Annotated in this window: 109 protein-coding genes and 1 pseudogene (2 of these 110 cut by a window edge); 38 read left to right on the forward strand and 72 right to left on the reverse strand. The window is 66.6% G+C overall.

The window, feature by feature from the left end; all coding sequences use genetic code 11:
• Window positions 1–1,125, reverse strand: partial view of a DNA polymerase I gene (polA, locus tag BS38_RS0102185; protein ID WP_269319481.1) — the 5' end (the start) only. Its footprint begins 1,743 nt before the window's first position; the window shows 1,125 of its 2,868 coding nt (coding positions 1–1,125); its start codon is at window positions 1,123–1,125; the stop codon falls past the left edge of the window.
• On the opposite strand from polA, the gene BS38_RS0102190 reads away from it, so the two are divergent.
• On the forward strand, window positions 1,124–1,588 hold the full coding sequence (locus tag BS38_RS0102190; RefSeq protein WP_028269322.1) for a hotdog fold thioesterase: 465 nt from the start codon (window positions 1,124–1,126) through the stop codon (window positions 1,586–1,588). The two genes, polA and BS38_RS0102190, sit on opposite strands and share 2 nt — an antisense overlap.
• Window positions 1,589–1,607: 19 nt before the next feature.
• On the opposite strand, the gene BS38_RS0102195 is transcribed toward BS38_RS0102190, so the two are convergent.
• Genes BS38_RS0102195 through BS38_RS0102205 form a run of 3 tightly spaced genes read right to left on the reverse strand, consistent with a single transcriptional unit; the run spans window position 1,608 to window position 3,803 of the window.
• Entirely contained in the window at window positions 1,608–2,165 is a 558-nt protein-coding gene (locus tag BS38_RS0102195) for a dihydrofolate reductase family protein (protein WP_028269323.1), read from the reverse strand.
• A gap of 13 nt (window positions 2,166–2,178) precedes the next feature.
• On the reverse strand, window positions 2,179–3,048 hold the full coding sequence (locus BS38_RS0102200; RefSeq protein WP_028269324.1) for a hypothetical protein: 870 nt from the start codon (window positions 3,046–3,048) through the stop codon (window positions 2,179–2,181).
• Window positions 3,045–3,803: a hypothetical protein gene (locus tag BS38_RS0102205; RefSeq protein WP_028269325.1), complete on the reverse strand. Its 759-nt coding sequence runs from the start codon at window positions 3,801–3,803 to the stop codon at window positions 3,045–3,047. Before BS38_RS0102205 ends, BS38_RS0102200 begins: the two co-directional genes overlap by 4 nt.
• Here BS38_RS0102205 and BS38_RS0102210 point away from each other — a divergent pair.
• Window positions 3,796–4,041: a hypothetical protein gene (locus BS38_RS0102210; protein WP_028269326.1), complete on the forward strand. Its 246-nt coding sequence runs from the start codon at window positions 3,796–3,798 to the stop codon at window positions 4,039–4,041. The two genes, BS38_RS0102205 and BS38_RS0102210, sit on opposite strands and share 8 nt — an antisense overlap.
• Window positions 4,042–4,307: 266 nt before the next feature.
• Here the strand turns inward: BS38_RS0102210 and BS38_RS0102215 are convergent, their stop codons facing one another.
• The 5 genes and pseudogenes from BS38_RS0102215 to BS38_RS24155 form a co-directional block, all read right to left on the reverse strand.
• Window positions 4,308–4,529, reverse strand: a complete 222-nt coding sequence (locus tag BS38_RS0102215) for a hypothetical protein (RefSeq protein WP_028269327.1) — start codon at window positions 4,527–4,529, stop codon at window positions 4,308–4,310.
• A complete protein-coding gene (locus tag BS38_RS0102220) occupies window positions 4,526–5,737 on the reverse strand; it encodes an inorganic phosphate transporter (protein WP_043437366.1) in 1,212 nt (403 codons plus the stop codon). Before BS38_RS0102220 ends, BS38_RS0102215 begins: the two co-directional genes overlap by 4 nt.
• Before the next feature lie 170 nt (window positions 5,738–5,907).
• Entirely contained in the window at window positions 5,908–6,402 is a 495-nt protein-coding gene (locus BS38_RS0102225) for an HAD domain-containing protein (RefSeq protein ID WP_028269329.1), read from the reverse strand.
• Window positions 6,403–6,569: 167 nt separating this feature from the next.
• Entirely contained in the window at window positions 6,570–7,835 is a 1,266-nt protein-coding gene (locus tag BS38_RS0102230) for an FAD-dependent oxidoreductase (protein WP_028269330.1), read from the reverse strand.
• Window positions 7,828–9,173, reverse strand: a pseudogene (locus tag BS38_RS24155) (MFS transporter). The gene BS38_RS0102230 and the pseudogene BS38_RS24155 overlap by 8 nt, the downstream one beginning before the upstream one ends.
• 48 nt (window positions 9,174–9,221) lie before the next feature.
• Between BS38_RS24155 and BS38_RS0102240 the strand changes: the two are divergent.
• The 4 genes from BS38_RS0102240 (at window position 9,222) to BS38_RS0102255 (ending at window position 12,884) form a co-directional block, all read left to right on the forward strand.
• Window positions 9,222–10,055, forward strand: coding sequence for an IclR family transcriptional regulator (locus BS38_RS0102240; protein ID WP_028269331.1), 834 nt, complete (start codon window positions 9,222–9,224; stop codon window positions 10,053–10,055).
• A gap of 98 nt (window positions 10,056–10,153) precedes the next feature.
• The gene (locus tag BS38_RS0102245; protein WP_028269332.1) at window positions 10,154–11,299 is read left to right on the forward strand and encodes a cupin domain-containing protein; all 1,146 of its coding nucleotides are present in this window, start codon (window positions 10,154–10,156) and stop codon (window positions 11,297–11,299) included.
• Entirely contained in the window at window positions 11,296–12,132 is an 837-nt protein-coding gene (locus BS38_RS0102250; protein WP_028269333.1) for a fumarylacetoacetate hydrolase family protein, read from the forward strand. The genes BS38_RS0102245 and BS38_RS0102250 overlap by 4 nt, the downstream gene beginning before the upstream one ends.
• Window positions 12,132–12,884: a maleylpyruvate isomerase family mycothiol-dependent enzyme gene (locus BS38_RS0102255; protein WP_028269334.1), complete on the forward strand. Its 753-nt coding sequence runs from the start codon at window positions 12,132–12,134 to the stop codon at window positions 12,882–12,884. The genes BS38_RS0102250 and BS38_RS0102255 overlap by 1 nt, the downstream gene beginning before the upstream one ends.
• A gap of 78 nt (window positions 12,885–12,962) precedes the next feature.
• On the opposite strand, the gene BS38_RS0102260 is transcribed toward BS38_RS0102255, so the two are convergent.
• Entirely contained in the window at window positions 12,963–13,832 is an 870-nt protein-coding gene (locus BS38_RS0102260) for a universal stress protein (RefSeq protein ID WP_028269335.1), read from the reverse strand.
• Between the two features lie 143 nt (window positions 13,833–13,975).
• Between BS38_RS0102260 and BS38_RS0102265 the strand changes: the two genes are divergently transcribed.
• Window positions 13,976–14,629: a hypothetical protein gene (locus BS38_RS0102265; protein WP_051628666.1), complete on the forward strand. Its 654-nt coding sequence runs from the start codon at window positions 13,976–13,978 to the stop codon at window positions 14,627–14,629.
• Window positions 14,626–15,327: a hypothetical protein gene (locus BS38_RS0102270; RefSeq protein ID WP_028269337.1), complete on the forward strand. Its 702-nt coding sequence runs from the start codon at window positions 14,626–14,628 to the stop codon at window positions 15,325–15,327. Before BS38_RS0102265 ends, BS38_RS0102270 begins: the two co-directional genes overlap by 4 nt.
• Window positions 15,328–15,456: 129 nt before the next feature.
• On the opposite strand, the gene BS38_RS0102275 is transcribed toward BS38_RS0102270, so the two are convergent.
• Together BS38_RS0102275 and BS38_RS0102280 are read right to left on the reverse strand one after the other, a co-directional pair.
• Window positions 15,457–16,788: an erythromycin esterase family protein gene (locus BS38_RS0102275; protein WP_156037039.1), complete on the reverse strand. Its 1,332-nt coding sequence runs from the start codon at window positions 16,786–16,788 to the stop codon at window positions 15,457–15,459.
• On the reverse strand, window positions 16,785–18,167 hold the full coding sequence (locus BS38_RS0102280) for an MBL fold metallo-hydrolase RNA specificity domain-containing protein (RefSeq protein WP_028269339.1): 1,383 nt from the start codon (window positions 18,165–18,167) through the stop codon (window positions 16,785–16,787). The genes BS38_RS0102275 and BS38_RS0102280 overlap by 4 nt, the downstream gene beginning before the upstream one ends.
• Window positions 18,168–18,340: 173 nt before the next feature.
• Here BS38_RS0102280 and BS38_RS0102285 point away from each other — a divergent pair, with 173 nt between their 5' ends.
• Complete coding sequence (locus BS38_RS0102285; protein ID WP_028269340.1) at window positions 18,341–19,975, forward strand: helix-turn-helix transcriptional regulator; 1,635 nt, start codon at window positions 18,341–18,343, stop codon at window positions 19,973–19,975.
• 223 nt (window positions 19,976–20,198) lie between these two features.
• Window positions 20,199–21,326: a class I SAM-dependent methyltransferase gene (locus tag BS38_RS0102290; protein ID WP_081818781.1), complete on the forward strand. Its 1,128-nt coding sequence runs from the start codon at window positions 20,199–20,201 to the stop codon at window positions 21,324–21,326.
• Window positions 21,327–21,372: 46 nt separating this feature from the next.
• Here the strand turns inward: BS38_RS0102290 and BS38_RS0102295 are convergent, their stop codons facing one another.
• The gene (locus tag BS38_RS0102295) at window positions 21,373–21,789 is read right to left on the reverse strand and encodes a VOC family protein (protein WP_028269342.1); all 417 of its coding nucleotides are present in this window, start codon (window positions 21,787–21,789) and stop codon (window positions 21,373–21,375) included.
• 181 nt (window positions 21,790–21,970) lie between these two features.
• On the opposite strand from BS38_RS0102295, the gene BS38_RS0102300 reads away from it, so the two are divergent.
• Window positions 21,971–22,591, forward strand: coding sequence for an L-threonylcarbamoyladenylate synthase (locus tag BS38_RS0102300; protein WP_028269343.1), 621 nt, complete (start codon window positions 21,971–21,973; stop codon window positions 22,589–22,591).
• 82 nt (window positions 22,592–22,673) lie between these two features.
• Here BS38_RS0102300 and ligD read toward each other — a convergent pair whose 3' ends face one another.
• The gene (gene ligD / locus BS38_RS0102305; protein WP_028269344.1) at window positions 22,674–23,696 is read right to left on the reverse strand and encodes a non-homologous end-joining DNA ligase; all 1,023 of its coding nucleotides are present in this window, start codon (window positions 23,694–23,696) and stop codon (window positions 22,674–22,676) included.
• Window positions 23,697–23,857: 161 nt separating this feature from the next.
• Here ligD and BS38_RS0102310 point away from each other — a divergent pair, with 161 nt between their 5' ends.
• Both BS38_RS0102310 and BS38_RS0102315 read left to right on the forward strand, forming a co-directional pair.
• Window positions 23,858–25,774 (forward strand): alpha-amylase family glycosyl hydrolase, encoded by a 1,917-nt coding sequence (locus BS38_RS0102310; protein WP_028269345.1) that lies wholly within the window; start codon window positions 23,858–23,860, stop codon window positions 25,772–25,774.
• 27 nt (window positions 25,775–25,801) lie between these two features.
• Entirely contained in the window at window positions 25,802–26,482 is a 681-nt protein-coding gene (locus BS38_RS0102315) for an alpha/beta hydrolase family protein (protein ID WP_028269346.1), read from the forward strand.
• 10 nt (window positions 26,483–26,492) lie between these two features.
• Here BS38_RS0102315 and BS38_RS0102320 read toward each other — a convergent pair whose 3' ends face one another.
• The 7 genes from BS38_RS0102320 to BS38_RS0102350 form a co-directional block, all read right to left on the reverse strand.
• Window positions 26,493–28,673 (reverse strand): elongation factor G-like protein EF-G2, encoded by a 2,181-nt coding sequence (locus BS38_RS0102320; protein WP_028269347.1) that lies wholly within the window; start codon window positions 28,671–28,673, stop codon window positions 26,493–26,495.
• A gap of 111 nt (window positions 28,674–28,784) precedes the next feature.
• Entirely contained in the window at window positions 28,785–28,937 is a 153-nt protein-coding gene (locus tag BS38_RS27000; RefSeq protein ID WP_156037040.1) for a hypothetical protein, read from the reverse strand.
• 138 nt (window positions 28,938–29,075) lie between these two features.
• The gene (locus BS38_RS0102330) at window positions 29,076–29,690 is read right to left on the reverse strand and encodes a PadR family transcriptional regulator (RefSeq protein WP_028269348.1); all 615 of its coding nucleotides are present in this window, start codon (window positions 29,688–29,690) and stop codon (window positions 29,076–29,078) included.
• Between the two features lie 85 nt (window positions 29,691–29,775).
• Window positions 29,776–30,795: a sensor histidine kinase gene (locus BS38_RS24160; protein ID WP_051628667.1), complete on the reverse strand. Its 1,020-nt coding sequence runs from the start codon at window positions 30,793–30,795 to the stop codon at window positions 29,776–29,778.
• 7 nt (window positions 30,796–30,802) lie between these two features.
• Window positions 30,803–31,480: a response regulator transcription factor gene (locus tag BS38_RS0102340; protein ID WP_028269349.1), complete on the reverse strand. Its 678-nt coding sequence runs from the start codon at window positions 31,478–31,480 to the stop codon at window positions 30,803–30,805.
• A 5-nt stretch (window positions 31,481–31,485) separates the two neighbouring features.
• Window positions 31,486–32,202, reverse strand: coding sequence for a DedA family protein (locus BS38_RS24165; protein WP_231510984.1), 717 nt, complete (start codon window positions 32,200–32,202; stop codon window positions 31,486–31,488).
• A gap of 10 nt (window positions 32,203–32,212) precedes the next feature.
• On the reverse strand, window positions 32,213–32,818 hold the full coding sequence (locus BS38_RS0102350) for a phosphatase PAP2 family protein (RefSeq protein WP_269319482.1): 606 nt from the start codon (window positions 32,816–32,818) through the stop codon (window positions 32,213–32,215).
• Window positions 32,819–33,111: 293 nt separating this feature from the next.
• Here BS38_RS0102350 and BS38_RS0102355 point away from each other — a divergent pair, with 293 nt between their 5' ends.
• A complete protein-coding gene (locus BS38_RS0102355; RefSeq protein WP_028269351.1) occupies window positions 33,112–33,651 on the forward strand; it encodes a hypothetical protein in 540 nt (179 codons plus the stop codon).
• Between the two features lie 22 nt (window positions 33,652–33,673).
• Here the strand turns inward: BS38_RS0102355 and hrpB are convergent, their stop codons facing one another.
• The 3 genes from hrpB to BS38_RS0102370 are packed head-to-tail and all read right to left on the reverse strand — an operon-like array spanning window position 33,674 to window position 37,536.
• Entirely contained in the window at window positions 33,674–36,349 is a 2,676-nt protein-coding gene (hrpB, locus tag BS38_RS0102360; RefSeq protein ID WP_028269352.1) for an ATP-dependent helicase HrpB, read from the reverse strand.
• Between the two features lie 56 nt (window positions 36,350–36,405).
• Window positions 36,406–37,167, reverse strand: a complete 762-nt coding sequence (locus BS38_RS0102365) for a VOC family protein (RefSeq protein WP_028269353.1) — start codon at window positions 37,165–37,167, stop codon at window positions 36,406–36,408.
• Between the two features lie 21 nt (window positions 37,168–37,188).
• Complete coding sequence (locus tag BS38_RS0102370; RefSeq protein ID WP_231510985.1) at window positions 37,189–37,536, reverse strand: hypothetical protein; 348 nt, start codon at window positions 37,534–37,536, stop codon at window positions 37,189–37,191.
• Between the two features lie 266 nt (window positions 37,537–37,802).
• Between BS38_RS0102370 and BS38_RS26385 the strand changes: the two genes are divergently transcribed.
• Window positions 37,803–38,987, forward strand: a complete 1,185-nt coding sequence (locus tag BS38_RS26385; RefSeq protein ID WP_156037041.1) for a DUF6226 family protein — start codon at window positions 37,803–37,805, stop codon at window positions 38,985–38,987.
• On the opposite strand, the gene BS38_RS0102380 is transcribed toward BS38_RS26385, so the two are convergent.
• Genes BS38_RS0102380 through BS38_RS24180 form a run of 3 tightly spaced genes read right to left on the reverse strand, consistent with a single transcriptional unit; the run spans window position 38,964 to window position 40,939 of the window.
• Window positions 38,964–39,338 (reverse strand): hypothetical protein, encoded by a 375-nt coding sequence (locus BS38_RS0102380; protein WP_028269355.1) that lies wholly within the window; start codon window positions 39,336–39,338, stop codon window positions 38,964–38,966. The two genes, BS38_RS26385 and BS38_RS0102380, sit on opposite strands and share 24 nt — an antisense overlap.
• A gap of 24 nt (window positions 39,339–39,362) precedes the next feature.
• Window positions 39,363–40,331: a CU044_5270 family protein gene (locus BS38_RS26390; RefSeq protein WP_051628669.1), complete on the reverse strand. Its 969-nt coding sequence runs from the start codon at window positions 40,329–40,331 to the stop codon at window positions 39,363–39,365.
• Complete coding sequence (locus BS38_RS24180; RefSeq protein WP_051628670.1) at window positions 40,328–40,939, reverse strand: RNA polymerase sigma factor; 612 nt, start codon at window positions 40,937–40,939, stop codon at window positions 40,328–40,330. Before BS38_RS24180 ends, BS38_RS26390 begins: the two co-directional genes overlap by 4 nt.
• Before the next feature lie 75 nt (window positions 40,940–41,014).
• On the opposite strand from BS38_RS24180, the gene BS38_RS0102395 reads away from it, so the two are divergent.
• The 4 genes from BS38_RS0102395 (at window position 41,015) to BS38_RS0102410 (ending at window position 44,107) form a co-directional block, all read left to right on the forward strand.
• Window positions 41,015–41,476, forward strand: a complete 462-nt coding sequence (locus BS38_RS0102395) for a DUF6278 family protein (RefSeq protein WP_028269357.1) — start codon at window positions 41,015–41,017, stop codon at window positions 41,474–41,476.
• Window positions 41,476–42,420, forward strand: a complete 945-nt coding sequence (locus BS38_RS24185; protein WP_043437370.1) for an alpha/beta fold hydrolase — start codon at window positions 41,476–41,478, stop codon at window positions 42,418–42,420. Before BS38_RS0102395 ends, BS38_RS24185 begins: the two co-directional genes overlap by 1 nt.
• A 172-nt stretch (window positions 42,421–42,592) precedes the next feature.
• Window positions 42,593–43,450, forward strand: coding sequence for an SDR family oxidoreductase (locus tag BS38_RS0102405; RefSeq protein ID WP_028269358.1), 858 nt, complete (start codon window positions 42,593–42,595; stop codon window positions 43,448–43,450).
• A 72-nt stretch (window positions 43,451–43,522) separates the two neighbouring features.
• Complete coding sequence (locus BS38_RS0102410; protein WP_028269359.1) at window positions 43,523–44,107, forward strand: hypothetical protein; 585 nt, start codon at window positions 43,523–43,525, stop codon at window positions 44,105–44,107.
• Here BS38_RS0102410 and BS38_RS24190 read toward each other — a convergent pair.
• The 3 genes from BS38_RS24190 to BS38_RS0102425 all read right to left on the reverse strand — a co-directional run bounded on the left by BS38_RS24190 (window position 44,070) and on the right by BS38_RS0102425 (window position 47,428).
• Complete coding sequence (locus tag BS38_RS24190; RefSeq protein ID WP_051628690.1) at window positions 44,070–44,684, reverse strand: dihydrofolate reductase family protein; 615 nt, start codon at window positions 44,682–44,684, stop codon at window positions 44,070–44,072. The genes BS38_RS0102410 and BS38_RS24190 overlap by 38 nt on opposite strands.
• Before the next feature lie 62 nt (window positions 44,685–44,746).
• On the reverse strand, window positions 44,747–46,603 hold the full coding sequence (gene ribA, locus BS38_RS27795; protein ID WP_269319483.1) for a GTP cyclohydrolase II RibA: 1,857 nt from the start codon (window positions 46,601–46,603) through the stop codon (window positions 44,747–44,749).
• Between the two features lie 117 nt (window positions 46,604–46,720).
• Window positions 46,721–47,428 carry a FadR/GntR family transcriptional regulator gene (locus BS38_RS0102425; RefSeq protein ID WP_028269361.1) on the reverse strand — a complete coding sequence of 236 codons (708 nt, stop codon included), beginning with the start codon at window positions 47,426–47,428 and terminating at the stop codon, window positions 46,721–46,723.
• Window positions 47,429–47,555: 127 nt separating this feature from the next.
• On the opposite strand from BS38_RS0102425, the gene BS38_RS0102430 reads away from it, so the two are divergent.
• From BS38_RS0102430 to BS38_RS0102440, 3 genes are read left to right on the forward strand one after another with little or no spacing between them, the layout of a single operon-like run.
• Window positions 47,556–48,968, forward strand: coding sequence for an SLC13 family permease (locus BS38_RS0102430; RefSeq protein ID WP_028269362.1), 1,413 nt, complete (start codon window positions 47,556–47,558; stop codon window positions 48,966–48,968).
• A 58-nt stretch (window positions 48,969–49,026) separates the two neighbouring features.
• The gene (locus tag BS38_RS24195; RefSeq protein WP_043437373.1) at window positions 49,027–50,289 is read left to right on the forward strand and encodes a CaiB/BaiF CoA transferase family protein; all 1,263 of its coding nucleotides are present in this window, start codon (window positions 49,027–49,029) and stop codon (window positions 50,287–50,289) included.
• 2 nt (window positions 50,290–50,291) lie between these two features.
• A complete protein-coding gene (locus tag BS38_RS0102440) occupies window positions 50,292–51,854 on the forward strand; it encodes a carboxyl transferase domain-containing protein (RefSeq protein ID WP_028269363.1) in 1,563 nt (520 codons plus the stop codon).
• Here the strand turns inward: BS38_RS0102440 and BS38_RS0102445 are convergent, their stop codons facing one another.
• Window positions 51,855–52,997 carry an alanine racemase gene (locus tag BS38_RS0102445; protein WP_028269364.1) on the reverse strand — a complete coding sequence of 381 codons (1,143 nt, stop codon included), beginning with the start codon at window positions 52,995–52,997 and terminating at the stop codon, window positions 51,855–51,857. It lies immediately after the preceding gene.
• Between the two features lie 54 nt (window positions 52,998–53,051).
• Here BS38_RS0102445 and BS38_RS0102450 point away from each other — a divergent pair, with 54 nt between their 5' ends.
• The 4 genes from BS38_RS0102450 (at window position 53,052) to BS38_RS0102465 (ending at window position 57,927) form a co-directional block, all read left to right on the forward strand.
• Window positions 53,052–53,939 carry a LysR family transcriptional regulator gene (locus BS38_RS0102450; protein ID WP_028269365.1) on the forward strand — a complete coding sequence of 296 codons (888 nt, stop codon included), beginning with the start codon at window positions 53,052–53,054 and terminating at the stop codon, window positions 53,937–53,939.
• A 116-nt stretch (window positions 53,940–54,055) separates the two neighbouring features.
• Window positions 54,056–55,153: a tartrate dehydrogenase gene (locus BS38_RS0102455; RefSeq protein WP_028269366.1), complete on the forward strand. Its 1,098-nt coding sequence runs from the start codon at window positions 54,056–54,058 to the stop codon at window positions 55,151–55,153.
• 145 nt (window positions 55,154–55,298) lie between these two features.
• Entirely contained in the window at window positions 55,299–56,771 is a 1,473-nt protein-coding gene (gene dctA / locus BS38_RS24200; protein ID WP_043437377.1) for a C4-dicarboxylate transporter DctA, read from the forward strand.
• Window position 56,772: 1 nt separating this feature from the next.
• Entirely contained in the window at window positions 56,773–57,927 is a 1,155-nt protein-coding gene (locus BS38_RS0102465) for a glycerate kinase (RefSeq protein ID WP_081818783.1), read from the forward strand.
• Between the two features lie 24 nt (window positions 57,928–57,951).
• Here the strand turns inward: BS38_RS0102465 and BS38_RS0102470 are convergent, their stop codons facing one another.
• The 3 genes from BS38_RS0102470 to BS38_RS0102480 are packed head-to-tail and all read right to left on the reverse strand — an operon-like array spanning window position 57,952 to window position 61,446.
• A complete protein-coding gene (locus BS38_RS0102470) occupies window positions 57,952–59,541 on the reverse strand; it encodes an SLC13 family permease (RefSeq protein WP_043437380.1) in 1,590 nt (529 codons plus the stop codon).
• Window positions 59,541–60,503 (reverse strand): D-2-hydroxyacid dehydrogenase family protein, encoded by a 963-nt coding sequence (locus BS38_RS0102475; protein WP_081818784.1) that lies wholly within the window; start codon window positions 60,501–60,503, stop codon window positions 59,541–59,543. Before BS38_RS0102475 ends, BS38_RS0102470 begins: the two co-directional genes overlap by 1 nt.
• A 58-nt stretch (window positions 60,504–60,561) precedes the next feature.
• Window positions 60,562–61,446, reverse strand: coding sequence for a helix-turn-helix transcriptional regulator (locus BS38_RS0102480; RefSeq protein ID WP_028269370.1), 885 nt, complete (start codon window positions 61,444–61,446; stop codon window positions 60,562–60,564).
• 131 nt (window positions 61,447–61,577) lie between these two features.
• Here BS38_RS0102480 and BS38_RS0102485 point away from each other — a divergent pair, with 131 nt between their 5' ends.
• Genes BS38_RS0102485 through BS38_RS0102495 form a run of 3 tightly spaced genes read left to right on the forward strand, consistent with a single transcriptional unit; the run spans window position 61,578 to window position 63,576 of the window.
• Entirely contained in the window at window positions 61,578–61,988 is a 411-nt protein-coding gene (locus tag BS38_RS0102485; protein WP_028269371.1) for a (R)-mandelonitrile lyase, read from the forward strand.
• 28 nt (window positions 61,989–62,016) lie between these two features.
• Window positions 62,017–62,874: an aldo/keto reductase gene (locus BS38_RS0102490; protein ID WP_028269372.1), complete on the forward strand. Its 858-nt coding sequence runs from the start codon at window positions 62,017–62,019 to the stop codon at window positions 62,872–62,874.
• A 12-nt stretch (window positions 62,875–62,886) separates the two neighbouring features.
• Entirely contained in the window at window positions 62,887–63,576 is a 690-nt protein-coding gene (locus tag BS38_RS0102495; protein ID WP_028269373.1) for a flavodoxin, read from the forward strand.
• A gap of 23 nt (window positions 63,577–63,599) precedes the next feature.
• Here the strand turns inward: BS38_RS0102495 and BS38_RS0102500 are convergent, their stop codons facing one another.
• The 7 genes from BS38_RS0102500 to BS38_RS26625 form a co-directional block, all read right to left on the reverse strand.
• A complete protein-coding gene (locus BS38_RS0102500) occupies window positions 63,600–64,259 on the reverse strand; it encodes a DUF1326 domain-containing protein (RefSeq protein ID WP_331280037.1) in 660 nt (219 codons plus the stop codon).
• A gap of 107 nt (window positions 64,260–64,366) precedes the next feature.
• Window positions 64,367–64,747 (reverse strand): VOC family protein, encoded by a 381-nt coding sequence (locus tag BS38_RS0102505; RefSeq protein ID WP_028269375.1) that lies wholly within the window; start codon window positions 64,745–64,747, stop codon window positions 64,367–64,369.
• A gap of 274 nt (window positions 64,748–65,021) precedes the next feature.
• Window positions 65,022–66,863 (reverse strand): gamma-glutamyltransferase, encoded by a 1,842-nt coding sequence (gene ggt / locus BS38_RS0102510; protein WP_028269376.1) that lies wholly within the window; start codon window positions 66,861–66,863, stop codon window positions 65,022–65,024.
• Between the two features lie 94 nt (window positions 66,864–66,957).
• Complete coding sequence (locus BS38_RS0102515) at window positions 66,958–67,656, reverse strand: VOC family protein (protein ID WP_028269377.1); 699 nt, start codon at window positions 67,654–67,656, stop codon at window positions 66,958–66,960.
• Window positions 67,653–68,912 (reverse strand): MFS transporter, encoded by a 1,260-nt coding sequence (locus BS38_RS0102520; RefSeq protein WP_156037049.1) that lies wholly within the window; start codon window positions 68,910–68,912, stop codon window positions 67,653–67,655. Before BS38_RS0102520 ends, BS38_RS0102515 begins: the two co-directional genes overlap by 4 nt.
• A 112-nt stretch (window positions 68,913–69,024) precedes the next feature.
• Window positions 69,025–69,489 (reverse strand): GatB/YqeY domain-containing protein, encoded by a 465-nt coding sequence (locus tag BS38_RS0102525; protein ID WP_028269379.1) that lies wholly within the window; start codon window positions 69,487–69,489, stop codon window positions 69,025–69,027.
• Between the two features lie 160 nt (window positions 69,490–69,649).
• On the reverse strand, window positions 69,650–71,401 hold the full coding sequence (locus BS38_RS26625) for a CHAT domain-containing protein (RefSeq protein WP_156037042.1): 1,752 nt from the start codon (window positions 71,399–71,401) through the stop codon (window positions 69,650–69,652).
• Between the two features lie 259 nt (window positions 71,402–71,660).
• Here BS38_RS26625 and BS38_RS0102535 point away from each other — a divergent pair, with 259 nt between their 5' ends.
• On the forward strand, window positions 71,661–73,118 hold the full coding sequence (locus BS38_RS0102535) for a sugar porter family MFS transporter (protein ID WP_028269381.1): 1,458 nt from the start codon (window positions 71,661–71,663) through the stop codon (window positions 73,116–73,118).
• Between the two features lie 118 nt (window positions 73,119–73,236).
• Window positions 73,237–74,259, forward strand: coding sequence for a LacI family DNA-binding transcriptional regulator (locus BS38_RS0102540; RefSeq protein WP_028269382.1), 1,023 nt, complete (start codon window positions 73,237–73,239; stop codon window positions 74,257–74,259).
• On the opposite strand, the gene BS38_RS0102545 is transcribed toward BS38_RS0102540, so the two are convergent.
• From BS38_RS0102545 to BS38_RS0102565, 5 genes are read right to left on the reverse strand one after another with little or no spacing between them, the layout of a single operon-like run.
• Complete coding sequence (locus tag BS38_RS0102545) at window positions 74,256–74,636, reverse strand: RidA family protein (protein WP_028269383.1); 381 nt, start codon at window positions 74,634–74,636, stop codon at window positions 74,256–74,258. The two genes, BS38_RS0102540 and BS38_RS0102545, sit on opposite strands and share 4 nt — an antisense overlap.
• A 58-nt stretch (window positions 74,637–74,694) precedes the next feature.
• Window positions 74,695–75,459 carry an amino acid ABC transporter ATP-binding protein gene (locus BS38_RS0102550; protein WP_028269384.1) on the reverse strand — a complete coding sequence of 255 codons (765 nt, stop codon included), beginning with the start codon at window positions 75,457–75,459 and terminating at the stop codon, window positions 74,695–74,697.
• Window positions 75,459–76,403 carry an amino acid ABC transporter permease gene (locus tag BS38_RS0102555; protein ID WP_028269385.1) on the reverse strand — a complete coding sequence of 315 codons (945 nt, stop codon included), beginning with the start codon at window positions 76,401–76,403 and terminating at the stop codon, window positions 75,459–75,461. The genes BS38_RS0102550 and BS38_RS0102555 overlap by 1 nt, the downstream gene beginning before the upstream one ends.
• Before the next feature lie 12 nt (window positions 76,404–76,415).
• Window positions 76,416–77,351, reverse strand: coding sequence for an ABC transporter substrate-binding protein (locus tag BS38_RS0102560; RefSeq protein ID WP_081818786.1), 936 nt, complete (start codon window positions 77,349–77,351; stop codon window positions 76,416–76,418).
• Window positions 77,348–78,643: an alpha-hydroxy acid oxidase gene (locus tag BS38_RS0102565; protein ID WP_028269387.1), complete on the reverse strand. Its 1,296-nt coding sequence runs from the start codon at window positions 78,641–78,643 to the stop codon at window positions 77,348–77,350. The genes BS38_RS0102560 and BS38_RS0102565 overlap by 4 nt, the downstream gene beginning before the upstream one ends.
• 128 nt (window positions 78,644–78,771) lie before the next feature.
• Here BS38_RS0102565 and BS38_RS0102570 point away from each other — a divergent pair, with 128 nt between their 5' ends.
• Window positions 78,772–80,430 carry a PucR family transcriptional regulator gene (locus BS38_RS0102570; protein ID WP_051628671.1) on the forward strand — a complete coding sequence of 553 codons (1,659 nt, stop codon included), beginning with the start codon at window positions 78,772–78,774 and terminating at the stop codon, window positions 80,428–80,430.
• On the opposite strand, the gene BS38_RS0102575 is transcribed toward BS38_RS0102570, so the two are convergent.
• The 6 genes from BS38_RS0102575 to BS38_RS0102600 form a co-directional block, all read right to left on the reverse strand.
• Window positions 80,424–81,362, reverse strand: a complete 939-nt coding sequence (locus BS38_RS0102575) for a 5'-3' exonuclease (RefSeq protein WP_028269389.1) — start codon at window positions 81,360–81,362, stop codon at window positions 80,424–80,426. The two genes, BS38_RS0102570 and BS38_RS0102575, sit on opposite strands and share 7 nt — an antisense overlap.
• Window positions 81,363–81,420: 58 nt before the next feature.
• Complete coding sequence (locus BS38_RS0102580; RefSeq protein WP_231511009.1) at window positions 81,421–81,825, reverse strand: GNAT family N-acetyltransferase; 405 nt, start codon at window positions 81,823–81,825, stop codon at window positions 81,421–81,423.
• Between the two features lie 172 nt (window positions 81,826–81,997).
• A complete protein-coding gene (locus BS38_RS0102585; protein ID WP_028269391.1) occupies window positions 81,998–82,201 on the reverse strand; it encodes a hypothetical protein in 204 nt (67 codons plus the stop codon).
• Window positions 82,202–82,265: 64 nt separating this feature from the next.
• Entirely contained in the window at window positions 82,266–84,425 is a 2,160-nt protein-coding gene (locus tag BS38_RS0102590; RefSeq protein WP_028269392.1) for a bifunctional polysaccharide deacetylase/glycosyltransferase family 2 protein, read from the reverse strand.
• Window positions 84,426–84,427: 2 nt separating this feature from the next.
• Window positions 84,428–84,949 carry a hypothetical protein gene (locus BS38_RS24205; protein ID WP_043437383.1) on the reverse strand — a complete coding sequence of 174 codons (522 nt, stop codon included), beginning with the start codon at window positions 84,947–84,949 and terminating at the stop codon, window positions 84,428–84,430.
• Window positions 84,950–85,007: 58 nt separating this feature from the next.
• On the reverse strand, window positions 85,008–86,183 hold the full coding sequence (locus BS38_RS0102600; protein ID WP_231510986.1) for an acyltransferase family protein: 1,176 nt from the start codon (window positions 86,181–86,183) through the stop codon (window positions 85,008–85,010).
• 139 nt (window positions 86,184–86,322) lie between these two features.
• Between BS38_RS0102600 and BS38_RS24210 the strand changes: the two genes are divergently transcribed.
• Both BS38_RS24210 and BS38_RS0102610 read left to right on the forward strand, forming a co-directional pair.
• Window positions 86,323–86,823 (forward strand): MarR family winged helix-turn-helix transcriptional regulator, encoded by a 501-nt coding sequence (locus tag BS38_RS24210; RefSeq protein WP_197024873.1) that lies wholly within the window; start codon window positions 86,323–86,325, stop codon window positions 86,821–86,823.
• The gene (locus tag BS38_RS0102610) at window positions 86,820–87,800 is read left to right on the forward strand and encodes a zinc-binding alcohol dehydrogenase family protein (protein WP_028269394.1); all 981 of its coding nucleotides are present in this window, start codon (window positions 86,820–86,822) and stop codon (window positions 87,798–87,800) included. The genes BS38_RS24210 and BS38_RS0102610 overlap by 4 nt, the downstream gene beginning before the upstream one ends.
• On the opposite strand, the gene BS38_RS0102615 is transcribed toward BS38_RS0102610, so the two are convergent.
• The 9 genes from BS38_RS0102615 to BS38_RS0102655 all read right to left on the reverse strand — a co-directional run bounded on the left by BS38_RS0102615 (window position 87,797) and on the right by BS38_RS0102655 (window position 97,863).
• The gene (locus BS38_RS0102615; RefSeq protein ID WP_028269395.1) at window positions 87,797–89,323 is read right to left on the reverse strand and encodes an aldehyde dehydrogenase family protein; all 1,527 of its coding nucleotides are present in this window, start codon (window positions 89,321–89,323) and stop codon (window positions 87,797–87,799) included. The genes BS38_RS0102610 and BS38_RS0102615 overlap by 4 nt on opposite strands.
• Window positions 89,320–90,084: an HD domain-containing protein gene (locus BS38_RS0102620; protein ID WP_028269396.1), complete on the reverse strand. Its 765-nt coding sequence runs from the start codon at window positions 90,082–90,084 to the stop codon at window positions 89,320–89,322. Before BS38_RS0102620 ends, BS38_RS0102615 begins: the two co-directional genes overlap by 4 nt.
• A 41-nt stretch (window positions 90,085–90,125) precedes the next feature.
• Window positions 90,126–91,457, reverse strand: coding sequence for an NAD(P)/FAD-dependent oxidoreductase (locus tag BS38_RS0102625; RefSeq protein ID WP_156037043.1), 1,332 nt, complete (start codon window positions 91,455–91,457; stop codon window positions 90,126–90,128).
• 2 nt (window positions 91,458–91,459) lie between these two features.
• Window positions 91,460–91,780, reverse strand: a complete 321-nt coding sequence (locus BS38_RS0102630) for a 2Fe-2S iron-sulfur cluster-binding protein (protein ID WP_028269398.1) — start codon at window positions 91,778–91,780, stop codon at window positions 91,460–91,462.
• 45 nt (window positions 91,781–91,825) lie between these two features.
• A complete protein-coding gene (locus BS38_RS0102635; RefSeq protein ID WP_051628674.1) occupies window positions 91,826–92,605 on the reverse strand; it encodes an SDR family NAD(P)-dependent oxidoreductase in 780 nt (259 codons plus the stop codon).
• On the reverse strand, window positions 92,598–94,490 hold the full coding sequence (locus tag BS38_RS0102640) for a PEP-utilizing enzyme (RefSeq protein ID WP_028269400.1): 1,893 nt from the start codon (window positions 94,488–94,490) through the stop codon (window positions 92,598–92,600). The genes BS38_RS0102635 and BS38_RS0102640 overlap by 8 nt, the downstream gene beginning before the upstream one ends.
• 67 nt (window positions 94,491–94,557) lie before the next feature.
• The gene (locus BS38_RS0102645; protein WP_028269401.1) at window positions 94,558–95,637 is read right to left on the reverse strand and encodes a PEP/pyruvate-binding domain-containing protein; all 1,080 of its coding nucleotides are present in this window, start codon (window positions 95,635–95,637) and stop codon (window positions 94,558–94,560) included.
• Between the two features lie 5 nt (window positions 95,638–95,642).
• On the reverse strand, window positions 95,643–96,920 hold the full coding sequence (locus BS38_RS0102650) for a cytochrome P450 (RefSeq protein ID WP_028269402.1): 1,278 nt from the start codon (window positions 96,918–96,920) through the stop codon (window positions 95,643–95,645).
• A gap of 151 nt (window positions 96,921–97,071) precedes the next feature.
• Window positions 97,072–97,863, reverse strand: a complete 792-nt coding sequence (locus BS38_RS0102655; RefSeq protein WP_028269403.1) for an IclR family transcriptional regulator — start codon at window positions 97,861–97,863, stop codon at window positions 97,072–97,074.
• A 204-nt stretch (window positions 97,864–98,067) separates the two neighbouring features.
• Here BS38_RS0102655 and BS38_RS0102660 point away from each other — a divergent pair, with 204 nt between their 5' ends.
• Window positions 98,068–98,979: an SDR family oxidoreductase gene (locus tag BS38_RS0102660; protein ID WP_028269404.1), complete on the forward strand. Its 912-nt coding sequence runs from the start codon at window positions 98,068–98,070 to the stop codon at window positions 98,977–98,979.
• A gap of 81 nt (window positions 98,980–99,060) precedes the next feature.
• Here the strand turns inward: BS38_RS0102660 and BS38_RS0102665 are convergent, their stop codons facing one another.
• The 4 genes from BS38_RS0102665 to BS38_RS0102680 all read right to left on the reverse strand — a co-directional run bounded on the left by BS38_RS0102665 (window position 99,061) and on the right by BS38_RS0102680 (window position 103,195).
• A complete protein-coding gene (locus BS38_RS0102665; RefSeq protein ID WP_197024885.1) occupies window positions 99,061–99,645 on the reverse strand; it encodes an adenylate kinase in 585 nt (194 codons plus the stop codon).
• 225 nt (window positions 99,646–99,870) lie between these two features.
• Complete coding sequence (locus BS38_RS0102670; RefSeq protein WP_028269406.1) at window positions 99,871–100,107, reverse strand: hypothetical protein; 237 nt, start codon at window positions 100,105–100,107, stop codon at window positions 99,871–99,873.
• 56 nt (window positions 100,108–100,163) lie between these two features.
• A complete protein-coding gene (gene pntB / locus BS38_RS0102675) occupies window positions 100,164–101,642 on the reverse strand; it encodes a Re/Si-specific NAD(P)(+) transhydrogenase subunit beta (protein ID WP_231510987.1) in 1,479 nt (492 codons plus the stop codon).
• Window positions 101,639–103,195 carry a Re/Si-specific NAD(P)(+) transhydrogenase subunit alpha gene (locus BS38_RS0102680; protein WP_028269408.1) on the reverse strand — a complete coding sequence of 519 codons (1,557 nt, stop codon included), beginning with the start codon at window positions 103,193–103,195 and terminating at the stop codon, window positions 101,639–101,641. The genes pntB and BS38_RS0102680 overlap by 4 nt, the downstream gene beginning before the upstream one ends.
• A 385-nt stretch (window positions 103,196–103,580) precedes the next feature.
• On the opposite strand from BS38_RS0102680, the gene BS38_RS0102685 reads away from it, so the two are divergent.
• Window positions 103,581–104,372 carry an NAD(P)-dependent oxidoreductase gene (locus BS38_RS0102685; protein WP_028269409.1) on the forward strand — a complete coding sequence of 264 codons (792 nt, stop codon included), beginning with the start codon at window positions 103,581–103,583 and terminating at the stop codon, window positions 104,370–104,372.
• A 40-nt stretch (window positions 104,373–104,412) separates the two neighbouring features.
• Window positions 104,413–104,691, forward strand: a complete 279-nt coding sequence (locus BS38_RS0102690) for a YciI family protein (RefSeq protein WP_028269410.1) — start codon at window positions 104,413–104,415, stop codon at window positions 104,689–104,691.
• 19 nt (window positions 104,692–104,710) lie between these two features.
• On the opposite strand, the gene eda is transcribed toward BS38_RS0102690, so the two are convergent.
• The 6 genes from eda to BS38_RS0102720 all read right to left on the reverse strand — a co-directional run bounded on the left by eda (window position 104,711) and on the right by BS38_RS0102720 (window position 111,528).
• Complete coding sequence (eda, locus tag BS38_RS24215; RefSeq protein WP_051628675.1) at window positions 104,711–105,394, reverse strand: bifunctional 4-hydroxy-2-oxoglutarate aldolase/2-dehydro-3-deoxy-phosphogluconate aldolase; 684 nt, start codon at window positions 105,392–105,394, stop codon at window positions 104,711–104,713.
• The gene (locus BS38_RS0102700; RefSeq protein ID WP_442853331.1) at window positions 105,387–106,805 is read right to left on the reverse strand and encodes a mannitol dehydrogenase family protein; all 1,419 of its coding nucleotides are present in this window, start codon (window positions 106,803–106,805) and stop codon (window positions 105,387–105,389) included. Before BS38_RS0102700 ends, eda begins: the two co-directional genes overlap by 8 nt.
• A gap of 38 nt (window positions 106,806–106,843) precedes the next feature.
• Window positions 106,844–107,773, reverse strand: coding sequence for a PfkB family carbohydrate kinase (locus BS38_RS0102705; RefSeq protein WP_051628695.1), 930 nt, complete (start codon window positions 107,771–107,773; stop codon window positions 106,844–106,846).
• Between the two features lie 47 nt (window positions 107,774–107,820).
• Window positions 107,821–109,032, reverse strand: a complete 1,212-nt coding sequence (gene manD, locus BS38_RS0102710) for a D-mannonate dehydratase ManD (RefSeq protein ID WP_028269413.1) — start codon at window positions 109,030–109,032, stop codon at window positions 107,821–107,823.
• An 82-nt stretch (window positions 109,033–109,114) separates the two neighbouring features.
• Window positions 109,115–110,149, reverse strand: coding sequence for an L-idonate 5-dehydrogenase (locus BS38_RS0102715; protein ID WP_028269414.1), 1,035 nt, complete (start codon window positions 110,147–110,149; stop codon window positions 109,115–109,117).
• Window positions 110,146–111,528 carry an MFS transporter gene (locus BS38_RS0102720; RefSeq protein WP_028269415.1) on the reverse strand — a complete coding sequence of 461 codons (1,383 nt, stop codon included), beginning with the start codon at window positions 111,526–111,528 and terminating at the stop codon, window positions 110,146–110,148. The genes BS38_RS0102715 and BS38_RS0102720 overlap by 4 nt, the downstream gene beginning before the upstream one ends.
• 148 nt (window positions 111,529–111,676) lie before the next feature.
• On the opposite strand from BS38_RS0102720, the gene BS38_RS0102725 reads away from it, so the two are divergent.
• Window positions 111,677–112,408 (forward strand): GntR family transcriptional regulator, encoded by a 732-nt coding sequence (locus tag BS38_RS0102725; protein ID WP_028269416.1) that lies wholly within the window; start codon window positions 111,677–111,679, stop codon window positions 112,406–112,408.
• Between the two features lie 19 nt (window positions 112,409–112,427).
• Here the strand turns inward: BS38_RS0102725 and BS38_RS0102730 are convergent, their stop codons facing one another.
• Window positions 112,428–112,859 carry the 3' portion of a hypothetical protein gene (locus BS38_RS0102730; protein WP_156037044.1) on the reverse strand. Its footprint extends 30 nt past the window's final position, so 432 of the gene's 462 nt are visible here — the last part of the coding sequence; its start codon lies off the right edge, out of view; its stop codon occupies window positions 112,428–112,430.

Genomic DNA, 112,859 nt, shown 5'->3' on the forward strand with positions numbered 1-112,859 from the left:
CGGCGTGGCGTACTCCGGGATGTCCAGGCTTTCCCGTTCGGCGAGGTCCACGTCGTCGCTCCCGTAGAGGGCAAAGAGGCGGGTGCGGATGGTCTTGAACTCCAGCTCGTCGAACAACTGCTCCAGGGCGGCCTGGTCCGGCCGCGGCTCGGCCAGGTCGTCCAGAGTCACGGGAAGCTCCAGGTCGGTGTGGAGCCTGTTCAGCCGGCGGTTGCGCTTGACGGACTCCACGTTCTCGCGCAGGGCGTCGCCAACCTTGCCGCCGATCGAGTCGAGGTGTTCCAGCACGCCTTCCAGCCCGCCGTAGAGGTTGATCCACTTGGCGGCCGTCTTGGGGCCGACGCCGGGCACCCCCGGGAGGTTGTCCGCCGACTCCCCTACCAGGGCGGCGAGGTCGGAGTATTCGGCCGGGGTGACGAAGTACTTTTCCTGGATGGCAGGGGCATCCATCCGGGGAATGTCGCTCACGCCCTTCCTGGGGTACAGCACGAACACGTTGTCCGTAATCAGCTGGAAGGCATCGCGGTCGCCCGTGACCAGCAGCACTTCGTAGCCTGCCTTTTCGCCCATGGCGGCGAGGGTTGCCAGGATGTCGTCCGCTTCGTAGCCGGGCATCTTGATGGTCTTGATACCCCACGCGCCCATGACCTTGTCGATGAGGTCGATCTGGCCGCTCATCTCGCGGGGCGTCTCGTTGCGGCCGCCCTTGTACTCGCTGTACTCGGCCTTACGGTGGGTGGTCTCATCGGAGACGTCGAACGCCACGGCGACGTGGGTGGGCTGCTGCTCCTTGATCAGGTTGATCAGCATGGAGGTGAAACCGTGGATCGCGTTGGTGTGCTGCCCTGCAGCGGTGGAGAACTTGTCCGCAGGCAGGGCGAAGAACGCCCTGAACGCCATGGAGTGCCCGTCCAGCACCAGGAGGCGGGGCTGGTCGGTGATGGGAATCACGGGGGCCACGGTGGCGGAAACCGGCTCCGCGGTACGTGTGGTTTTGCGGGCGGGCTTGGCCGCAGCCACTGAGGCGGACTCAGTTGAGGGTAGGACGTCTGCTGCAGTGCCTGCAGCAAGAGGGGCAGGGGCCGGTTTGGTAGTTTCACTCACAGGTGCCAGCCTAGTTCCCATGATGGACAATTTCACGCCCGGACAGTTCGCCGACGAACTGGCAGCCGCCGGCGTCCCCGAAGAAATGCATGAGTGGCTCGGCGAATACGGCGTCGGGGCGCTGGTGGTGAAGATGGGGATTCATTTCCTCGAAATGAGCCCCGAACGCACAGTGGCCACCATGCCGGTTGAAGGCAACACCCAGGTGGCCGGGATCCTGCACGGGGGCGCCCACGTGGTGCTGGCCGAGACCCTTGGCTCGTTCGCTGCCGGGATGCATGCCGGTCCGGGACGGCAGGCTATGGGGATCGAGGTGGGAGCGACCCATCACCGGGCCATTGCCGCGGGCACGGTGACAGGAACCTGCACGGCCATCCATCTGGGCCGTACGCTCACCACCCACGAGGTCGTGATGACGGACGAGCAGGGCCGCCGGCTTTCCACTGCCCGCATCACCAACCTGATCCGGGACATCGCCCCCTGACTTCCCTTAACCGGGCCCGTCAGCCGGGCAGGTTTAAGCCGAGCCGGTACCGCAGTTCCACGATTCCCCTGCCCATGGTCTTGGACGCCACCAGCTCCAACGGCCGGGTGGGGCCGGTCTTGATCGGCAGCACAGGCTTACCCGAACCCAGCACCACCGGGATGATGGAAACGATGATTTCGTCCAGCAGGCCGGCGTCGGCGAATTGGGCCGCGAGCTCTCCCCCTCCCACCAGCCAGATGTTCTTGCCGGCCGCCTCCGCCGCGAAGTCGTCCATGAACTCGCGGACGTCGCCGCGGATAAACGTGATGTCCGCTCCCCGCGGCGCGGAATGTTCGTGGTGCGTGAAAACCCAGCTCGGGGTGTCAGGGTAGGGCCAGTTGCCGGGCTCGTGCTCCATGAGCCAGGCATACGTTTCGCCGCCCATCACGATGCAGCCGACGTCGGCCATGAACGTTTCGTAGCTTTCCCGGCCGCCCTCGAACCCGTCGAACTGGAGGAGCCATGCCAGGTCGTCGTCGGACGTGGCAATGAATCCGTCGAGGGACGAGGCCACAAAATATTGGAGACTGGACATGGGCCCAGCCTAGTCATTTGGACTCGGGGTTCCCATACTCCACGCGCATGCCGGGATCATCGCGGAGCACCACCACTTTGCCGCTGCGGAGCGTCCAGCCCTCGTTGAGCAGGAATATGCGTCCGCCGCTGACCACCAACAGCCGCAGGCCGCTGTACTGGTACACGGGATGTTCCGCTGTTCCGCTGGACTGTTCGCGGACGTTGGGCGCGCTAATGCCCAGCCGGTCCTTGCTGTACACCACGGCCGTGGGCAGGAGCGCGGACCGTTCCTCATAGCTCACCGCCAGCCCCCGTCCCAGCGCCTGGGCAAAATCGGAGGTGCCCCAGAACAGCAGCAGGGTCACGAGGCAGAACACCAGCGTCTTCTCGGACCCCCGCGACAGTGCGGCCAGGCTGCGTCCGGACGCTTCCGCGGCCCGCCGCCAAAGACTCAGGCCCCAGGCCGCGAGCAGCACGCCGCCGGCCATGATGTAGGGCACGAACAGCACGGTGCGTTCCGGCTGGACGATCACCACCAGCCACATGGCAGCTGCACAGGCCAGGCCGACAAACAGAATCACCGCCGCGAGCCGCCGGATCCCCGCCACCCTGCCGGCGGCGAGGTGTCCGGCCAGGAACCGGTCCAGGGATAACCACGCAACAGCGACAAGCAGCAGCCAGACCAGCGGAATGAACAACGACGGGATGCTGCGGAGCACGAAATCCTGCACCGTGTAGCCGAAGAGGCTGACGTCCAGTCCCATCGCCTTCGCCTGGGCATCAGTCCGTGCCCAGCCGAAGTAGACCAGCAGGGCGGTGGCAATGGTTAGTGGCGGGCCGATGACCGCCAGCATGTCGACGGCGCGCTTCCAGCGGGGGTCCGCCTCCGGGTCGCCGCTCATGGCTGCGGTTCCGTCAGCCGTGTTGTCGACCCGGACTGCGGCGCGGACTGCGGCGCGGACGCCGGCGGGGTCGTGGCGGGGCCTGACGTGGGCGGTGCAGTCGGGGTGGGGCCGGGACCGGGCGGAGACTGGTCGGAATACACCAGCACTGCCGCGCCGGAAACCGGCGGAGTGGCCTCCACGGTGATCCGGACAGCGGACGTTCCTGTGGCCGGAGGGGCGGAAAAAACGAACGGACCGAACTGCGGGCCGAACTGCTGGCCACCGTTGTCGATCGGAGTGCCGTCCACCAGGATTCTGTCCACGTTCACGAAGAACCCTTCCAGCCGCACCTGGGTGCCGCCGGCGGCGGAAACGGCGGGGACGGGCTGGCCGGCGAATGGCCCGTCAAGGACAGTCAATCCTGTCAGCTGCCGGGGGCAGTCATCGCCCACTCCTGCTGAATCCACTTGAAGCCGGACTCCCGGGTGGGCGGCCCGGAGGTCCACGGCCTGGCGCAGGGATTCCGTGACCTTGATTTCCCAGCACCTTTCGGGCGGCAGGCCCGCCACGCCGGAGAGCGCAGACCTGGCCCGGTCCCAGTCTCCGGGCAGATCAGTGGCCAGCGCCTGGCAGGTGGCCTCCGCAGCTGTCCACACTTCAGGAAATGCCGTGTTGAGGGTCGACTCGCGCAGGCCGGCGCAGTCGCGGTTCCGCAGGAGTTCGTACAGAGTCCCCTCCGGCGGGTCGGAGGGCGCGGCCGGTCCGATGGGCACCCAGCGGATCACGACGGCGCCGGGAGCGGGCGGAGGCCCGTCGCCGGGCCCGGGCAACGGGGCAACCGTCGGCGGGGCGTTGCTGGAGGCCGTCGATGTGGTGCCGGACGCTGCAGCGGAAGCCGGCGCCGTCGTCGTTGTTGTTCCAGGGCCAGGAGGCGGGGAAGGCGGGATGACACATCCGCTGGTAAGGAAGAGCAGGCCCAGGGCCGCCATTGTTCCCGGCAGCCTGACCTGAAGCCGGCGTGGTCGTCGGCCTCGGAGCCGGCCGGCTTGACCGGCTGTCAGCCCGGCCGCTGCCACGGTTTGACTGTGCATGACAGACCCACCTGCTCGCGGTTCCCGGCGGGGGAACCGGCCTGGATAGAACCCTTCGGGATGACTCCCGGCATCGGCCGGCTGCGGGGCCGGACCAAACACGCTGAAACAGTGTTAACTATTCCCCCGATGGGCGATATCCGCCAGAGCAGCACCTTGCGTTCCAGCCGCGGGGCCGGGCCGCCACTACTTGCTGAAGTACGGGATGATCAGGTACAGGCCGAACAGCACCGCGAGCCCGCACAGTCCGAAGCAGACGTACGCCAGCGACTTCATCCAACGCGGCGCGGCCTGCTCGGGGTCACCCGCGATCGCGGTGAACCGGACTCCGACGGAGTAAAGGACCACCACCGTCACGGCCGCCAGGAGCGTGGCGCCCGCTACCTGGACCAGTTCCAACCATTTCATTTGTCTCCACCGTTCAGCTTGTGGGCGCGGCTGGCGGCCAGTGCCTTCTTCTTGCGGAAGCGGACGGCCTGCCCTGCTTCCTCGACCTCCACGGCATTGTGGTGGCCAACATGGGACTTTCGGGACTGCACGAACATGAACAGCACTGCGCCGGTTCCGGCGACGGCGGCAATGATGACACCGACGATGCCGGTTTTCACCAGCAGGGCGGTCAGGGCGCCGACGATCCCGGCGGCGGGCAGCGTGAAGAGCCAGCCGACGGCGATCCGGCCGGCGGTGCCCCAGCGCACCGAGGTGCCCTTGCGGCCCAGCCCCGAGCCGATGACGGATCCGGACGCCACCTGGGTGGTGGACAGGGCGAAGCCCAGGTGCGAGGAAGCGAGGATCGCCGAAGCCGTGCTTGCTTCGGCGGCGAAACCCTGGGCGGGTTTGACGTCGGTAAGCCCGGATCCCATGGTGCGGATGATCCGCCAGCCGCCGGCGTACGTACCGATGGCAATGGCGAAGGCACAGGCTGCGATGACCCAGAACTGCGGACCGGAGCCCGGCTGCTGCGTTCCGGCGGCAATCAGTACCAGGGTGATGATGCCCATGGTCTTCTGCGCATCGTTGGTTCCATGCGCCAGTGCTACGAGGCTTGAGGTGAAGATTTGGCCGGTGCGGAAACCACCACGCTTCTGGGTGAGCTTGCTGCCGGTCTCCGGGTCATGCCGGGACGTCAGCGCGTAGGCGAGTCGGGTGCAGACGTACGCCACGCCGCCGGCGATGACCGGAGCGAAGATTGCGGGGAGGATGACCTTTTGCATGAGGGACTCAAAGTTCACCGAATGAATGCCGATGCCGGCTATCGCCGCGCCAATGAGGCCGCCGAAGAGGGCGTGTGACGAACTCGACGGGAGTCCCTTAAGCCACGTGATCATGTTCCACAGGATGGCGCCCATCAAGCCGGCAAAGATGATGTCCGGGGTGATCTGGATACCGTCGGACCCTTCCTTGATGATTCCGCCGGAAACAGTCTTGGCCACTTCGGTGGAAAGGAAGGCTCCGACCAGGTTCAGGACCGCTGCGAGGGCAACCGCCGTCTTGGGTTTGATGGCACCGGTGGCAATAGGCGTGGCCATTGCGTTTGCGGTGTCATGAAACCCGTTGGTGAAGTCGAAAAAAAGTGCCAGCGCTATAACCAGCGCCACCATGAAGGTGATTTCCACCTGTTGCCCAATCTGCAGAGTCGACGGTCAGCAGTTCCACTTCCCCTTTGCCCCGTCCGCACGCAGCGTTACCCCGGTGTTTGCCGGAAGTTCAGGTGGTGTTGTTCGGAAGGGGCTTGAAACCCTATCGATCGTACGCGTCAACGCCGTGAGGACAAAACAACCGGCGGTCAAAGGAATGCCCGCACCGCCTCCAGTTCAGCGCGGGACAATCCGCGCCTGGGCTGCGGCGAAACCAGCAGCAGCCGCCGGCCAAGGACGGAAGCCCATGCCTGGGCCTCGGCCTCGTAATCGAGCTGGTCGTCGATCCAGACGGCGCGGTCCGGAGCAACCGCCTCGATGTCCCGCTGCAGTGCCCGCAATTTCCACCATCCTTCGCCGCTGGCCAGTCCATTACTGGCCAGTACAGGCCATTCCTGCCCGGCAAGGCCGATCGCGGGGCACAAATAGTCCGGTGCCATCTCCTCCCAGCTGGTGAGCCAGACGCATCGGAGGCCGGGTGTCCGGGACAGGGCATTGAGGGACTCCACCAGCTCACCGGCGTATGCCACTTCAAGCAGGCCGGCATCGGAAATTCGCCACCGGCTCCCCCAGTCCGTGGTGCCGGCCGCCCCGAACGGGCAGATCACGCCGTCCACATCCAGGTAGAGGGAGACATTCCTCACGCCGGGGTCCTTTCCTCCGGGAGCTCCACGTCTTCCAAGGGGGCTCCACAAAAAACGTTACCGACGGCGGGCGGGGCGGGCAACGGCTTCCGTGCCAACGGAAAGTGCCGGACACGCACACGTGTCCGGCACTTCCCAGGGTGCAGCGCTAGGGCCGGGGCATAAGACTAGGCGGGGACTTTCGCCGCCGCTGCCGCATCCCGGACCACGGGAACTCCGTCGCCGGACTGGCCGTACAGCCAGTCGTTGTACTGGAAGTCGTTGTCCTTCCGGCTCTTGAAGAGCAGGTTGCGCAGCGTCCTGGCCAGCCCCGAGACGTGCCAGGATTCGCCCCAGACGCGGGCGGTGCGCTGGACCCGGGCGGTGCGGCCGGCGCGGATGGTGTTGAACTCCTGGATCGCACCGTCCCAGGCTGCCGGATTGACGCCGTCGGCCGTGAAGACGGTGCCTACGGTGGCGTCCTGCAGCACAGCAGCGTCCTCAAGCGCCTGGCAGGCGCCCTGGGCGAGGTACTGGAGCATCGGGTGCGCAGCATCGCCCATCAGCACCATCCGGCCGGCGACCCAGTTTTCGATCGGGTCGCGGTCGTACATGGGCCAGCGGATGCCGGTGGCCAGGTTCTTGAGTGCGTCCTGAACCGCCGGAACGCAGTCCTTGTAAGCTGCCTCCAGCTCGTCGACGCCGCCGTACTGCTCTTCGCCGCGTTCGAAGGAAGCGGATTTGAAGACGGCTACGGTGTTCAGCAGCTCGCCCTTGCGCAGCGGGTACTGCACGAGGTGGCAGTCCGGGCCAAGGTAGACGATGACGTCCTCGATGTCGGTCCTGGGGGTGTTTTCGGTGATCGGCACAGTGCCGCGGTAGGCCACGTAGGCGGAGGGGACCGGCTCGTCGTTGGCCACGAGGGGACGCAAGGTGGATTTGAGCCCGTCGGCGCCGATCACGACGTCGGCCTCGAAGTCCACGCCGGCGGCCGTGTGCGCCACGCCGCGGCCGTTGACGGTTTCGACGCTCTCGACCATGACATCGTTGACCAGCGTCACGCCGGCGGCTTCACAGCCTTCGAGGAGGACGCGGTGCAGGTCGCTGCGGTGGATGACGACGTACGGGGCGCCGTAGCGTTCCTCGAACTCCGCGCCGAGCGTCTGGCGGGTCAGCTCCTCGCCGGTCACGGCGTCGCGGAACACCAGGTGCTTGGGCTGGACACCGATTTCCAGCGCCTTTTCCAGCAGGCCCCAGCGGCGGAGGACACGGGAAGCGTTGGGGGCCATCTGCAGGCCCGCGCCCACTTCGCCGAATTCGGGGGCACGTTCCACGAGGGTGACGTTGGCGCCGTTTTCACGCAGCGCGAGGGCTCCGGCCAGTCCGGCCATTCCCCCTCCGATGACCAGGACGTCAGTCGACAGGACATCGGTGGACGTGGCGTGCTCAGACATTGATAGCTCCTGTAGGTGAGGGTGGGGTGGAAAGTTTTGACTTGAGTTTGAGTCCGACGGCGGCCAGCAGTACCGCTGCGATGGCGGCCGCGCCGGCGAAGGCGATGAAGTTGGAATGACGCCCATTCCGGCGGCCAGCAGGAGGCCGCCCACCTGGGGTGCGACGACGGCGCCGATGCGGCCTGTCCCGAGCGCCCAACCCAGCGCGGTGCCCCGCAGGTGTCCGGGATAGTGGCTCGCGACGGCGGCGATGATCAGGCACTGTGTGCCGTGGGTGCCGACGCCGGCCAGGACCAGCATGAGGTAGACCACGGTGACAGGCGGTCCCGCAACCAGTACCACCAGCGCACCCGCCGCGACGGCGGCGGCAGCGATCGCCGTCGGAATCGGACCGAACCGGGTCCCGGCCCAGGCGGTAATGACCGAACCGGCCACCGCACCCAGGTTGAGGGCCAGGGCGAAAGTCAGGGCGGAGCCCAGGTTGTAACCGGCCAGCTGCATGAGGTTGGGCAGCCAGGTGCCGAGTCCGTACCAGGCGAACAGGGTGGCGATCGTCGCCAGTGCGAACAGCAGGCTGACCCCCAGGTACGGTGCCCGGAGCAGGGAAGAGAAGCCGGACGGTTCCCGGACTGCGGAGCCCTTTCCTGCGTTCTTCCGTGCGGCCTTTTCTGCTGCACTGACCGGGGTCAGTGTCTCCGGGAGGTATTTCAGTCCCAGCGGCACCACGATCACCAGGGCCAGGACTGCCGCGAGGAACATCGACTGCCAGCCGAAGGCCGGAATCAGCTGGATGCCGACCAGCGCGGCGATTGATCCGCCGATCGGGACACCGGACATCATCAAGGTGGCGATGGTGGACCGCCATTTAGTGGGAACGAGTTCGGCAACGAGGGCGTTCGCCGACGGCACCAGGCCGCCGAGCCCGATGCCGGCAAGGAGCCGCAGGGCGCCGAAAACGGCGGCGTTCGGAGCGAAGGCGCAGAGGACGGTGAAGATGGAGAAGACGACGGCGCAGCCCAGGATGGTGCGGCGGCGGCCCCACGAGTCGGCCATCCGGCCGGCAAAGATCGCACCGATCATCATGCCGAGGAACGCCGTGGACCCGATGGTCCCGGCGGTGGCCTTGTTCAGGCCCCAGCCCGTCTCGGTGATCAGTGAGGACTGGACAGTCCCGTAGACGATGAGGTCATAGCCATCGAAGACCACCAGTAGCCAGCAGACGAGGACGGCGGCGGCCGAAGCTTTCGAGAACCGTGATGCAGGCCCATCAGCGGTTGTGGGGGCGGAAGCCCCCTGCGAGGACCGTTGCGGCACTGCAGCGGAAGGTGTGTGATTCATGCCACTACTGTCATGGCCGTTGGAGGTGAACCACAATACAATTCTGATGTGCAGAAAGAGCCAGCAGCCAAACCGGCCTCCAGGTCAGTCCGGAAACCCGTGCAGAAGCGGCCCACGTATTCCATCGAGGCAGTGGACAATGCGCTGCAGCTCCTGCAACTGCTCCGCGATGGAGGAGCGCTGCGGCTCAAGGACGCAGCCGAGGAACTGGCCGTTGCTCCGTCCACCGCCCACCGCCTCCTGGCGATGCTGGTCTACCGCGGGTTCGCAGTGCAGGATGAAACCCGCCGGTACGTGCCGGGCCCGGCCATGGGCGTCGGCCCCGCCGGGTTGAGCTGGACCCGGCTGCTCCGCTCGCTGGCCCAGCCGCACATGGAACTGCTGTCCGCGCAGCTGAACGAGACGGTCAACCTCATGGTGCGGGTGGGCACGAAAGTGCGTTTCCTGGCCACCGTGGAAGGAAACAATGTGTTGCGGGTTGGCGACCGGCAGGGGACGGTGATGCCCGCCAACAAGACCTCCGGGGGCAAGGCCATGCTCGCCGAACTGGAACCCGCCATGATCGACCAGCTCTTCCGCAGCAACAACGCCGAGATCGGCGGCGATACCATCCCGGACGCCGAGTACCCGGGGTTCCTGCGCGAGCTGGAGTCCATCCGCAGCAACGGCTTCGCCGCCAATTTCGAAGGCACGGAGGAGGGCGTGAGCGCTTTGGGGATTGCCCTGCACAACCGTCACGGAAATGTGGTGGGCGCCCTCAGCGTCGCCACTCCGGCGACTCGTTTTCGCAGGGTGTTCGACGCCGGGCTGGTTCGCGCGATGCGGGAAACCTGCCGTCAGCTGGAGATAGACATCGCGGCCAATCCGGCCGACCCGGATTAGTAATTCTGACCAGCAGAATATGTTGGAGCTCACAGCGCAGCCCTCCGTAGAGTCGAGACACGCCAACGAACTGTTCCGCACTCACCGAGGAGGCACCTGTGTCCATCAGCGCCGAGAACACAACTCATGAATCAGTGGCCGCCAGCCACGCCCTGCCGGAGCCGACACCGGAGGAGGCCGCGCAGCTTGAGCAGCTGTACCGGGACTTCGACCGGGAGAACCTGATCCCGTTGTGGACCGAGATCGCGGACCTGATGCCGATGGTCCCCTCCCCGAAGGCAGTCCCCCACGTCTGGCGCTGGAGCGACCTGTACCCGCTGGCGGCCCGTGCCGGTGACCTGGTGCCGGTGGGCCGCGGCGGGGAACGCCGCGCGATTGCGCTGGCGAACCCGGGACTGGCCGGTACGCCGTACGCGACTCCGACGCTGTGGGCTGCGATCCAGTACCTCGGTGCCCGCGAGACCGCTCCGGAGCACCGCCACTCGCAGAATGCCTTCCGCTTCGTCGTTGAGGGCGAGGGTGTGTGGACGGTGGTGAACGGGGATCCGGTGCGGATGTCGCGTGGCGATTTCCTGCTGACTCCGGGCTGGAACTTCCACGGCCACCACAACGACACCGATGAGCCGATGGCGTGGATCGACGGCCTGGACATCCCGTTCGTGCACTACGCGGACGCCGGGTTCTTCGAGTTCGGCACCGAACGCGTCACCGACGAGGCCACCCCGGATATCTCCCGCTCCGAGCGGCTCTGGGCCCATCCCGGGCTGCGGCCGCTCTCGGGCCTGGATGACACCACCAGTTCCCCGATCGCCGCGTACCGCTGGGAATACACCGACCGGGCGCTGACCGAGCAGCTGCTGCTGGAGGACGAGGGCCACCCGGCCACTGTGTCCCAGGGCCACGCCGCGGTCCGGTACACCAACCCCACCACCGGCGGGGACGTGATGCCCACCATCCGGGCCGAGTTCCACCGCCTCCGCGCCGGCGCCACCACCGAAGCCGTCCGCGAGGTCGGCTCCAGCGTCTGGCAGGTCTTCGAGGGCTCCGGCACCGCCACCCTGAACGGCGAGGTCAGGACCCTGGAGAAGGGCGACCTCTTCGTGGTCCCGTCCTGGGCTGAATGGTCCCTGCAGGCCGGCGCTGACTCGAACGCAACCTTTGACCTGTTCCGTTTCAGCGACGCCCCGATCTTTGAACGACTGAACTTCAACCGCACCTACATCGAAGGACGCAAGAACGCATGAGACTCCTCACCCTCCGCACCGGCACCGGCACCGGCCAAAACACCGTAGCTGTCCGCCAGGACGGCGATACCCTGACCGAAATCGACGGGTTCGCCGACGTCGGGGCACTGCTCCGCACCGAAGGCTGGGAAGCGACCGCGAAGGCCGCGACCGGCCCGACGCACCCGGCCGAGGGCGCGGACCTGGCCCCCGTGGTGCCGTTCCCGGGCAAGATCATCTGCGTGGGCCACAACTACCGCAACCACATCAAGGAAATGGGGCGGGAAATCCCCGAGTACCCCACCCTGTTCGCCAAGTACCAGGAATCCCTGATCGGCCCGAACGACGACCTGGCCCTGCCGCAGGAATCAGACACCGTGGACTGGGAAGCTGAACTCGCCGTGGTGATCGGCAAGAAGGGCCGCCGGATCAGCGAGGCCGACGCCAAGGACTACATCGCCGGGTACTCCGTGCTGAACGATGTGTCCATGCGCGACTACCAGTTCCGCACCATCCAGTGGCTCCAGGGCAAGACCTGGGAGAACTCCACCCCGTTCGGGCCCGCCCTGGTCACGCAGGATGAGTTCACCGCCGGCCCGCTGATGACCTCGGCCGTGGACGGCGACGTCCAGCAGTCCACCCCGACCGGTGACCTCGTGTTCACCCCGGAATTCCTGGTCTCCTACATCTCCACGATCATCACGCTGAACCCCGGCGACGTGATCGCCACCGGGACCCCGGGGGGTGTGGGCCACGCCCAGGACCCCAAGCGCTACCTGCAGGAAGGCCAGATCCTGGTCACCACCATCGAGGGCCTGGGCCAGCTGACCAACCGCGTGGTCAAGGAAGCCTGATGGTTGCCCGCCACGACCGGACCACGGACCCGGTCCTGCTCGAGGGTTTGCTGCAGGCACGCCGGGGCACGGCGTTCTTCGCCCGCAAGCTCAACGAGCTCCCGGACGCGGAACTCGACGGAGATTCGCTGCTGCCGGGCTGGACCCGGCGGCACGTGACGGCCCACATCGGCTACAACGCGCGGGCCATCGCGCGGCTCATCGAGTGGGCAGCCACCGGCGTGGAGACGCCCATGTACGCCTCCACGTCGGTGCGGGACCACGAAATCAACTTCGGCGCGACCCTGCCGCCGATCGCGCTGCGGCACCTGTTCGACCACTCCGCAGTGCACCTGAACGTCGAATGGCGGGACCTCCCCGCAGAAGCCTGGCACCACAAAGTCAAAACAGCCCAGGGCCGGATCGTCCCGGCCGAAGAGACAGTGTGGATGCGCACCCGCGAAGTCTGGGTCCACGCCGTGGACCTGGACAACGGCGCCACGTTCACCGACATCCCCACCCCGGTCCTGGCCCGGCTGCTCAAAGACATCACCGGCGCCTGGCACACCCGCGGCACCGACACCGGACTGCTCATCAGAGTCACCGACCAGCCGGGCGCCATGGTCTTCGGCGACACCAACGCCGAAACACCGCTCGTCGTCTCCGGCCCGCTCGCTGCCATCACCCAATGGGCCACCGGCCGCGGCACCCACGGCGTGACAGCAACAAGCACTGACCTGCCCGAGGTACCGCCAGCACCCAAATGGATCTAGTACCCCGGCAGCCGGTTCCGGACATGAAGGTGGCCCCCTCCGCGGAGGGGGCCACATGTCGTGTACCGGGGGTGCCTGCTATTCCTCGTGCTTGATCTTGTGCACCCGGGTGACCACCGTGGGGCACGGGACCCGCAGCAGGACCGCGTGGGCGGTGGAACCGAGCAGCAGCCTGCTGAACCCGCCGCGCCCGCGGCTGCCGATCACCAGGAGCCGCGCGTTCGCGGCGGCCTCCACGAGGGCCTTGGCCGGATCGGTGTCCTTGTCGAGCACCTGGTTCACCACGAGGTCCGGGTACTTGTCCCGCAGCCCGGCGACTGATTCGGCGAGCACGATTTTGTCCTCTTCCTCAATGACTTCAGCCAGGCCGCTCGCAGGCATCCCGCTCTGGACCCAGCGGGCGGGGCGCCGGAATGCCAGCAGGGCCGTCAGCTCATCCCCTTCACGGTCGGCCTCCGCCGCGGCAAACGCCACCGCCTGAAGGGACTCCTCCGAACCGTCCACGCCGACAACAACGCCGCGTCCCTGCGGCCCCTGGGCCTGCGGTATGACTGCCACCGGGCTGTCCGACGCGGTAACAACCTGAAGGGCCCGGTCCGTCATGGGACCCCCGTCGGCCCAGTGGCGGTGGTGCGAGCCGATGACCACCATGGCGGCCTCTTTGGACATGTCCTTCAGGGCCGAGCCTGCGCTGCCATGCCGCAACTGCACGTCGACGGCGACGTCGGGTTCCTTCTTGGCGGCATCCTCCTGGACCTGCCTTAGCAGCTCCATGCCTGATTCCCGGATCAGTTCGTGATACTGGAAGTCCGGCGACATCCACCGGTCGTCCACTGCATGGACTGCAATGACCGGGAGCTTCAGCTGCGCTGCCCGGTGCAGCGACCACGACATTGCGGACTCACTTCCCGCGGAGCCGTTGATGCCGACGACGATTGGTTTGCTCATTCGAATCCTGCTCTTCTCCATCGCGTTTTCGGATCAGCACGCCGATGGCCGCTGACACCTTCAGTGTGCTCCGGGGGCAGAGGCACGGGTTAGGGCCTTAAGCCCCTCACCGGCCACTGAGCCCCGCGCGTAGCGTCAGCCCCATGGAGGACACCCGGGCGGACCCGGCCGCCCCCGCACGGCCCAAGCCGTTCCTTCGCCGTTGGTTCCTGTGGGTCACACTCGGTGAGAGTGCAGGCTTCCTGGCTCCCGCCGTCGTCGCGGTCTTTGTGATCATTCCGGACACGGCCGGCGCCCTGGCGTGGCTGGCCGTGGCGGGCGTCGCAGAAGGCACAGTCCTGGGACTTGCCCAGGCACACGTACTGAAGCGGGAGCTGCCCGGGCTCCGTATGCGGTCGTGGACCGTCCGCACCGCTGCCGGCGCGGCCCTGGCCTGGCTCATCGGTCTTGCCCCCAGTACATTCGCAGCACAATGGCAGGCCTGGCCGCCGGTCCTGCAACTCGCCGTCGCCGTGCCCGGAGCCTTGCTGCTCCTCTGTTCGATCGGCCTGGCGCAGTGGCCGGAACTGCGCCGGCACGTCGCCCGCAGCGGACGGTGGGTGGCCGGGAACGCCCTCGCATGGTGCGTCGGGCTGGGACTGTTCTTCGCCGTCGCACCTCCGCTATGGCAGGAGGGACAGCCGCCGACGACGGTAATCGCCATTGGTGTCGCGGCCGCCATCCTGATGGCGGCCGGCATGGCGCTGGTGACCGGGCTGGTAATGGACCGGCTGCTGGCCGCCAGGGGAAACACATGACCCGCCTCCGGCGGGACCCGGCAGCTTTTGCTGCCGACGGCGAGCGCTTGCGGATCTCGGGCGGCATGGCCGGATTGATGTCGGCAGCGCTCGGCATAGCGGGCGGATCCATGGAAGTCCTCCTCACCGGGCCGTGGCCAAACGCCTCCGACGCAGGCTACGCGGCGTTCCTGCTGGCCAACCGGACGCCGGTGCTGGCCCAGAGCATGCTTTTTGTGTTCAGTTCAGCGGCCCTGATCTGGTTCCTGGGCTATGTCCGTTCGTACCTGTACCGCCGGGAAGGCGGCCCCGGGACGCTGGCTGGCATTGCGTTCACCGCCGGCGTGCTGGGCGCTGGCTTGAACATCCTGGGCCAGGCTGCCCAGATCACGCTGACGCTGCCGTCGCAGGCCGCGGTGGCACCGGGGGTGGCAGCCGCCGTCGCGGATCTGTGCCTCGTCACGCTTGCGCTGGCGAACCTGCCCGCCGGGGTGATGTTCACCGCCGTTGCTGTGGTGTCGCTGCGGATGAAGGCATCCCCCGTGGTCCTCGGCTGGATCGCCGCCTGTGCGGCGGCAGCCTCGTTCCTGTCCGCACTGTCTCTGATTCCGGAGAGCGGGCCGCTGGCCCCCATGGGCTGGCTGACCACCTTGCTCCGGCTGGTGCCGCTGCTCTGGTACGTTCCTGCGGCCGTCCTGCTGATGCGGCGCCCTGTTTGACGCAACGTCCTGCCTGACAAGGCGCCGCCCGGCAAGACGCCGCCCGGCAAGACGCCGCCCGGCAAGACGCCGCCCGGCAAGACGCTGCCCGGCAAGACGCCGCCCAACAATGCGCCGCGTGCGGGAATTTCAGAAGCCGGTGGGTTCCGTTTCGAACTCCGGCTCGTGTGGTGCAGCTTCGTGATGGAGCGGCCGAAGTGCCGAGGTCTGCTCCAGCCAGATCAGTGCGTCGTAGCGCCCTCCCATCCGGGTGGGGACGTAATTCCCGTGTTCACTGGCCGGCCGGTAGACAACGCCGATGGCCCTGTGCCCCAACCAGGCCGACAGCCATGGCCCGGACCTGTCCCTGCCGAATTCCAGCAAAGCCGGTGCGCCCAGCGCCTTGTGCAGCAGTTCCTCGTGGCTTCCTGCCCGCGCCTCCGGTACCTTCAGCACCCGTTCCGGGGAGCCCCATTCATCGGCAGCCATCACTGTTCCCGCATGCGACGCCAGCCCCACGAGGGTCACACCTTCGGTCCCATGGCGCTCGCGGAGCAGCTGGCCCACGTTCACCAGCCCGTCCCGCGCCATGTCGGTGGCCCGGGCATCCCCCACGTGGGTGTTGTGCTCCCAGATGATGCCCTTGGATGCCGGGCCCAGATGTGCACTGAGCCGGTCCACAGTGTCCGCCATGTGATGGTCCCGGACATTCCAGGACTCGCGGTTCCCCTGCACCATGATGCGGTAGTAGTGCTCGGCGTTGGCGGCGACCACGGCGTTCTGCACGGCGTCGAAGGCCTCGTCACTTTCGACACGTGGTTCATGGTCCCGCAGCGACAGGGCCCGGGTCCGCACCTCGGCGAGCAGGGCGACGACGTCCGCCTCGCAGGATTCCGGGACCAGCCTGGTGCGCCACGCGTACTGGTGCGGGTCTTCGTGATGCGGAAGGAAGCACTGCCATGCGCGCATGGCCGCAGGAACGGCGTCAGGCTCGTTTCCCTGGAGCCAGCCGATGATTTCCCGTAGGGAATCCCACAGCGAGTAGACGTCCAGGCCGTAGAAGCCAACGCGTTCGGCCAGGGGGCGCTCCAGGTTCCAGCCGCGCAGCCAGTCAAGGAAACCCGCCACTTCCTCGTTCGCCCACATCCAGGTGGGCCAGCGCTCGAACCCGGCGAGCATCGCGTGGACCCCGGAGTCCAGCCCGGTTTGTCCCCGAACCCAGCGGTTGATCCGCCAGCAGTCCGGCCAGTCACCCTCGACTCCGATCCAGCTGTACCCCTGCTCCTCGATCAGCCGCATGGTCAGGCGGGCACGGACGGTGTAGTACTCATGGGTGCCATGGGATGCTTCGCCGATGGCCACAAACCGGCCGGAGCCGGCTTTGTGGACCAGCCCGTCGAGGTCCCTGAGACCGGTAAGCGGACGGGCAAGGGACCGGATCTCGTCCGGCATGCTCATGCCGGACAGGTTTCCGGTGGTCACGTCGGGTCCTCGAGGGAGATGCCTTCGAGGTACTCCGGGACGCGTACCCGCCAGCCGAGTTCCCGCTTGATCCGGACCCGGAGGGCGTCGGACGCCTCCGGCTCGCCGTGGGTGATGTAGGTCATCCGTGGTTCCCGTTCGGCCGCCTTCATCCACTCGATCAGCCCGTCGGCATCCGCATGCGCTGACAGGCTCTCCATCTGGATCACCTCGGCCCGGATGCGGATGTCCTCACCGTAGATCCGAAGCTGCCGTTCACCGGCGGCGAGCGCGGCACCGCGGGTTCCGCCCGCCTGGTAGCCGCTGAGGACGATGGCGTTCTTCGGGTCTGATCCGTATTCGGCGATGTGGTGCAGGATCCTGCCACCGGTGAGCATGCCGCTGGCGGAGATGATCACCATCGGGCCGCCGCGGAGATTGAGCAGTTTCGAGTCGTCCACGGTGCGGGTCATCTTGGCCACTTTGTACATGTCCTCGTATTCCCGCTGCTTGAGCCGGTGCTCATCCGGGTGGCGCTGGTACATCCCGGAGGCGTCGATGGCCATGGGACTGTTGAGGTACACGGGGATGTCCGGAATCGCGTTCTTGCTGCGGAGCCGGGCCAGGTGCAGCATCAGCGTCTCCGCCCGTCCCACAGCGAACGCGGCAATCATGATGACGCCGTTCTTCTTCGCCACGCGGGTGATGATCTCCCCCAGTTGCAGTTCCGGATCCAGGCTGGAGTGCTTGCGGTTTCCGTAGGTGGACTCCGTCACCAGGATGTCAGCGGCACCCAGCCCGCGGGGAGGAAACATCAGGGGGTCATCGGTGCGGCCGAGGTCCCCGGTGAAGTGGACGGAGTGCTGGCCCGCCTCGAGCCGGATCTGGGCAGCACCCAGAATATGGCCGGCCGGCAGGAACGTGGCCGAGATTCCCCCTCCCAGTTCCAACGGGGCATCGAATCCCTGTTCGCGGAAACTGTCGAGCGACTTGACCGCGTCCGCGGCGGTGTAGAGCGGTACCGGCGGGCTGTGCCGGGACGATCCCCGCTGGTATGCGTATTTGGCTTCCTCTTCCTGCAGGTACCCGCTGTCGGGCAGCAGTAGCGTGCACAGTTCAGTGGTGCCCTCGGTGGCATACACCGGCCCCGCGAAGCCGTCCCGGACCAGGGCGGGGACATAGCCGGTGTGGTCAAGGTGCGCATGGGTCAGCAGCACGGCGTCTATGGAGCGCGGCTGGACGGGGAAGGGAACCCGGTTCCGGTCCCGGAGCAGCTTGTAGCCCTGGAAGAGCCCGCAGTCCACCAGGATGCGCCTCCCGCCTGCTTCCACCAGGTATCTCGAACCGGTCACGCTGTCCGTGGCTCCGAGGAACCGGAGTTGCGGGTGTCGGTCTCTCATGGTGCTCCCTGTTCCCGTCGGGCAGCGTTCCCGTAACCGGGAAGTATCTCCTAGCTTCCGCTTCTTCCCGGAGGCCACGTAGGGCCGAAAGTCATAGCTGCCCCGGTGTTCCCCGCGCCTATCCGGCAGTCCCGGCACGGCAGTACGCTGGACCCACCCCTTGGAGACGTCGTATGGCTGAACAGGATCCAATAACCAGCGCCCGCGCGGCGTACGCCCGCAGGGACTGGCCCGCGGCACGGAACGGGCTGCTCGCCGCCAGGACGACCACCGGCCTGGCGCTACCGGACCTGGACGCCCTGGCCGACGCCATGTGGTGGCTGGGCCGCGTTCCCGAATCGTTGTCCGTGGCCGAGGAACTGTACAGGGGCCTTGCCGGTGCAGGAGACCGGCCGGCCGCGGCCATGAAGGCGATCATCCTGTCACTGCAGTGGGGAACCCGAGGGGACCTGATGGTTGCCTCCGGCTGGCTCAACAGGGCGCGGCGCCTGCTCCAGGATCTGCCCGAAGGCCCCGAGCAGGGCTACCTGCTTTATCTCCAATCCGTAATGTCACTGGACCTGGAAGAAGATCCCGGACCGGCGAGGGCGGCTGCAACCGAACTCGAGGCCATGGCCGGCCGGCAGTCGGATCCCACCCTGGGATGCTTTGCCCGCGTGCTGGCTGGCCTGGCTGGCGTCCGTGCCGGACGGACCGAGGAAGGGTTCAACGAACTGGACGAGGCCATGTTGCCGGTCCTTGCCGGGGACGTTGCCCCCGTGTGGGCCGGGGACATCTATTGCACGGTCATCCACCTGTGCCACCAGCTCGGGGACCTGGCCAGGATGCGGGCCTGGACCGGCGCACTGGAGCATTGGACCGCGGACCAGTCAGCCACTTTTGTGTACACCGGCGTGACGCGCATCCACGAGCTGCAGCTGGTCAGTGCCGAAGGCGGCTGGGATGAGGTTGAACGGGAAATAGGCGCTTCGAGCGACAACCTGGTGGATGCGCACGGCTGGATGGCCGGCGCCGGCTACTACGAGCTGGGTGAGGTGCGCCGGCTTCGCGGCAACGCTGCCGGGGCCCTGGCCGCTTTCGGGCGGGCACGCGGCGTCGGAGTCGACCCGCAGCCGGGAGAGGCGTTGCTCCACTATGCTGCCGGCAACAGCGCACTGGCGCTCAACCAGTTGCGCGCCGCCCTGGGCGAGAGCCGGCTGCTGGACCGGGCCAGGCTGTTATTGCCCGCCACGGAGCTGGCGCTGGACCAGCGCGAGGCGGCGCTCGCCGAGGCGTTCGCGTCGGAGCTGGAGCGGACGGCAGCCCGGTTCGCCTCTGCGGGCCTCCGTGCGTGGGCATGCCAGGCCCGCGGCGACGTCCTGCTGGCGGCCGGCCGTGGCAGCGACGCACTGCCCCTGCTGGAAGCCGCCGCCCGGACGTACCGGGCGCAGCGGGCCCGCTACCGCACGGCCCGGATCCATGAGCTGCTCGCCAGCTCCCGCCGCAGCCTCGGCCAGGCCGGTGCTGCCGACGCCGACGTCGCCACCGCACTCGCCATCTACCGGCAGCTCGGCGCTGTCCCCGACGTCGAACGGCTGGAGCGCGACGCAGCAGCCGGCACCGGCGGGAGGGACAGGAACGGCCTCACCGCCCGTGAACGCGAGGTGCTGGCCCTCATCACCACGGGGGCCAGCAACCGTCAGGTGGCGGCAGCCCTGGTCATCAGCGAAAAGACAGTGGGGCGGCACCTCGCGAACATCTTCGGCAAGATCGGAGTCTCCACCCGGACCGCCGCGGCGGGCTGGGCCAGGGAGCACGGCATCACCTGACTGAGGGCAACAACAACTGGACAACGCACGACGACGGCGGCGGGCGGGCGCCGTCGTCGTCGTGCGCTGGTTGCCTTAACCGCTCCGCGCGCGGGAACCCCTGCATCATTCGCCCCATGCCCCCGGCGAAAGTTGCATCATCCGCCCGACGCGGGGCTTGCCGCCTCGAAAGTACTTTCGAAGTAGCCGGACAGGGACGTCCGCCGACCGAAAGGAAAGAACGATGACCACCACCGATACCAACCTCCACACAGGCGCCGGGAAGACCGCGTGGGACGACGGGTTAGTGACAGAGGACGCCGTTGAGGCCGGCGCAGCCCGGTTGCTCGGCATCCTCAACGACAGCTCCGCAGCCCTCCTGGCCAGCGTCGGCCACCAGACGGGGCTGTTCGATGTGATGGCCGGACTGCCCGCGGCCACGAGCGAGCAGATTGCGGATGCGGCGGGCCTCAACGAACGCTACGTCCGGGAATGGCTCGGCGGCATGGTGACGGCCCGCTTCGTGGAGTACCGGCCAGCCCGGTACCCACACGCTGCCGGAACCTACCGGCTGGACCCCGCGCTCGTTCCGTCCGTCTCCGGGCCCGGAGTCGACAACCTGGCCCGCATGCTGCAGTACGTCACGCTGATGGGTGAGGTGGCCGGCAGGATAGCGCAGAAGTTCCGCACGGGCGGCGGCCTGGGATACGGGGACTATCCGGATTTTATGCACATCCAGGCCAGTGACAGCGGCTCAGTCCACGACGCTTCCCTGGTGTCCGCCATCCTCCCGCTGGCCGGCTGCGTTGACCGGCTGCGGGCGGGCATCGACGTCGCAGATATCGGCTGCGGAGCGGGCCACGCCGTGAACCTCATGGCCGGGGCCTTCCCCGCGAGCCGGTTCACGGGCTACGACTTCTCGGAGGATGCCGTGCTGGCGGGACGGGCGGAAGCCCGACGGCTGGGACTGGGAAACGCCCGGTTCGAGATCCTGGACGCAGCCGCCCTGGACGTCGTGGAAGGCTTCGACCTCATCACCGTCTTCGATGCCGTCCACGACCAGGCCCGGCCGGCGCAGGTGCTACACAACATCCACCAGGCGCTGCGCCCGGACGGCACGTTCCTCATGGTGGACATCAAGGCCTCCAGCAACGTTGCCGACAATGTTGGGCTGCCGTGGGGAACGTTCCTCTACGCGATCTCCACGTTCCACTGCATGTCCGTCTCCCTGGCGCAGGACGGGGACGGGCTCGGCACGGTGTGGGGCGTGCAGCTGGCGGAGTCCATGGTGCGGGCTGCGGGCTTCGGCACCGTTGAGGTGAAGGAGCTCGACGAGGATCCGTTCAACGCCTACTTCGTCGCCAGGAAGTAGGCGCCGAACGCCTCCCGCAGCCGGTCCCGCTGCTGCCTGGGTCCGGCTACTGCTTGGGACCCGCGATGTTCACGAGCCAGGCGACGCCGAACTTGTCCGTGCACATGCCAAAGGTGTCGCCCCACGGCGCCTGCTCAAGGGGCACCGTCACGGTCCCGCCGTCGGACAACTTCTCCCAGTACCCGCGCAGTTCGGCGTCGTCCTCGCCGCTGAGGGAAACGGAGAAGTTGTCGCCGGGGTTGAAGCTCATGCCGTTGGGCGTATCGGCGCCCATGAGCACCAGGCCGGATTCGGTGGTCAGCATGCCGTGCATGATCTTCTCCTGCTCCGACGCGTCCTCGCTGGCATGGAAATCGCCAAAGGTGCTCAGTGCCAGTTCGCCTCCAAATACGGACTGGTAGAAGGTCATGGCGTCCCGTGCGTTGTCCCTGAAGCCCAGGTAAGGATTAAGTGTCGTGGTCATGGTCGGGTGTCCTCTCGTGCCGGTCGATACCCGGACCAACCGTGGATCCGGTGGCCGCCCGGGCTTGGAACACTTCATATGTTGCCCGAGTCCTGCGTGACTGCATAGGGGACGGTTCGGCCTACACCTCGGAGGCGCGGCCCTCCGTGCAGAAATCAGCGCCGGGCCATAAGCTCAGGGCATGGCCAGATACTTTGACGTGCACCCCGACGATCCCCAGCCCCGTGCGATCGGACAAATAGTGGAGCTGGTGAGGACTGGCGGACTGATCGCCTACCCCACCGACTCCTGTTACGCCCTTGGTGCACAGCTGGGAAACCGGGACGCCCTGGACCGCATCCGGTCCATCCGGCAGCTCGACAGCAAGCACCACTTCACCTTGGTCTGCAAGGATTTTGCCCAGCTGGGCCAGTTCGTCCAGATCGACAACGACGTGTTCCGCAGCATCAAGGCTGTCACGCCGGGCAGCTACACGTTCATCCTTCCGGCCACCAAGGAAGTGCCCAAGCGCCTGCTGCATCCGAAGAAGAAGACCGTTGGTGTCCGCATCCCGGACAACGCCGTGGTCCAGGCGCTGCTGGCCGAGTTGGGTGAGCCGCTGCTCTCCAGCACGCTGCTGCTGCCCGACGAGGAGGAACCACTCACCCAGGGCTGGGAGATCAAGGAACGGCTGGACCACGTAGTGGACGCGGTGGTTGATTCCGGCGACTGCGGGGCGGAGCCGACGACGGTCATTGACTTCTCCGGCGGATCGGCGGAAGTGGTGCGGCGGGGCATGGGTGACCCGTCCCGGTTCGAGTAGCCGCCATCTCGCCTGAAAACCGGGCGGGCGCCTGCGGCAGCCTTCTTTGGGCAGGCGGCCGCGGACGCCCTCTCCGGCTGGCTCAGTCCTTCTTGCGCGCCCTGCTGGGCTGAACCCGTGGAGGTTCGCCCGGCATCTTCGGATAATCCGGCGGGAACGGCAGCTCCCCGAGGCCGGAGCCGACGTCGCGTTCCCACCATTCGAGCAGCACGTCGATCTTCCCGGGTTTATCCTTCATGTCCGCCCACGGGTCTCCAACGGTCTTTAGCCGGTCCGGGACGGTGAGGATGGTGAAATTCTTCGGATCGGCGCTCTCCAGTTCGTCCCAGCTGATCGGGCAGGACACCGGGGCGTGGCCCAGCGCACGGGGGCTGTAGGCGCCGGCTATGGTGCGGTCGCGGTTGGCCTGATTGAAGTCCACGAACACCCGTTCGCCGCGTTCTTCCTTCCACCATGCTGTGGTGACCTTGTCCGGCATCCGCCGTTCCAGTTCACGGGCGGCGGCGATGACGGCATGGCGGACGTCCAGGAACTCACGGGTCGGCTCCACCGGGGCGTAGACGTGCAGTCCGCGGTTGCCCGAGGTCTTGATGAATGTGGTGAGTCCGGCTTCCGCGAGCACGTCCTTGAGCTCCAGCGCCGCCGGGATCGCGTCGTCGAAGTCCGTTCCCGGCTGGGGGTCCAGGTCGATCCGCAGCTGGTCCGGGTTGTCCGTGTTTTCGGCGAGTGAGGGCCAGGGGTGGAACACCACGGTGTTCATCTGGGCGGCCCAGACGGCGGCGGCCGGTTCGTCCAGGACCAGCATGGGATGCGAGCGCGCACTCGGGAACACCACCTTCACCGACCGGATGAAGTCCGGTGTGCCCTTCGGCGGGTTCTTGGAAAAGAACTGCTCGTCCTCCACGCCGTCCGAAAAACGCTGCAGCGCGACGGGCCGGCCGCCGTTCGCCGCGATGAAGGCGTCCCCCACGTCCGCCAGGTAGCGTGCAAGGTCCAGCTTGGTCAGGCCCAGCTCCGGCCACAGGACACGGCCGGGACTCGAGATCCGCATCTCGCGGGGACCGTTCGGCCCGTCAACGGTGAGGGTGGTGGATTCGCTCGCCATGGTGACAACCTACCCCGCGCGCCCCGCTCCGTCAGTAGCTGGCGTCCGAATGGAAGAAAGTTGGGCCCGCTCACTGGGCACGCGCCTGCGGGTCTGTCAGGATGTGAACTGGCCGGTTGCCGCCACCGGTGCCCGGGAAATCGTCGAAGGAGACCCGTTCCATGGTTGAAGCCGCAGGTGTGGACCAGGCATTGTGGCAGCACGCACTGAGCGCCCTGGGCGCGCAGGCGGACCTTCTGCCGAAGGGGCAGGACAGCTCCGATTTCCGCCGCCGTTTCGACCGCCATTTCCCTGACCTGTACCGGCTCTTCCATGCCCTGTACGGGACGCGGCCGGACTTCCAGGACCAGCTGACGGCACTCGTGCTTCAGACTGCCCGGTCCTGGAACGACCGCCCGGCTGAACTCAAGGCACTTGATGCCGAACGGGAGCACGACAGCGGGTGGTTCCTCTCGAACAACATGCTGGGCGGCGTCTGCTACGTTGACCGCTATGCCGGGGACCTTGACGGAGTGCGCGCCCGGATCCCCTACTTCAAAGAGCTCGGCCTCACGTACCTGCACCTGATGCCCCTGTTCCAGGCGCCGGAACCGCATTCCGACGGCGGCTACGCCGTCTCCAGTTACCGTGACGTCAACCCGAAGCTCGGGACCATGGAACAGCTGCGTGACCTCGCCGCCGAACTGCGGTCCAACGGCATCAGCCTGGTGGTTGACTTCATTTTCAACCACACCTCGGACGAACACGAGTGGGCGCGGCGCGCGGCCACGGGCGACCCGGAGTTCAGCGACTATTACTGGATTTACCCGGACCGCACCATGCCGGACGCCTTCGAGCAGGACGTGCGCGAGATCTTCCCGGATGACCACCCCGGATCGTTCATCGAGATGCCGGACGGCCGCTGGGTGTGGGCCACGTTCCACACCTTCCAGTGGGACCTGAACTACTCCAACCCGGACGTCTTCCGGGCCATGGCCGGCGAGATGCTCTTCCTGGCCAACCAGGGGGTGGACATCCTGCGGATGGACGCCGTGGCCTTCATCTGGAAGCAGCTCGGCACGCCCTGCGAAAACCTGCCGGAGGCCCACACCCTGCTGCGGGCCTTCAACGCCGTCTGCCGTCTCGCCGCGCCGTCGCTGCTGTTCAAGTCCGAGGCGATCGTCCACCCCGACGAAGTGGCGCTGTACATCGACCCCGCTGAGTGCCAGCTTTCCTACAACCCCCTGCAGATGGCCCTGATCTGGGAAGCGATGGCCACCCGCGACGTGTCGCTGCTGGCGCAGGCGCTCGAGCGCCGCCACAACATCCCGGCCGGGACGTCCTGGGTGAACTACGTACGGAGCCACGATGACATCGGCTGGACGTTCGCGGACGAGGACGCGGCGGAGCTGGGCATCAACGGTTTCGACCACCGGCGCTTCCTGAACTCGTTCTACGTCAACCGCTTTCCGGGCAGCTTCGCCCGCGGCGTTCCCTTCCAGGACAACCCGCGGACAGGCGACTGCCGCATCTCCGGCACGACGGCGTCGCTCTGCGGCCTGGAAGACGGCGCGGGCCAGGCGGTTGACCGGATCCTGCTCGCCCACTCGGTGGCCTTCAGCACCGGCGGGATCCCCCTGCTGTACCTTGGCGATGAAGTGGGGCAGCTCAATGACTACGGCTACGCCCTCGAAGAAGGCCACGGCACGGACAGCAGGTGGGTGCACCGTCCCCATTACCCCGGCGGGAGGTACGCGAAGCGCCACGACCGGACGACGCCCGAAGGCGCCGTGTTCGAAGGACTCCGCACCCTGATCTCCGTGCGGGGCTCCACTCCCGAATTTGCCGGGACCCGGCTGGTTCCCTTCAATACCAACAACCGGGGCGTCCTGGGCTACCAGCGGCCAGGCGAAGGATCCCTCGTCCTGGCCCTCGCCAACTTCAGCGACTCACCGCAGAGCATCACGGCGCAGACACTGTCCGGATTTGAGGGCAACGCAGTCGATCTAATGACCGGCAATCCGGTGCGGATCGATGGAGGCGTCAGCCTCAGGCCTCAGGAATTCCGCTGGCTGCGGGTGGCACCGGTCCGTGGTTGAGAGGCACTGATCCGGCATGATGGAGTCATGCCCGTATCCGAGTCCCCCGTAACCATCAGCGTCGGCGATCTCCAGGTCTCCGGTCTCTACGCCCGGCCCGAGAACCCGTTCGCCACGCTGGTCCTCGCGCACGGGGCCGGCGCCGGGATGGAGCACCCGTTCATGGCCGGGTTCACCAACGCGTTGAACGACGACGGCGTCGCCACCTTGCGTTTCAACTTCCCCTACCGCGAGGCTGGTCGGAAGTTCCCGGACCGCCCGCCCCTGGCAATAGCCACCTGGCGGGCCGTCATGGAGGATGCCGCCGCGAGGGCCGCTGCGCACTCCGACGCCGGTCCGGTATGGGCGGCCGGCAAGTCGTTCGGCGGACGGATGGCGTCCATGGCTGTCGCCGAGGGAATGCCGGCGGCCGGCCTGGTCTACCTCGGCTATCCGCTGCATCCCCCGGGCAAACCGGAGAAACTGCGCGATGAGCACCTCTACGGGCTCACCCTTCCGATGCTGTTCATGCAGGGAACGCGGGACACCTTTGCCACCCCGGAACTCCTGGAAGGGGTGGTGGCCCGGATCGGGCCCACAGCCACGCTCCACTGGTACGAGGGCGGCGACCATTCGTTTGCGGTTGCGGGCAAGAAGCGCGACGCCGGGGAGATCGGCGCCTCCGTGGCGGCCCCGGTCGCGGCCTATCTGAGATCACACAGCTCCTGAAGCTGGAAACTCACTGCCTTGGGGCCGTGTGGACCATGTTCGGGGGTACGGGCTCGTGGCGAAGATACGTGCGCCGGAAACGGCCGGTACCGGCTGTCAGTGCCCGCAGTTCCACCGCGTAGCGCAGCAGTTCCTGCTCCGGGATCTCCGCGCTGATCTCGGTACCGCTGCCGTCGGCCGCGGCGGTTCCGGTCAGCCGGCCGCGGCGGGACGAGAGGTCGCTCATCACCGCCCCCACATAGTCGTCAGCGACGCTGATGGTGACGGCCAGGACGGGTTCGAGGAGCTGGATCCGCCCAGCAGCCGCCGCCTCCCGCAATGCCAGCGCACCTGCTGCCTGGAACGCCGCGTCCGAGGAGTCGACGCTGTGCGCCTTGCCGCCGGTGAGCGTCACCCGGATGTCCACCACCGGGAACCCGGCTGACACGCCCTTCTGCATCTGGGCCCGGACGCCCTTCTCCACGGAACCGATGTATTGCCCCGGAATGACCCCGCCCACGGTCTTGTCGACGAACTCGAAGCCTGCGCCCCGGTCGAGGGGCTCCACGTCGATGTCGCAGATGGCGTACTGGCCGTGGCCGCCGGACTGTTTGACGTGGCGTCCATGGCCCATGGCCGGCGCCGCAAACGTTTCCCGCAGCGGCGTAATCACGTCGACGGTCTGCAGCTTGACCCCCTGCTCGCGCAGCCTGTCCAGCACCACTTCGCCGTGGGCTTCACCCATGCACCAGAGGATCAGCTGGTGGGTTTCGGGGTTCCGCTCAACCCGCAGCGTGGGGTCTCCGGCGGCCACCTTCCCCAGGCTCTTGGCGAGGGCATCCTCGTCGCTGCGGGTTGCTGCTTCCACCGCGACGGGCATCAGCGGCTCCGGCATGTCCCACGAAACAACGAGCAGCGGGGCCTCCTTGGCGGACACGGTGTCGCCGGTCTCTGCATTCGCCAGCTTGGCGATCGCGCAGATGTCCCCCGCCACGCAATAGGGCACGGGCCGGAGGCTGGACCCCACCGGGGAGTAAAGGTGGGTGAGCCGCTCGTCGCTGTCGTGGTCCTCATGGCCCCGCTCGGACAGCCCCCGGCCGCTGACGTGTACCGCGGAATCCTCCCGCAGCGTGCCGGAGAAGACCCGCACCAGGCAGACGCGGCCAAGGAACGGATCGATGGTGGTCCGAACGACCTCGCCGGCCAGGGGGCCCGCCGGATCGCACTCCAGCGGCGCGGCCGGTTCGCCGGCCAGGCCGGTTACCTGCGGCACGCTGCGCTCCAGCGGGGAAGGGAACGCACGGGTCAGCATTTCCAGCAGTTCGGTCAGACCGAGGCCCGTTTCGGCAGACGTTGCCAGCACCGGAAAGAAAGTTCCCCCGGCGACGGCTGTCTCCAGGTCGCTGACGAGCGCGCCGACGTCGATCTCCTCACCGCCGAGATAGCGGTCCATGAGGGTCTCGTCCTCGCTCTCCGAAATGATTCCCTCAATGAGCGTGCCGCGGGCACCTTCGGCCGCGGTGAGCTCCTCCGCGGTGGCTTCGCGTACCTGCGGAGCCGCGGAGCCGGCGGAATAGTCTGACACTGTCTGCGTGAGGAGGCCCAGGAGCCCGGTGGTTGCGTCGCCGCTGCGCACTGGGAGGTAGGCCGGCACCACCGAGTCGCCGAAGGAGCGCTGGCAGGCGGCAACCGTGGCCTCGAAGTTCGCCCGGGGGTGGTCCAGCCGGCTGATCACCACCGCCCGGGGCATCCCGACCTGGTCGCACTCGGCCCAGAGCGCCGTGGTGGCAGCGTCGATGCCGTCGATGGCCGAGACCACGAACAAAGCCGCGTCCGCTCCGCGCAGCCCGGCGCGGAGTTCGCCGGTGAAATCACCGTAGCCCGGCGTATCGAGCAGGTTGACCTTGATGCCGTCCACCACCAGCGGGGCAACGGACAGCACCACGGAGCGCTGTTGGTGCACCTCGGAGGGTTCGGCGTCGCTGATGGTGTTCCCGTCCGTGATCGATCCCATCCGGGAGATGACGCCGGTCGCTGCCAGCAGCGCTTCCACCAGCATCGTCTTGCCCGCACCGGAGTGGCCTACGAGGACAACGTTGCGGACCTTCTCCGGCGAATCGGCGGGAGCCCCGGCGGAGGCGTCCGCCCGCCGGGCATCAGAGGTGCCGCGGGCCGGGCTCTTGGACCGGCCATTTGAGCTTTTTACCGACATGAGCAACTCCAGGCGTCTTAGTCGTGAGCCGCCATGCGGCCTCTGTAAGACGATTCGACACCCTGAAGCGACTGAACTTCAAGAGGGAGATGCTGGGCCTGGCCTCCGGGGCTAGGGTTCGTCGTGCCACCACCCTTCCCAGGGGGTGGATGAGAGCTGCCCGCTCGGGAAAGCGCCCATGGAACCCGCACCGCCGGCATGCGGGTCCTTGTCCTTCCAGCCGGAATGAAGGGAGAGTGTCAACGTGCTCAAAAGAGTCATCATGGTGTGTCCTTCCGTTCGCTGCGTGGACCGCTGTGTCCAAGTAGGAATGAGCCTAACGGTGCAATGTTTCGCGGCAACGACGCAAGGTTTCCGGTGTGTATCGGTTACCTCACATGGCACTCCGGGTCCTTGCCGGGTTCACTCCGCAAGGATCAGGTACAGCGCCCGGCGGGCTTCATCAATCTTTTCGACGGCGGCCAGACGCTGTTCGTCGGTGGCCGCGACCCGGAACTGGTGGATGACGCCCATGAGCTTGCCGACGCTCTGGTGAAAGGCGGGTCCGGTGCCCTCGGGATCGGTGTTCCACGCGTTCCCCAGTTCCTCGGCATGTTCGGCCACGTACGCCGTGCCGGCATCGGTGAGTGTGAATTCGGTGCGCCGGCCCTCACCGACGGGCGTGATGAGCTCTTCGTCGACGAGCTGCTGCAGCGTCGGGTACACCGAACCCGGACTCGGACGCCACGCGCCGGACGTCTTCTCCGTGATTGTCTTGATGAGGCCGTACCCGTTGGACGGGGCCTCGGCCAGGAGCGACAGAATCGCGGAGCGGACATCGCCCCTGTTCGCCCGGCGCGGGCCGCCCGGTCCAAAACCCGGCCCGAATCCCGGCCCAAAGCCGGCGCCGAAACCCGCGCCGAATCCCTTCCCGAAGCCGCCACCGCCGTGCCCGTGGGGTCCGCGCCGGCTGCGTCCGCGCTCGAAACGTCCACGTTCCGGGCCGTTGTCTGAAAATTTGTCGTGAATGCCTCTCATGAGGGCATCCCCCTTTGTATATTACGGTCGCCGACCATCGGCGATACTTAACGATATATCGGTAAGTATCGCCGGTCAAGAGTTTTCAGAAGGATCCCGGAATTGGCGAATTCGGTTTTCCGGCCAATGGGAGCGCCAAACGCATGGTGGTTCCGTCCGGCCCGGTCCGTGCGATCTGTACGGTGCCGCCGGCACTGGTAGCGATATCACGGACCAGAGCCAGTCCGATGCCGAAGCTCCGCTGCGCGCCCTGCGGGCTCTGCGCCCTGACAAATCGATCAAAGATCCGAGACTGGTCCACCCCGCTTACGCCGGTGCCGGTGTCCGCCACCTTTATTACCGCGAGTTGCTTCTCAGCTGACGCCGTGAGCGTGATCCGGCCGCCGGCGGGCGTATGGGCCAAGGCGTTGTCGCCGAGCGCAAGCACGGCCCGGCGCAGGCTGCCCTCGTCAATCCGGGCCAGGGGCCGGCCATCGCTGCGGACCACGACGCTGATGTCCCGCTGTCCTGCCAGCTGCTGAAGGCTCTCGGCCACGGAGGCAGTGATGGCGGTAAGGTCAACCGGTTCGGTCGATGGTTCCGGTGGAGCCCCGGTCGCGGCCAGCAGGAGTTCATTGACAATGCTGGTCAATGCGGCAGTGTCCCCACGGATCCGGTCCAGTGCCCGGCCCTCCGTCGAGTCCGGGACAGCGTCGCGCTGGGCGAGCTGGATCCGGGCATCCAGGATTGCCAAGGGCGTGCGCAGTTCGTGGCTGGCATCCTGGATAAACCTCCGCTGCAATGCCAGCGCGTCCGCCAATGGCCGGATGGCGCTGCGTGCGCTTGCCCAGCCGATGCCCCCGGCAAGAACTATCCCGGCGGCGCCCGCCATGATCAGGGCTTTGAGCAGGTCCTTCGCGTCGAGATAGGCATAGTCCGCCGCGGGCGCTCCCGAACCAGGCAGTTCCGGGTGGGCCAGCTGGTTCATCAGGTACAGGGCGGCTCCGGAGAGCAGGCACAGAACCATCACTGCACATGCTGCGCTTATCCGGAGGGCCACTTTGAGCGAGGCCGTTCGGAGAGTGGCATGGTCGGGGCTGTCGCCGGGGGGCGTCGTCTCATTCATGTTCGCCTCATTCATGGGCGTCGCCGATCTGGTAGCCCACACCGTGGACGGTGCGGACCACCGCTTTGGAGATCTTCCTGCGAAGGTGATGGACGTAGGTGTCGATGACGCCGGGCTGGTCAGTGGGCTGGAACAGGGATGTGATCAGTTCGACGCGGGTAAAGACCCGTTCCGGCTCGCTGGCCAGCGCGGCCAGGAGTTCGGTCTCCTTCGCAGTGAGCGAAACCAGTGGCCCGTACACCGAGCGGATGGACCTGGAAGCGGTGTCCAGCTCCCAATCCCCGATGCCGAGTGATGTCCGGGGCAGGGTAAAGCTGCGGGTCAATGCGCGGAGCCGTGCGTTCAGTTCCGCGGCGTCGAACGGCTTGGTCATGTAGTCGTTGGCACCGGCGTCCAGCCCGTCGACTTTGTCCTGCGTGGAACCGAGGGCCGTCAAAATGAGGATCGGAACGGTGATGCCCTTCGAACGCAGGGCCTTTATGAGTTCGACGCCGTCCATGCCAGGCAGCCCGCGGTCGATGATCATCACATCCCACACTTCAGTCAGACCGGCGTGAAGGCCGTCCCTGCCATTGGCAACAAGGCGGATCCGGTAGTCGATGCCAAGGAGCTCGGCCACGAGCGGTCCCAGGACGGCGTCGTCTTCGACCAGAAGCAGGGAAGGGACATCCTCTGTTGAACTCATAATGGCTATTCTTCCGTGGCCGGTTCCCTCGCAGGCATTTCGTCCCCGGCTGCGTCCGTTTCCGTGGCCCGGGACTTGTGGCGCCGTTTGAGAAGTTCCACTCCCCACGGCACCACGGACAGAAGCACCATGGCAATGGCGATCACATCGATGTTCCGGGCAATGATTTCGAAGTGGCCGAGCCAGGAGCCCAACAGGGTCACGGAGGCGGCCCAGACCAGCGCACCTATGATGTTCCACGCAGTGAAGGCCTTGTACCCGTAGCGGGCGATGCCGGCGGTCAGGGGTGCGTACGTGCGGACGATCGGAACGAACCTGGCCAGCACGATGGCCGGCCCACCGTGGCGGTCGAAGAATTCCTCAGTCCGGGTCAGGTGTGCAGTTTTCAGCACCCTGGCATCATCTGTGAACCACCGCCTGCCGAATCTGCGGCCCAGCAGGTAGCCCACTTGGTCACCGCCAACTGCCGCCGCCGTAACGACGCCGATCAGCACCGGCAGGGTGAGTTGCAGCTGTTGGTGCAGCAGCCCGGCGGTGAACAGCAGCGAGTCCCCGGGCAGGAAAGGGAACAGGACTCCGGATTCGACGAAGACCATCGCGGCGATCACGCCAATGGCCGCCGGTCCCATGCCTTGCAGCATGCTTGCCGGGTCAAAAAGGGAAAGAACGCCGGCTGAAGCGTCGAAGGCCGGGGAGCCGGTAAGTGCCTGAAGAATATTCACAGGGACCTCCTCAGGAGAGTTGCTGCGGGGTTGCTGTGTTGATGCGCAAAAGCTGAAACATCCGGCCAGCGAATCGGTTCCAGAGCCCCGTGAGCAGTATCAGGACGGCGCCGGCCGCGAGGAACGATGCAGCCACATCAGACGGGTAATGGACCCCGATATACACCCGCGACCACGCAACGACCAGGGCCAGGGCCACACCCAGGGCGGCCACCGTACGCGCCCAGCGTGTCCCGCGGGCCAGGGAATACAGGGCGAAAGCAAGGGTGATGGCGAACGAGACATGGCCGCTCGGGAGGCTGTCGGAGCCGGTTTCGGGTGCCAGTGGGTCGAACAACATGCCGGGGTTGGGCCGGTCCCGCCGGACAAGGAGCTTGAAGAATTCGCTCGCCACCCACCCCGACGCCGCCAACACACCGAAGGTGGCCGCATCCACCAACGACCTGCGGACCAGGAGCACCGCCAGGGCGATCAGAACAATGGCAACCAGACCGAAAACAGGACCAAAGGCCACGTTCAGGACCATCGCTGCAACCGTCAGGACGGCGGCATGGTGCCGGCTGAGGTCCTGGTCAACGCCCAGTTCAACGGCGCTCTCCCCAGGAAGCGATTGCACGGTCAGACCCAGCGCGAGAACCGCGGCGGCCAGGAGGACTGCTGAAATGATCCAATGCCGAACCTGGGGAAGCTCCAGCAGACCACGACGGGCTGCCGCCTGGCCTGTGCCGGTTGTGTTTACCGGACGTGGTTCGTTTCGGACTCGGTGGACTTCGGTCAATGGGCCACTTCCCTTCTGGGCACGGCGGACGGTTGCCGCCAGGACAAGCTTCGCCTCCTGCCCTTAAGGAATCCGTAAGAAACCGGACCGGCCTGCCTTGCCGATGAGCGAACTGTCCGTAGACTCGGCCCATGTCGCGTCGTGGGGGAACGGGGCCGGGCCGCTGTACCGCGGGGCTGGCAGTGCTGAGTGTGTTGATGGCCGGCTGTGCGTACGAGGACGCCGCCAATCCCCCGCCAACAGCCGCTTCCGTTTTCAGCGGCCGTCCTGCGCCGTCCGTCCCGGCGAAGGGCCCGGAGATTCTGGACATCGAAACGCGAAATTACGCCGAGCTGAAGAAGCGTCTCTCGTTGGCGGCCGGGTCTGTGCTTCTTGACGAGTCCGGCCCGGCCGACGGACCAGGCGTGGGCTTCAGCAAGACCGCCACGGTCAAGGCTGCGGGTGCGCACACGGTCACGGCGGCTTGTGTGGGTCTCGACGACGTCCAGATTTCACTTTCCCAGGATCCGCGGACCGGTCCGGAGCTGCCGGCGCTCGTTCTGGACTGCTCAGGAGTGCTGTCCCAGGTGGTGGAACTCCAGCCCGGATATGTCGGAGTCCATCTGACGCGGCAGGACCCCGGCGGTCCCTGGACCGGGGCTGTGGCCGGGATACGCATCACGGTCGACTGAGGCCGGGCTGCCTGCGTCAGCACTACATCCTGTTCTTGGTCCGGGCGGTGGCCGGGGCCGTCCAGGGGTCCTCCGGCCAGGGATGCTTCGGGTAGCGGCCGCGCATCTCAGCCCGCACCTGCGCGTAAGGTCCGGACCAGAACGACGCGAGGTCATCCGTCACCGCAAGGGGCCTCCGCGCCGGTGACAGGAGGTGAAACAGGACCGGGACCCGTCCGCCCGCCAACCGCGGTGTTTCTGCCCAGCCGAAGCATTCCTGGAGCTTGACCGCCACCACCGGCCTGCCGTCGTCGTGCCCTGCGTCCGGATAATCGATCCTCACGCGCGAACCGCTCGGCACCTCCAGCGTCTCCGGCGCCAGTTCTCCCAGCCGGGCGGCATCGGGCCACGGCAGGAGCCGCCGCAGCGGATCGGTGAGGTCGATGCCGGCTGTGGCCTTCCCGCCGGCGAGCACCTCGAGTTCGGGCGCCAGCCAGTCGTCAAGGCGGGCCAGCAGCGCGTGCTCGGAAACGTCCGGCCAGGGTGCGCCCAATTCCCGGTGCAGCAGCGCGAGGCGGCGGCGCAAGGCGTCCGCCGCCGTCGACCATCCGATGGTTCCCAGCCCTTCCTTCGCCAGCGCCCGGGCAACGGCTGCGCGGCCCTCGGCGGCTGACGGCCGAACCGGCGTCGAGGAAAGCGGGATCGCACCCAACCGGCGCTCGCGCCGGGCCTTGACCCGGCCCTGGTCGAATCCGGCCTCCACGGTTTCACTCATCAGATGCCGGGCCGCAGCCTCCGCCGTGTCAGCCGACAGTGGAGCCGCGGAACGGATGACGGCGCCGGTACCCGCGGCATCGCGGCCTTCAGCACGTGACACCTCAGCGACCGCCAGCCACTCGTGTCCTGACAGCGGGCTGCCTGCCGGAAGGCCGGCCCGGGTTCCGGACGAGAGCAGATACCGCTCCCCCGCACCCGGGACGCGGCGCGCAACGCGGTCCGGGAAAGCGAGGCCGACCACGAACCCGACGGCCTCCGCGCCGGCCACCTGAGGCACGGCCTGGGATTTACCGACGGCGGCGCCTTCGGTGCGGACGATCGCTTCCATCCGCCGGACGTCCTCCTTCCAGCGCCGGGCCGCCGGATCGCTGCCCGAACGCAGCATGGCCAGCAGCCGGGTCAGGTCAGCGCCCGGAGCGCGCTGGTCTCCGGCCACGACGGCGACGGTCTCAGCCGCAGCACGGTGGCCGGCGCTTGCGGCGCCTTCGAACAGGGCGCGGGCCAGGCGCGGGTCGGCGGGAACCCGCGCCAAAATCTTGCCCAGCTCCGTCGCGAGACCGTCAGGACCTACGGCACCCAGCTCGCGGAGGACCTCGACAGCCTCCTCCATGGCCGCCACAGGCGGGGCGTCAGGGAGGGCCAGGCCGCGCCCGCCGGGTGATCCCCAGCAAGCCAGGACCAGAGCTGCTCCGGTCAGGTCTGCCACCGCGATCTCCGGGACCTGGTGGGCAGGGGCTGCTCCGAACGTCTTCTGGTCATAGCACCGGACCACCCGGCCGGGGCCCTGGCGTGCTGCGCGTCCGGCGCGCTGCACGGCAGAGGCGCGGGAGCAGGACACGGTTACCAGCCCGGACATGCCGCGGTTCGTGTCGCGCCGGGGCTCGCGGGACAGTCCGGAATCAATGACCAGCCGGACTCCCGGGACGGTCAGGGAGGATTCGGCCAGCGCCGTAGAGATGATGATCCTGGCCCGCCCGCCGGGTTCCCGCCCCGACACTGCACGGTCCTGTTCTGCCGGGCTTGCCTGGCCGTGGAGCTCCAGCACCTCGGCATCCGCCCGGCTGCGGAGGCGGGCCGCGACATACGACACTTCCCATGCGCCGGGCACAAATACCAGGGCGTCCACGTCTGCGTCCGCCGCGAGGGCCTCGGCATGTGATGCCGCCGCGGTGTCCGCCACGTGGTCCAGGAACGCCCGGGTCACTCCACGCGTATCCAGCCGCGCGACGGCAGCGGGGGCCCAGCTGGTTTCCAGGGGAAACAGCGCGGAAGGACAGTCGACCACGCGGGCCGGGCCGCCGTCGTCGTTCCCGCCGTTTCCCGCCCCGAGCAGGGCAGCGAAGCGCGGCGCATCCAGGGTGGCGGACATGGCCACCAGCATGAGGTCGCCGCGCAGCTCACGGACCTCGGCGAGCATGCCCACGAGCAGGTCGGTCTCCAGCCCGCGCTCGTGCACCTCATCGAGGATCACGGCGTCCACTGTCTCCAGTCCCGGGTCTGACAGCAACCGCTGCAGCAGGATGCCGGGCGTGACGAACTCGATCAGGGTGCCCGCCCCGCAAACCCGTTCGCCGCGTACCGTGTAGCCGATGCGGTCCCCGAGCCGGCTGCCATCCAGGGCCGCCAACCGTCGTGCCGCCGACCGTGCTGCGACACGGCGCGGCTGGGTCACCACCACGCGCGGGCTCCGGGCATTCCGTCCGGCGGTGGCCGGTGCGGGGACGGACCCGGTGGAAGCGATGTTGGCGAGCAATGGCGGAACGAGGGTGGTCTTGCCCGTTCCGGGAGGTGCCTGGACCACGGCAGTCCCGCCCGGTCCTCCGGAACGCAGGGCGTCCGCCAGCTCCCCCAGCGACGCGGCAAAGGCCAGGCCCGCGCCGATGGCGTCCACAGCGAAGGGCGGGTTGGGTCCGGCGGCTGGCGGGAGGAGCGGAGAAGTCACGCCTCCATTGTGCCCACTCTCGCGGCCGGGATTGTTCCAATCGAAAACAGGAAGCGTCAGCCTGCCGGTGCGCTGACCGCAATGAACGCGCCTTGCGGGTCGCCGATCACGGCGTTGCGAAACCCCGGCGTGGTCATCGGCGGCAGCAGGATGGTGCCGCCCAGGGCGGCGGCGTGCTCTGCCAGGGCGTCCGCGTCGCGGACGGCGAAATTGACGCTCCAGTGCGGAGGGACTGTCACGCCGTCGGTGGCCGTCACGGCGGCAACGACGTCACCTGAAAGGCGCCAGAGCGCGAAGCCGGCGTCCGGCACGGAATCGAGTTCCCAGCCGAACATGGTGCCGTAGAACGACGCTGCTGCTTCAATATCCGTAGTGTGCAGCGAACTCATCGCCCAGGAGTCCGGGACATCGGCCAGCACGGCTTCGTCGCCCCGGCCGCTTTCCTCAAGGATGAATGGAACCCCGGTGGAGTCGGCCACCACGGCAAGGGCGGCTCCCGAGCCAGCGCCAAACGGCCCGGCCAGGAGCCTGCCGCCGGCTTGCTCAGCGCGGACGAGGCTCAGCCCGATGTCTTCGACGCGGATGTGGGTGTTCCACGACGGCCGGGACGACGCCGGAGCCTGGCCGATTCCGGCCACCGGCCGCCCGCCGAGACGGGCAGTGAAGTAGTCGCCGACGAGCCCGGACGGCATCGGCGCTGGATCGTCGAAACTCCAGCCGAAGAGCGGGCCGTAAAAGTCCATGGCAGCACGGGGATCGGGCTGGAATGTGTCCACCCGGCACGGGGCACCGGCGGAACGTGTGTTGCGGGCTGTCATTGATGCGCCCTTCCGTTGTGGTTAGCGGACGATGGTTAGGGGCTCTGTTCGTGCGGCACACGACGTTCGTTCGAGGGTAGTCCCGGTTCCGCCGGCGCGGTTGTTCCTGCCGGTATCATCACACCAATCAACGCCGTAGGGCACCGCCTCCACCGCAGCAGGTCCGGCAGCTGCAGTCGCCGGGACAACAAACGTATAAGTGAAGGCGCCTCCGTCTGTCATGGGGGCCGTGGTGTTGATGACCTTTATGCCGGCCGCATCCGTGAGGGTGACCTGGATGCGGGCGTCCTTGCCGTACCGGGGATTGCAGTCAGCATCCGGCGCCTGGACCGTCACCGGGTCGCCCGCCCTGGCACTGGGCGGGGCCACCGAATAGGCGGGCGGAAGGCAGGGCGGTTCTCCGTTCCCCGGGGAAACCCCACAAGCAGACAACGACGCGGACACAATGACCGCAGCCACGCCGGCGCAAGCCGAAACACGCCTGCCCATGCGGTACGGCATGGCCGCCTCCCCTTCAGGTTCTCGCGTCCGGCTGTGGCTGTCCCGGAGCCGGAACGACGTCGAGGAGCCTATGGTAGACCGGCTTCCTCAGGCACGCCTCCGTTCGTCGCCTGGTCCGGGGCTAGGATCTCGATATGGGGCGTACAGAGGATTTGTTCGAGGGTGCGGCCACCGGCTTGCCCGAACCGGTCTCACGCAGCGGGGCACTGTATGCGCAGGGGCCGGGCCGTGATGCCGAGGTCCGGCATCTGGCAGGTTACTCCGCGTTCATCGGGTTCTGTGCCGACCATGGCGTGAAGGCGGAGGAGCTTGCCGTGGACCCTGCGAGGCTCCTGTGGTGCCTGCACCAATGGGCTGCCGAGATTGATCGTGACAGCGCCGTGGGCGCCGCGGCAGCCGTGTTCGCCGGAAACACCATCGCGGGGCTCAGGCCGGACGCCCGGTGGACTGCGTCGCAAGGCAGCTCTCCCCTCGTGGGAAACCGGCAGAGGCAGTTCGACGTCGGTCGGCTGCTCGTGGCGCTGCGCAGCGCCGACGTCGAGTCCGTAGCGGGCCTCGTGACGGCGTTGTCGGACTGGGCTGAGGAAGAGGTGGAATCACCGTCGGTTCCGCCCGCGCACATTCCGCCGGTTGCGCCGTTGGCAGGCCAGCCGCGCTATGTCCGGCCGCTACTGCCGACGACGGCGTATTACTCACCGGAAGGTGTACTGATTCCCTACGGCCGGCAGTGGGGCGCCGACGGTCCGGCACCGGAGTCCTACAGCGTCGACAGCCATCCGGAGCGCTTCGCGGGACTGCACGCCATGGCCTCGGCCCTGATCGATCACTTGGCTGCCGCCTACGACGTCGACGTCGACAGCGATCCGGTCCATGCCGGGGAGGTGCTCATGAAGGCCCGCGAGGTGCTGCAGGCTGTCAAGGTCACGCCGCGCAGCGCCGAAGCTGCGCCGCTGACGTTTGTGTTCACGGGGTATCCGGGGGTTCTGATCCATGCCGGTATGCTGCATGACTTCCCGTTTCCGGTCTGCGGCTGCGATGCCTGCGACGAAACGGCCGGCACCACGGCTGACCGGATGGAGATGCTGGTGCTTGCCGTGGCGGCGGGCGGCTACCGCGAACGCTACCCGGTTGGCAGCCGGAAATGGAGCGAATACGCGCTGACCGCGGTGGACGGCTCCGGATCTGAAAGCGGGAGCGGTGAACCCGGTCCGGTCGACGCCGTGCGCCTCCGGGACGCGGAAAACCGTTTGCGTGAAGTGGCCGGCGGCTGGCGCCCGTGGCCGTTGCGGCCGGGACTACGGCCCGGCAGTCAAGGCTGACCTCAGCGACGACGACCTAGCTCGTTGTGCCAGTATCGGCCGTCCTCGGTCCCCGTGCGCACAATGATGTCGGGTTGCGGGAAGGTAGAAGGAAACCTCGACGACGTCCTCCCAGGAGGCATCCTCACCCGCGGGCGGCTCATCCGACAGGACGATGCGGACCGACGAGCCCCCTGACCTGCGGGCGAGGTTGAGATACACGCCAGCCGCGTCGGATGCGCCGACCAGGCCATTGACCTGGCCTGCGAAGAAGCGGTCAAAGTCTCCATCGAAACCACCGTCCTCAGTCCAGACCAGGTCAAGCTGTCCGTAGTCGGTGTCAATTACCTGGTCTATGAGGATTTGTTTCACAGCCAGAGACTACGGCCACACGGTTCAGGGTGCCGTGTTGGTGACAGATGTTTCGATGGCGGTCCAGCCGATGGCGGTTCCTGCCGGCATGGATCCTTGAGGCTCAGTAAGGATGGCCCGTTCACCGATCAGGAGCCCGGTTGCGGCGTCGATGATGATCTCTTGACGCGTCTTGGACGGGCCCTCCTCAGTTCGTCCGATGGCGATACCGGTGCGGCCGTCCAGATTTGCCTGGTTTTCCGTGATGGTCACGCCCGGGATCATGGCCGCGGCCTTGTAGAGGGCGGCACGCAGGTCGGCCGGCACAACACCTGTCCTGAGGAGGTCGGCGATGAACACCAGCGCTTCGCCGTCGACGGACTGGCCTTTCCCCAGTGTCTGTTTGTAGATGCTGTTCAGCAGCCGGTACGGGTCGCGGGGAAGCGCGGACATGTCAGTATGAACCCACCCGCCGGGGCTTCCATAGAAGGATCCGTTGGGTGCGCGCAGCAGCTCGGGCAAAGGGTTGAAGTCGTTCTTTTCGACGTATTCCTTGGTCCTGGCGTCGAAGAATGTCGTGGGTACCCGCCCTGATCGCACCCACACCCACTCATCAGCGGGATCGGCCGGAATGTACAAATCAAGTTTTTCCGTGTCCAGCCACTCGTAGGTGGAACCATCAGCCTCGGTGGACGCGCTGCCCCAGACGTTGGTGCTTTTGACCCTCAGGTACTGGCCCGGGTTCACGACGGGATCAGCTGTCATAATCGCCGTCTCCGCCGCATTGTTGAGGACTTCTGCGGCCTGCGCGGTCGCTCCGCCACGCCAGCCGGCGAGCCCGACGACGTCTCCCGCAACCAGTGCCACAACCGCAGCGGCGGCCGCTGTTGTGAGCCACAAACGGGTTCGACGGGGACGGCGGAAAAGGTTCGGCTTCCGCCGCGCTTCCTGCACGAGGAGGTTCTGGACGCGGTATTTCGTGTCTTTCGGGTAGGTCACTTCAGACAGATTCATGACAGCCTCGCTTCAACGGTAGTCGTGTCGAGTTGTTCGACGGGCTCCGGGTCCCGGTTCATGGCGGCCAGCTTGGCCCGTGCCCGGTGCAGTCTCGATTTCACTGTCCCGGTCCGTACGCCGAGGGTCCTGGCGGCCTCGTCCTGGCCGATGCCGTTCATCAGGCACAGGACAACGACGTCCCGTTCGCCGTCGTTCAGTCCCGCGGTCGTCTCGAGCAGTTCGCGGACGGCACGTTCAGCATCGAGCCTCGAAGCAACCGCCTCCGCATGGTCTGCTTCGTGTCCGCCGTGCCGGGGATCCGAGTGCGGCAGCCTGGCTAGGAAATCAGCGTGTCGCCGGGACCCCCTGGCGCGGTTGCGGTTCGCGTTCGTTGCTACCCCGAGCAGCCACGGAAGGACTGTGTCCCTCTCCGGCCTGAGCCTGTCCCGCTGCCGCCACGCCTCCAGAAAGGTGATCGAGACGAGTTCCTCGGCGTCGTGCCAGGAACCACACCGGGAGAGGCAGTACCGGAAGACCGCGTCGGCGTGCCTGTCGAACAGGGCCCCGAATGCGTCGGCGTTGCCGGTGGTGCACTCACGCCACAGCTCTTCATCGGTTTCCCCCATTAGCCTCATGCCTTGTAGTGTCCGCAGGACCCGAAAAGGTTCCCGATCCGGTTAGCACGAGCGTAGCCTTTCGAGATGACGGACCGCGGCGACTCCGACGAACCTCTGCAGCGACTGCCGGCTGGCCTTCCCCGCCGCTACGCGGAATACAAACCCGCACCGGCCGCGCCTGCCATTCCTCCCACGAACGTTGGTGGGTACGACGAACTCCTGGCCCACTTCCGTTCTCTCGGGAAGGAGCTTCCACGCTCCAAAGAGGGCCTCGCCGCGGTCGACCGCCTCATGGATGGCCGCACTGACCGGGCCACTCTGGCCAAGCTGGTCCGCGCCATCGGCATGTTCTACGGTGACCTTCTCACCCACACCGTTCCGGGCGCGCACTGGGAAGTGGTGGTGGAAGGCGACCCGTGCGTCCGCGTCACCCGGAACACCGCCGTTTCAGTGGTGTCCGTCGCCAACAGACGCCTAACCACGGGGATACCGACTCTCCAGCAGAACTATGCGCATGTGTTGGACATCGTGGCAGCAGAGGAGTGATGACCATGCGAACCAGGACACGGAGCGGCTGGGTGGACGTGCCCCATGCCAGAATCTACTGGGAAGCGACCGGAGAACCTGAAGGCACCCCGGTCCTTTACCTGCATGGCGGACCCGGTGGTTCCCTTGGACAAGGGGGTTACCGTAAACGGCATGACCCGACTCGCTTCCGGATCATCGGCCTGGACCAACGCGGATGCGGCAAGAGCACTCCGATTGTCCAGGACGATCTGGATCACCTGTCCGAGAACACTACTCAGGCCTTGATCGGCGACATTGAGGCGGTGCGCGAGCACTTGGAGATTGAGAAGTGGATCGTCACAGGCGTTTCCTGGGGCAGCACGCTCGCGCTGGCCTATGCCCTCCAGCACCCGGATCGGGTCCTCGGTGTCGCCCTGGCCGCGGTGACAACGACAAGCCGCGACGAGATCCAATGGATCACCGAAGATGTTGGACGGATATTCCCCGAAGCCTGGAAGGACTTCTCGGATGCAGCCAAGGCAAAGCCGGGTGAACGCCTAGTCGAGGCCTACGCACGCCGGCTGGCCGGGAAGGACCGCGACGACGCTCGCAGTGCCGCTTTGTCCTGGGACCGCTGGGAGTCCACGCACATTTCCCTGGACCCCAACTGGCGCCCTGGTGTGCTATTCGAAGACGAGCGGGAGCGGATGACGTTCGCGCTCCTGGTGACGCACTACTGGGCCCATGACGGATTCCTGGCTAACGGTCAGGAAATCGTTCCTCGTGTACACCAGCTCAACGGTATTCCCGGGTACCTCATCCATGGTCGCCGCGACATTAGTGGTCCCGCGGTCACCGCATGGCAGCTGCAACAGCGATGGCAATCAAGCCAGCTTGTGATCATCGAAGACGAGGGACACGGTGGCCCCGAATCCATGGCCGCACTGTCGAAGGCAGTGGAAGAGATTGCCGCCAGGGGTTGAAGCGCAGGGCACCTGATACCGGCGCTGCCCTTTCCATTACTTACCTGAAGGTGCCTATTGCACTTCAAAGTGCATCATCCGGCGTCGGAATTGTTCCCGTTCGGGGGCAGTTGCCCATAGCGGAAGCCGCACGAACAAGGCTCCGGTCAACAAGGTAATCAAGGAGAATCTCATGTCCATTGTCATTGCAGGAGCCACCGGCCAGCTGGGGCGCCTCGTCGTCAAGGAATTGCTGGGCCGCGGCGTACCGGCCGAGCAGATCGTGGCCGCAGGGCGGTCCGCTGAGCAGCTGGCTGAACTGGCGGCTCACGGCGTCACAACCGCGACGGTGGATTACGACGATCAGGCCACCGTTGACGCCGCCCTCAACGAAGGCGACACCCTCCTCCTCATCTCCGGCAGCGACATCCAGAACCGGTCGACCCAGCACGAAACCGTCATCGGCGCAGCTGTCCGGGCCAGGGTTGCCCACATTCTGTACACCAGCGTCCTGGCCGCTGACACCACCGAGCTCGTCCTGGCCCCTGACCACGCGAGGGCCGAAGAGACCATCCGCGCCAGCGGCCTTCCCTTCACCTTCCTGCGCAACGGCTGGTACACGGAGAACTACGCCACAGCCCTGCTCACCGCCCGCGAGACCGGCACGCTGCTGGCCAGCGCGGGTGAGGGACGCGTGGCCAGCGCCACCCGGGCGGACTACGCCGCAGCCATCGCCGCCGTCCTGGCCACAACCGGCCATGAAGGCAAGGTGTACGAACTGTCCGGCGACTACGCCTGGACCTTCGGGGAACTGGCATCGGCGTTCTCCACGGTGCTGGAGCGCAACGTCAGCTACCGGCCCGTGAGCTCAGCAGAGCACGTCAGCGCCCTGGAGGCTGCCGGGCTTGACCCTGCAACGGCAGGATTCCTCGCAGCACTGGACGGCAACATCCGGGACGGTGCACTGGCCCAGACCACCGGCGACCTCGCGCGGCTGGCCGGGCGGCCCACCACTCCCCTTGTTGAGGCTCTGCGCCCGCTTGCGGGCTGAGCCCGAAGTCGAGCACGCAGGCGGATAATGGCATTCACAGCCAGCTGTTAGCGCGGTCAGGAGGGGCCTGGAATGTACCCGGTTGCACGCATCACGGTGGAAGCTCCGGTGGTCAGTGTAGGTTCCGGCCCCTCCGACTACGAAGAACTCGGCCGATACGTCCGCGCCCTGCGCCGGCCGCGGGGACTCCATATGACCCTGCTGCACCTCGGCGTGCTCGACGACTTCTGCCAGGACGTCTCGGAGTGGACCAGGGGTTACACGAGCGCTTCGGCCGCCGCCCGCAGCACGGTTGCCTGGCTGCACGGACTGCCGGTCCTGGAAGCCTTTTCGAGCAGCACCGAACGGCTGATCGTGCTGGGCGGCGGCAGTGTGTCATGTCTCGAAATCGACGTCCCGGAGCGGGTCCACGACTACCAGGTTTCACTTGTCCAGGCCCTCCATGACCTGCTGGACGGGCTGCTGGTGGACAACGTCGATGACTTCATCCTCAGCTCCCGCGCCCTCGGCTTCAGGTCACCGCACTGGACACCGCACGTTGCCGTCGGCACCCCAAGGGCGCGGAGCGGCAAATCGTGGGAAGTCGAGCCGCTGGTGCTCCAGTTCGGCGAGTCACGGATCAGGAACCGCCAGCTGCTCCCCGTCCTGGGGCAGTAGCTCCGGCGGTTCGCAGGGAATATTCAAGCTCAACCAGCTCGGCGTCGTACGTCTTTGCGCTCAGCAGGCGCAGGAGGGCGGGATCCTGGCCGGCAGGGAACACACCCCGCCCGGCGCCGATCGCGACGGGCATGACCACGAGCCGCACCCCGTCAACTTCCCCGGCCTTGAAAAAAGCTTCACCTAGCGTCAGGCTGCCCCAGAGCACGACGCTGCCCACGGTTTCGCTTTTGATGCGCCGGATTGCCTCAACGGCATCACCGGATTCGACGGTGGCTTCGGGGAGGTTGCCCCACGGCGCACTTTTCAGCGTCCGGGAAAACACAAAGCGGCGCAACGCGTTGAGTACTGGCGCGATAACCTCACCATCGGACGCCGGAGTGGGCCAGAATTCAGCGAACATCCGGTAGGTCGCGGCCCCGAGCACCATCGCGTCGACGGTATCGAGCCACGCCACCTGGCTCCGGTCGAATTCGGCCGTGCCACCTTCGAGCATCTCGTAGGCCGTAAATTCGTTATTCGCGTCGGCAGCGAACCCGTCTGCGGTAACGAATTCCTGGACAATCAGCTGCCCCATGATCGACACCTCGCTTCCGTGGTCCGATGGACTTTACGCCGGGCCGGGCCGAGCTTCAATCGCTAGAACGCGGGAACAGTAAACCCGAGGCCCAGCAGCCCGCGGCCAGCCTGCTCAAGAATCGGGTCCAGGGTCAACGTCGGATGGTTGAGCAGTACGTCGACGTCCCGCTGGATCCGCTGCAGCGGATTCGAAAGTCGGTGCGCGCTTCCGCCCGATCCCGCCATGATGACGCGGACTGCTTCGGCCGACGCCTCGCCGCTGAGGCCCAGCGACAGGCGGTAGGCGGCCCGCTCGTGGTCCGTCATGGTCATGGGCCGTCGCTGATAGGAAGCAGTGACCACCCGGATGGCTTCCTCCCATTGCAGCCGGGCCGTGGCAACGAGCCCGTAGGCGTGCGAGAACCGCGCCTGCGCGAGGGGGGAATCGGCCTGACGATCTTCCAGCGTGTTCTTGACCTTGCGCACCAGGACCCGCTCACGGAACATCTCGACGGCGTGTTCCGCAGCTCCCAGGGCGGCGGCGGGCGCCACCAGGTTCAGAAGTGTGGCCATAGGGGTATGGATGATCGGGTCCGGGTGGATCCGGCTGCCCGGATTGTCCGCTGCGCCCAGGAGGGCCCAGTCAAGCGCCCGGTGGTCCGGTACGAAAAGCTCGTCTGCCCGGACGTCGTTGCTGCCGGTGCCCCGCAACCCCGCCGTGTGCCACACGTCCAGAAGTTCGACGTCGGACACCGGAACGAGGCATTGCAGCCGGACGTCCCCGTGCTGCACGGCAAGGAGGGCCCACTCCGAGTGCATGACTCCCGAGGCGAAGGTCCAACGGCCTGAGATGGCGTACCCGCCGGGAACCCTGGTAGCTGCCCCCACCGGGGCGCCGGTGGCGGCAGCCAGGGGCGCCGCCCCGTTGGCGAAGACCTCGTCCTGAACCTTGCGGGGCCAGCGGGCGAGCATCCAGACGTGCTCAATCAGGTGTCCTACCGTCCACGCCGTGGAAGGGCATCCCCGCGCGAGCCGGCGCACCACTTCGACGTATGTTTCAACCCCCATGCCGTAGCCCCCGACAGCTTTGGGCGAGAGGACACGGAAGACGCCGGCCTCCCTCAAATCCTCCATCGTGGATTCCGGAATCCGTCGGATTCGCTCGGTTTCCTCAGCGCGCTCCCGCAGGCGTGGAATCAGGGCATCAACACGGGCCAGCATCTCGTCGTGGCTTGGGACTGCCGGCTGCGGGAGGAAGAGGGTGTGTGCGGTGCGGTCCCGTTTGGCGGCCAGATATGCGTGATTGGCCGGCGACAGGTGGACCCCGGTGGGAACCTGCTCCGTAACGCTGATTCCGAGGGCGGTGAGCTGTGCGGCCTTGTCCGGGTTGTTGGTGAGCAGGCGGACGCTCGTGGCGCCGAGGGCACCCAGCATCTGGGCGGCAGCGGTGTAGTCGCGCTCGTCCTCGCCGTGTCCCAGCGCCACGTTGGCTTCGTACGTGTCCAGGCCGGTGTCCTGCAGGGCGTAGGCGTCGAGCTTGGAGTACAGGCCGATGCCGCGCCCTTCCTGGCGGAGGTACAGGAGGAATCCTCCGGTGGCGCTGATCTTTTCCACCGCCTCCCGCAATTGCGGACCGCAGTCACAGCGCTGGCTGCCGAACACGTCTCCGGTCAGGCATTCGCTGTGCAGGCGGACCAGCGGCCCTGCCGGGTCCAGCCGTGCCGGGTCCAACAGCGCCTGCTCCCACGCGCCCAGGGCCAGGAGCAGGTGCTCCTTTCCGTCGGCCAGCCCGTGGAATGTCAGCACCTCGGCCGTGGCCGTGTAGCCATCGGGAAAGCGCAAAGGGACTGTGACCCTGCTGCGCAGGGCGGCCGCGGATGGTGCCGTGGCCGCCGGCATGCGGGTCTCGGACACAACGGTCATCTGGTGCCTCAGCATTCGGTAAGGGGGCAAATTACTTGAAGGTTGAAGTTAACCGTACAGGCGGTTACTTGAACCTGCAAGTATGTTGCATCCTTATCGAAGCCGGCTTTAGACGCCCGCCACGGGGCCGACTTAGGAGTTCTTCAGCAGCGCCACATCGGACACGAGGTCGATATGCTCCAGCATGGCGGCAGCAGCGCCCGCGGAGTCCCGGGCCCTGATGGCGTCGGCAATCTTGCGGTGCGACGCAAGGGACTGCTCCGGACGTCCCGGCTGGCCGAGTGACTCAAGCCGCGTTTCGAGCACCATTCCGGCAATGAAAGTCATCAGCTGCGCCAGCACCGCGGAGTGGGCGGCAGCGGTCACGGCTTGGTGGAACAACTCGTCCCCGTGCGCCCCCCGGCCGCCCGAGGCCACCTCCCCGGCCATAACGTCGAGCGCCTTGTCGATGGCTTTCATGTCATCATCGCTGCGCCTTGCCGCTGCCAGCTCGGCCAGCTTGACCTCAAGCGTGCTTCGCGCCTCCACAATCTCCGGCAACCGGTTCCGATGTTCGCGCAGCCCCTTGATCACCGACGGGACATTGGGGCGGTAGACCAGCACCGCCCCCGTGCCGTGCTGGACGTCAATGACTCCCAGCACCTCAAGGGCCACCAGGGCCTGCGCCAGCGTTGCGCGTGACACCCCCAGCCGCTCGGCCAGTTCGCGCTCCGCCGGAAGAGTATCGCCCGGGCCCAGCTGGGCGGCCTCGATGAACTCCATGAGTTGCTCCACGAGCTGCTCATAGAGCCTGGGCCGCGAAACGCGGGAGATCTGCTGCGCTGCCGCCTGCTTTGCCATTTGCATCCTTTCGGCGTGGTCCTCAAACCCAAGGGTACCGGAGAACTATTGACAGAGACACCTAGTGTCTAGGAGGCTAGGCCACTAAGCCAATTAAATCCCCAACGATCGATCCGGAGGAACAACGATGTCCGCTCCTGTCCTGTCCATCATCATCCTGGCGGTGATGTTCCTGCTGGCCACTGTGCTCCCGCTCAACATGGGTGCCCTGGCCTTTGTGGGGGCATTCCTGCTGGGCTCGGTTGTCCTGGGGATGTCCACGAACGACATCCTCGCCAACTTTCCCGGCGGCCTTTTCCTGACCATCGTCGGCGTCACCTACCTGTTCGCCATCGCGCAGAACAACGGCACCATTGACCTCATGGTCCGGGGCGCCGTGCGGCTGGTGGGCAGCAAAGTGGCCCTGATCCCGTGGATCATGTTCGCCATCACCGCCGTCATCACTGCTGTCGGCGCACTCTCGCCGGCCGCCGTCGCCATCATCGCCCCGATAGCGCTCAGCTTCGCGGCCAGGCACAAAATCAACCCGCTGATGATGGGCATGATGGTGATCCACGGGGCGCAGGCCGGCGGCTTCTCGCCCATCGCCGTCTACGGCGTCACTGTCAACGGCATCATCGCCAAGACGGAACTGGAAGCCAGCCCCATGGCAATCTTCCTGGCGAGCTTCGTCTTCAACCTCGCCATTGCACTGGTGCTGTTCATCGTTCTCGGCGGAAACAAGGCCGGCTCCTCCGCAGGAGGCCGATTCGTGGAGCAGGCCGCCGAAAAGCGCATGGCCATGAGCGTGGGGGCCCGGACCGCCGGCGTCACCCTGCAGGGCTCGGGCACCGACATTTCCTCCGCCCGCGTCTCCTCCAAGGGCACATCAGGCAACTCCGCGGAAAGCACCACCAACGGTTCAGCCGGGGCCGGCGAAGAGCCGGCGGGCACCCCCCGCGCCTCCGTTCCCCAGCTGGTCACCATTCTTGGCCTGATCGCCCTGGCCGTGATTTCGCTGGGATTCAAGGTTGACGTCGGCTTCGTCTCCATCACCATCGCCATGGTCCTGGCCCTGGTCTCCCCCGCCGCCCAGAAGGGCGCCGTCAACAAGATCAGCTGGTCCACTGTCCTGCTCCTCTGCGGCATGCTCACTTTCGTGGGCGTCCTCGAGGAAGCCGGCACCATCAAGTTCGTGTCCGACGGCGTGGCGCAGCTGGGCATGCCGCTGCTCGCGGCCCTGCTGATCTGCTACATCGGCGCCGTGGTCTCGGCCTTCGCCTCCTCCACCGCCATCCTGGCGGCGCTCATTCCCCTCGCGGTGCCGTTCCTGGCCTCCGGGGAGATCGGCGCCGTCGGGGTCATCGCCGCCCTCGCCGTGGCCTCCACGATCGTTGACGTCTCCCCGTTTTCCACCAACGGCGCTCTGGTGCTGGCCAACGCGCCCGAAGACGTGGACAAGGACAAGTTCTACAAGCAGATCCTGGCCTACAGCGGCATCGTCGTCGTGGCCGGACCCGCCATCGCCTGGCTGGTGATGGTGGTTCCGGGGTGGCTGTAGTCCGCCGGACATCCAGCAGGCGTCAACCCAGAAATCGATGAGCAACAGAAGGAATCCCATGCAGAGCACTGAATCCACGCTCCGGACCGACGGGCCCCTCTCGGGCATCCTCGTGGTGGACCTGAGCCGCGCCCTGGCCGGCCCGCACGCGGGCATGATGCTGGCCGACCTCGGCGCCCGGGTCATCAAGGTGGAAAACCCCGGCACCGGAGACGACACCCGCGGCTGGGGTCCCCCGTTCGTCGGCCCAGAAGACGACCCGCAGGCCACGTACTTCCTCTCCTGCAACCGCAACAAGGAATCCATCGCGTTGGACCTGAAGAACGACGACGGGCGGACAGTGCTGCGCGAACTGCTGGAACGCGCCGACGTCGTCATCGAGAACTTCCGCCCCGGCGTGCTGGACCGGCTGGGCTTCTCCGCCGCGGAAATGCACGCGCTGAACCCGGCACTGGTGATCCTGTCCATCACCGGCTTCGGTCACGACGGGCCGGAATCGCGGCGCAGCGGCTACGACCAGATCCTGCAGGGCGAGGCCGGACTGATGTCCCTCACCGGCTCCGGACCGGACGACCCCCAGCGGGTGGGCGTTCCGATCGCCGACCTCCTGTCCGGCATGTACGGCGCGTTCGGCACCCTCGCGGCGCTGCTGCAGCGCGAACGGACCGGGCAAGGGCAGATTGTGCGTACCTCACTGCTGGCCGCCCTCATCGGGGTGCACGCTTTCCAGGGCACCAGGGCAACAGTGGCCGGCGAAGTTCCGAAGGCCCAGGGCAACCACCACCCCTCCATCGCCCCCTACGGCCTGTTCCACTGCCGGCAGGGACGGGTCCAGATCAGTGTCGGCAGCGAGAAGCTCTGGAACACTTTCGCTTCGACCTTCGGTATCGACGCCTCCCGGCCCGAGTTCGCCAGCAACGCGGAGCGGGTGCGCAACCGCGAGAAGGTCATCGAGGAAGTGGAGAACGCGTTCTCCGATTATGGAGCCGAGGAGCTGCTCACCAAGCTCAACGACGCCGGCATTCCGGCAGGCAAAGTCCGCACCTTGGACGAGGTCTACGCCTGGGACCAGGTCCATTCGCAGGGCCTGGTGATCGACGTCGAGCACAAGCTCCTGGGCACCGTGAGCCTGCCCGGTCCGCCGCTGCGGTTCTTCACCGCCGCCGACACCAACGAAACGACCCTCACCACCCACACGGCCCCGCCCCTTCTGGACCAGGACGGCGATCAGATCCGGCAGTGGCTGGGACTGGCCGCCACCTGGACAGCCGGAACGGAACCCGTCAGCGCACCCGCCCGGATGGAGAAGGAAAGCCGATGACCATGCTGACAGAACAACCGGCCAAACACCTGGACGCCGCCGGACTCATCACCGCTGTGCTCGATCCGGGGTCCTACCGGAGCTGGGACACGCCGGTGCTTGACCCCGCTCCCGGCCCCGAGTACCGGCAGGAACTGGCTGCCGCCCGCGCCAAAACCGGCGTGGACGAATCCGTCCTCACCGGCGAAGGCCGCATCCGGGGCCGGCGGGTAGCTGTCATCGTCAGCGAGTTCCGCTTCCTGGCCGGATCCATCGGGCTCGCAGCCGCGGAACGCATCGTCACCGCCGTCGAACGGGCAACACGCGAGGGACTGCCGCTCCTGGCCGGCCCGGCGTCCGGCGGCACCCGCATGCAGGAAGGCACCATCGCCTTCCTCTCCATGGTGAAAATCAGCGCTGCCGTCCGCGCCCACCGCCAGGCCGGGCTGCCCTACCTCGTCTACCTGCGGCATCCCACCACAGGAGGGGTCATGGCGTCCTGGGGATCGCTCGGCCACATCACCGTGGCCGAGCCCGGCGCCCTGCTCGGCTTCCTCGGACCGCGGGTCTATGAGGCCCTCCACGGCACACCGTTTCCCGAGAACGTCCAGGTGGCTGAGAACCTGTTCGACAAGGGCCTGATCGATGCGGTGGTCCCGCCCTGGCAACTGTCCGACGTCGTGGACCGCGCCTTGAGCATCCTGGTCCCGGGCGCGCACCCGCGGCCCGCGCCGCCGCGCACGCTGGCCGTCAAGCCGTCCGACGCCGGCGCCTGGGAATCGATCGAAATCTCGCGGAACGCCCGCCGACCGGACCTCCGCCAGCTGCTCGCCTACGGCGCCCGCGATGTGCTGCCCCTCAACGGCACCGGGCAGGGGGAAAAGGACCCCGGCCTGCAGCTTGCCCTGGCGCGCTTCGGCCAGGAATCCTGCGTGGTCATCGGCCACACCCGGCCCCGGCCGTCGCGGCAGACGGCGATGGGACCGGCGTCGCTCCGGGAAGCGCGCCGCGGCATGCGCCTGGCTGAGGAGCTGGGGCTGCCGCTGCTGACGGTCATAGACACGGGCGGCGCAGCGCTGTCGAAGGAGGCCGAGGAAGGCGGGCTGGCCGGAGAGATTGCCCGGTCACTGCACGACATGATCGGGCTCAACTCCCCCACCGTTTCAGTCCTGCTCGGCCAAGGGGCCGGAGGAGGGGCGTTGGCACTTCTGCCCGCAGACCGGACCATCGCCGCCCAGCACGCGTGGCTGTCGCCGCTGCCGCCCGAAGGCGCCAGCGCCATCGTCCACCGGAACACCGGCTTCGCCCCGGCCATGTCCGCGGCGCAGGGCGTCAACGTTGCGGCCCTCTACAGGAACGGCCTGGTGGAACACATCGTGGACGAACGGGGCGACGCCGAACACAACCGTGCGGAACACAACCGTGCCGAACACGGGGACGCCTCGCTTGAGCCAAGAGGATTCTGCCAGCGCATGGGACAGGCCATCGAGTACGAGCTCGCCACCTTGTCGGCCGCCGGTCCCGGCGAACTGCTGCCGCTGCGGCTGGCCAAGTACCGGAACCTGGGAAGCGTCATCGCCGGCTGATTACCGCCTCGGCGCCATCAGGGAGGACCGGTGGAAATCCGTGTGCCACACCTCGATCTCCCGTCCGTCTCCGTCGGTGACAACGTATTCGGGCCAGCGGTCGAAGGCGGAGCAGGGATGGGAGATGCCGAAGTCCACCAGGTCGGTGACGTCCAGGCCGGTCACGCCGGTGAGGACTGCGTGGTGGTCATAGAGGTTGCGCACCACAGCCGTTGCCCCGCCCTTCGGGGCACCGTCAGCGGTGTGGACCGCCAGGACCACCGGCAGCCCTGCGTCGTAAGGCAGGTCCCGCTTGCCGGCGCCGACGACGGCGATCCCGTCTTCGGGGGTGGACAGCACCGCGGCGCGGACGGTCAAGGCCGGCAACAGGCCCGGCACCGGGCTGACACCGGCGTAGGTGCCGTGATCGTGGGTGACGTAGCAGCCGGACCGGAGGAGCCTCCGCGTTCCCGGCACCTGGCCGGGTTCCGGCAGGAACTCAACCACACGGTCCGGAAAAGCCGATCCGCCCATGGAGTAGACGGGGGCTGCCGTTTCGAAGTACGGGGCCACGTCCAGAAACACCTGCCGCACCAGCCGGCAGTGCCGGTCAACGGCCGAGACAGTGTCCTCCGCACGACTGTTGGGCACCACCCCCTCGTAGCCGGCAACTCCAACGAGCCTGAGTCCCGGCGCGGCGCGGACCAGCCCGGCGAGGCGGACAGCCTCCCCGAGGCTGCGGACCCCCGTGCGTCCGCCGGGCGTCCCGACGTCGAGCATCACCTCAAGGGGGACGTTCCCTGCAGCGGTGAACACCTGCGCCGCGGCATTGATGCCCGCCTCGGAGTCCACGAAGCAGCGGATTTCCCGCCCGGGGTCCTCCTCCAGCCACGCCCGTATGCGGCTGAGGCCGTCCCGGTCGACCACCTCGTTGGCGATGAGGACATGATGGTGCCCCCAGCCCAGCACTGCAGCGACCTGGTCCACGGTGGCAACCGTGACGGCGGCTGCCCCGGCCGCCACCTGGCGGCTGATGATCGGCGCGGACATGGTGGTCTTCACGTGCGGGGCAAGGTCCACCTGCCGCTCCCGGCACCAGGACGCCATGACACGGATATTGTTTTCGAGGGCAACGGCATTGAGCCTGAGCTGCGGATACGGCATGGTCGATTGTCACGGGCGTAGGCTGTCAGGACCAAATTTCGCGAAAGGGCCGGAGTGGACACACGAAAGCTGAAGTACTTCCTGGCCGTTGTTGACCATGACGGTTTCAACCGCGCGGCAGAGCACCTCCTGATCGCCCAGCCCTCACTGTCCCAGACCATCGCCGGCCTGGAAAAGGACCTCGGCGTGCCGCTCTTCCACCGGATCGGCCGCCGGGCGGTGCTCAGCGAGGCCGGCAAGGAACTCGTAGGGCCGGCACGCCTGGTGATGCGGGACCTCGACGCTGCGCAGTCCGCGGTGCAAGCGTTGCGGGGCGTGCGCAGCGGCCGGCTGGACATCATCACCATGCCCTCCCCCGGCATCGAACCGCTGACCTCGATGATCGCCGGCTTTACCCGGCTGCACCCCTCGGTCCGGCTCAACGTCAGCGCCGCCTTCACACCCGAGGAAGTCATTGAATCGGTCCGAACCGGCAGCACCGAAATTGGACTGGCCGGTTCCTCAACGCCCATCCGGGTCCCGGGGGTGCAGGTCCTGGAGCTCGAACGCCAGCCCCTGATCCTGATCGTGAACCCGCAGGCCGATACGTTCAACCCGGGAACGGCGATCCAGCGGGAGGACCTCGGCGGGCACCGCCTGATAGCCAGCCAGCGCGGATCGCTGATGCGCTGGCTCGTGGACGACGCGCTGGCGCACGGCGTCAACGTGGAGATCGTCGTCGAGGTGGCGCACCGGACCTCGATCCTGCCGCTGGTACTTGCCGGTGTGGGCCATGCGGTGATGCCTTCGTCCTGGGCTCCGACGGCCCACAAGGCCGGGCTGCGGACACTTCTCATCGAACCCGTGTCCCACCTCGATGTTGCCATCCTGAGCCGGAAGGAAGACCTGACACCGGCCGCCCGCGCCTTCCTGGAGGTCGCGGAACTGCACGCCGATCAATAGGCTCAGCCTATTTGCCGTATCGAATCTTGGTCTTGGACGCCGAATACACCCAAGCCTTCTACTTGAAGAGGAAGGCAGTGTGACGCTGCTAACAGACTCAACGAGGAGGTAGGCACATGAGCGCCACCCAGAAATTCAGCATCGCTTCAATCCCCGCAGACGGAGTCGGCAAGGAAGTTGTCTCCGCCGGCCGCCGCGTCCTGGACGCCCTGGCAGCCAACTCCAACGGCAGGTTCGCCTTCGAATGGACCGAGTTCCCCTGGGGCTGCGGCTACTACGAAAAGACCGGCCAGATGATGGACCCCAAAGGCCTGGAAGCCCTCAAGGACTTCGACGCCATCTACTTCGGCGCAGTGGGATGGGAGAACGTTCCGGACCACATCAGCCTCTGGGGCCTCCGCCTGAACATCACCCAGAACTTTGACCAGTGGGCCAACATCCGCCCGGTGAAGTTCCTTCCGGGCATCCAGTCCCCGCTCCGCAAGGCCGACAACACCGAACTCGACTGGGTCGTTGTCCGCGAAAACAGCGAAGGCGAGTACGCCGGCCTCGGCGGACGCAACCTCAGCGGCCGCGGCCCGGGCAACGAGGTGGCCCTGCAGACGGCCCTGTTCACCGAAAAGGGCTGCGAGCGCATCATGCGCTTCGCCTTCGACCTCGCCCGGACCCGCACGGTCAAGAAGGTCTCGTCCGTCACCAAGTCCAATGCACAGCAGTACGGCATGGTCCTCTGGGACGAAACCTTCCAGCGCGTAGCCCTGGACTACCCGGATGTGGCCACCGAAAGCGTCCTGGTCGACGCTATGAGCGCCAAGTTCATCCTCAAGCCGGAAGACCTCTCCGTTGTGGTCGCATCGAACCTGAACGCCGACATCCTCTCGGACCTGGGCTCGGCACTCGCGGGCAGCCTGGGACTGGCGGCCAGCGCAAACCTGAACCCGGAGCGCCGCTTCCCCTCCATGTTCGAACCGGTCCACGGTTCCGCACCGGACATCGCCGGCAAAGGCATCAGCAACCCGATCGGCGCAATCGCCAGCGCCGCCCTGATGCTGGACCACTTCGGCCTGCACGAGGAAGCCCGTCTGGTCGAAGCCGCCATTGAGCAGACCACGGCCGCCGGACTTCTCACCCGCGACGTCGGCGGCGACGCCAACACCGACGACGTCACCGAGGCAATCATCGAAGCCCTCACCCACACCCTGGCTGCCGTCTAGCCAGGACTCGCGACCAGCCGGCTCCGTCCCGGCGGTCAGGCACGGCCCGGAATGGACGGCGGTTCACCACACCGCCGCCGTCCATTCCGTCGTGCTCTCACACAACAAGCACCCTCCAGCTACATTCCACAACGAGGTAGGAATCATGGAACACATCACCACCGCCGGCGCTGCGGCCCCAGCCAAAAAGCCGTCAGCGCAGGACAAGCCACAAAAAACCCGCTGGTACCGGCAGCTGTACTTCTGGGTTCTGACAGCCATCCTCATCGGCATCCTCGTCGGCTGGCTCGCCCCCACGGTCGGCATCGCCATGGAACCCATCGGCACCACCTTCGTGAACTCGATGAAAATGCTCATCGGCCCGATCGTGTTCCTGACGATCGTCGGCGGCATCGCCAGCGTCGCCGACCTCAAGAAAGTCGGCATGACAGGGCTGAAGGCCCTCACCTACTTCCAGGTCGGCACCATCTTCGCCATGATCTTCGGCCTGGTCGCCATCAACATCTTCCGCCTCGGCGACGGCGTCAACGCGGACGCCAGCAGCATCAAGACCTCGGATTCCGCGGCCAAACTCATCGACGCCGGCGCCCACCAGGAATGGTGGCAGTTCCTTACGCACATCATTCCCAACAGCATCATCGGGCCCTTCGTTGAGGGCGACATCCTCCAGATCATCTTCATCGCCGTCGTCTTCGGCATCGCCCTGAACGCCATGGGCAAGGTCGGGGCCCCCGTCCTGGACGGCGTGCAGCGCCTGACCGGGGTCATGTTCAAGATCCTGGGCTTCATCATGAAGGCCGCCCCGATCGGAGCTTTCGGCGCGATGGCCTACGCCGTGAGCAAGTACGGAGTCTCGTCCCTGACCAGCATGGGCGGCCTGATCGCGCTCTTCTACGTCACGTCCATCCTCTTCGTGGTGGTCATCCTGGGATCGGTGATGGCCTTCCTGAAGCTGAACATCTTCACGATGATCCGCCACCTCAAAGAGGAATACATGCTCATCCTGGGCACCTCCACCGCGGAACCGGCCCTCCCCGGCCTGATGCGCAAGCTGGAGCATGCCGGCGTCAAGAAGGAAACGGTCGGACTCGTCGTCCCCACCGGCTACAGCTTCAACCTCGACGGCGCCGCGATCTACCTTTCCCTTGCCGCCCTCTACATCGCGCAGGCCACCAACACGGACCTGACCGTCGGCCAGCAGCTCGGGCTCCTCGCGGTCATGCTGCTCACCTCCAAGGGCGCAGCGGGCGTGGCCGGCGGCGGCTTCATCGCGCTGACCGCCACGCTCACCACGATCGGCACCATCCCGGCAGCCGGCATCATGCTCATCTTCGGCATCGACAAGTTCATGTCCGAATGCCGGGCCTTGGTGAACTTCACCGGCAACGCCGTCGCCACACTCTTCATCGCCTGGTGGGACCGCACCCTTGACGCGGACCGCGCCCGGCGGGTCTTCGCCGGCGAATCCGTCGAGCCCATGCCTGCCGAAGACCCCGTCCACCTCGACGAAGTCACCGACCTCGACGACGACCTCACCGAATATGGCCACCATGCACCGAAGCACACCACCGACGTGAATGCTGCCGACCGCCGCCCCGCCTACTCGGAATCCATCTGACATGACCAACGCAACCGCCCCGAAGACCGTGCGAACGCTCATCGCTCCCGACAAGTTCAAAGGCAGCCTTACTGCCGGCGAGGTGGCCGAGGCCCTGGCCTCCGGACTACGTGCCTCGGCCGGGGCGGGGGTCGGGACGGTCCATTGCGAACTGCTCCCGCTGGCCGACGGAGGTGACGGCAGCGTCGACGCCGCCGTCGCCTCCGGCTTCACCCGGCGCCACTATACGGTGGCGGGGCCGACCGGCCAGCATGTGCCGGCGAGCATAGCGTTCGACGGCGTCACCGCCGTCGTCGAGGTTGCCAACACCTGCGGACTGGGGCTCCTGCCCGACGGAAAGCTGGAGCCGCTGGATGCCTCCAGCAGGGGCTTCGGCGAAGCAGTCCTGTTCGCCCTCAGCCTGAACCCGGACAGGATCGTGCTGGCCCTGGGCGGCAGCGCCAGCACCGATGGCGGCATGGGAATGCTCACCGCCCTCGGATACAGCTTCCGTGACGCGGAAGGCCGCCAGCTTTACGGCAGCGGCCGCGCGCTGGCCCGGATCCACTCCATCCGCCGGACTGCCCTCCCCGAACTGGCGGACACCGAGCTCATCGTCGCCAGCGATGTCCACAATCCATTGCTCGGCGCCCAGGGCGCACCGGCAGTGTTCGGCCCCCAGAAGGGTGCCGGACCTGACGACGTCGCTTTGCTCGACAAGGGCCTGGAGCACTTCGTCAGCAGGATGACCTCAGCCGGCTTCGAGGACGCTGCGTCCAGGGCAGAGCATGACGGGGCCGGAAGTGCCGGAGGAATCGGCTACGCCTGCCTCCTGCTGGGAGCAACGCAGGTATCCGGTGCGGACTACTTCCTGGACCTGCTGGACTTCAACTCCCGCAAGGAGCACTGCGACGTCGTCATCACGGGCGAGGGCAGCATCGACGAACAGACCCTGGCCGGGAAGCTGCCCGCCGCCGTCGCCCGCCGCTCAGGAACCCGGCCCATCATCGCGGTCGCCGGACGCTCCCTCCTCCCCCGGGAGCGGTGGCAGGAAATGGCCCTGGCCCGTGTCTACACGCTCGCCGAGTACACCGACCAGGACTCGTCGAAGGACCCCGAGTTGTCGGCGGCGCTGCTCCGCCGGATCGGACAGGACATCGGCGCGACCCTCCGGTGACCCCACGCCGGCCCGTGCACCGGGCTACCGGCCGATCCCGGTGATGGCCACCATCACCGGGACGATGCCGATGATCAGGAGCGCACCGGCGATGTCGAAGACCAGCCCGGTGCGGATCATCCTGATGATCGGCACCGCGCCGGAACCGTACACGATCGCGTTTTGCGGTGTTGAGACAGGCAGCATAAACCCGAAGGAGGCGGCGAAGGTGGCGGCCAGGGCGGGCACGAACGGATCCAGCCCCATGGCGGTGCACAGCGGAATGACGATGGGCACCACCACCGCCGCGGATGCTGTGTTGCTGGTCGTCTCCGAGACGAGGACGGCCAGAATGGCGGAGAAAGCGGTAACCGCGACCACGTTAGTGACGTTCAGGTTCCGGGAGGCTGCGGTGCCGATGGTCTCCGCCAGCCCGGTGGCGGCGAGGAGCGAGCCGAAGATGATGCCGGTGCCGAAAAGGATGATGGTGCCCCAGTCGATCCGGGCGGCGTCCGACCAGTTGAGCGTGGCCCGGCGTTCCTTCCAGTTCGTGGGCAGGATGAAGAGCAGGGAAGCCCCCAGAACGGCCACGATGCCCTCGTCCAGCCGGTCGTCCAGCAGAACGTAGACATCAGAGTCCGTCCCTGTGACAAGCCCGGCCGCGGCCGGCAGCAGCCAGAGCGTGACGGTGAGGCCGAAGGCGATCAGGGTGTTCACTTCAGCCCTGGACATCCTGCCGTGGGCGGTCCGCTGTTCGCGGATGTACTCCTCGACGCCCTCGATCCGGCGGACCTCCGGTTTGTTGAGCAGGAACATGACCAGGGCCAGGACCGCGAACATGGCCAGGCAGAGCGGGGCCGCGGCAGCTGTCCACTGGGCGAAGGAGATGCGTTCCCCGGTGGCCTCCTCGATGAGTCCCCGCCCGATGAGGTTGGGCGGTGAACCGACCGGCGTGAGCAGGCCCCCGACGCTGGCGCCGTAGGCCAGCATCAGCATCAATGCCGCACCGACCCGCAGGCGCAGCGGGTCAAAGTCGGCCCTGACTATGCCGCGGTCCTGCATTAGCTGGCCGATGACCGCGAGGATGCCCAGTGCCGTGGGCATGAGCATGGCCACGGTTGCCGTGTTGGACACGAACGCGGACAGCAGGCAGGTGATGACGCCGAAGGCGATGATCACGCGGTAGGTGGACGTGGCCACGCCGGGGAGGGAGAGCACGGCGAACGCAAGCCGTTGGGCGATGCCGTGTTTGAGCATCGCCTGGGCGAGGATGAACGCGCCGATGAAGGTGAAGATCGTCGTCGACCCGAACGGAGCCAGGACGTCAGCGGCCGGAGCGACGCCGAGTATCACCACGGCGGCCACTCCCAGCAGGCCTCCGACGGGGATGGGGACGGGCTCACAGATCCAGAGGACAATCACGCCCAGCAGAACCGCGGCCAGGAGCTGCTGTGTCCGGTCCATCGTCATCGGGAGGAGCGCGAAGGTGACCGAGGCAGCCGGCGCGAGGAAGAATCCCAGGGTTTGCCGTGCCCGCTCAAATTTCTCTTCCTTGGGAGAAAGTTTCTGCTCGCTCAGGCTTCGGAACGTCTTTCCGCCGAGCAGGGCGGCGCGGACGTCGGTTCGTTCCGTCATCAGCGGTGCAGGGCAGTCAGCAGCCGGACAGGACTTCCCCGGAGCCAGGCCGTGACGTCTTCGAACGCGCCGCCGTAGAACTCCCGGTAGCTTTGCTCCGTGACGTAGCCCAGATGTGGTGTCAGGACAGTCCGTGGTGCGGACAGGAGCCGGTGGCCCGCGGGCAGAGGCTCGAGGTCGTAGACATCAAGCGCTGCCCCGCCGAGCCAGCCTTCGTGCAGCCCCCGGATGAGGGCGTCTTCGTCGACCAGGGGCCCGCGCGAGGTGTTGAGCAGCACGCCCCGGGCTCCCAGGAGACGGAGTTCCTGTTCGCCGACAACGCCCCGCGAGCGTTCCGAAAGCCGCACATGCACCGACACCACATCCGACTCCCGGAAGAGTGTGTCCTTGCTGACCCTCCTGACGCCCACCTCGCCGGCCGCCTCGGCCGTGAGGTTGGGGCTCCAGGCGATGACGTCCATGCCGAACGCCTGTCCGTAGGCGGCGACGCGGCGCCCGATCTTGCCCAGGCCCAGGACACCCAGGGTCTTTCCTGCGAGCTCAAATCCCACGGTGGACTGCCAGTGCCCGTCCCGGAGGCGCCGGTCCTCAAACGGTATGCTCCGGGCAAGCGCGAGCAACAGGGCCCACGTCAGTTCCGGGGCTGCGGTTGGAGAACCGCCGGTCCCGCAGACGGCTATGCCCAGCTCCTCCGCCGCGGGAATGTCGATGGACTGATTGGCCATCCCGGTGGTCACCAGCAGTTTGAGTCCGGGTAGTTGCGCCAGCCGCTCGCGGCCGAACGCGGTCCGTTCCCGCATGGCGATGATGATGTCGAAGCCGCGCAGGCTGGCGACGACGTCGGCATCGTCCTTCAGGGGCCGGTCGAAGAAGGTGACGCTGACGCCGTCGGCGGCAAGCTGCTCCCAGGACGCGTAATCCCGGGCGACAGACTGGTAATCGTCCAGGATGGCGAGGCGCATGGAGGAATCCTTCGGCATAGGCAGCGTGCGGTCAATGCTGTCAGGCTACCGTTTCTGATCATCCCGCTGGCGGTTTAGCTGCCGAGGGTTCACTGGTGCTGCTGTTGGTGGTGCTCCAGCTGGCGAGAAAATCCAGTTGGTCCTGGGCGTGGCTGCCGGCCTCGGCGGTGTAGGCGATCAGTGTCAGTCCTTCGCCGGGGAGCTCGAGGGCGTCGCCGGTGAGTTCGATGTCGCCGACCAGAGGGTTGTGCATGGTTTTGCGGGCCGTGCGGTGGAAGCGGACGTTGTGCCGGGCCCATCGCGTGGAGAACTCGGTGCTGCCGGCGGCGAGGTCGCCGATGAGGTGGTTAAGGGCCCGGTCACGCGGACTCCGGCCGGATTCGGCGCGCATGGCCGCGGCGAAGTCGTCGGCGAGGGTTTCCCAGTCAACGAAGAAATCGCGGGAACGCGGGTCCAGGAACATGAACCGCGCCAGGTTCAGCGGCAGGGTGGCGGGGCTGAGGATGTCCGTGTAGAGGGCGTAACAGAGGTTGTTGGCGGCCACGACGTCCATGCGGGAATTTCGGACATAGGCAGGCGTTCCGGTCATCCCGGCCAGGAGCCGTTCGATGCTGGGGCGCAGTTCAGTCCGTGCCCGCCGGACACCGGATGACGGGGCCGGAGCGGCGGCTTTGGCGAGGTCGAACAGGTGGGCGCGCTCCGCCTCGTCGAGCTGCAGGGCGCGGGAGAGGGAGTCGAGAACGGACTCGGACACTCCGCGCAGGTTTCCGCGTTCGAGGCGGGCGTAGTACTCGGTACTCACTCCGGCGAGCATGGCCACTTCCTCGCGCTTGAGTCCGGCCACCCTCCGGGTTCCTCCGTAGGCGGGCAGCCCGGCCTGGGCAGGGGTGATGTGCGACCGCCGGCTCCTGAGGAACTCGCGGACGTCTTTCGTAGTGTCCATGCCTCTACGCTACGGCGGGAAGGGCCGCCCTAACAGGAACTGCCAGTACACCGCACAGCAGAGACTCCCACGCGGGCAACGGGACTGGTTTTCTTGAATCAGCAGCTTCACGCCTATCCAAGGAGCACACCGTGCATCTCGCAGTTCCCGGTCCCACGTCCAAGGGGCCCGCCGATAAATTCACCAGCGACGTGTACCTCAACGCGCTGCATGCCGGCGAACAGCCCTCCCGCCTGAGATCGGCCATGGTGCGGTTTTCTCCCGGAGCCCGCACACACTGGCACTCGCACCCCGTCGGCCAGACCCTGCACTGCACAGACGGCATGGGACTGGTGGCGAACCGAGACGGTGAGGTCATCCTCCTGCGTGCCGGAGACACCGTGCACACCCCGGCCGGGGAGGAACACTGGCACGGCGCGACGCAGGACAGCCTGATGTGCCACCTGGCCCTGGTGGAGCACGAATCCGGTCAAACCGCGACGTGGCTGGAACCCGTCACGGAGCTCGAATACCAGGCCGCCCAGTCCAAACACACCCGCTAACTCCACCGAACAACGCTAAGGAATCTCAGTGAAAAGTGTCACCCTCAACAACGGCGTCGAAATGCCGATCCTGGGCTTTGGTGTCTTCCAAATCGCCGAAGAGGAAACCCAGACCGCGGTCGAAGCGGCCCTGGCCGCCGGATACCGGCATCTGGACACCGCCGCGTCCTACGGTAACGAAGCAGCCGTCGGCGCGGCCATCAAAGCCAGCGGCATCGCCCGCGAGGACCTGTTCGTCACGACGAAACTCTGGATCCAGCACGCACCCGCGGGCAGCGTCTATGACGACAGTCGGCGCTCCTTCCATAACTCGCTTCAACGGCTGGGCCTGGATTACGTGGACCTCTACCTGATCCACCAGCCCTTTGGGGACTACTACAGCGAATGGCGCGCCATGCAGGACCTGAACAAGGAAGGCCGGGCCCGTGCCATTGGTGTCTCGAATTTCCACCCTGACCGGCTGGTGGACCTGATCGACCACAACGAGATCGTTCCGGCAGTGAACCAGATCGAGACCCACCCCTTCCACCAGCGGGCCGCCGATCAGGAACTGATGCGCGGGCGCGGGGTCCAGATCGAGTCCTGGGGGCCGTTCGCCGAAGGCAAGAACAACCTCTTTTCCGATCCTGTCCTCAGCGCTATCGCGGCTGCCCACGGCAAGTCGGTCGCGCAGGTGGTGCTGCGCTGGATGATCCAACGCGACGTCGTCGTGATCCCCAAATCCGTCCGGCCGGAGCGCATGGCCCAGAACCTCGACGTCTTCGGTTTCACCCTGACCGATGAGCAGATGAACCAGATCACCGCCCTGGACACCGGTGCCAGCCTCTTCTTCGACCACCGCGACCCGGCCATGGTCAGTTGGCTGGGCGGGCGCCGGTACAGCTAACGCAGGACACCCATGAGCACCCCTCTGTTGAACATCAGCCGGCGGTCCGCCCTTCGCGGGGCGGCCGCCGGCCTGACCGGAGCCCTGCTGACCGTCGGAACAGCAGGCTGCACTCCAGGAAGAGACACCACAGTGGCCTCCACGCCATCACAGGCGCCAGCCGGTCCCCCGCAGAGCAGCCGGCGCATACTGTTGGCCTACTTCTCCCGGGCAGGCGAGAACTACTACTACGGAGGCCGTACAAACCTCGACGTCGGCAACACCGAAGTGCTCGCTGGCATGATCAGCGCGCTGGTTCCCTGCGACATGTACCGCATCGAGGCGGCAGACCCCTACCCGGACGGGTACGACGCCACCGTGGCGCGGAACGTCCGCGAACAAAATGGGGACGCCCGTCCCGCGATCGCCAACCCCCTGCCAGCCATCGACCAGTACGGCTCGGTCATCCTGGCCAGCGGGATCTGGAACGTCAGGGCACCGATGATCATGGCCACGTTCACCGAAAGCTACGACTTCACCGGCAAGACTGTTTTTCCCGTCACCACCCATGCCATGAGCGGACTCGGCACGGCGCCCCGTGACTACAGGGAGTCCTACCCGGGTGCAACGATTGCCGAAGGCCTCGCGGTGAAAGGCGAGGAAGTGCGCGGCGCAGCAACAGACATCAAGGCCTGGCTGCAGGCGACGGGCCTCCTTGCCTGAACAACCGGCTTCGGGCCCGGCACCTATGCCGACCAGGCAAAGGGGGCCGAGAAGGAGTTCTTCCCGGCGTTGTCCCAGGTCATCCCGAACACATCGACGCGGCCGGTGCTGGCGGTGCCGGCTGCCAAGGTGTCGGCAGGAAATCCGATCCCGCTGACTTTCACCCCGAGCTCCGTGCGGTCCATGGGAGACACGAAGTCCTCGACCGCCATGTCCACGGCACTGCCGATCCTGACCCGATGCCGGCGCCCATCGTTGGCGTAGGCCATCTCCAGGGACTCCATGCCGGCCATCTCACCGATCAGGGCGGCCAGATTCTCCATCGGCCCGCCAAGCTGTCCGCCGAAGACCGCGCCCAGCGCCTCGGCCTGCCCGGCTGAGGCGGCTGCGTCCATCAGGAGTCCGACCTTCCAGCCTCCGCCACCCATCAGGGCGGGTGTGTCGGCGACGACGCAGACGGTGAGGCCGCCGACGTCGACGCCGTTAACGTCGCCGGTGTCCACGTGGAAGGCCAGTGCCACCTGGCAACGATCGTTATCCGCCGGTACGGTCAACCCGGAGGTCGCGCACGGGCAGACCATATCGCAGTTGCAATTCTCGAAATACGTACCCTCTAAACGCCACGACATTTTGCGGCTCCCTTCGAAGTGGTACCCCCCAAAACAAAGTCTCCTCCGGCCCATCACCACGGTCAACGGCTTGAATCGAGCCTGTTGCGGCGATCAGTGAAGCCGCCCGGCGAACATGCAGGTGGCCCCCGGTTTGTGCTGCCGGGGGCCACAGCTTCGAACTATGTGCGCTGGAAGATGTTGAGAATGTTGCCCTCCGTATCCAGGAACCACGCCCCCTTGCCTGTGGGCAAGGTGGCGATGCCGTTCTCAGTCTTCAGGCCCGGGAAGTCGTATTCCTCGAAGGTAGCTCCGCGGCCCCGCAGCTCTTCGACCTCGGCTTCGAGGTTGTCCGTCATCCAGCCCAGCTGGGTGTTCTTTGCGGTGCCCGCGTTGTCGGACTGGTACAGCAGGAAAGCTGTTCCCTTGCCGCAGCGGAACATCAAATTTTCGGCGTCCATGACCTCCGGATCGTCCAGTCCCACGACGTCCCGATAGAAGTCACGTGCCCGGGCGATGTCCTTGGCAGGGAGGACCGCGGCGACTTCACTGTCCTTGAGCATGTCGAATTCTCCTAGTTTGAAGCGATCGAGATGCCCGCCCCGAAGGAGGTGCCTGCGGGGCGGCTGTGCCGGCTCCCGCCGGCTCCCGGCTGTATTGGATGGTCCGGGACGGTGCCGGGGAGGCCTGCGTCGCGGCTAAATCAACAGCCGTCCCTGGGTCTTCCCAGCGTTCATACCGCCATTATGGCCGCTGTTCGGGCTCCCGGATATAGCCAGGAAATAGGAGGCCGACGGCGGGTCTCACTCCCGTCGTCGGCCTCCGGTACGGCTGAACTCACCGCGAAGGTCTGACCACCATCGCGGAGCCGCCGCCGCGCCTCACCGGTTCAGCAGCGGCCACCATGCGGCCGTTCGGCTTGAACTCGATGGCAGTGGCAGCACCGATTTCCGCCGCCGATGTGAAGGCGTCGCCCGATGGCGTGAATTCGTGTCCGAACGGTTTCAGCTGCTCACCGTAGGCCTCGATAAAGCCGGGCTCGGCCGTGACCTTTGCCGTGTTCCGCTGGGCAGCGCGGGGCGCCGCGATGGCCTCCGAGATGTCCATGCCCAGGTCCACGCGGTTCAGGATTGTCTGGAGGACGGTGGTGATGATGGTTGATCCGCCGGGCGAACCGAGTGCCAGGAACGGATCACCGTCCTTCAGGATGATGGTGGGCGACATCGAGGAACGCGGGCGCTTGCCCGGCTGGATGCGGTTCGGGTCGTCCTCCTTGTAGACGGTGCTGAAGTCCGTCAGCTCGTTGTTGAGCAGGAATCCGCGTCCCGGCACCACGATGCCGGATCCCCCGGTCTGCTCGATCGTGAGGGTGTACTCCACTACGTTGCCCCACTGGTCCGCGACCGTCAGGTTGGTCGTGGAGATGTTTTCAGCATCCGTCTCAGCGGCGGGCGCTGCAGCGGCGGCCGGGCACGCGCCGTCGTACGAGGAGATGTCCCCCGGGTCGACGGGCTTCGAAGCAGCCTTGGCCGGGTTGATCCGGCACGAGCGCTCTTTCCCGAACACCGGGTCCGTGAGCTCGTCGGTGGGGACGTTCACAAAGGCGGGGTCGCCCACGTATTTCGCCCGGTCAGCAAAGGCCAGGGCGCTGGCCTCAAGGTAGTGGTGCAGGGCGGCCGGGTTCTTGCCGTTGGCGTTGCCCATCTCCGAAAGGTTGAAAGGCTCCAGGATGTTCAGCGCCTCGCCCACGGTGGTGCCGCCGCTGCTCGACGGCGCCATGCCGAATACGTCCAGGCCCCGGTACTCCACGTGCGTGGGGTCCTGGTCCAGGGCCTCGTAGGCTGCCAGGTCCTTCGTCGTCATGTGGCCGACCGGGACGGGCAGCGTGGTGCCGGCGGTCTTCGGCGGCGCCTTCACTGCGGCGACGATCTCGTCCGCCACGGGGCCTTCGTAGAAGCCATCGGTCCCCTCGTCCGCGAGGAGCTCATACGTCGCGGCAAGGTCGGGGTTCCGGAAGACACTGCCGACGGCGGGCGCGCTGCCGCCGGGGAGGTAGAGGCTGCTCGTGGACGTAAACGCCGCAAAGCGCTTCTCGTTGTCGAGGGTCTGCTGGCGGAAGGTCTCGTCCACCACGAAGCCGCGGGTGGCCACATCGATGGCCGGCTCGAGGGCGTCGCCAAGGTCCAGGGTGCCCCAGCGTTCAAGCGCGCGCTCCCACGTGGCGGGGGTGCCGGGGACGCCGACGGAGACGCCGCTGGTGACGAGCTCGGGGGTGAAGGGGTAGGGCTTGCCTGTCGCGGGGTCGATGAAGGCGTCGTTGGGCATCTTAGCCGGCGCGGTTTCCCGGCCGTCGATGGTGCCGACTTCACCCGTTTTCGCATCGTAGAAGACGAAGTAGCCGCCCCCGCCGATCCCTGCACTGTAGGGCTCGGTCACCCCCAGTGTCGCGGCCGCGGCGACGGCGGCGTCCGCGGCATTGCCGCCCTTGCGGAGCACCTCGATCGCCGCCGCGGAGGCGTCCGGGTCAACGGTGCTGACCGCGCCGCCGTAGCCGGTGGCGGTGGGCTCCTTCTTGACCTCCCGCGGATCAGCGAACGCAGGGTTCATGACGGCGCCGCCCGTCACGCTCATGGCCAGGACCGCCGTGAGGGCGGCAATTCGACGTCTCACCTTAGGCATGATGACTCCCGAGTCAGGGTGGTGCGGAGTGGGGTGATCGCCACGTTACTCCGGCCCGGAGTGACACTCAACACTCAATTGATTGGCCGGGCGTTTAGCCCCTGATGTGCCACCCGTCGAGGACAACAGGGCCACGGGGGGATGCCAGCGTCGCGGTGAGCGGCGACTGCTGCACGGCGTCGGGCGGGATGGTTCCATCGGTCGGGTCATTGTCAACGGACGGAAGCCGGAGCATGTCGGCAGCCTGCAGCGGGATGCCGCGCAGCACCAAGTGCCGCAACGAGAGGGGCGTGGGCGGCAGGTGGGCACACGGATGTTCGCCGTGCCATTCGATCAGGCTGGGCAGTGCGCCCGCGCATTCCAGACGGCCGTCGTCGCGGACCGTGATGCGCCACTTCAACAATCCGTAGGGGGTTTCCCGCTGAGCTGTGAGCAGCTCGCCCGGGTGGAGGGCAAGCTTGGCAAGGTCCTGACAGAGCGTCTCGATCTTGTGCGTGCGAGCCACTGCGTGCACCAGCCGGGGCGAGTCGCGGATGGCCTCGCGCAGTTCCGGGCGGTCAAGCCCGAACCAGCGGACCCTCCCCGGCGGCGGCGCATCGGGATCGATCGCGATGACCTCGAGGTAGCAGCCGGGGAAGTTCTCGCTGCTGATGTCCATGACTTGGTTGTGGGTGCCCATCAAGGGATGCTTGCCGCCCCCGGCGGGCCGGACACCGAACGTTGCTGCGCACCATGCCGCGCCTTGCTCCAGCGAATCGGCGGCGATGACCACGTGATCGATACGGGGGTTCACAACTCGGCCTTGCCGTCGGGGGCGTTGGCCGCATCGGCCGGGGATCCCTGCCGGCGGCTCGCTACCAGGAACGGTACGGCAATCAGCTGGATTGCGCCGCCGATTGCCAGCGAGGCCGCATATCCATAGGCGTCGGCCGCCCGGCCAAGCAGCGGCTGGACCACCACGCCGCCGCTTGAACCAATGAGCGAATCGAAACTAAGCACCGTAGCCCGCTGCTTCGAGGCGATCATGTCGTTCAGGTAGGCCTGCCGCACGGGAACGCCCGCGGCGTCCACCACCGCCCAGAGGGTCAGCAGCGCCAGGGCCGCCCAGAACACGCGGGTGAACCCGAGGACCACCAAAATCACTGCAGCGAATCCGACGCTGATCATCAGCACGGTGGTGCGCTTGCGGACAAGGCGTCGGATCCGGGGCGCCAGCCAGCCGCCGAGAACTTCGGCCCCGGCCACAACAGCCGCGGCGAGCCCCGCCACGGAGTAGGCGCGCGGGTCCCCGAAAAGCTCGAGGAGGTAGGGCTGCAGTGCGTAGAACACATAGATCCCGACGCCGGCATTGAACGGCCCGGCCAGCATCACGTAACGCACGGGCGGGTTCTTCAAACCGTTCTCGATGGAGGCGGCGAGCACGGTACGGACCGCCCGCAAAGGGCCGGCCGAGCGCTCGGGTGTGAACCCGACGTCGTGCATAAGGCGGAACGCCACCAGGAACATGGCCAATAGCACGCCCACACGGATCAGGAAGGGGACGCCCAGGTTGGTGACCTGGGCGATCACGCCCCCGGCCACCGAGCCGACGAGCATCGCAACCCCGGAAACCATCACCCCGCGGCCCAGCACCGCCTCCATCCCGCCTTCATAGCCCTCGAAACGCAAGGCGTCGACGAGCCAGGCCTCCACTGCCCCCGAAAAGAAGGTGAAGCCCAGGCCGAGCAGGACCGACACCAGCGCCCACCACCAGAAAGGGGCCGACAGTTGCCAGAGCAGGTAGTAGAAGTAGGTGGAGACGGCGAGGGTGACCGTGCCGAGGAGGAATGAGACACGGCGCCCCCAACCGTCCGCCACCACTCCGGTGGGCACCTCGAACAGCACCATGCCCACCGTGAAGAAGGCGTTGGCGGCAAAGGCTTCGAGGTTGCTGAGCCCGGCATCCAGCAGGAAGAGCGTGTTGATGCCCCAGATGAACGACGCCGCAACGGTATTGCCCAGCGTCAACGTCAGATAGATGCGCTGAATCTTTCGGGCGCCGGCGCTCATCGCGTTGACGTCCCCGCTAGGGCGAGGTAGGAGCACGAGCCCATTCTCGTCCGGTTAGCCTGCGTGCACCAGTGCAGATGCTGCCGGATCCGCGGCACGCTCCGCTACGGCATCAGGCGAGGCGGCTCCGGACGATCTCGCTGACGGTCTTGCCGTCAAACCGTCCCGCGACCTTGGCGGTGACCGGCTTCATCACGGCGCCCATCTGCCGGATGGACGGTTCCTGGCCGTCGGCCTTCAGCGCCGCGATTGCCTCGTCAACAATCGCTTCGACCTCTTCACGGGTCAGAGCCTTGGGCAGGTACGCCTCGATGATCTCGGCTTCGGCGATTTCCGCCGCGGCCCGCTCAGTCTCGCCGGCTTCCGTGTAGATCTTCGCGGTGTCACGGCGTTTGGCGGCTTCCTTCTGGAGCAGCCCGGTGATCTGGGCATCGTCCAGTTCGATCGGGGTCTTTCCCGATTTCTCGCGTGTCTCGATCTCGCCCAGGACGTTGCGCACCGTGGTCAACGCCACCTTGTTCCGGTCTTTCATGTGGATCACAACATCGCCGTGGAGGCGTTCTTTGAGCGTGCTCATGGTGTTCTCGTTTCGTTGGCTTTGCCTCCATTGTCCCCGCTCGCCGCCGCCTCCGCTGCCTTCTGCCGCGCCCTACTTCACCTGCTTGCGCAGGGCACGGCCCAGACGGGCCGCAGCTTCCTCGAGTTGCGGCTCGCTGACATGCATCCAGGCAACGTGATTATTCACCAAAGGGCCTATACCGTCTAAGCCTGAACATGGCGTCACGAAATCCCGGATCCAATCGAACAACTTCTTTGTATCCTCCGACGGCCTCCGTCAGGCGCCCCGATCTTTCAGCCTTACGTGCCATCGCATAAATGATCTCCTTGTGGGCACGACTAACAAGTCCGCTTGGATCCGTGGCTGATGAATCCAAAGCCACCAAATCCCGGTGAAGGGCAAGGACTGAGCGCCAGTCACCCATCTCGGCGTGCTGCCACATCAGCTTGCGCAGATCCGCAAGCCGTTGTCGTCGCTCACATGATTCACGGCGGGGACCAGCATCCTGGAAGTCCGGGTCGTCCTGTATGCGTTCGTATCCCCGCGCTGCAACTGCCCAATCCCCGACGTTTTGGGCTTGGCGGGCAGCGTAGTAGATGTCGACGAACTCCTGGCTTTGTCGGGCGCCGGCCAGAAGGGCAGCTGCGTCGCGGAATTCCGTATCGAGCGTCAGCAAGTCACCCAGCAGACTGATGGCGGTTGGATATTGCTTCTCGCGAAGCGACGAAAGCGCTCGCTCGTACAAGGCCAATTTCCGCGGCTCTTCTGTACCGTGGTCGATTGGAGAACTCGTCGGAGCTGGAGGGATGAGACCCGCGCCGGAGGTCACCCCGGTGAGATTGAATAGCCGTGTAGCATCACCGCGTACATACAGTACTGGGGTTACCCATTCAAAAGTTCCTAGCCCCATTATCGATCTGCGTCCGCTATTGGCAGCCCTATCGATGTCTCGGCCGTGAGCGAGGGCGCCATAGAAGCCTCGCGAGAAGGCGATTGCGGCGCTATCTGTAACAGTGAACTGCATGGCTGCCACAGCACTGATTCCTCCGCGGACCAGAGCCGCGGCAGTTCCAGAGAAGAGATCATCCTTTCCCGATTCCCCTGAGGAACAGGAATTGAGTACCACCAAGCGCGGTGTGGGCTCCGCTTCCCTCAGTAGCTGCAGAAGACGTGACGATTCGACCATGGATGATCGCCCTGTGGCAGATTCCAGCGCAAGAAGGCCTTCCTGCCTGACCACGTCGTAGTCCCCGTGGCCAATAAAATGCACAACATGCCATGGCCCGTCCAGCAACGCGGACTGGATCCCATCCCAGGTAGCGTTAGGCACCCAGCGAAGCTCGATTAACCCGGCAGAAATCGGCTCAGCAAGTGCCGTTGTGAGGTTTTCCTTCTCGGCCTCAGTGTCGAGTGCTGGCAAGTCACGGACCGCCGGGACAACGCCGAGGATTCGCAGTGGCGGTTCAACGGCCAGTGGACGATAGCTGTAATCGGCCGCGGGGACGCGTCGGAGCAAGGGCAACTCATGACAGAGGTAAGATTCGGTTTCTCGGTCATAGAGCATCTCCCACGGCAGTGCCACCAACTCCGGGGCCCCCAGCCTGAGTACCACCCGCAGCGGGTGACCACTATTCTGTGCTGCGCCCAGGCTTGCCCGATATGTTCCCTTTACGGCGCCCGTAAATAGGGCATTAAACATCTTCTCGCCCACGTCATGCAGGGGTTGTTCCGAAATAGGTATTGTGCGTCGGGCAGAGACCGCCGACGCGAGGACAGTCGCTTCCAAATCAGAAATTCGAGCAAGGATAGCATCGACATCCAGCCGAATCCTGGAGGAAGTTTCACCTCCCGAAGGCGCGTGGACAACTCGGACAGAATAGTTGCCTCTCCGGGAACCGGAGGTGATTTCCAGTTCAATGTCTCCGTCCACAGCGACCTTCTCATGCGCACATGCGAACTTTCACCCATCAGGGCCTTATGGAAATCCTGATGTCCCATAAGACTGGCCCACGAAACGATGCACCACAAGACCATCCAGAATGCCAACCCTTTGACCTCATGTCAGTACAAAGTCTTGACTCTTTCGTTAGAGCGCTCTAACGTTGGTGGCAGCACGTGACCTGGCGCACTCGCCGGGACCCCCACCGACGGTCCAGTTGGACGGGCCAAACGATCTGAGGAAGTCAACAATGTCGTTGCACGCAGCACACCCCATCGCACCGGGAAACAAGCCCGGATCCAAACATCGCGGGTATCTGACCCGCCTTACTGTCATCTCCACCCTGGGCGGCCTACTGTTTGGCTACGACACCGGGGTTATCTCGGGCGCATTGCTCTACATGCAGGATTCACTGAGCATGAGCCCGGTCGAAGAAGCCACCGTGGTCAGCGCCCTGCTGTTCCCGGGTGCTGCGGTCGGCGCGCTGAGCGGCGGCCGGCTGGCCGACACGCTCGGCCGCCGCGGCACGCTCCTCATTTGCGCCCTGCTTTTCCTGGTCGGCGCCCTGGGTTGCGCGATTGCACCGAACGTCGGATTCATGGTGGTGGCCCGCGTGATCCTGGGCCTCGGCGTTGGAGCCGCAGCCGTCACCTGCCCCCTCTACCTGGCAGAAATGGCGCCGGCACACCTGCGCGGCCGCATGGTAACGATCAACGAACTGATGATCGTGACCGGCCAGATGCTCGCCTTCGCCATCAACGCCCTTCTTGACACCCTGATCCACGATCCCGAGGTCTGGCGCCTCATGCTGGGAGTGGCCTCCATCCCCGCAATCGCCCTGCTGATCGGTATGCTCATCCTGCCTGAATCGCCCCGCTGGTTCGCGATCCGGGAACGGTTTGCGGACAGCCGTCGCATCCTTGACCTCAGCCGCAGCCCCGAGGAAGCCGACTTCGAATACAAGGAAATCGTTGAATCCGCCACCACTGCAAAGACCGAACGGTCCCACGCATGGCGTGACCTGAAAAACAATCCGTGGATGCGCAAGCTGCTGTGGATCGGCATCGGGCTGGCCGTCGTCCAGCAGGCAACCGGCATCAACACGGTCAACTACTACGCACCCACCATCCTGGAACGCAGCGGACTGGGAGTCAGCGCATCCCTGGTAGCCACCGTCGCCGTGGGGGTGACCTCGGTGCTGATGACCGTGCTTGGCATCTACCTGCTCGGCTTCATCGGCCGGCGCCGCATGCTGGTCATCGGGTTCTCCGGCGTTGTCGCCTCCCAGGCGATCCTCGCCGTCGTCTTCATGCTGCCGCAGTCGGATTTTGTCAGCTACACCATCCTGGCCGCCATGATGCTGTTCGTCGCTTTCGTGCAGTGCTTCATCGGCACCTGCGTCTGGCTCCTCCTTTCCGAGATCTTCCCGATGGCCATCCGCGGCTTTGCCATGGGGATAGCCGTCTTTGCCCTCTGGACTGTCAATGCCGGCATCTCCTTCCTGTTCCCGATCCTCGTTGTGGCACTGGGCTCCACGGGAACCTTCGCGGTCTTCGTCCTGGTGAACGTCGCCTCCCTGGTCTTCGTATCCAAATGCGTACCCGAGACCAAGGGCCAGTCGCTGGAAGAACTGGAGGTGCATTTCCGCACCGGCAGCCTTCCCGTCATCACGCCCGCGGTGGCCTCCGGCGCAAAGGCCGGCGCCTAGTAACAGTTTGTCCGTCTCCATAGCCAGGCCACTGTGACGATCGCGGCCGGGGCGGCAGGCAGCCGCCCCGGCCGCGATACGCTTACGTGCAGAATGCGGCGGATCGGCGGGGAGTGAATTGAAGCACCAGGAAGCGGCGAAACGCCCCACTATTTACGACGTAGCGCGGGTGGCCGGCGTCTCCCGTGCCCTGGTGTCGCTCGTGCTGCGCGGCTCCCCCAAGGTCAGCGCTGAAAAGAAGCAGGCAGTTGCCGAGGCCATCGCCGAGCTCGATTACCGGCCCAGCAACGCGGCACGCTGGCTTGCCAGCGGCCGCACCCGGATTGTCGGGGTGCTGCTGGACGACCTGGCTAATCCCTGGTTCGTGGAACTGCTCGACGGCCTGCAGAGCGTACTCGGGGAAGAGAACCTGCGGATGGTCCTCAGTGATCCCACCTATCTGGCCCGGCCCGATGAGAGCCCGGTGTCAGCGTTCATGGATCTCCGCGTGGACGGGCTCATCATTGCCGGCGACGTCCAGCCCGACGACGATCTGCTGCGGGCCACTGCGCACACACCGACCGTCGTGGTCGGCACCCGCACGTTCGAACTTCCCTCTGCGGACCTCGTCACCAACGACGACGTTGCCGGAGCCTGCGCCGCCGTCGAACACCTGATCAGCCTCGGCCACCGTGATATCGCCTACCTCACGGCCCCGACCGGGTCAGCCGCACTGCGTGCGGGCTCCTACCGGGACACGATGGCCCGCCACGGCCTGCAGGATCACATCCGCGTAGTGCAGACAGACCTGAGCGAACACTCCGGCTTCGAAGCAATGAACGGCCTCATTGACAGCGGCCGGACCCCCACCGCGGTCATGGCCACCAACGACGTCCTCGCCGTCGGAGCGCTCTCAGCCGCCGATGACCACGGCATCAGCGTCCCCTCCCGGCTTTCACTCGTCGGCTACGACAACACCTACCTGGCCGGAATCCGGCATCTATCGCTGACCAGCGTGGACCCCGTAAGCCGCGACGTCGGCATCCGCGCCGCCCGCCTGCTCCTCGAGCGCATGGCAGACCCGGGCCTGCCCCAGCGCACCGAAGTTCTGACCCCGCGCCTGGTGGTGCGGAACAGCACCGCCGCGGCCCCGACGGGCTAGGGAATCGCCGCAACGGCGTCGATTTCGACCAGGAAGTCACCCAGGAACGAACCGACAGTGGTACGTGCCGGGTAGGGGGTTTCGACAAACCCTTCGTAGGTGGCGTTGAACCCGGGAAAATCCCGGCCGGGGTGGTGCAGATGCACTGTTGTTTTGACGACGTGGGAAAAGTCCAGTCCGTGCCCTGCCAGGACGCCGGCAAGGTTCTTCATCGCTTGGAGGGTCTGCTCCTCTATGGTGATGCCGACGGTCTCACCGGTGACTGGGTCGTGTGGTGTCTGGCCGGCAGTGAAGAGGAACCCGTTGGCGGCGATGGCCTGGGAGTAGGGACCGGCCGGGCTGGGCGCGAGGTCTGTGGTTACTTGCTGTCGAAACATGGAAATCGTTCCTTCGGTATGGCCGGCGTCGTGGCGCCGGCCGGTGTTGGTGATGTTCTCAGAGGACCTTGGAAAGAAAGGCCCGGGTGCGTTCGTGCTGGGGTGAGCCAAGGACCTGCTCCGGGGGCCCGCTTTCGACGACGACGCCCTGGTCCATAAAGACCACCTGGTCGCTGACCTGGCGGGCGAAGCCGAGTTCGTGGGTGACCACCACCATGGTCATCCCGGCCTCGGCCAAGGACTTCATGACGTCGAGCACCTCGCCGACGAGTTCCGGATCGAGGGCTGACGTTGGCTCGTCGAAGAGCATGAGCTTGGGTTTCATGGCCAGCGCCCGTGCGATGGCGATCCGCTGTTGCTGGCCGCCGGAGAGTTCCTGCGGGAAGGAGTGCCCACGGTTGCCGAGCCCGACCCGGTCCAGCAGCGCCTGCGCCTCGGCGGTGACCTCGTTCCGGGGCCGGCCGAGCACATGGACGGGTGCTTCCACGATGTTCTCCAGCACGGTCATGTGCGGGAAGAGGTTGAACCGTTGGAAGACCATGCCCGCGTTCAGCCGTGAACGCGCGGTCTGGCGTTCCTTCATTTCGTAGAGACGTCCGTTGCGCTCGGTGTACCCGACGAGGTGCTCGTCCACGTACAGTCGTCCGGCGTCGACCTTTTCCAGGTGGTTGATGCACCGGAGGAAGGTGGTCTTCCCCGAGCCGGACGGTCCGATCAGGCAGGTCACGGACCCGCGTTCGATCCTCAGGTCAATGCCTTTCAGGATTTCCGTTGAGCCGAAGCTCTTGCGGACTCCCCTGGCTTCCACCATCGCGGTATTCATCATGCGGTCCTTGTCTGTGTCGGGACGTTTGCAGGTCCCTTGGCGCGGCGCGGCCGGCGCGGGGCTGCGTCGAAGCCTCGGCCATACCGTCGCTCGAGTTTGGTCTGGAAGAAGCTCAGGATGGTGGTCATCAGCAGGTACCACAGGCTGGCGACGATGAGCAGCGGAATGGTCTGGTAGTTGGTGGCGTAGATGATCTGGGCCGAATACAGCAGGTCCGAGATCGCCAGGACGCTGACCAGGGAGGTGCCCTTGAGCATGGAGATGACCTGGTTTCCGGTGGGCGGCAGGACCACCCGCATCGCCTGGGGCAGGATGACCCGGCGCATCAGCTGGCCGCCGTTCATCCCCAGGGCCCGGGCGGCGTCGTACTGGCCCTTGTCCACGGATCCGATCCCGCCGCGGATGATTTCGGCCATGTAGGCTGCTTCGTTCAGCGCGAGCCCGAGCAGCGCGGCTGTCAGCGGGGAGATGAGGACGTTCGCCGATCCGAGGACTACGGACGGGCCGCCAAGGGGAAGGCCGAAGGCGATCACCGGGTACAGGGCGGCAATGTTGTACCAAAAGATCAGCTGGACGAGCAGTGGCGTGCCGCGGAAGAACCAGATGTAGCCCCTGCTGATGGTGCTCAGGATCGGGTTCTTCGATAGCCGCATCACCGCCAGGACCGTGCCGAGGGCGATGCCGGCCGTCATGGACACCACGGTGAGCAGGATGGTCAGCCCGGCACCGGCCAGGATCTGCGGGGCGAAGAGATAGGAGACGACGACGTCCCAGTGGTACCGCTGGTTCACGGCCACGTCCCATGCCGCGCTGAGGGCAACGACAATGAGGACGACGGCGATCGCCAACCGGACGGGGTGCCGGAGGGGCACCACCGGGATTGAGTCCGCGGGCGCCGTTGGGCTTTCCGGCCTGGTGTCAGGGATTGAGTGTTGCTGCATGGTGTTCACGTCCTATTGGGCGAAATTGACGCGGGCGTCGGTGATGGCGCTGGAATCAAGACCGTACTTCCCGAGCACATTGAGGTAGGAGTCGCTCTTGATCACGGAATCGAGCGCTGCGGAGACTGCTTTGACCATGCCCGAGTCCTTGGGCATCCCGACCCCGACCGGGGTGAAGTCGTATTTCGAGGCGATCTCGATCTGCGGGTTCTGCGAGGCAGCGAAGTCGAGAATGGGTGAATCCGCGAGGACGGCGTCGAGGCGTCCACTCGTGAGCGCCGAGATGGCCTGCCGCGTGTCCTGGAACTCGCTCCGCTGGATCGTGCCGTTGCCGGCGGCGGTGCAGTCTTCATCAGTGGCGGGGACATTGACGGCGAGCTGGTAGGAACCCGTCAGGAGGCCCACCTTCTTACCGCACAGGGACCCTTCACTGCTGATCCCCAGCGGGTTGCCGCTGGGCACGGCAATGGAATTGCCCATCTGCATGTAGTCCACGAAATCCAGGACCTCCATGCGCTTCGCCGTGGGGGTCATGGACGAGACGGTCATGTCGTACCGGCCGGCGGCCAGGCCGGGGATGATGGAATCGAAATTGGCCACCTGGATCTCCACCTTCACGCCGAGGGTCTCCCCGATGAGCCGGGCGACGTCGGGGTTGGTGCCCGTCATCTCCTGGGTGCCTTCGCGGTAGAACTGCGTCGGCGGTTCGTTGGTGGGGATCGCGACGCGCAGGACCTTTGTTGCCTTGATGGATTCCGGGAGGAGCTTGGCGGCCGCCTCGTTGACCGCCAGGGCCGGGACGCCGGTAGCCTGCCCGGCGTCGGACGTCGACGACGCGGGCGCCTGCGCACCGCAGGCCGTGAGGGCCAGCAGTAGGGCAGAAATGACGACGGCGGCGGGCAGGCCGGGCCGGGTGCGTTGGATTCGCGGGGATATGGGAGTTTTCATGAGGGAATGCCCATCTCTTCCAGCCCGTGGCTGGCTTCCGGGGCCGGTGAAGTGCGGGCAAAGGGTGCGTTGCGGTGCCGGATCAGGTCCCGGCCTTCTAGCCGAAGCTCCTGGATCGTGGACACTCCGAGGAGCATCATGGTTCGCGTCATTTCGGCCCGGAACATCTTCAGGACGTGGGCAACACCGGCCTGGCCGGCGGCTGCCAGGCCGTACAGGTAGGGGCGGCCGATGGAACAGGCGTCGGCGCCGAGGGCGATGGCCTTGATGACGTCCGAGCCGCGGCGGATGCCGCCGTCGACAATGATTTCAAGCCGTCCTTCCGCCCTGTCCACGATGTCCGGGAGCATATCCAGGGGCGCGGCCATGTGATCCAATTGCCTGCCGCCGTGGTTGCTGACCTGGATGGCGTCAATACCGATCTCGGCCGCAGTGACGGCATCGTTGGGGTTCACCACTCCCTTGAGGATGATGGGGCCGTTCCAGCGCGCCCGCAGATCCCGGATGTCATCCCAGTCGGTGGGTTCGTAAGAACCGGCAAGCAGCGTCCGCCACATGTCAGGCGTACTGGACAGGGGGCCTTGGGGGATTTCGGCGTCAAGGTTGGGGAACGCAATCGCGTCATGGGCCAGGAACCCCAGGGCCCACCGGGGGTGCAGCGCTCCTTCCACAACCGTTTTCAGCTTGATCGACGGCGGCGCGGTGAACCCGTTGCGGTAGTCACGTTCGCGGTGGCCGATTGCCCGGCAATCGACATTGACCAGGAGGGCTTCGTAGCCGGCCGCCGCGGCCCGGTCCAGGACAGCCTGCAGCTCGGCCTTGTCCGCCATGGGTTCGATGTTGAACCAGCGGCGCAGCCCGGGAGCGGCGGCACTCACCTGTTCCATCGGCGTCGTGCTCAGGTGTGCCAGGCCGTAGGGGACGCGGGCTTCCTCTGCGGCGCGGGCGACGGCGCTCTCCCCGTCCGGGTGGAACAGCCGGGTGCCGCCGGTGGGGGCGAGCGTCAGCGGCATCGAGACCGGTCCGCCGAGGAGGCTTGAGCTGAGGTCCAGGTTCTCCACCGATCCCCACTTGGGCAGGAAGGACCAGTCGTCGAAGGATGACCGGTTGCGCCGCAGGGACACCTCGTCCTCCCCGCCGCCCTCGATGTAGTCATAAATGCTCCCGGGCAGGCGCTTCGCGGCCAGTCTCCGCATGTCCTCTACGCTGTAGCAGCGCCGGGACAGGCGCTCCGAGGGAGTCCGGGCCGGCCCCTGGACCGTTGCCAGCGCCCTGATGTCTTTGAATTTCATTGCTGATCCTCTGGGTTCAATGAAGGACTTCCTTGTCACTTCCTTTCCCAATGGTGACGCAGATCTCGCACCGTCTATATGTGAAATCTCCTAGAAGTTCGCGTGGCCTCTTGTGATAACTTCTAGATATGAAAATCGAGGAATCGAACCTGACGGAGGGCGATCTTCAGGGCGCCGTCGTACGCCTGTCGGACTGCATCCAGCTGATGCAGGCCGATCTGGTGCATGCCAACCCCACACCGGAGAACCTCGGCCATCCGGTCTCGGACGTCCTCATGTACGATCCCCTCGACGAATGGATGAATGTCGATGACCGCATCATCCTGGCCGTCGGCCTGACCGGAGGCTCGGCAGATTTCGACCAGTTGCTGCACCGGGCCTCCAACAGCAACGCCGCAGCCGTGATCGTCAAAGCCCACGGGACGCCCCTGGAACAGCTGCGTTCCGCCGCGGACCGGCACAGCCTGGCCGTGCTGGTGGCACCCGACAACGTGGACTGGACGCGACTGGTGGCGCTGGCCAGGGCATCAGTCATGGGGGCAGCCGCCGATTCAGTCTCCGGAGTCCGGCTCGGCGACCTTTACGCGTTCGCCAACGCCGCCGCGTCGATCACCAACGGCGCGGCGAGCATCGTGGATCCGCTCGGACGCGTGCTGGGGTATTCGACATTGCCGGGACAGCCCGTCGACGAACTGCGCCGCGTCACTACCCTCTCCTTGCAGGAGGTCAAACCGCCGGCCTTCGACTCGGACTTCAAGATCGTCTATGCGTCCGCGGGAGCGGTTCTGATCCCCGGAATCGGCGATGAAATGCCGCGGCTCGCACTGGCCGTGAGGGCGGGCGGCGAACTGCTCGGTTCCATCTGGATCATCGATCCCGGCAATGACAAACGGGAAGCGGCCCTGAACGCGCTCGACAGGATGGCACCACTGGCAGGCCTCCATATGCTCCATGCCCGCTCGGCGTCGGACTTCGGCGAACGCCGGAACGGGGACCTCATCCGCACGCTGATGGACGACCCCGCGCACGCCTCCTTTGCTGCCGCCCAACTGGGGCTCGATGCGGCCCGCGGGCTCGCTGTCGCAGCGTTCTCCATCGTCCGGCCCGAAACGGGAAGCCTTGAGTCCGTGCGTGAGATCCAGCGGCTGCTGCACCTCGTCACCACCGTCTGCAAAATCCACTTCAACACCAGCCACAGCGCCCTGATCGACTCGGTGGTCTACGCCCTGCTGCCCTGTGAAGGAAACGCCCCCAGGCCGGCGCACCGGCGTCTGGTCCAGGAAATCGGTGCCTACGCCCACACGATCAGCTCCCACCCGCTGGTCGCGGCAGTGGGGGGCATCGCGCCCCGGGTGGAGGACCTCCCGGGATCCCGGACCGAGGCGCTGCAAACCCTGCACTACATGGTCCGCCTGCAGGCGGAAACCCCGCGCTCCAGCGGAGCCCAGTCCCCCGCCGCCGGGTTGTTCGAGGACTACCGGGTCCCGCTGAGTCTCTTGAAAATCGGTGCGTTCATCGCCGAAACAGGACTCTCCGACGTGGACGACATCAGCAGGATCCAGGCCCACGATGCCTTACAGCAAACCGAATATCTGGACACCCTGAGGGCATATCTGGCTTCCAATGGAAGCATGTCGGCGATGGCGGAACATCTCCACGTGCACAACAACACCGTGCGCTACCGGGTTGCACGGCTGGTAAAAGACTTCAACCTCGATCTCGACGACCCGCAAAAGCGGCTCTGGCTCTGGCTGCGCCTGACCACTATGGACCTGGCCCGTCAGTGACGCTGGTCGAGCGCGTCGAGGAGCCGCTTGACCGAACCTCCGAGGTTCCATTCGGTGGCCAGGCGCTCAAGGTCGGCCCGCGGATCGCCGACGACGGGGTGCAACCGGGCGCCCGCCTCGTCCAGCGTCGGCAGCCCGAGGTCGCGCACTACGTTCACGACGGCGGGAGCCACCTTCAGGTAGTCCGTCGCCGCTGCGAGCTTCGCCCGCACGGACGCGGACAGCCCGCTTTCCGCACCCGTCGCCGCCTCGAGCAGCAGGTCGAGGGTGCCGTACTCCCCGAGCAGTGACGCGGCCGTCTTCTCACCGATGCCGGCCACGCCCGGCAGCCCGTCGGAGCTGTCACCCCGAAGGATTGCGTAGTCCGCGTACTGCTCGGGCAGCACGCGGTACTTGCCCACGATGACCGCGTCGGTGACGACTTCGAGGTTCTTCATGCCGCGCGCGGTGTAGATCACGCGCACGTTGCGGTCGTCGTCGACGACCTGGAAGAGGTCGCGGTCGCCCGTGACCACGTCCACCGGCAAGCCGGCATTGCTGGCGTAGGTGCCGACGACGTCGTCGGCCTCGTGTTCAGCAGCCCCCACGACGGCGATGCCGGCCAGCTCCAGCACCTTCCGGATCATCGGGATCTGCGCCTCCAGCGCGTCCGGCACCACTTCGATGTCGGGGCCACCGGCCACCGCCTCGGCCACCCGGTGCGACTTATAGCTGGGAATGAGGTCGACACGCCACTGCGGCCGCCAGTCATCGTCCCAGCACGCAATGAGATGCGTCGCTTCGAAGTCGGCGGTGAGCCGGGCGATCATGTCCAGCAAGCCGCGAACAGCGTTCACCGGCGTGCCGTCGGCGCGGCGGATCGTGTCCGGCACACCGTAGAAGGCGCGGAAGTACAGGGAGGCAGTGTCCAGCAGCATCAGGCGGTGGGGCATACCTGATCCTCACATGGAAACGCTTCGTTGAGAATCCGATTGGCGCGCAGGCAGCCGTTCAGAGCTCCCGGTAGTAATAAAGCATCGGCTCCGTGCCGTCGGGTTCGGTGTTGGTGAACCCGCGGGCCTCGTAGAACCGGCGCGCGTCCGTGTCCTCGCCGTCGACGTTGATTTCGAGCAATGCGCCGCCGCGGCCGCGCACCAGCTCGCAGGAGGCAGCGAGCAGTGCGCTGCCCAGTCGACGGCCCCGCAGGCCGGGCCGCACGTACAGTTCGTCGAGGATCGCGACCGGCCCCGGGTACCAGACGTTGGAGCGGAAGCTCAGCACCGCAAGTCCGCCTGCCGGTTCGCCGACGAGCAGCACCACGACGTCCTCCCCCGCCAGCAACTCCGCCACCCGCGACGTCAATTTGCCGATGCCCGGGCTGGGTGTCTCGAACTCGGTGTTGAAATCATGGAGCATCCGGGCAACGGTTGCGGCGTCGGCGGGAGTCGCCCGGCGGGGCGGCTCACTGCGGGCAGGATCGTCAGGGGTCACGGCTTCATCATGCTCGGCGCATCGGCCTGCGTCCACCCTGGCATGCGTCCACCCTGGCATGCGTCCACCCCGGCTTATGTGCCGGCGGCCACGGGGTCTAGTGGGCGGGCGCGGCGACGTCTTCCAGCACGGTCCTGTCGAAAAACCTGATCTCGCCCGTTGCCTCGAAGAACACCGGAACCACTGACGTGCTCGCGTCCTTGGATGTTTCGAAAATTTCGGGCGCACCGCCATGCTTCCGGGCAATGGTTCCCACCAGTTCGGTGCCGCGAACGCGGACGGTTCGGTATTTGTAGCTCACGCTGACTCCTTCGTCGACTAAGGCACACCCTACTCCCTGTGCCAGCCTCCACGGACGGTTCCGGCTACGCCTGACCCTCAGCGGCGAGAGGGACGCGCAGGCTGCCGTACCGCTCCATCCGGTGCCAGCCCAGGTGCACGCCCGCCAGCGCGGTGACCACGGACTGGATTACCACCAGATACATCAACTGCCGGTAGACGAACTGCTGGAGTGGTAGCGTCCACAGCGGCCCGAGCCGTTCCTTGTCCAGCCGGAACGCATACGTGGCCATGAGCATCTGAACCACCAGGAAGACGAGCCAGAGTGCCGCGATCCGGAGCGGATCGAGGAAGATCAGTCCGTAGACAGCAAAGACATCGACCACAGGGGCGAACAGGGGAAGCAGCACCTGGAGAACGAGCAGGTAGCCGAGCCCGCGCCGGCCGAGTTTGCCGGCCGCTCCCCGCTGCACCACCGCGCCGCGGTGCTTCCACATTGCCTGTAATGTGCCGTAGCACCAGCGGTACCGCTGGCGCCACAGGGCGCCGAGGGTGGCAGGGGCCTCGGTCCAGGCCCGCGCGTCGTCCTGGTAGACGACGCGCCAGCCGTCACGGCACAGCGACATGGTGAGATCCGTGTCTTCGGCGAGCGTGTCGTCGCTGACTCCGCCGACCCGCAGGAGGGCCTCCCTGCGGAAGGCACCAATGGCCCCGGGTACGGTTGGCATGCACTCGGCGACGTCGAACAGCCGGCGGTCCAGATTGAAGCCGACGACGTACTCGATGTGCTGCCACGCGCCGAGGATGCCGCCGCGGTTGGCCACCTTGGTGTTACCCGAAATGGCCCCCACGCGCGGGTCAGCGAAAGGCTGGATGAGGGCACGAACCGTGTCCGGCTCGAAGACGGTGTCTCCGTCAACCATCACCACAAGGTCGTGGCTGGCAGCGTCAAGCCCGGCGTTGAGGGCGGACGGCTTGCCCCCGTTCTCCTTCCGGATGACGGTGACGCCCGGCAGGCCAAGGGCTTCCACGATGCCTGCGGTCCCGTCGGTTGAGCCGTCGTCCACCACGATGATCTCAACGGGATGGGTGGAAGCGACGATGGACCGGACCGCGGCTTCAATCCCGACGGCCTCGTTGTAAGCGGGGACAATCACACTCACGGGTTCCGTGATCTCCGGCCTGACCGGCACGTCCATCCGCCGCCGGCCCCGGCTGAGTGTCTGCAGGCGCCGTGCAGCCCTGCTGTGGCGGGCCGCGAACCCGACCACAAGGAATGCCCGGACCAGCGTCACGAGGCCTGCCGCAACGAGCCCCCACGATATGGCGGTGACGACAAAGTCGCTCAACTGGATGCCCCGCACGAACGCCGTTCCGGTCATCTGTTCCGGGGCGGACGCCTCCCGCATGCTGTCAATACCTATCGCGTCACCAACGCTTGTGACGCGATAGCCCTGCCCGGCGAAACGCGACAACGCGGAATCGAGCGCGGCAACGGTCTGTTCCCTGTCACCACCGCCGTCGTGCATCAGGAGCACCTGCCCTTGAGGGCCGGACAGGGCGAGATTTTGCTCGATAGCCGTGGCCCCCGGCCGCCGCCAATCCTCGCTGTCGACGGTGCTCAGCACCGTGATGTAGCCCTCGTCCGCCGACGTTCGCATGGACGACCAGGTGCTGTCGTTGATCGCATCGTTCCCGGAGCTGTACGGCGGACGCAACAACGAGGTCGCGTGGCCGGTGATTCCGGCGATGGCTTCCTGGGCGCCCTGGACTTCGAGGTCGCGCCGCCACGACGGAGCCGTGCCCAGGTCTGTGTGGGTGAGCGTGTGAACACCAATTTCGTGACCGTCGGCAATGATGCGGCGCATGAGGTCGGGGTTGTCGATCGCCGCCGAACCAACCACAAAGAACGTCGCACGAACGTGGTGTTTCCGCAGGACGTCGAGGATCTGCGGTGTCCAGGCGGGGTCCGGTCCGTCGTCGAACGTCAGCGCGAGCGTATGGTCCGGCGGAGTCACGGTGCGGACCGCCCCGCCGCGGGAGTCGACCACCGGACCGCCACCGGAGACGGCATCCGGCACGCTACCCGCCGAGGTGCTCGACGGCACGGAGTCATCGCCGATCCCGGCGAGGTGGTGCATGTATCCCTGCACCGCGAGGGCAACGCCCAGGGCAAAGAGGACAGCGATAAGGACGAACCAGTGAGCCCTGACGCTGACGGGACCGGACTTGACGGGGCGGCTCACCCTCACGGCTGCGGCGGCGCCGACGGACGCGTGGCCTGGCCCGGCGCCGTCCCGCTCTTGCCTGGCGCCGCCGGCTCCGTTCCGGGTGCGGGTTCTGTCACGGCCTCCGACGGAGGCGCCTTGCGGACTGCAGTACCAGTGTCCGTTCCACCAGCCGGTGGCGTCACCGGAACGGCCGTTGGCCCGGTTGCGGGCGCCTGGAATGCGGTCTGTGCCGCGGGCCCGGCCGGCACAGCCTGCGGGGCGGGGGGCGCGGCCTCGCTGGACGGCGGTGCCGGAGGCGAAGACGGAAGGTCATGGGCCGCGGGAGCTGCGGCGGGAGGCAGCGGCAGGTAGGGCGCGGCGACATTGGACCCGCCGATGAACGCCACCACCAGGAGGACAACGTACGCCGCCACGAGCCCGAGGGACCCGAGGCCCAGAAGCTTCACGAGCCGCAGGCGCCGCCCTGACTGATCGACAAAGACCGGCCCGCGCGGCTGCGCGGACCCTGGCTGATCGGACGTTTCATCAAAAGCTAGCATCGGGCATCAACCTTAGAGGATCCGCGATCCGCATCCCAAAAGTGTGACCCAAGGCCCATCAAGGCCGGGAGCCGGCCCTGGCCTCATAAAACGCGTCGAAGCGATCCCGCCCGATGCGTCCCAGCTTTTCGACCGTATGCCAGCTGATGACCGCCACCAGCAGGGTCAGCAGGATGGCCGCCACGGACACGAACGGCGGCAGGTCGGCTGTGGATCCGCCGTTGAGCCAGAGAATGACCACATAGTTCCAGAGGTACGCGGCGTAGGAAATGGTGCCCAGAAGCTGCAGGGGTCGCGTCCAGGAAGGCATCACCTGCCAACGGGAAGCGGCCAGCACCACGAGGACAGCCGCGGCAACCATGGCCAGCGGGCCTCCCACGAAGAAGAAGGCCGGAGATTCGTTGGCCTTGGGGAAGAACACCAATGCTGCAAGAACGACGATCGACCCGAAGAGGCCCGCTTGCCTCAGCCGGGGGCCGGAGAACCAGCGGAACACCCGGACCCGGTAGAGGCGCAGCGCCGAACCGACGATCAGCCCGAGGCCCCACGTCGTGGGAAGTGCGTAGACCAGGGAGTGCAGGTGCGGGGCCAGGATCAGCATCCCCAGCACACTGGCTGTCATCAGCGAGATGACGACGGCGGCAGACCAGCGGATCAGCCGCCATTGACGGTTCTTCCGCAGGGCGAGCACCAGCAGCGCCGGCCAGACCAGATAGAACTGTTCCTCCACCGCTAGCGTCCAGAGCGGTCCGATGGCCATGCTGACATCGAACGGAAGCGGCAGGTCTTTGAGATAGCCGAAACCGGCAAGGAGGGTGTAGCCGATGATTCCCTTGGAACGGTCCCCCAGGACGTCGGCCGTCAGTTCCACGATGGCGTAGACGCCAAGGAAGGAAATGAGTGCGGGCAACAGCCGGAAGGCCCGGTGCGCATAGAAACGGCCGTAGCGGACTTTCCGGTGCCGTTCGATATCCCGCAGCAGCACGCCCGTGATCAGGTAGCCGCTCAGCACGAAGAAGACGATGACACCGACAATGCCGGCGCCCTGGAAAAGCCCGGGCCAGGAGTGTCCAAGGAGAACGGCCCCGACGGCGGCTCCGCGAAGGACATCCAGCCCGTCCAGCCTCTGGCGCAGCGTGCTTTGACCGCCGGCCTGACCACCGGAATGCCTACTGGCATGCCCGGCAGCCGGCTCCGCGGCCGTCCCTACCGTTTCTTCAGCTAGCAACGCCAAATGACCTCCGCGGTTTCGGTTTTGTTGGATTTTTCCGGCCGCCGGACCTGATTCCGGGCGCCGCACGTCATCCCATTATCCCCGGTCCGGCTGGACGAAACCTGATTGCAGCCATATGCAATCCAAGGAAGTAGCTTCCATGGAAACTACTTGCTACGGTGTAGCCATGGAAACCAGGGACCACCCCGCCGGCCTCTATCCCCTGTTCAGCGCATTAACGCGGCTTGAAACCGAGCTGTGGGACGCCGTTGACGTCCGCCTGCGCTCGGAGTGCGGCCTGCCCCTCGGCCGGTACGAGGCCATGGCGGTCATCGCCTCCTTGGGAACCTGCCGGGTCTTCGACATAGGATCGGCGCTGGCAATCACTGTGGGCGGCGCCAGCAAGCTCATCGACCGGGTGGAAGCTGCGGGATACTGCTCGCGCAGCATGAACCCCGGCGACCGCCGTTCGTCGCTCCTTGTACTCACCCCGGCCGGGGCCGAAGTTCTTGAGCGGGGCCGCAAAGTGGTGGAGGCCGAACTTGCCAACTGGTTCACTCCGGCCCTGACCACCAGGGACGCCGGCACGCTGCTGGACCTCCTGACACGTGTGCGCACCGCACAGCGGCCGGCACCCGCCCCGAAGGCGGCCGGAGAATGAGCGGCACCATGCGGGCGGTTGTTTTGGACGGTCCGGGGCCCGCCGAGGCCCTGGACATCCGGGAACGACCCATCCCCGTGCCGATGCCCGGCCAGGTCCTCATCCGGGTCCGTGCCTTCGGGTTGAACCGCTCGGAACTGCATACCCGCCTGGGCCTGGCCGAAGGGGTCACCTTTCCGCGTGTGCCGGGGATCGAAGCCGTCGGAGAAGTGGCGGACGCCCCGGGCGGGGAATTCCGCACGGGGCAGAAGGTGGTGACCCTCATGGGCGGGATGGGCCGCGTGTTCGACGGCGGCTACGCCGGGTACACCTGTGTGCCCGCCGGCCAGGTCATTGCCTTCGAGTCAGGACTGCCCTGGTCAACGATCGGCGCCATCCCGGAGATGCTGCAGACCGCCCACGGCTCCCTCACCGTCGGGCTCGACACCAAGCCCGGCCAAAGCCTGCTCATCCGCGGCGGGACCTCATCGGTCGGCATGGCGGCAGCAATACTCGCCAAGCGCCGCGGACTCACCGTCTTGGGGTCCACCCGCGACGAGTCCAAGCGCCAGGCACTCGCTGCGATCGGCGTCGACCATGTGCTCATCGACGACGGCGGCCTGGCCGCCGCGGTGCGCCGGTTCTTCCCCGACGGCGTGGATGCCGCCCTGGAGCTCGTGGGCACCCCGACGCTTCCTGACACGCTGCAGGCAACCCGGATGCACGGCGTCGTCTGCTTCACGGGGATGCTTTCCAACCAGTGGATCGTTCCCGATTTCTATCCCATCGACTACATCCCGCGGGGCGTCCGGCTGACCGCCTACACGGGCGGGGCCGCGGACCTGCCGCCCGCAGTGCTCCAGGAATTCCTGGATGCGGTCAGCGACGGCACGGCGGTGGCGCCCATTGGCAAGGTGTACACGCTGGATGACATCGTCCAGGCGCACACGGACATGGAGGAAAACCGGGTCAGCGGAAAACTCGTCGTCACCACCTAGGGCTTGGCGCGCCGGTGGATCGACTTGTAGCTCAGGTACGCGTTGAGTCCCTCGATCCCGTATTCCGTGCCCAGTCCGGAGTCGTGCCGGCCGCCGAAGGGTGCCGCATGGTTGGAGGCGAAGAAGTTGATGCCCACCGAGCCGGTGTCCATCCGGTCCGCCACGGCCAGGGACGCCTCAGGGTCGCTGCCGAAGACCAGGCCGCCCAGGCCGAACTCCGTGTTGTTCGCCAGTGCGACGGCCTCCTCAACGCTGCCGCCGGCGTCGTCGTACTTCAAAATGCAGAGGACCGGGCCGAAGATTTCCTCGCGGGAGATGCGCATGTCCGCAGTGACGTCGGCGAACACGGTGGGTTCCACGAAGTACCCGCCCTCGAGCCCGCCGCCCAGCGCTGCGGCACGCCCGCCGGTAGTGGCGCGGGCACCTTCCGCAAGCCCCGATTCCACATACTCCAGCACGGTCTTGTACTGGGACTCCGTGGCGCAGGGTCCGAAGACGGTGTCCGGGTCCAGCGGGTCGCCCTGCTTGCCCGCCGCGATGGTCCGGGTGACCATGTCCACGACTTCCTCGTAGCGGCTGGCCGGCGCCAGGATCCGGGTGGAGATGTAGCAGGTCTGCCCGGTGTTGCGCATGGAGGAGCGGATCAGAACCTCGGACATCGCGTCCAGGTCCGCGTCCGGCAGCACGATCGCGCTGGATTTGCCGCCGAGTTCGAGGGTCACGGGGCGGAGCAGCTCGCCGCAGGCCGCGGCGATTTTCCGGCCCACCGGAGTGGAACCCGTGAACGCCACCTTGTCCACGGCCGGGTGCTTCACCAGCGCGTCGCCCAGCCGGCCGGAGCCGGTGACCAGGTTGACGACGCCGGCCGGAACTCCGGCGGCGGCAACGGCGTCAATGATCACGCGGAGGGACAGGGGTGTGGGCGACGCCGGTTTGATGACCACCGTGCACCCGGCCAGCAACGCCGGCGCCAGCTTGATCACCACGAGGTTGATCGGGAAGTTCCAGGGCGCGATCAGTGCGCACACGCCGATCGGTTCGCGCCGGACCACGGATTCGCCGCCGCCTTTGGGGAAGGCCCGGACGTCCTCGCGTTCCAGGTAACCGGCGAGGGAGGCGAAGTAGCGGAAGATGCCTGCGGCGTTGGCGGCGGCCCCGGCGGATTCGGAGACCGGCGATCCGTTCTCGCGGGTGTTCGTCAGCGAGAGTTCTTCGGCGCGCTTCTCCACTTCCTCGGCGATGCGCAGCAGGTACGCCGCCCGCTCGGAGGGCGTCAGCCGCGGCCATTCGCCGTCGTCGAAAGCCCGGCGGGCGGATCCGACGGCGGCGTCCAGGTCTTCGGGGGTTCCGTCCGGGACGGATCCCCAGACTTCGCCCGTGGCCGGATCGATGACCGGGTTGCGGCCGGTGCCGCGTGCCGGGGTCCAGGCGCCGTCGATGAAGATATCGTCCACATGCGTGTACGGCAGGTTCAGCGCGGCACGGGCGGCCAGGGCGGGGACGTCCTGCGTTGCAGCGGTCATCGGATGACCGCCGTCTTGAGCAGGGCGGTGGACCGGTTCAGGTCGGCGGCGGCCATGTCGTGGGCGGCCTGCGTGATGAGTTCCGGCACGATTTCCGCGGCCAGCCGGTCTGTGTAGGTGGCCGGGTCCATCTTGAACCAGGTGGAGGCCAGGGCAATTCCGGCCTGGTCGAAGCGCCATAGCCGGTCGGCGTCGCGCATCAGCGCATCTTCCAGGGAATGGGCCACCGGGCGGGTGTCGTGGCCGTCGATGATCGCGCAGACGCGCTCGATGAAGTCCGGTCCGTAACCCAGGCCCGGGAGCACGCGGCGGGCCACGTCGCAGCCCTGCTTCTCGTGTTCGTAGCGGATGGTGGCCTTGCGCCAGTCCCCCGCGAAGCCTTCGGAGATGATGCGGGACTCGTCCACGTGGGCCCAGCCGGTGTCGTGCAGCAGCGTGGCCACCCGGACCAGCTCGGCGTCGGCCTCGGGGTAGGCACGGCAGAGCCGCTCGGCGAAAGCGAGGGAGATCGGCAGGTGGATGTCGTTGCCGCGGGTGCGGGTCTCGTGCACCACGGCCCGCCAGAGCGAGTCGAGTTCATCCAGCGCCGCCGGGGTGGTGGCGATCGGGGCGGTGTCCACCGGTCCCGGTGCCGGAACTGGGCGGACCGGGTACGCGGCTGCGAAGTCCTCTGCCGTTTGGTTTTTGGCCGCGGGATTGGTGCCGACGTCGGTGACGGCTTCAGTACCGGCCTCGGCAACCGGGGTCTTGGGGGTGGTCATAATGCTCCTTCGGGAGGGGCCGGCTTACGGTCTGGGTGGAGTTAGCTGTCCGTGGTGATCGTCTTGAGGAGTGTTGCCGGGTCCGCGGCGGCGTCGGCGGGGATGTTCCGGCCTTTGGCGAGGGCGTTCTTGACGGCCATGAAGTCCAGCGGGGCGTTGACGCAGTCCGCAGCGATGACCTGGCCCTGCCGGTAGTAGAGGACGCTGAATTTTCCGCGTTCCTCGTCGCGCCGCAGAACCGTGCGGTCGTACCCGTTGCAAAGCCCGGCGATCTGGAGTTTGAGGTCGGCCTGGTTGGACCAGAACCACGGAATGCCGGCGTATTCCTCGCGCCGCCCGGTGAGCGAGTACGCAGCAACTTTGGCGTGCTCGATCGCATTGTTGACGCTTTCGAGCCGGATCCGTTCGCCGGGTTCCGAGCCGGGCACCGGGTTGGGCATGTTGGCGCAGTCGCCGATCGCCACCGTGGTGCCGTCCGAAGCCAGCGCAAACCGGTCCACGACAATCCCGTTGTCCACAGTCAGCTCCAGTTGTTCGGCCAGCTGGGTGTTGGGGATGACCCCGATGCCCACCAGGACGATCTGGGCGGGCAGCACCGTGCCGTCCTGGAGTTCGACGCCGGCGACTGACGTCTGTTTGTCACCTTCGGCGGAGGCCGCCCTGAAGCGCGCGGCACTCGTGTTCAGCCGGATGTCGAGGCCGCGGGCGCGGTGGGCCTGCAGGAAGTACTCGGCGGTTTCCTCGCCGACAGCGCGGCCCACCAGCCGCGGACCGAATTCCAGCACGGTGACGTTCTTCCCCATTTTCTGCAGGCTGGATGCGGCTTCGAGCCCGATGAACCCGCCGCCGATCACCACGACGTCTTTCGCGTCCCCCACCCGGGCCTTGAGCGCCAGGGCGTCGTCCGCGTTGCGAAGGTACAGCACGCCGTCGAGGTCGCCGCCGTCAATCTCCAGCTTCCGGGCGCGGGCACCCACGGTGAGGGCCAGCCTTTTGAAGGGGAACTGCCTGCCCGAGGAAGCGTGCGCGACCCCTGACCCGTCGGCGTCCCTGTCGATCCTGACGATGTATTCGCCCTTGACCAGGTCAACGTTGTGTTCGGCCCAGTACTCGTTCGAACGGAAGATCAGGGATTCGCTCTCCACCGTCCCCTGCAGGAACTCCTTCGAGAGGGCGGGGCGCTGGTAGGGGCGGTGGTCCTCGTCGCCGAGCAGGGTGATGTGCTCGTCAAAACCGAGCGCGCGGAGGGAGACTGCGAGCTGGACACCGGACTGGCTTGCGCCGATGATCAGCAGGCCCGTGCGCGTGGGAACTGCGGTGGTTCCGGTGCCGGCCGCGACGGGTGCCGGCTGCTCGGCAGTGTGCGTGCCCATCGCTACACCTGGGTTTCCGGGGTGGTGACAAACAGGTCGAGCTCGTCCGTCAGCCGGAGCTGGCAGGACAGCCGCGAGTTGTCCTCGCGGTCCACGGCGGTGCCGTAGAGCATCTCGTCCTCCATGTCCTCCATCGGGGGAAGCTTGGACAGGCAGTCCTCGCGGACAAAGACGTGGCAGGTGGCGCAGGACAGCGATCCGCCGCATTCGGCCACGATGCCGGGGACGCCGTTGCGCACGGCGGTTTCCATGACGGAGTCGCCGGGATTGCCCTGGACGTCGCGGACTTCGCCCTCGGCGTCGGTGAAATGAACCGTTGGCATTGGTTCTCCTTGGGTTGAAAGCGGAATGTTGGCTAAAGGTGAGGGTCAGATGAACTGGCGGCCGCCGTCGACCACCATGGTCTGCCCGGTGTAATAGGAACTGTCCGGCCCGGCCAGGAAGAGCGCCGCGCCCACGACGTCCTCCGGCTGGCTGGCCCGCTTGATCGCTCCGCGGTCCACACCGTAGTTCTCGGCGTTCTCCATCAGCCCGTAGCTGGCCTCGGTGAGCGTGAAGCCGGGGGCGATCGCGTTGACCGTGATCCCCCGCCGGCCCAGTTCCTTGGCCATGACCCGGGTCAGGGCCACCACGCCGCCTTTGGATGCGACATAGTGCAGCCACTGTTCCGAGCCGCTGAAGATCGTGGCGCTGGAGAGGTTGATGACGCGCCCGCCCTCGGGCAGGTAGGGGCTCGCGGCGCGGGTCACCAGCCAGGGGCCTTTGAGGTTCACGTTCATCACCAGGTCCCATTCGGCCGGGTCGATGTCCTCGAACGGGCTCCGGGTCACCCCCGCGTACACCGCCGCGTTGTTAAGAACGACGTCGATGCTTCCGTTGCCGAAGTCGGCGCAGCTTTTCGCGAGGTCCTCGGTGGACTCCACGCTGGTGACATCGGCCGGGAAGGCGGCTGCTTCGCCGCCGGCTTCGCGGACCAGTTTCGCCGTCTGCTCGGCGCCTTCGAGGTTGATGTCGGCCACCGCCACCCGGTAGCCGCGGCCGGCGAAACCGAGCGCGAACGCCCGGCCCAGCCCGCCCGCGGCACCGGTGATGAGGACGGTCTTCCCTGCTTCGGGCATGGGGACGTCGGGCATGGACACGTCAGACATGGCTGTGGCTGTGGGAGTGCGCCCCGGGACCGGCGGCCAGGAGTTCGGGTTCTCCGGCCTCGGGAACCAGCGCGTCGAGGATCTGGACGGTGCCCTTGGTGCCGTCAACGCGGAGCCGCTGGCCGGTCTTGATGGTGGTGGACGCCGACCCGGTGCCGGTGACGGCCGGAAGGCCGTACTCGCGGCAGACGATGGCAGCGTGGCTCATCATGCCGCCGATGTCCGTGACGGTGGCCTTGATCTTGCCGAAGATCGGGCCCCACGATGGGGCCGTCACGGTGGCGACAAGGATTTCGCCCTGCTGCACCTCGGAAAGCTGGTCGGCGTCGGTGACCACGCGGGCCAGGCCCTCCACGACTCCGGGCGAGGCCGCCATGCCGCGGAGGCCGCCGCCTTCCACCGCTTCGCCGGCGCCCAGCCACTGCTGGACCTGCTCGGTGGTGATGCCCCAGAGCATCCGGGTGAAGGGCTCGGTGATGGACTCCGGCGGCGTGTTCAGCGCGGGGGCCGGCCGCGCGGTCTTGAGCGCGTCCACGATGCCGCGGCGGCGTTCGATTTCCTCCGGCCAGAAGTCCGGGCCGATGGGCTTGGCCCCAACGCCCCAGCCGGTGACCAGGTCAAAGAGTGCGTCCCGGACCTCGTTGCGGCCCAGGTACAGCAGGTCGTCGGGCCGGGTCCAGAAGCCCTCCGCGTGCATCATGCGGGAGAGCTCGCGGATCTTGCGCCAGAAAACGCCCATGGTCCAGTGCTCGATGTAGAAGTTGTGGTTCTCCACGTACGGGTAGGCGGTGGCAGCGAGGCCGCGCTTGGCATCGAACAGGGCCTGGTTTTCACCTTCGAGGAGCTCACGGTATTCCTCGATGATGCGGTCGCGCTCGGCAATCAGGGCTTCCACCGGGCGCATGATTTCCTGGCCTTCGTCCACGCGGCGGATGTAGTCCGCGATGTAGCCGAGCGGGATTTCCTGGTGCTCGTTCCAGTACTTGTCGTGGCCGTAGAACCCGTTGCCCACGGTGAAGTTGAACCACGGGTCCTTGGCACCTTCATACTGCGCCATCCAGCGCTCCCCGCCCGGTGCGGCGGCGATGGCACCCAAGGTGGCATCGACGTCGTCCGTGTTGCCGAAGTGTCCCTGCAGCTGCAGTTCGACGGCGAGCTTGGCGAGCTGCTTGAGCTCGTCGTCCGGCCGGAAGAGTTCCATGTCCACGCCCTGCACCATGGTGGCGATGGACTGGTCCGGGATGTTGGGGAAGACCTGCTTGCAGAAGTTGAAGAAATCCAGGTAAGCGATGTAGCCCAGGTTCAGGAACTCGAAGTGGTACTGCCAGTTCTGGTACGCGAGCTGGATGAGGCGGTCATAGCTTTCGAGCAGCTTTTCGGACCCGTCCTTTCCCTTGCCGGAAAGGATGTCCTCCATCGGGACCATGTCCGGGAGCTTGGGGAAGGAGATGGTTTCCATTTCGTCGATGGTGCCCTTGACCTTCACGTGCCACTGCTTGAGCAGCTGGTCCCAGTTCTGGAAGTAGTGGCCCACGCGCTGTTCGAACAGGGGCACGCGGGCGGCGATCTGGTCCTCGGGGACCGGGATCGGCGACATGTAGAGGTAGCCCAGGTGGACGCGGAATTCTATGCCGTTGGCGTTGGGGATCATCAGGTGCCGGGCGTTGTACTGGCCCAGGCACTTCACCGCGAATTCGCCGCCGATGGTTTCGAAGGGCTTGTACACGGTGGGCCAGTGCTGGCTGTCGCAGAACCAGAACTTGGCGTCCTCCTGCTCCTTGAGCTTGTCCTGGAAGACCAGATAGTAGGGGTAGATCTTTTCCCAGCCCTCTGCGCCGGCGGGGACCGGGAGCTCGGACGGCTTGGGGAAGGACTTCAGGGACATGGCGGTCCTTTCAAGAGGGCTCGACGGTGAGCCTGGGTGGGGTGGAGCCTGGTGGGTGTTCTGGCGCTTAGACGGACGGCTTGAGCGTGCCTGCACTGAATCCGCTGAAGTAGCCGCCGGAGACGACCGGCTGCGGGGCGGTGTGCGTGGCCGGCTTGGAGGAGTGCACGGTTTCCGGCCGGGACTGGAGCAGGAGCAGGTTTTCGCCGTCGGGCAGGTCCGTATCAAGGGCCCATTCGATGTCCTGCGGGCACTTGTAGTGCTTCTCAGCGCGTTTGGCCATCTGCGCGACGGCGCTGAGTTCGGCGTCGGTGAGGCTGCGGCGTCCACGGCGTTCGGCGTCGACTTCCCGCTCCACCAGGCGGCCGGCCGCGGCGTCCGGGACCAGTTCGGCGTGCTTGTCCCCGAGGTGTTCGGAGATGACGGCCAGGGTGACCTTGTCCAGCATGATGTTGTCCGGGGTGACCTGGCCGGAGACCACCATTTCACCCACCCCGTAGGAGGAGTCGATGGTGATCTTGGAGCGGTCGCCGTTGGTGGGGTCCATGGTGATCGCAACGCCGGAGACGCGGGCATTGACCATCTTCTGCACCACCACGGCCATCGAGAGGCCCTCGTTGGGGATGTTGTTTTTGAGCCGGTAAATGATGGCACGGGAGGTGAACAGCGAGGCCCAGCATTGCCGGATGTGCTCGGTGACGGCCTTGACGCCGTCGAGCCAGAGGTAGGTGTCCTGCTGGCCGGCGAAGGAGGCATCCGGAAGGTCCTCGGCAGTGGCGCTGGAGCGGACGGCCACCGGGACCGGCGCGTCGAAGCGGGACATCAGGGCCTCGTAGGCGGTGATGGTGAGCTCACGCAGGACCTGCGGCACCGGGCGGGAGCAGATGTCCTCGCGGATGGCGGCGGAGACCTTGTCCACCTGGCCCATGTCTTCGGGGTCCAGGCCGGCAAGCAGCTGATGGATATGCCGGGTGATCCCGGCTTCCTCCATAAAGGCGTCGAATTGCGCCGTGGTGACCACGAAGCCCGGCGGGACGGGCATGCCGGCCGCAGTCATCGTGACCAGGGAGGCACCCTTGCCGCCGAGGTTTTCAAGCTTCGGTTCGACGCCGCCGTCGAAGAACTGGACGTATTCGTTGCTGTGCATCGTTTTCAGGCCTTCCAGCTGACGGGGACGGTCTCGGGGACACGGAAGGAGAGGTTCTCGCGGAAGGCGATGGCTTCCGGTTCCTCCAGCCGCAGCTCCGGGGCGAGCCGGGCCACCTCTTCAAGGGCGATTTTTGCCTGGAGCTTGGCGAGCATATTGCCCAGGCAGTAGTGGATTCCGAATCCGAACGAGAGGTGCTCGCGGGCGTTGGGACGGGTGATGTCGAAATTCTCGCCGTCGGTGAACTTGTTCTCGTCGCGGTTGGCGGAGCCCATCAGGAGCAGGAGCTGCGCGCCTTCTTCGATCGCAACACCGCCCACTTCAGCGTCCTTGAGGGCCTTGCGCCGCCAGCCGACGATCGACCCGGCGTAGCGCAGGACCTCGTCGATGGCGGCGGGGATCTTCTTGGGCTCCGCCACCAGCTGCTGCCACTGCTCGGGGCGGGCCAGGAGTTCGCGGAGGGCGTTGGAGATCAGCGTGGTGGTTGTCTCGTGGCCGGCAAAGAGCAGGCTGTAGAGGACGGAGGCGATCTCGTGGTCCGAGATGTCGGCGCCGTCCTGCTGCGCTTTGACGAGGTCCGCGGTGAGGTTGTCGCCGCCCTTCTCCTTGGCTTCTGCAACGAGGCGCTGGCATTCCTGCCAGTACTCCACGAGGTTGTGGGCGTGCGGGATCTGTTCCTCGTCAGAGAGGTCGCCCCAGGTCATCGCGGCGCGGGAATCGCTCCAGCGCTTGAACGTGTCCACCTGGGACACGTCCGCGCCTATGAGGGTGAGGATGGTGATGGTGGGGACGTCGTAGGCGAGGTCCTTGACCATGTCGCCCCGGCGTTCCGGCCGGGCCAGCATCCTTTCGAGCAGTTCGACGACGTTCTGGCGGATGAAGGGTTCCAGCGCCTTGTAGCGGCGGGGCGTGAAGGCCTTCTGGACCACGGCGCGGATGCGGGTGTGTTCCGGCGGGCGGCGGGCGGACAGGCCGGAGTAGGCGGTGAAGCCGCCGTCGTCCATGATCTTCTTCGCGGCGGCGCCCCGTTCGCGGACGGGGGCCTGGGCGTTCTCGCTGGAGAAGGTCTCCCAGTCCTCGAAGACGGCCTTGATGTCGTCATAGCGGGAGACGACATAGAGGCCCACGCGCTCGTCGAACATGACGGGCTGCTCGGCCCGGAGTTCGGCATAGGCGGGGAAGGGATCCTGCATCTGGAACGGCTCGTAGCCGTGGTGCCCGGCGGGGGCTTCGGCGCCGTGGCCATAGGGACAGCGGCCGGCCGTTTCAGTCGACGATGACATCTGGGCTCCTTGGTTTTCGGTCCCGCCGGCGGCGTCAGTGCCTGCCGGGGGTTCTTGTTCACCAGTGTGGCCCCGATCACCAGCAGCCGACAGCATCGGCTTCCACTCAGTGGAAACCAGTTTGTTTCAGCCCTCGCAGGCCGGGGACGGCTCAGTCCGTGCCGTCATGGCTGCCCAGCAGCGTCTCCAGCGGGATCCGGGCTGTGGCCCGCTCAATCTGGGCGGCGATGCCCCGCAGGACGGGCAGGTGCCGGGTCATCGTGGCGGCCTGGGTGGTGGGCAGCACAAGGCCGATCGATGCCCCGATCCTGCCGGTATGGAAAACCGGGACGGCGATGGAGCAGGAGCCCAGCCGGACTTCCTCCAGGGTGGTGGCGTAGCCCTGTTCATGGATTTGGGCCAGCTCCTCGGCCAGCTTCCTGGGATCCACGTGGGTGTGCGCGGTATGCCGCTCCAGCTGCCGGTTCAGGTAGGCGTCCCGGACCCAGTCCTCCTCGAAGGCGAGGATGACCTTGCCGACGGCGGTCGCGTGCATGGGCAGCCTGCCGCCGACCCGGCCGGCGCGGGGTACCCGCTTGGAGCCGTAGACGCGGTCGATGTACAGCACCTCATGCCCGGCCCGGACCGCCAGGTGCGCGGTTTCACCGGTGAGCGAGAAGAGGTCCTGAACGTAGGGCCGGGCGGCGTCCCGGAGCTGCCGCCCGGTGTTCTGGGCGAGCTCCCAGAGGCGGATGCCGAGCTGGTAGCGGCCGTTGGGCTCACGGGAGAGGAGTCCCCAGTCCGTGAGCTCGTTGACCAGCCGATGGGCGGTGCTCAGGGGCAGGCCGGATTTTTGGCCGATGTCGGTCAGGCTGAGGGCACCCCGGGATTTTTCGAAGGCTTCCAGGATGGACAGGACCTTCGAGGTCACGGTTCTGCCGGGTTCGCTGCTGCCTCCCGCCATCGTGGCTCCTTCTCCGGTACGTGCCCGCTGCTGTGCAATCTGCGGGCCGCCTCCCGGCAGCCCGATCAGAGTCTAGCCTGCAGCCCTGGGGCGTCCTTTCGCAGCGCCACTTGCGGCTTCCCCCGGCCTGAGTAGATTTGCCTTACCCAGGGTGTCCGCCCGTTCCGCTTCACCCCGCTTCACCCCACGTCACCGGAGGCGACCATGACAAGCGTTGGACCTGTGCTTGTGGTTGGCGGCACCGGCATGCTCGGAAGCCAGGTGGTGTGGCAGCTGCTGTCAGCGGGAAAGCAGGTCCGTGCCCTGGTGCGTCCGGGCTCCGACGCCACACGCCTCGAAGCTGCCGGTGCCACCATCGCCCGGGGCGACATGATGGACCTTGACTCCCTGGTCCGCGCGATGGACGGTGCCGATAGCGTGGTCACCTCGGCGGCCGGCTATACACGGCACAGCAAAGGCGACTCCCCGCAGATCGACACCATAGGGAACAGCAACCTCGCCGAAGCCGCCAGCCGGACCCGCGTGCGCCGGTTCGTGCTGACAAGCATCCTCACCTGTGACCAGACACCGGAAGTTCCGCACTTCTGGCATAAGAAGCTGGCCGAGGACCGGCTCGAGCAACTCGGCGTCCCGTTCGTCGCGCTGCGGCCGGGTGCCTTCCTGGACCAGGTCACCCGGTTTGGCGGGGACCCGTTCAGCAAAGGGCGCCTCACCTGGCTCGGGTCCGCCCGGGTCCCGTTGACTTTCGTACTCTCATCCGACCTGGCCGGTTACCTGGCCGCCGCCACGGATCTGCCCGCAGTGGAGGGGCAGCGCATCGATATCGGCTGGGACCGGCCTGTCAGCATGCAGGACGTTGCGGACATTTCGGGCCGGCTCCTCGGCAGGCGCATCCGGGTCCGAACCATCCCCGGCAGGCTCATCCGGGCCGCTGGTTCGGCGCTCGGGCCGGTCAACCCCATGATCAAGGACATGGGAGCCATGGCCGCCTGGTTCGAGTCCGGCCGCTACGTTGCAGACACCGGCCGGCAACGCGAAGTCTTTGGCCCGGTGCCTACCGCCGAAGACGCCATAACCCGCCTTATCAAGGGCCTCGGGCACGCAGTGAGCGGCTGAGCGGCTAACCGGCTTAGCAGGGTCAAAAAGGCGGGATGACGACGGCGGAGGAACCGCCGTCGTCATCCCTTCATTGCTGTTCTACAGTCCGCGGACGGGCACGCTGAGCACGTCGTCTATGCTGCCCAGGACCCGGTCCGTGACTTCCTCGATTCCGCCGATCCCGTCCACCCGGGTGAGGATCCCGCGCTCCGCATACTTGGCCACCACGGCCTCCGTCTGCTGGTGGTACAGGTCCAGCCGGTGGCGGATGACGCCTTCGTTGTCGTCGCTCCGGCCGGTTTCCCTGGCCCGGCCCAGCAGGCGGGTAACCAGTTCCTCGTCGTCCGCTGTCAGCTGGAGAACCACGCTGAGGGCCTGGCTGGAAGCGGCGAGGATCCCGTCGAGGTACTCCACCTGTGCCACCGTGCGGGGATAACCGTCCAGCAGGAAGCCTTCAGTGGCATCGTCCTGGCTGAGCCTGTCCCGGACCATTTCATTCGTGACGCTGTCCGGCACGAAGTCTCCGTTATCCATGTATTTCCGGGCCTCAACGCCGAGCGGCGTGCCGCCCTTGACGTTGGCGCGGAAGATGTCGCCGGTTGAGATCGCCACCACGCCGAGGCGTTCGGAAATCCGTTCCGCCTGCGTTCCCTTGCCGGAACCGGGCGGACCAATAATCAGCATTCTCGTCATTCGGTATTCCTTTGCTGGCTATATGGACGTCTTCGTCCTGGCCCGATGCTCCTGACCCGACGCTTGCGGCCGGGCTGCATCGGCGCCTCACTGCAGAGTACGACGGCGGGGGCTCCCCGCCGTCGTACTCTGCCCTTTTGTGCTGTTACCGGTAGTGATGATGCAGTGAGCGGCGGCGCCCAGGCACCGCGCGTACGGTGAACCCAGGACCCGTTGTCAGCGGGGTTCGGGCGTTTCGCCGTTCGCGACCGCCTCGATCCAGTCGACGGCCTCGTCCGAGAAATAGAACCCCGACGGACCGCTCTGACCAACCCACCATGCATCGCCGGCAACGTCGCCTCCGGCATTGGTGATCTCCGTGACCATCTCCGCCGGAACCGCGTCACCGTTGTTCGCAATAAGCCATTCCCTGGCCGACGGCTTCAGCCGCGGCCACCATTGCTCCATAGTCATGGCCGCAGTCTGCCACTTCGGCGGCAATTGCACGACCATCCCGGAACGGTTCCCTGCTAGAACGCTCTGAGGATGTCTTCGACGCGGGCTTTGGCGTCGCCGAAGAGCATTTGCGAGTTGTCGCGGTAGAACAGCGGGTTCTGGACGCCGGCGTAGCCTGCGGCCATCGACCTCTTGAACACCACGACGTTGTCCGCTTCCCACACCCGCAGTACGGGCATGCCCGCGATGGGGCTGGACGGGTCCTCGGCCGCGGCGGGGTTGACGGTGTCGTTCGCCCCGATCACCAGGACCACCGAGGTCCCGTCTAGGTCCTCGTTGATCTCGTCCATTTCAAGGACGATGTCGTACGGGACCTTTGCCTCGGCGAGGAGCACGTTCATGTGTCCGGGCAGGCGGCCGGCCACCGGGTGGATGCCGAACCTGACGTTCACGCCGCGTTCGCGGAGCTGGTGGGCGAGTTCGGCGACGGGGTACTGGGCCTGGGCGACGGCCATGCCGTAGCCGGGGGTGATGACGACGGACGAGGCGTTGGCCAGCATTTCCGCGGTGGCCTGGGCCGTGATTTCGCGGTGCTCGCCGTGGTCTGTGTCTCCATTCGTGGTGGGAGCGGCGATGCCGAAGCCGCCGGCGATCACGGAGATGAAGGACCGGTTCATGGCCTTGCACATGATGTAGGACAGGTAGGCACCGGAGGAGCCCACCAGGGCGCCGGTGATGATGAGCAGGTCGTTGTTGAGCAGGAAGCCCGCGGCTGCCGCGGCCCAGCCGGAGTAGCTGTTGAGCATGGACACCACCACAGGCATGTCCCCGCCGCCGATGGAGGCGACCAGGTGCCAGCCCAGCCCCAGGGCGAGGATGGTGACAACGATCAGGAGCCACAGCTGGGAGTCGTTGACGTACCAGACCGTGAGGGCGACGAACGCGACGAGGGCGCCGAGGTTGATGGCGTTCTTCCCCGGCAGCATCAGCGGTGAGGATTTCATCCGGGCCGAGAGTTTCAGGAACGCCACGATGGAGCCGGTGAAGGTCACCGCGCCGATGAAGACACCGATGAAGACCTCGGCATGGTGGACGGCCATCAGGTCCGGGGACAGCCCGGGGGCTTCGAGGTGCCCGTTCCAGCCGACGAGTACCGCGGCGAGGCCAACGAAGCTGTGCAGCAGGGCGATGAGTTCGGGCATGCCCGTCATCTCCACCACACGGGCGCGCCAGAGTCCGATGGCGCCGCCGACCAGTACCGCGGCCAGGAGCAGGATGAGCCCGGTCAGGCCGTGGCCCGTGCCCCAGGCGCCCTGCACGGTCAGCCAGACGGTGGCCGCCAGGGCGATGACCATCCCGGCAATGCCGTAGATGACCCCTGCCCGGGCCTTTTCATGTTTGCTCAGCCCGGCAAGGCTGAGGATGAACAGCAGGGCCGCGACGATGTAGGCCGCCCCCGCGATGGAGTCGGCGGTCAACGGACCGGAGACGGTGTCGGACACGGTAAAGCTCCTCGTTAGGATTCCTGCTGCGGTTTCGGGTACGGCGCTCATGAACGTGCCTTGTCACCGCGGGAGAACATCGCGAGCATCCGCCGGGTGACAGCGAACCCGCCGAAAATGTTGATACTGGCCAGCAGGACCGCGACGGCGGCGAGAACCTGCATGACGGGGTTCTCGGAGGTGACCTGCAGCAGGGCACCGACCACGATGATCCCGGAGATGGCGTTGGTGACCGACATCAGCGGGGTGTGAAGGGCATGGTGCACCTTCCCGATGACGTAGAAGCCCACCACGATCGAGAGCATCAGCACCGTGAAATGCTGCGGCAGCGGAGCCGGCGCCACCGTGTTGACCACAAACAACGCGGCGATGCCCGCGGCAAAGAGTCCGGCCTTGCCGGCGGCGCTGAGGCCTTCCTTCTTCTTCGGCGCAGTGCCTTCCGCGGCTGTAGTCTGCGTCTGCGCCGTCGGTGCGGCGGAGACCTGGACCGGCGGCGGCGGCCAGGTCTTCTCCCCGTCGCGCACCACGGTCACTGAACGCTGCACGACGTCGTCGAAATCGATCCGCAGCTGGCCGTCCTTCTCCTTCGTCAGGAGCTTGAGCAGGTTCAGCATGTTCGTCCCGTACAGCTGGGACGCCTGCGCCGGCAACCGGGCCGGGAGGTCGGTGTAACCAAGGATCACCACACCGTTCTCCGTGACCACGCGCTCCCCGGCCACCGAGCCTTCCACGTTCCCGCCCTGCCCGGCAGCCATGTCAACGATCACGCTGCCGGACTTCATGCCGGCCACGTCCTCGGCCGTGAGCAGCTTCGGCGCCGGACGCCCCGGGATCAGGGCCGTGGTGATGATGATGTCCACGTCCCGTGCCTGCTCGGAATAGATCTCGGCTGCGCGCCGGTTATACGCCTCGGACGTGGCCTTGGCATAGCCGTCGGCGGACTTCATCTCTTCTTCCACCTCGACCTTGAGGTAGGTTCCGCCGATGGACTTCACCTGGTCGGCCACCTCGGGCCGCGGGTCGGTCGCACGGACGATCGCACCGAGGCTGGACGCAGCACCGATCGCGGCCAGCCCGGCGACACCGGCACCGGCCACCAGGACCTTGGCCGGCGGAACCTTGCCCGCCGCAGTCACCTGGCCGGTGAAGAACCGGCCGAATTCGTGGGCTGCCTCAATCACGGCGCGGTACCCGGCAATGTTCGCCATCGAACTCAGCACGTCCATCGACTGCGCCCGCGAGATGCGCGGCACGGCATCCAGCGCCAGCGCCGTGATCGGCCGCGCGGCCAGTGCCTCCACCAGTTCCGGACGCAGCGCCGGGCTCAGCGTACCGATCAGCGTGGCGCCGTCGGCCAGCCGGCCGATCTCCTCCTCGGTGGGCGGATTGATCCGCAACACCACGTCACTGCCCCACGCGTCATCGGCGCCGACAATCAGCGCACCCGCCGCCTCGTAGGCGTCGTCACGGAATGACGCGGACTCCCCCGCACCCTTCTCGACCACAACCTCGTAGCCCAACCCCAACAACTGCCCGACGGTGGCAGGCGTTGCCGCCACCCTCGTCTCGCGACCCAACTCGGCCACAATGCCAATACGTGTCACGTTCACTCTCCCTCATCCATACAAAAAGCCCGGACCGCTGTACCGCGGCCGGGCGAACCGACATTGGTTCATTTCTTCAGGGACCTACCAGACGGAACTTCGTCAAGCAAAGCTCGATCCGCCTGTCAGACAGGGACCCGTCAACCGAAAGCTGACGGTCCCTAAGACTCATGCCCAGTATGCCTTAATGCCGCTACGAAACGTTTTCCATGACGACGGCGAGGCCTTGGCCGACGCCGATGCAGATCGCGGCCCTACATTGGCTTCCCGCGCGTGCTCAACGCCCTGACCCAGCTCAAAGAGGTCATGGCGGAGCGCGGCATGGCCCCTGAATCCACCGACTAGCCCATCCCCGCATTTCCCTCATCACCCCTAAGGAACGTTCATGCATTTGGTAATAGGACTCGGACCCATCGGCGGAAACATCGGCGCCCACCTGGCCGAACTGGGACAGGAGGTTTATGGCTACGACTTCAACCAGGAACGCATCCGCGAATGGTCGGCGGAGAACAAGTCGCCTGCCGGCAGCGACATGGCAGCTGTTCACTGGTCCTCAGTGGACAGTGTGCACATCGCGGTGCGGCTCGCGGACCAGGTCTCGTCAGTATTTGAGGCGCTCAAGGTACAGACGGCGCAGCCGTTGACGGTCTTTGTCCACACCACGCTGGCCCCCGCCGATGCCCGCGGAATCTTCTCGTCCGCCCCGGAGAACTGGCGCGCGTTCGAGGCCCCGGTCTCGGGGGGACCCCAGGGGGCACGTCAGGGCTCGATGACCATCTTCCTGGCCGGGCCCGCCCCCACCGACGCCGAAGACGCGCTGCTGGCCGAGATCTCCGGCCGCGTCTTCCGGATGGAATCCTACGGCCAGCCCGCCCTGGTCAAACTCCTCAACAACACCCTGGCCACCTACAACCTGGCCGCCACAGCACGCATGCTTAACCTCGCGGCCGAACACGGCGTGCCGGCGAAGAACCTCTTCGAAGTCATCGGCGTCTCCACCGGCCAGAGCTGGATGAGCGACAACCTCATCGACGTCCAGTACGACCTCCTCCTGAAGGACGTCGGACTGCTCCGCGGCGAACTCGGCTCGCTGCCCACCGGGCACCTGAACGAGGATGTGGAACAGGCCATCCTCCAGGCACGCACTGCCCTGGGCGCCGACACCCCGGTCCGGTAGGCACGAAGTCCGGGCCGTGGCCCGGAGTAGGATCACCCACATGGAATTCGTCGTGATGTACAGCGTGCGTGCAGGGACCGACCGCTCGCGCTTGATGGAAACGTTCCCCCGCCACAAGGCCTTTTACGAGGCCTTCCGCGCAGCCGGCGGCGGACTCATCGCGCTGGGCCCGTTCCAAACGACGGATCCCGCCGCCGGGTCCATGGGCATCTTCAGCTCCCGCGAGGATGCCGAGCGGTTCATCGCCGAAGATCCGTTCGTCACGGAGGGTCTCGCGGAGCCACGCATCCTCGACTGGAACGCCGTGCGTTTCGAGTAGGTGCTGGGTCCGCTGCCGCCTAGTTCTGGCCCGGTCCGCCAGCGTCCCGCAGTCCGGCAGCGTCCCGCGCGCCGCCAGCGTCCCGCAGTCCGGCAGCTTGCCGCGCGAGAGTGGTGATCTGCTGCCAGTCCCCTTTCTCGATTGCCCCGCGTGGCGTAAGCCAGCTGCCACCCACGCAGGCGACATTCTTCAACGAAAGGTATTTAGGTGCGGAGCCAAGGCTGACGCCACCTGTCGGGCAGAACTGCACCTGCGGTATGGGTGCCCCGATGGCCGCGAGATAGTCGGGGCCGCCGGCCGGTCCTGCGGGGAAGAACTTCATGGCCGTCAGGCCGCGTTCCAGGACGCCCATGACCTCGCCTACGGTGGCAACTCCCGGCAGGACGGGCACACCCAGCGCCAGCAGATGGTCCAGCAGGGACGGGGTAACGCCCGGGCTCACCAGGAACTGCGCACCGGCGGAGACAGCGGCATCGGCCTGGCCCGGAGTCAGCACTGTCCCAGCCCCCACGAGGATCTCAGGCACTTCCTCGGCAATGAGCTTCAGCGACGTCAGGGCGCTCTCGGTTCGGAGGGTGAGTTCGATAATGCGGACGCCGCCGTCGGCCAGTGCCCGGGCCACCGGAACAGCGTGTTGCGGGTCCTCGATAGTGACCACCGGAATGACCGGTGAAACGTGCAGGACGCTGGTGGCGTCAGCCATGGTTGATCTCATTTCTCAGGCCGCCCAGGCCCTGGGTGTCGATGATGCGGTACCAGTGAAGGAGGAGGTTGGTGAATCCGGGATGGGCCGCGAGTTCGCCGTCGAAGATGCTGCTGAAGCCCAGCAACGCGGGCACCACAGTTTCCGCCGAGCGCATCACCGGCAATGCAGCGTGGAGCCCGGCCGCCAGCGGATCGTTGAGCTCCGCCTCCGGGGTGGAGGCCACATGGTGCATCCAGGCGGCGACTGCCAGTGCTGCCCAGCGTGGTTCGCGTCCGGCGTCGAGGGTGGCACGGACCGTAGTCAGGAGCCGCAGCCCGATCTTCTGGGAACCGTCGCTGCCCACCTTAGCCGTGGTGTGTCCTAGCGCCGGGTTGGCGAACCGCTCCAGGACTTGTGCGCAGTACAATTCACCGTCCAGCCCTGGCGGAAGCCCAATGGTGGGCAGCGCGTCCTCCGCCATCATGCGGCTGCAGGCTGTTCGGAACGCGTCCTCCCCCACGGCGTCGCTGATGGTCGCCTTCCCGGTGGCGAGTCCAAGGTAGGCCAGCATGGAGTGGCTGGCGTTGAGCAGGCGCAGTTTGGCTGCTTCCCAGGCCGCAACGTCGGTGCTGAAGAGTGCGCCGGCTTTCTCCCAGGCGGGCCGGACGCCCGCAAAGTTGTCCTCGATGACCCACTGCATAAAAGGCTCGGCCACCACGGCGGCTTCGTCCCGCAGGCCCAGTTCATGTTCGACGGCGTCAAGGTCGCCGTGGGTGGTGGCCGGCACCATCCGGTCCACCATGGTGGACGGAAAGGACACGTTGGCGTCCAGCCAGGCGAGCAGCGGCCCGGATTCGGCGTCCGGAAGGGCGGCGGCGAATGCGCGGACGAGGGATCCTGTCAACTGGCCGTTGCCCGGCAGGTTGTCGCACGACATAACCGTGAGCGGGCCTGCGCCGGTGCGGGCGCGCTTCTGGATGCCGCGGGCGATCTGCCCGATGGCCGTCTGCGGCGGCTGGCCGGCAAGGTCGGCCTGTACTTGGGGGTCGGCGGTGTTAAGGGACCCGCTGTGCGGATCTATCCGGTAGCCCTTCTCGGTCACGGTCAGGGTCACCACGTGGGTGGTGGGTGCGGCAATCCGATCCACCACCGTTTCGGGGTGGTCCTTGCCCGAGATGGCTTCCACGATGCTGGACACCACCCGGAGCGGGGCCGCGCCGCCTCCCCGTTCAGCGACCGTAAACAGGCCGTCCTGCGGCGCCAACTGCCTCGCGACGGTGTCCGATCGTTGGGTCACGCCAACGATCCCCCAGTCCGATGATCCGGTGGCGAGCATGGCATCTTCGGTGAAGACCGCGGTGTGGGCGCGGGCAAAAGCCCCGAGTCCCAGATGGACGATGCCGGGACGAAGGCCTTCGCGCGGGAGCAGTACTTTCCGGGTGCCTGCGGCTGCCAGCGCGGCGTTGCTTAGGCGTGCGATGTCAGTTCTCCTTTTGCGGCGCCGGCCGCGTGGGCACGGGTCTGGTCAAGGGTGGGAATGAAGCCGGTTCCGCCTTTGCCGCCCACCACCAGCGACGCCGCCGCAGCACCCAACCGGGCTGCTTCGGGCAGGCTATCGCCGAGCACCATCCGGGCGGTCAGGGTGCCGACGAACGCGTCGCCGGCGCCGGTCTGGTCCACCACCGCCGGGGCAGGGATCGAGTCGATCCATGTGCTGTCCAGGCCTTCGCCTTCCAGCTGGATTCCCTCTGCGCCGCAGGTCACTGCCACGTTGGTGGCGCCAAGGCCGAGGAGTTTTGCAGCCGCCTGCGCCGGCGTGGAGGAGCCTAGAAGGGCCGTGGTCTCGCCGGGAAAGGACGGGGTCACCAGATGGCTCTGCGGCGCGAGCCGCAGAAGTGTCGCTGTCGCGTCTTCAGCGGACGTCAGCCGGGGGCGGAAGTTGGGATCGAACACAAAGCGACTGGCAAGATCGGCGGCTTTGAAGACCGCCGACCGGGACGATTCGGAAATGGCACATGCGATCCCGCCTGCCACCACGGCGCCGGCGGCCGCGAACACGGCCGGGTCGACGTCGTCGGGTCCCAGGCTGGAGCCCACACTTCCGTTGCGGGCATAGGAGAACTCGCGCTGGCCTTCGGGATCGGAGTGCACCAGGTAGACGCCCTGCTGTCCGGTCCTGAACATCAGCAGGCGGGTGGAGATGCCGAGTTCGGCGATGCGGGCGGCGATCGCCTGCCCGAGGTCGTCGTCGGTCAGCACTGCCAGCAGCCCGGTGCGCGCTCCCGCCGCGGCGGCTGCAGCGGCGACGTTTAAGGCGTCGCCGGAAATGCCGAGCCGGGCCGGCACGCCGTGGCCGAACGCCACGTCGGTGGCCACCTCAACGAGGATCTCCCCCATCACCACGACGTCGAAGGGCTGGTTTTCGCTTTCGCGTGTTGCGCCGTTCACCAGTCATGCACCGATCCGTCGAGCCGCCGGTTGATAGGAAGATACTTGGGGTCGAAGGGGAAGCGGGCGGCAGCTTCCTCGTTGAACTCTACGCCGATGCCGGGGACGTCCCCGGGGTGCATGTAGCCGTCGTTGAAGGTGTACGAGGTGGTGAACACCTCGTTGGCCGGCTCCCGGTGGCCCATGTATTCCTGGACGCCGAAGTTCGGGATGCTCATGTCCACGTGCAGGGCGGCAGCGAACGAGGCCGGGGAGAGGTCCCCGGCACCGTGCGATCCGGAGCGCACCCCGTAGAGGTCCGCGAGGGAGAAGATCCGGCGCAGGTGCGTGATGCCGCCCGCGTGCGAAACGGAGGTCCGGATGTAGTCGATGAGCCGCTCGGTGATCAGCTGCTGGCAGTCCCAGATCGAGTTGAACACTTCGCCGACGGCGATGGGCGTGGTGGTGTGCTGGCGGATCAGGCGGAACGCCGACTGGTCCTCGGCCGGCGTCGGGTCCTCGATCCAGAACGGCCGATACTCCTCCAGGGACGCGCCCAGGCGGCCGGCCTCAATCGGCGACAAGCGGTGGTGCACGTCGTGCAGGACGTGCACCCCGTAGCCGAATTCTTCGCGGACGTGGGCCATCATCTTAGGTGCGAAGTCCAGGTAGGAGGTGGTTTCCCACATGTCCTCCTGCGGGACGTTGCCGCTGGCCGGCTCGTAGAGCTTGCCGTCCACCGGAGCGATTCCGTAGGTCTTCTCGAGACCGGGCACCGCGGCCTGGGCACGGATCGCCTTGTAGCCGAGGTCCAGGTGGTGCTGGAAGTCGGCGCTGAGGTCCTCAAGGGTTGAGCCGCTGGCGTGCCCATAGACCATCACGCCCTCGCGGGCGGCACCGCCCAGCAATTCGTACACCGGCATCCCGGCGGCCTTGCCCTTGATGTCCCAGAGTGCGACGTCGATGGCGGCGATCGCCGTCATGGTCACCGGTCCGCGGCGCCAGTAAGCGCCTTTGTAGAAGTACTGCCAGGCATCCTCGATCCGGCGCGCGTCGCGGCCGATCAGCAACGGGCAGAGGTGCTCCGAGAGGTAGGACGCCACGGCCAGCTCGCGGCCGTTGAGGGTGGCGTCGCCGATGCCGGTGATGCCGTCCTCGGTTTCAATAACGAGCGTGACGTAATTCCGTCCGGGAGACGAAACCACTACCCGTGCGTCGGTGATCTTCACTGATTGGTCCTTCAGATGTGTGGGATGAGTGCAAGTGGGTCGCAGCAGGTGTCGTTTTGAACCGACAAAACGACACCTGCCGCTACTCAGTTGGGGAGAGCCGCAGCATGACTTTGCTGCTTCCGGACGCCGGATCGCCGAAGACGCGCATGGCCTCGGCTGCCTGGTCGATCCCGAACGTGTGCGTGATGACCGGGGAGACGTCCAGCCCCGTTGCCATGGCCTGGAGGGCGTCGCTGATTTCGTCAACGAACCGGTACGAGCCGATCCACGTGATCTCCCGCGTCACCAGGTCCCCGAGTGCTGCAGGGGCCGGCGCGCCGGGAAGGTTGCCCACCTGGACGAGCGTTCCGCCGCGGGCCGTGGCGCGCAGGACGCCGCCCAGCACCGCAGGGATGCCGGAGGCCTCGAACACCAGTTCCATGTCCTCCGGGAGGCTGCCCGCGCCGGAGACGTTCACGACGTGGTCCGCGCCCATGGCTTTCGCAATCTGCAGCGCGGAGTCGTTGATGTCGGCGGCAATGACGCTTCTGGCGCCGGCGAACCGGGCCGCGGCAACCACAAGCGAGCCGATGGGCCCGGCCCCGTTGACCAGGACGTCCTTGCCGGTCAGCGATCCTGCCCTCTTGACCGCGTGCATGGCGACGGCCAGCGGCTCGGCAAGCGCACCGTGCAGGGTGTCCACGCCGTCGGGCAGCGGCCGGATCTGAGTTGCCTTGGCGAGCTTGCGTTCGCTGAACCCGCCGTCGGTGTGCGGGTCAAAGGCTGCGGATCCGAAGTACCTGATCTGCGGGTACAGGTTGGTGCGGCCGGCCAGGCGGTCCGGCATGATGCCGTCCCCCACCAGTTCCGCCGGATGTACCGTGACGGGCTGGCCGACGTCGAGGTTCCGGACCCCGGCGCCCAGCCGGGCAATCCGGCCGGCGACCTCGTGGCCGAGGACGAGCGGCGACTTCAGCGCCGCCGTCCCGGAGGCCCCGTGGCGCCAGTAGGAGAGGTCCGAGCCGCAGATCCCGCCCCACTCGACGTCGATGATTACTTCACCGGGTCCGGCGACGGGCTCGGGCCGGTCGTCGATGCGGAGGTCATTCGCTCCGTGGACTACGACGGCTTTCATACGGCGTCTTCCAGGCGGACCATGTCGCGGCCGCGGACTTCGGGCCCTACGAAGGCTGAGACCAGGGTGATCAGGGAGTAGCCGATGAGCATCGCAGCAAGCGGCCACCAGTGCCCGGTGATGGCGGTGAGGGTCGCAGCCAGCAGCGGGCCGATGGCGGTGGCGAGGATCCCGCCGATTTCCTTGGCCAGGGCGAGCTGTGTGAAGCGGGTGCGGGCTCCAAAGAACTCGGCCATCGTGACGCTTTCCATGGCGAAGAGGCTGAGAACGCCGAGGTTGAGGCCGACGACCATGGCGACGGTAATGAGTGTGGTGTTTCCGCTGGTGACCATCAGCATCATGGGGATGGCGAACAGGGCGGTCAGCGTGCTGAGCACCAGGTAGAGGGGCCGGCGGCCGAAGCGGTCACCGAGCATGCCCATGACGGGAATGGTGAGGAAGCCAAGCAGCGACCCGTACACGATGGCGGTGGTGCCCACGCTCTTGTCCACCAGCAGGACAGTAGCGAGGTAGCCCACCAGGAAGGTCTGGACCAGCCCCGAGTTTCCGGCCTGCCCGAACCGCAGGCCCAGGGCGATCAGGAAGGCCTTTCCCTTGCGCTGGTGCAGGGCTGCTTCGATGGTGCTGGTCGTGGCGAGTTCGTCCGCCGCGACGATTTCCCGCTTGGAGAGTGCCACGCCGTCCACAACATCGGCCCGCTGTTCAAACACCGGGCTTTCCTTGAGGGAGCGACGGACCCACACGGCAAAGATCATCAGGACGAAGCTGAACAGGAACGGAATGCGCCAGCCCCAGCTCAACAGCTGGTCCTCCGGCAGTGCGCTCACCAGAAGCGCCCAGAGTGCCGAGGCGGCGAGCGTCCCGGAGTTCGTGCCGAGGCACACGAGGGAGGAGATGAGGCCGCGGCGGCGGGCCGGGGCGAACTCGGCCAGCATGACCGTGGCACCGGCGATCTCGGCACCGGCGCCGAAGCCCTGTGCCAGCCGCAGTGCAACCAGCAGGATGGGGGCCCAGATCCCGATCATCGCGTAGGTGGGGAGAACGCCGATCAGGGTTGTGGACGCGCCCATCAGCGCGATGGTGATGAAGAGGACCTTCTTGCGGCCGATCCTGTCGCCCATGCGGCCGAAGTAGACGGCGCCGGCGAGACGGGCAACGTAGCCGACGCCGTAGGTGGCCATTGCGGCGATCAGGCCAATGACCGGGCTGACGTCGGGGAAGAAGATCTTGTTGAAGACGATGGCTGCTGCCAGGGAGTAAAGCTGGAAGTCCATGAATTCCATGGCGGTTCCCAGCCATCCGGACACTGCGACCTTTGCCAGTTCCTTGGTGGGTTTGGTCTCCGGCCGGGCGGTGGGCGGCGCGATGCTCTCAGTCATCTGGTGCTCCTTTGCAGGCGATGAAAAACGAAGGGGGTGAGTGAAAGGAAGAAGGCCGGCGGTGGGTTGTTGTGACCGGCGGCACCTCGCTAACTAACTACCATACAAGCACTACCATTCTAGTGTGTCAAGAGAATAGACTGGGGGCATGGCATCCGATAAACCCGGCAAGGGACAGTCCCCGCGGCTCTCTGTGCGTGACCAGACCCTGGAGACGCTGCGGCGTCGCATCATTTCCCTCCAGCTGCCTCCGGGTGAACCGCTCTCGGAGAACGAGCTCGCACAGGAACTGGGGGTCAGCCGCACGCCGGTCCGGGAAAGCCTGATTCTGCTCAGGGAGGAGGGACTGGTGCAGGTCTACCCGCAGATCGGTTCCTTTGTCTCGCTCGTGGACCTGGGGCGGGTATCCGAGGCTCAGTTTGTCCGCGAGGCCATTGAATGCGCGTCCCTGCGCGACCTGACGGTCGACGAAGTGGGGATTGCGGGACTACGCGTGATACTCAAGAGCCAAACGGACGCGGATGCCGCCAGCGATGTGGATGAGTTCTTCCGGCTGGACGAGGATTTCCACCGCGAACTTCTGAGGCTTGCGGGGCACGAATCCGCCTGGGCCGCCGTCAACTCCGCCAAAGCGCACCTCGACCGCGCACGCCGCCTGAGCCTTCTGGACACCAGGCCCATAGCAACCCTGATCCAACAACACACCGCGGTTGTCGATGCCCTTGAAGCCAAGAACCTGGCTGACGCCGACAGCTCCCTGCGGCTGCACCTGCGGGGCGTTTTTGAGGATGTCCAGCGGATTCAGCAGGCAACCCCGCAACTCTTTTCCGACGGCGCCGCACTGCGGCCCACACGCCGAAGTGTGGCGCGGCTGGCGTGAGGGCGGGGCCGGGTACTCATCAGGGAGTCGATGAACCCCCCAGCGTCACTTCGTGGAGCGGCACCGCCTGGCCGTAAGCCGGCGCTTCCTCGGCCAGTGCGTAATGGAAAATCCGGCTGCCTGCTTTTTCCAGGCCACCGCGGGGTTCAACCCTGAACCACTCATTGCCGGCGACTGCCAGCGCCCAGGCATCGGCTTCTTCCCAGTACACCTCACCGGGAGGGCGGTCCGGATGAACCTGCATCGCCACGGAAATCACGAAAACAGTGGCGTCCTCCGCGTCGGGGCGCCGGGCGAAGCACACGACGTCAACGCTGACGCCCTGGTTCGCGCAGGACGGCTTGCGTGCCATGGCGGTAGCGGCGCCCTCAACGGCGCCGTCGTGGATGTCCTGCCACGCAAGTGCGTACATCTGCCGGCGCAGCAAGGAGAGCTCCTCGCCGCAGATCAT

The organism is Arthrobacter sp. UNC362MFTsu5.1, assembly GCF_000685965.1.
Lineage (GTDB): Bacteria > Actinomycetota > Actinomycetes > Actinomycetales > Micrococcaceae > Arthrobacter.

Coding starts and splice junctions, on each gene's coding strand:
- BS38_RS0102665 (WP_197024885.1), bottom strand. CDS start 99,645: ATGCTGATTATTGGTCCGCCCGGTTCCGGCAAGGGAACGCAGGCGGAA.
- BS38_RS0102520 (WP_156037049.1), bottom strand. CDS start 68,912: ATGAGCGCCGGCGCCCGAAAGATTCAGCGCATCTATCTGACGTTGACG.
- BS38_RS0102565 (WP_028269387.1), bottom strand. CDS start 78,643: ATGAAATTCAAAGACATCAGGGCGCTGGCAACGGTCCAGGGGCCGGCC.
- BS38_RS24205 (WP_043437383.1), bottom strand. CDS start 84,949: ATGCTAGCTTTTGATGAAACGTCCGATCAGCCAGGGTCCGCGCAGCCG.
- BS38_RS0102555 (WP_028269385.1), bottom strand. CDS start 76,403: ATGCAGCAACACTCAATCCCTGACACCAGGCCGGAAAGCCCAACGGCG.
- BS38_RS0102525 (WP_028269379.1), bottom strand. CDS start 69,489: ATGAGCACGCTCAAAGAACGCCTCCACGGCGATGTTGTGATCCACATG.
- BS38_RS24185 (WP_043437370.1), top strand. CDS start 41,476: ATGACCATGCGAACCAGGACACGGAGCGGCTGGGTGGACGTGCCCCAT.
- BS38_RS0102725 (WP_028269416.1), top strand. CDS start 111,677: ATGGCATCCGATAAACCCGGCAAGGGACAGTCCCCGCGGCTCTCTGTG.
- BS38_RS0102295 (WP_028269342.1), bottom strand. CDS start 21,789: ATGACCACGACACTTAATCCTTACCTGGGCTTCAGGGACAACGCACGG.
- BS38_RS0102290 (WP_081818781.1), top strand. CDS start 20,199: ATGACCACCACCGATACCAACCTCCACACAGGCGCCGGGAAGACCGCG.
- BS38_RS0102690 (WP_028269410.1), top strand. CDS start 104,413: ATGGAATTCGTCGTGATGTACAGCGTGCGTGCAGGGACCGACCGCTCG.
- BS38_RS0102570 (WP_051628671.1), top strand. CDS start 78,772: ATGAAAATCGAGGAATCGAACCTGACGGAGGGCGATCTTCAGGGCGCC.
- eda (WP_051628675.1), bottom strand. CDS start 105,394: ATGGCTGACGCCACCAGCGTCCTGCACGTTTCACCGGTCATTCCGGTG.
- BS38_RS0102425 (WP_028269361.1), bottom strand. CDS start 47,428: ATGGCAAAGCAGGCGGCAGCGCAGCAGATCTCCCGCGTTTCGCGGCCC.
- BS38_RS0102340 (WP_028269349.1), bottom strand. CDS start 31,480: ATGAGTTCAACAGAGGATGTCCCTTCCCTGCTTCTGGTCGAAGACGAC.
- BS38_RS0102405 (WP_028269358.1), top strand. CDS start 42,593: ATGTCCATTGTCATTGCAGGAGCCACCGGCCAGCTGGGGCGCCTCGTC.
- BS38_RS0102330 (WP_028269348.1), bottom strand. CDS start 29,690: ATGAGAGGCATTCACGACAAATTTTCAGACAACGGCCCGGAACGTGGA.
- BS38_RS0102715 (WP_028269414.1), bottom strand. CDS start 110,149: ATGAAAGCCGTCGTAGTCCACGGAGCGAATGACCTCCGCATCGACGAC.
- ribA (WP_269319483.1), bottom strand. CDS start 46,603: ATGCTGAGGCACCAGATGACCGTTGTGTCCGAGACCCGCATGCCGGCG.
- BS38_RS0102195 (WP_028269323.1), bottom strand. CDS start 2,165: ATGTCCAGTCTCCAATATTTTGTGGCCTCGTCCCTCGACGGATTCATT.
- BS38_RS0102615 (WP_028269395.1), bottom strand. CDS start 89,323: ATGACCGCTGCAACGCAGGACGTCCCCGCCCTGGCCGCCCGTGCCGCG.
- BS38_RS0102230 (WP_028269330.1), bottom strand. CDS start 7,835: ATGTCTGAGCACGCCACGTCCACCGATGTCCTGTCGACTGACGTCCTG.
- BS38_RS0102395 (WP_028269357.1), top strand. CDS start 41,015: ATGACGGACCGCGGCGACTCCGACGAACCTCTGCAGCGACTGCCGGCT.
- BS38_RS24190 (WP_051628690.1), bottom strand. CDS start 44,684: ATGGGGCAGCTGATTGTCCAGGAATTCGTTACCGCAGACGGGTTCGCT.
- BS38_RS0102200 (WP_028269324.1), bottom strand. CDS start 3,048: ATGAGCGGCGACCCGGAGGCGGACCCCCGCTGGAAGCGCGCCGTCGAC.
- BS38_RS0102625 (WP_156037043.1), bottom strand. CDS start 91,457: ATGGGCACGCACACTGCCGAGCAGCCGGCACCCGTCGCGGCCGGCACC.
- BS38_RS0102310 (WP_028269345.1), top strand. CDS start 23,858: ATGGTTGAAGCCGCAGGTGTGGACCAGGCATTGTGGCAGCACGCACTG.
- BS38_RS0102635 (WP_051628674.1), bottom strand. CDS start 92,605: ATGTCTGACGTGTCCATGCCCGACGTCCCCATGCCCGAAGCAGGGAAG.
- BS38_RS0102250 (WP_028269333.1), top strand. CDS start 11,296: ATGAGACTCCTCACCCTCCGCACCGGCACCGGCACCGGCCAAAACACC.
- BS38_RS24180 (WP_051628670.1), bottom strand. CDS start 40,939: ATGGGGGAAACCGATGAAGAGCTGTGGCGTGAGTGCACCACCGGCAAC.
- BS38_RS0102660 (WP_028269404.1), top strand. CDS start 98,068: ATGACAAGCGTTGGACCTGTGCTTGTGGTTGGCGGCACCGGCATGCTC.
- BS38_RS0102355 (WP_028269351.1), top strand. CDS start 33,112: ATGTCGCGTCGTGGGGGAACGGGGCCGGGCCGCTGTACCGCGGGGCTG.
- BS38_RS24195 (WP_043437373.1), top strand. CDS start 49,027: ATGCAGAGCACTGAATCCACGCTCCGGACCGACGGGCCCCTCTCGGGC.
- ggt (WP_028269376.1), bottom strand. CDS start 66,863: ATGCCTAAGGTGAGACGTCGAATTGCCGCCCTCACGGCGGTCCTGGCC.
- BS38_RS0102365 (WP_028269353.1), bottom strand. CDS start 37,167: ATGACAGCCCGCAACACACGTTCCGCCGGTGCCCCGTGCCGGGTGGAC.
- BS38_RS0102190 (WP_028269322.1), top strand. CDS start 1,124: ATGATGGACAATTTCACGCCCGGACAGTTCGCCGACGAACTGGCAGCC.
- BS38_RS0102480 (WP_028269370.1), bottom strand. CDS start 61,446: ATGGACACTACGAAAGACGTCCGCGAGTTCCTCAGGAGCCGGCGGTCG.
- BS38_RS0102630 (WP_028269398.1), bottom strand. CDS start 91,780: ATGCCAACGGTTCATTTCACCGACGCCGAGGGCGAAGTCCGCGACGTC.
- BS38_RS0102495 (WP_028269373.1), top strand. CDS start 62,887: ATGAGCACCCCTCTGTTGAACATCAGCCGGCGGTCCGCCCTTCGCGGG.
- BS38_RS0102270 (WP_028269337.1), top strand. CDS start 14,626: ATGACCCGCCTCCGGCGGGACCCGGCAGCTTTTGCTGCCGACGGCGAG.
- BS38_RS26390 (WP_051628669.1), bottom strand. CDS start 40,331: ATGAATCTGTCTGAAGTGACCTACCCGAAAGACACGAAATACCGCGTC.
- BS38_RS27000 (WP_156037040.1), bottom strand. CDS start 28,937: ATGATGACTCTTTTGAGCACGTTGACACTCTCCCTTCATTCCGGCTGG.
- BS38_RS0102500 (WP_331280037.1), bottom strand. CDS start 64,259: ATGGGCCGGAGGAGACTTTGTTTTGGGGGGTACCACTTCGAAGGGAGC.
- BS38_RS0102410 (WP_028269359.1), top strand. CDS start 43,523: ATGTACCCGGTTGCACGCATCACGGTGGAAGCTCCGGTGGTCAGTGTA.
- BS38_RS0102475 (WP_081818784.1), bottom strand. CDS start 60,503: ATGCGCCTCGCCATCCTGGACGATTACCAGTCTGTCGCCCGGGATTAC.
- BS38_RS0102655 (WP_028269403.1), bottom strand. CDS start 97,863: ATGGCGGGAGGCAGCAGCGAACCCGGCAGAACCGTGACCTCGAAGGTC.
- BS38_RS24210 (WP_197024873.1), top strand. CDS start 86,323: ATGGAAACTACTTGCTACGGTGTAGCCATGGAAACCAGGGACCACCCC.
- BS38_RS0102535 (WP_028269381.1), top strand. CDS start 71,661: ATGTCGTTGCACGCAGCACACCCCATCGCACCGGGAAACAAGCCCGGA.
- BS38_RS0102285 (WP_028269340.1), top strand. CDS start 18,341: ATGGCTGAACAGGATCCAATAACCAGCGCCCGCGCGGCGTACGCCCGC.
- BS38_RS0102545 (WP_028269383.1), bottom strand. CDS start 74,636: ATGTTTCGACAGCAAGTAACCACAGACCTCGCGCCCAGCCCGGCCGGT.
- BS38_RS0102280 (WP_028269339.1), bottom strand. CDS start 18,167: ATGAGAGACCGACACCCGCAACTCCGGTTCCTCGGAGCCACGGACAGC.
- BS38_RS0102300 (WP_028269343.1), top strand. CDS start 21,971: ATGGCCAGATACTTTGACGTGCACCCCGACGATCCCCAGCCCCGTGCG.
- BS38_RS0102260 (WP_028269335.1), bottom strand. CDS start 13,832: ATGAGCAAACCAATCGTCGTCGGCATCAACGGCTCCGCGGGAAGTGAG.
- BS38_RS0102440 (WP_028269363.1), top strand. CDS start 50,292: ATGCTGACAGAACAACCGGCCAAACACCTGGACGCCGCCGGACTCATC.
- BS38_RS0102650 (WP_028269402.1), bottom strand. CDS start 96,920: ATGTCATCGTCGACTGAAACGGCCGGCCGCTGTCCCTATGGCCACGGC.
- BS38_RS0102210 (WP_028269326.1), top strand. CDS start 3,796: ATGGGCACCCAGCGGATCACGACGGCGCCGGGAGCGGGCGGAGGCCCG.
- BS38_RS0102720 (WP_028269415.1), bottom strand. CDS start 111,528: ATGACTGAGAGCATCGCGCCGCCCACCGCCCGGCCGGAGACCAAACCC.
- BS38_RS0102470 (WP_043437380.1), bottom strand. CDS start 59,541: ATGACGGAACGAACCGACGTCCGCGCCGCCCTGCTCGGCGGAAAGACG.
- BS38_RS0102645 (WP_028269401.1), bottom strand. CDS start 95,637: ATGCACAGCAACGAATACGTCCAGTTCTTCGACGGCGGCGTCGAACCG.
- BS38_RS0102670 (WP_028269406.1), bottom strand. CDS start 100,107: ATGACTATGGAGCAATGGTGGCCGCGGCTGAAGCCGTCGGCCAGGGAA.
- BS38_RS0102505 (WP_028269375.1), bottom strand. CDS start 64,747: ATGCTCAAGGACAGTGAAGTCGCCGCGGTCCTCCCTGCCAAGGACATC.
- BS38_RS0102640 (WP_028269400.1), bottom strand. CDS start 94,490: ATGTCCCTGAAGTCCTTCCCCAAGCCGTCCGAGCTCCCGGTCCCCGCC.
- pntB (WP_231510987.1), bottom strand. CDS start 101,642: ATGAGCGCCGTACCCGAAACCGCAGCAGGAATCCTAACGAGGAGCTTT.
- ligD (WP_028269344.1), bottom strand. CDS start 23,696: ATGGCGAGCGAATCCACCACCCTCACCGTTGACGGGCCGAACGGTCCC.
- dctA (WP_043437377.1), top strand. CDS start 55,299: ATGGAACACATCACCACCGCCGGCGCTGCGGCCCCAGCCAAAAAGCCG.
- BS38_RS0102455 (WP_028269366.1), top strand. CDS start 54,056: ATGAGCGCCACCCAGAAATTCAGCATCGCTTCAATCCCCGCAGACGGA.
- BS38_RS0102685 (WP_028269409.1), top strand. CDS start 103,581: ATGCATTTGGTAATAGGACTCGGACCCATCGGCGGAAACATCGGCGCC.
- BS38_RS26385 (WP_156037041.1), top strand. CDS start 37,803: ATGGGGCGTACAGAGGATTTGTTCGAGGGTGCGGCCACCGGCTTGCCC.
- BS38_RS0102610 (WP_028269394.1), top strand. CDS start 86,820: ATGAGCGGCACCATGCGGGCGGTTGTTTTGGACGGTCCGGGGCCCGCC.
- BS38_RS0102560 (WP_081818786.1), bottom strand. CDS start 77,351: ATGAAAACTCCCATATCCCCGCGAATCCAACGCACCCGGCCCGGCCTG.
- BS38_RS0102320 (WP_028269347.1), bottom strand. CDS start 28,673: ATGTCGGTAAAAAGCTCAAATGGCCGGTCCAAGAGCCCGGCCCGCGGC.
- BS38_RS0102575 (WP_028269389.1), bottom strand. CDS start 81,362: ATGCCCCACCGCCTGATGCTGCTGGACACTGCCTCCCTGTACTTCCGC.
- BS38_RS0102580 (WP_231511009.1), bottom strand. CDS start 81,825: ATGCTCCATGATTTCAACACCGAGTTCGAGACACCCAGCCCGGGCATC.
- BS38_RS0102265 (WP_051628666.1), top strand. CDS start 13,976: ATGGAGGACACCCGGGCGGACCCGGCCGCCCCCGCACGGCCCAAGCCG.
- BS38_RS0102620 (WP_028269396.1), bottom strand. CDS start 90,084: ATGACCACCCCCAAGACCCCGGTTGCCGAGGCCGGTACTGAAGCCGTC.
- BS38_RS0102315 (WP_028269346.1), top strand. CDS start 25,802: ATGCCCGTATCCGAGTCCCCCGTAACCATCAGCGTCGGCGATCTCCAG.
- BS38_RS24160 (WP_051628667.1), bottom strand. CDS start 30,795: ATGAATGAGACGACGCCCCCCGGCGACAGCCCCGACCATGCCACTCTC.
- BS38_RS0102550 (WP_028269384.1), bottom strand. CDS start 75,459: ATGAATACCGCGATGGTGGAAGCCAGGGGAGTCCGCAAGAGCTTCGGC.
- BS38_RS0102255 (WP_028269334.1), top strand. CDS start 12,132: ATGGTTGCCCGCCACGACCGGACCACGGACCCGGTCCTGCTCGAGGGT.
- BS38_RS0102445 (WP_028269364.1), bottom strand. CDS start 52,997: ATGCCGTATCCGCAGCTCAGGCTCAATGCCGTTGCCCTCGAAAACAAT.
- BS38_RS0102430 (WP_028269362.1), top strand. CDS start 47,556: ATGTCCGCTCCTGTCCTGTCCATCATCATCCTGGCGGTGATGTTCCTG.
- BS38_RS0102215 (WP_028269327.1), bottom strand. CDS start 4,529: ATGAAATGGTTGGAACTGGTCCAGGTAGCGGGCGCCACGCTCCTGGCG.
- BS38_RS0102465 (WP_081818783.1), top strand. CDS start 56,773: ATGACCAACGCAACCGCCCCGAAGACCGTGCGAACGCTCATCGCTCCC.
- BS38_RS0102705 (WP_051628695.1), bottom strand. CDS start 107,773: ATGGGGGAGATCCTCGTTGAGGTGGCCACCGACGTGGCGTTCGGCCAC.